We start from the raw sequence: 115,343 nt of genomic DNA on the forward strand, positions 1-115,343 counted from the left end.
CGTGGTGAAACAAAGCCTAGTGAACTTTATGACTCCTCCAAAGACATGTATGACTCAATGAGCGAAGAGGAACTTGAAGAGATGGCAAGCACCCAGCGCAAAGGTAAGCCTCAAAAGAGAGCAAACGACTAAACGCCTATCGGCAACGTCTCAGGTTGCGGCAGCGCTGTCACTGCTGCCTATTCTGCTGCTAATAAATTAAGTTACCAATGTAATGCTGGTCACTGCACGCAGATTACGCTGTTTGCAGTGCTGTTCTACACTTTCAACAATCTCCTCCGCATCATTGATTTGTTGCATATCCAGTTGAATATCAACCATCAAGAAGCTGCCAACCTGAGCTAAACGTACGTCGTCATTGGCAATATCGAAGTCTGCCACCTCTTGTACTACGTCCTGGCGAACGCTACCCAACGGCTCGCCAAACATCAATTCGCGCAGCGCGCCACGCATCATGCGAATAGGCATCGGCAAGAAGTAGCCGGCGATAATCAGCACCATCACAGGATCGGCAAAACGCGCCAGATGAGCCCAAGGGGTCAGCGTTAATCCCCACGTGAGCGCAAAGCCCAGCATCACGGCGGCACTAAGCCATGTGTCCATTTGCCACTGACGCAGCTCGGCAGCTAGCAGTGAAGAGCGCGCAATTCGGGCATAACGGCTCAACCACCACCAGGTCAGTAAACAGCCTGCCACATTCACCACGCCAAACATCAACGCAAGATCTAACGTTACCAGCCGCCCGCCTTGCGCAAGACTCCACACAGCAGACACTATTGAGAACAGGCACACTAACGCGATCACTACGCCTTTAAGCAGCACAGCCAACGGCTCTACGGTCAGCCGCCCAAAGGGGTAATGATTATCTGCCGGTTTGCGCGCCTGCTTTAACGCAAACAACGACAGCGACGCCAGCACTAAACTTAATAGCGAATAGCCACTATCGAATAAAATAGTAATTGATCCACTGGCAAGCCCGAGTGCAAGGCCGGTAAAGGCGAACAGGCTGGCAGAGACAGCAGAAAATCTGAGCGCACGGCGCTCGGCGACAAAGGGGGTCACGCGAAATACTCCAGTAAAGTGTGTTAAACCCAACGCATAATAGTGAGTACACTAACGTTTCACCAATCGCTCAGCGCCAACTTTTTTGGCTCTCCACGGAGTAACCTATGCGCGCAGAACAAGTGCAGGCGTTTATTGACGTTACTGAACATGGCTCCTTTGCGGCGGCCGCACGACACACAGGGATAAAACGCAGCACGCTAAGTGCCACAGTGAATGCCTTAGAAGATAGTCTTGGGGTCGTGCTGTTCGAGCGTTCAGGCAATAGCCTACAGCTCACTGCGGTAGGTGAAAGCGTGCTGCCGGACTGCTACCGACTGCTGACAAGTGCCAGCCGAATCAAAAAACACTGCCAACAGCACCTGCAAGGCGTAGAAAGCCAGCTGTGCATTGCCAGGGATGATGCGTTGCCCGAAGCATTTTGGCGACAAGTCATGCACGATTTAAAGCAGCGCTATCCGCTTACGGCCATCTCGGTATATTTATTACCTCCCCAAGAGCACCCACAGTTCGTCCTTCGCCAAACCGTTGATATCGCCTTTGGGTTGTATACCGCTGAGGGTGCCGACGTAAATGCCAGTAACCTTGCACCGGTGAGCATGTGCCTAGTAGCGGCAACGTCGCACCCGCTAAGCCGCTTACCCAGTGTTACCCGCGACGATCTCGCCCAATATACTCAGGTGTGCTTAACCTATGAGCAGGGCGATAAACTAGTCAGTGAGGCACTTTTTTCGACAAATTATCTAGGGCTAACCATGTTTGAGGTCATTCGCGATGCCGCCATCAATGGCACTGGCTGGGCACTGCTACCCTACCCATTGGTGAAAGAAGCCATAGAAAGCCATCAGCTTTGCGCGCTAAATCATGATCTCGCCCTGGACAGCCACTATTATCGCTACGTAGAAGGAGAAAGCCTGGGAGTGGTCGCCACAGCACTGCTAACGAAAGTGTCACGCTTTTTAGGCACTACCCGTTGATGCTTTGTAATAACGTTGAAATAGAGCATTGGAAAAAATTGCTTATGCCTTCCACTCTGTTAAGGAACTTGTAAAAAAGTGCTACATAAGGAGATCAAAAGGACACGCTAGAGAACCGGCACAGGTGAGTGTCATCTAAGCGTAAAGTGCATCTGCCAGTGTCGATGTTGCCGTCAACTAAGGAGTAGTTTCCACGATGGTACGACTCGATAAGAAAGCGACTAGGCTGTATGTCCTAGACACGAATGTCCTTATCCACGACCCCGCCGCGCTCTACCACTTTGATGAGCACGACGTCGTTATCCCCATGACTGTACTCGAGGAGCTAGATAAGCATAAAAACGGCATCAGAGAGATCGCCCGTACGGCGCGGCAAATTAGCCGCACGCTTTCCGACTTAACCAGCCAAGTCACCTTCGACGAAATCCAGAAAGGCATTCCCATTCCCCGCATCAGTGGTGAATCGGGCCGCCTACATTTTTTGTGCTACAACGACCTTAAACCCTTCGAATCCCTTGATGACAGCCCCGATAACCGAATTTTGGCGGAGACCTGCCGGCTACGCGATGAGCGTCCGGATGCTTCCGTTATCCTGATCACCAAAGATATCAACCTACGGGTAAAAGCCGCCGCGCTAAAAGTACCGGTGGAAGATTACCTGAATGACCGCGCTTTCTCTGACAGCGATGCGATGATTGAAGGTGCGCAGGTTTACGCCACCGCGGGACAGGATGGTGCTTCGCTGTGGGAAGCGCTCAATGTCGACGTCACCGTTGAGCGTATCGACCACCACACCTTTTATCAGCTAAGTGGCAACATGCCTCGCCATTGGCATGTCGGCATGCTGGTATCCGATAGCGAAAATGGCGCCGAGTTTGAAGCCATTGTCCGTGAACTTTCACCGTCAACTGCCCGACTACAGCTACTTACCAACTACCGTCACCATGCGGGCGTATGGGGCGTTCATGCCCACGACAGTCGCCAAAACTTCACCCTCAACCTACTAATGGACCCGGACATTGATCTGGTCACCATTGCTGGTAATGCAGGCACCGGCAAAACCTTTATGACACTCGCCGCAGCGTTCCAGCAAACACTGGATGCCAAACTATTTGAGCGCATTGTGTTTACCCGTGCGCCGATTCCCATGGGCGAAGATATCGGTTTCTTACCGGGCACCGAAGAGGAGAAAATGTCGCCGTGGATGGGTGCCTTCCACGACAATATGGACAACCTGTTGCGTAACGAAGAAGGGGAATCTAGCTGGGATAATGGTGCTACTCGGCAGTTAATTGGCTCCAGGGTTCAGATTCGCGCACCGAGCTTCATGCGTGGGCGCACCTTAAACGATACGTTCTTGATTATTGACGAGGCGCAAAATTTTACCCCCAAACAGCTTAAATCATTGGTAACCCGAGCGGGCCGAAATACCAAAATTGTCTGTTTAGGCAACGTTGGCCAGATCGACACGCCCTACCTCACCGCCAACACCTGTGGCATGGCTGCTGTTGTAGAACGATTTAGGGATTGGCCCCATGCTGGGCATATCACCCTGAAAAGCGTTGAACGTTCACGCTTGGCACTGGCTGCCGAAGAGCTTTTGTAACGTTTTCCGCAAAAACCCTACCGATTCACACTTCCACTAAACAACACCGCCCAGCTTTGCTGGGCGATGTTGATTGGTGCATATCGCTGTCGGGGTCATTTATCCTGCAACTGGTGTCGCGTATCAACATTTTCGCTATTCCAGGGGTTTTCAACACCTACCGTGTCGGCAGCAAATGCCTGACGTTCGCCAAGTGAGCGAGCAGCCCCCACCGTTGTGTCGTTGCAGGTCTGGCGCTCCATTTCGCAGTTGAGTTCAGCACCAAACAGCACCACAAACGCTGACAGCCAAAACCACAGCATTAGCGCCACAACAGCACCAAGAGAGCCATACAGCTCACTAAAGGTAGAAAAGTAACGTACGTAAAGCGACAAGCCACCTGAGCCTAGTAACCACATAGTGGTGGCAAACAGCGTGCCATAGCTTAACCAGCGCCACTGGGCAGAACGTCGATAAGGCGCGTAACGATACAGCAAAGCAATAAGCACGCTCATCAGTAACAACAGCGCGGGCCAACGCAGCCATTTCAAAACACTATCCACCGGTGGCTCAATCGTCAGCGCATCAACCACTATCGGCACAATGGCGATAAACCCCAGTGACACTAGCGTCATTATGATCAAACCAGAGGTCAACGATACCAGCACGACACCACGCAGTAATAACGGCCGCTTTTCGTGTTCGCCATACACTACGTTTAAGCCAACCACTAATATGGAAACACTTTTCGATGCGATGTACATGGCCACTAACAGCCCCACAAGTGCTGTCGTCACATTGCCAGACTCCGTCGTCTCGACCACCTCTTGAGCCTGCTGGTCAATCAAATTTGCCGCATCCGGTGGCATAAAGCGGCTAATTTCGTAAAGCTGACGGCCTGCCTCAACAGGATCAAACAGCAAACCCCAAAGAGAAATAACGGCGGCAATGGTCGGAAATAGCGCCAGCAGGGCATAAAAAGCGATGCCCGCTGCAAAGATAGTAATCCGGTCCCGACGTGCAGCACGCACTACACGCCAAATAATATCGAGCCACCCCTCACGAGGGATATCACCAGGTACGCCAGCTCCACGACCTCGGTACTGCTTACCCACTTAGCCCAACCGCTCGCTCAGCCACTTACCAATATCATTTACCTGCTGCGGGCATAGCGCATGCGCCATCGGATACTGGCGATAATTAACCGTGTAGCCCATTTCTTTTAGGCGTTCGACACCACTGCGGCCCAAAGTTTCAGGAACGATGGGGTCGAAATTCCCATGATGTACTTCGATGGGAATATCACGATTGGATTCAGCTAAATTGATGCTATCGGCCGTCGCAAAATAGGTCGACATGGCCAACAGTCCGCCAAGAGGCTGAGGGAATGAAAGCGCCGCCTGATAAGCGACTGCGCCTCCCTGAGAAAACCCCGCTACGATAATGCGGCGGCTGTCGATTCCTTGATCAATCTGCTCTTCAATCAGTGCCTGAATGCGTTCAGCAGACGTTTTTAGTTGCGCTTCATCCACCCGACGCCCCAAATCCATTGCGAGGATGTCGTACCACGCGGGCATCACCATGCCGCCATTAATAGTGACCGGCAAGCGCGGCGCGTGAGGCATAATAAAACGCACATGCGCTGAGTCCGGTAGCGTAAGGGCTGGCACTAGCGGCTCGAAATCGTGCCCATCGGCACCCAACCCGTGAATAATAAACACGCACGCATCGGCGGGTTGACCATTTTGCGGTTCAATAATCAGTTCGCCTGGGGCTGTCATGGGCTCTTTCCTTGCTGACGTTAAAAGCGCCACCCTAGCGTAAAGTGACGCGTTGGGCGAGTCATTTGCCTGCTTAAAGCGGCCAAACCATTGGAATAAGGGTTAAGGCAATGGCCCCCGTCAATAGGTTTAAGCCACCACCAACACGCAAGAAATCACTGACCCGATAGCCGCCAGGGCCATGCACCATAAGGTTCGTTTGATAACCAATCGGTGTCAAAAAACTCGCCGAGGCAGCAAACATTACCGCCACCACATAGGGCATCGGGTTAACCCCCAGGCTTTCTGCTGCTGCCATGACCACCGGAAAAATGATCACCGCAGCAGCATTATTGGTCACCAACTCGGTTAACATTGCCACGACGCAATAAGTGGCAATTAATAGCAACAGCGGGTTACCCGCCACCAACGATAGAACACTGCCCGCCAGGAAATCCGCCGCGCCGGATGTTTGCAGCGCAGCCCCTACCCCGAAAGATGCTGCAATGGTCAGCAACACTTGCGTATCCAGGCCACGCTTAGCAGCCCCCACGGAACAACAACCGGTTAATAACGCTAGCGCCGCGCCCAACATGGCAGCATTGAGCATACTTAAGACACCTAATGCCGCCAACAGCACCGCCCCCAACAAAATCGCCCATGCCAGCGGGGCTTTTTCATGAACAGGCCGCGCTGAACCGTTCAACTCACTAATTAAAAGAAAGTCTTTCGATTGGCGGTGGCGCTCAATGAACGGAGGGCGTGCTTCTAACAGCAGCACATCAGCAGGTTGCAAACGGACTTGGCCTAAGTTGCCGGTTACCCGCTCACCACCACGACAGATTGCTAATACAGCAGCGCCATACAGCGTTCTAAAACGGCCGTCACGAATCCGCTGTCCAATAAACTGACACTGGTTCGATACCACCGCTTCAACCAAGCGCCGCTCTTTAAACTCTTTTTCCAAACTCGACGCCGCATCACGAGAAGGAATGAGTCCACGAATCTGCTGTAGCTCTACAGCGGCGTCCGAGGTGCCCACAAAAACGAGTCGGTCACCTGCCTTTAGCTGCTCGCCTGGCCCCACTACACTCACCACATTACCTGCACGCTCAATTTCGACTAGAAAAAGTTCTTGAAGGTGGCGTAACCCAGCTTCTTCCACCGTACGGTCAACCAGTATCCCCGCAGGATCAACTTCCATTTCGATAGTAAACTCGCGAGGGTTAGCAAACGCTTTTGACATCCCCTCTCGTGAGGGCAATAAGCGTGGCCCTAAGAAGATAAGATAAGCAAGACCCACCAGCGCAACAGGGACACCTACCCACGCTAAATCAAATAGCCCCATCTCAAGCGCGGGATAGCGCTCTACTAGCAAACCATGCACAACTAAGTTAGTACTGGTACCAAACAGTGTAATGGTACCGCCTAGAATGGAAGCAAAGCTGAGCGGCATTAAAAGCCGTTGAGGAGAAAGCCTTAGTCGTCGACTCCAACTCATTACAGCAGGGATGTAGGTAGCCACTACGGGCGTGTTATTGAGAAAACCGCTCAGCGATGCCACGGGTAACAGCAGCCGAACAAGTGCACCCCGCTCACTGCTAGGACGACCCAGTACATAGCGAATAATCAGGTCAATACCACCCGTTTCACGAATACTGGCAACCAACACATACATGAAGGCCACGGTAAACAAGCCACTGTTAGAAAAACCGCCCAGCGCCTGCTGCGGGTCAATGACCCCCAAGGTCATTAACACCACGACGGCACCAAGCAGAATAATGTCTGGCCCCAGTCGAGACAGTGTCATTAACGGGAAGATAGTCAGCACTACCCCCACGGCTATCCAAGCATCCAGCGACATATCCTGCATCCCTAACCTAAAATCTTAGGAGCATTGTGCCGCCTCGAAGATATTCTAAAAAGTTATTTTTAGAAACACAGTAAGAACAAAAAAGAATATAGGCGTGAGGCGTGAGGCGTGAGGCGTGAGGCGTGAGGCGTGAGGCGTGAGGCGTGAGGCGTGAGGCGTGAGGCGTGAGGCGTGAGGCGTGAGGCGTGAGGCGTGAGGCGTGAGGCGTGAGGCGTGAGGCGTGAGGCGTGAGGCGTGAACAGGATACCGATTAGATAAAAACGAAAAAACCCCGCTTTCGCGGGGTTTTTTAGCATATTAGCGTTACGCGCTAACAGCGAACATCATCGTTTCTAATTAAAGAACTTTGATGTTAGAAGCCTGAAGGCCTTTTTTACCCTGAGTAACGTCGAAGGAAACCTTCTGACCGTCTTGCAGAGTTTTGAAGCCGTCAGCTTGAATTTCAGAGAAATGCGCGAACAGGTCGTCGCCATTGTCGTCCGGAGAAATGAAGCCGAAGCCTTTAGTGTCGTTAAACCACTTAACGGTACCAGTTGCCATGATCGAAATCCTCGATGTAGCTTGATGTAGAGCCGGGTAATACCCGAGTTGCAGTGGGTAGAACAAGAAACTTTCACCAGACTAAACGCTTGGGCGTTTCGATACTGCTGACAACGTTCGACTTGCTAACCAACTGCATTCAGCATGCGCTTAACTTAGCCGCACGTCAATACTATAGTTAAAAAAAATGTCAGGGTGATGACTAGTCCGCTGCCACCATCCACCCTGCTGCTTTCTCAGCAATCATTAAGGTAGGTGAGTTGGTATTGCCACTGGTAATGGTCGGCATAATACTGGCGTCCACTACTCGCAGACCGCTCACTCCCTTAACACGCAGCTTGGAATCCACCACGGTCCCCGGGTCGTCATCGCGGCCCATTTTCGCCGTCCCGACTGGGTGAAAGATCGTGGTACCGATATCGCCCGCCAATTTGGCTAGTTCTTCGTCGCTTTGATACTGCAACCCAGGTTTAAACTCTTCTGGCTGATACTTAGCGAATGCCTGCTGCTCGGCAATCCGCCGCGTAACCCGTAATGAGTCTGCCGCCACATTGCGGTCTTCTTCCGTGCTCAGGTAGTTAGGCTCAATGGCGGGCGCCGTTTGTGGATCACGGTTTTTGATCCTTACCGAGCCACGGCTTGTGGGGTTAAGATTGCAGACACTGGCGGTAATCGCAGGAAACCCATGCAGTGGCTGGCCAAACGCGTCAAGGCTTAATGGCTGTACGTGGTACTCGATGTTGGCGTGCTGATACTCGTCAGAACTGCGCGTAAAGATACATAACTGAGAAGGCGCCATACTCATCGGCCCCCTACGTTTCAGCACGTACTCCAAACCAATCTTGGCTTTACCCAGTAGAGTACTGGCCATGGTATTAAGCGTTTTTGCCCCTTTCACTTTATAGACAGAGCGAATCTGCAAGTGGTCCTGCAAGTTTTCGCCTACGCCAGGTAGCGCTGCCACCACATCAATACCGTGTTGTTGCAATAGCTCGGGCGCGCCAATACCGGAAAGCTGTAGAATCTGTGGCGAACCGATAGCGCCGGCACTCAGTACAACTTCTTTATTAGCCGCCACACTAAGCGTTTTGCCCTCGCGTAGAAGCTCTGCGCCTACGCAGCGCGGTTGGCCATCTTGCGGTTCAAATAACAGACGATTGACGTGGGTAGAGTGCCATATCGTTAGGTTGGTGCGTTGCTTGATCGGCCGCAAAAACGCTTTAGAAGTATTCCAGCGCCAGCCATTGCGCTGGTTGACTTCAAAATAGTTAACGCCTTCGTTATCACCACGATTGAAATCGTCAGTGCGCGGAATACCCGCTTGCACCGCCGCCTCGGCGAAATCATCTAATACTTGCCAGCTTAAGCGCTGTTTTTCGATCCGCCATTCGCCACCATGGCCATGGTAACGGCGATGATCGGCATCGCCATCACCGCCTTCATCCAAACGGTGATGGTCTTCGTGTTTCATAAAATCTGGCAAGCAGTTCTCCCACCGCCAGGCGTCATCGCCGGTCAACTCGGCCCAGTGATCGTAATCCCGTGCCTGACCACGCAGATAAAGCATGCCATTAATGCTGGAACAGCCACCTAGCGTTTTACCCCGGGGATAAATCAGTGAGCGGCCATTGAGCCCTTTGTCTGGTTCGGTACGAAACAGCCAGTCAGTGCGCGGGTTGTTGATGCAGTAAAGATAGCCCACCGGAATATGAATCCAGTGGTAGTTATCTGGCCCGCCTGCTTCAATTAGCAGCACCTTATTATTTGGATTGGCGCTGAGTCTATTTGCCATCAGGCACCCTGCGGTGCCTGCGCCGATCACAATATAATCGAAGTTATTATTAGTAACATGTGACATGAACGGGCTCCCGTAACGTAATGGCGTTACTTCGCCGTAGGCATCACAAACTCAGCGCCTGAATCAATAGAGTCTGACCAGCGCTGCATAATGGATTTCTGCTTGGTATAGAAGCGCACGCCCTCTTCGCCATAAGCATGCGTATCGCCAAACAGCGAACGCTTCCAACCGCCGAAACCATGCCACGCCATGGGTACCGGAATGGGCAAATTGATGCCGACCATGCCCACCTGAATACGGCGACCAAATTCCCGCGCAACGCTACCGCTCTCAGTGAAGCAGCTCACTCCGTTACCAAATTCATGGTCATTGATCAGTTGAATGGCAGTGGCAATATCCGGCACCCGAATACAGGCCAGCACTGGTCCGAATATCTCTTCTTTGTAAATGGTCATCTCGGGGGTGACATGATCAAACAGAGTACCGCCCATCCAGAAGCCTTCGGCACAGCCGTCACCGGTTTGCGCGGCATCGAATTCTCGGCCATCCACCACCAAGTGTGCGCCTTCTTCTACACCTTTATTAAGGTAACCGGTAATCCGCTCGTGAGCCTGACGTGTGACAATCGGGCCCATTTCCGCATCCAGCTGCATGCCGTCTTTAACCTTCAGCGCCTTGGCACGTTCCGCCAGTTGAGCCACCACGCCATCCGCCACATCGCCCACCAGCACCGCCACGCTGATTGCCATACAACGTTCGCCCGCCGAGCCGTAGGCAGCGCCAATCAAGGCATCCACGGCTTTATCCAAGTTGGCATCCGGCATCACTACCATATGGTTTTTAGCGCCACCCAGTGCTTGCACCCGCTTACCGTGCTTAGCGCCGCGCTCGTAAATCAGGTTAGCAATCGGCGTAGAGCCAACAAACGACAACGCCTTAACATCCGGATGGTCGATCAACGCTTCAACGCTGTCTTTATCGCCCTGAACCACATTGAACACACCATCCGGCAGACCAGCCTGCTTGAGCAGATCGGCAATCATCAGCGAGGCGCTGGGGTCAAGCGGACTAGGCTTAAGAACAAAGGTGTTACCGGCAGCAATCGCCACGGGGAACATCCACATCGGTACCATGACAGGGAAGTTGAACGGCGTAATGCCAGCCACCACGCCCAATGGCTGACGCATGGTCCAGTTATCAATACCGGTGCTTACCTGCTCGGTATAGTCGCCCTTTAACAACTGAGGGATACCGCAAGCGAATTCAACGACATCAATCCCTCGGGCAACTTCGCCCTGGGCATCAGTAAACACTTTGCCATGCTCTTTAGTAATTGCTTCCGCCAATGCATCTTTATGGGCGTTGAGCAGCTCCAAAAACTTGAACATTACCCGTGCCCGGCGAATGGGCGGGGTATCGGCCCAAGTAGGAAATGCCGCTTTAGCGGCTTGCACAGCACTATCTACATCATATGCAGAGGCAAGAACCACGTTTCCGGTAACGTTACCCGTCGCAGGATTAAAGACATCTTGAGAAAGACCCGAGCTACCCTGACTGATCTGCCCGTTAATGAAATGATGAATAGTGGTTGTTGTCATTTGGCTACCTTTATAAGCAGATTAAAATAACGAATTAAGTAGTGACAGATTAACCAGCTCTGCGAGGCAATCAATTGAGTAATTCTTAACCCAGATATAAGCTTTTCAAATAACATAACGACAACAGGTGCTCGCTTATGCAAGAAAACTCAGCGCTACGGGCATTTGTAGCCGTCGCACGTACCGGAAGCGTTTCACGGGCAGCTGACCAGCTATACCTGACTCAACCCGCCGTCAGTCTAAAGTTGAAGCAACTTCAGCAGCACTTAGGGTTAACCCTATTCACCCGTCGCCCTCAGGGGTTAACGCTAACCGCCGATGGCTATGCATTATTGCCCGCCGCAGAAAATGCCCTGGCCAGCGCCCTGGCCTTTGAGCAACGCGCTAGCGCTTTGCACAGCACCCTGCGAGGAAAACTAAAAATCGGCACGATTGTTGACCCGGAATTTATTCGGCTGGGCAAATTTCTCAGCCGATTGATGGCTCGCGCCCCTCAATTGGAAACCGAGTTGCACCATGGGATGAGTGGCAACGTATTAACGAAAGTAGAGCAAGGCGAACTGGATGTGGGCTTTTTTCTCGCCCCTCCCGGCGAAGGATCAGGAAGCGAAATCCTTGCTTGGCGTGAGCTGACCCACTTCCACTATCACGTAATTGCCCCAGCAGGCTGGGAAACCAAACTGATGGATACCCGCTGGGAAGCTCTAGCCAGACTTCCCTGGATAGTCACGCCCTCGGTCTCGGCACACCACCGGCTGCTAGAGCGCGTCCTAACCCCAAGTGGCGCCACACCTAATAGGGTTGCCCAAGTAGACCAAGAAGCTTGTATGCTGGATTTAGTACGTGCGGGAGTGGGTCTAAGCTTAGCTAGGGACGCGCTGGCAATGGCCGAACGCCAGGAAAGCGGTTTGGCTGTAGCCGAAAATGTTCGTCTGCCCTGCGCACTTAGCATGATATGGCGCAAAGAACGTGCCGCGGAGCCGACTATCAGAGCGGCATTGGATACGTTAGACACAGTATGGCCTTACCGGCTGGGGTAGCGAATAGGTTATGTAAGGTATTAGCCAACGTTGCCACTAAGCGACTCGACATCGAGCGATAACTCACCACGTCTACTGGAGTGCTTACAATGATTCGATACCACCGTTTTCGCCTCTTATCTCAGCTCTTAACGCTGTTTGTCATAGCGGCCGCAGGTCTCGCCAGCACGCCACTCCATGCCCAATCCAATACGGAAGCTACGTTTGCTGGCGGCTGTTTTTGGTGCATGGAACCGCCCTACGATAAGCAGCCCGGCGTCAGAGCCACCATCTCTGGTTATATGGGCGGCGAGCTTGAAAACCCTACCTACGAGCAGATTTCTCGCGGTGGAACTGGCCATGTCGAAGTGGTGCAAATTACCTACGATGACAGCCAAATCAGCTACGAACAGCTGCTAGAGATTTTCTGGCGCAATATTGACCCCTTCGCCGTAGACCGCCAGTTTTGCGACAGCGGTGACCAGTACCGCTCAGCCATTTTTTACCATAATGATGAACAGCGAGAACTAGCAGAAGCGTCGAAAGCTGAAATGGAAGCACGCTTTGACCAGGCTATAGCGACTGAGATAGCCCCTGCCAGCGAGTTCTGGGAAGCTGAAGAGTATCACCAGGATTACTATGAAAAAAATCCACTGCGCTACCGATTTTATCGCTTGAGCTGTGGTCGTGATGATCGACTGGAAGAGATATGGGGCGAGGAAGCTGGCGGCCCAACATTTCAGTAGCCCACCATAAACATGCGGGCTTAACGGAACGTTTTTTACCGGTGACTGCCCTAGGGATAGCGCTTTAGTTAAGACGCTAACAATCAATTTGGGCAAAGCAGCGTTTTTCTACTAGAGTGGAGAATCAGTATTAATAGACCAGTCGGCTAATAGCTGGTCTATTCTTTAACGCCCCGTTGATCAAAAGATAGGAGATCTTATGAGCAACAGCATCACAACCGTTAACCCAACCACCGGCGAAACGCTTGAGACTTATGCGCTGATGGATGCCAGCCAAGCCAAGCAGATTGTCGAGGCCAGTCATGAAGCGTTTCTAGACTGGCGGCTTAAACCTCTTGAACAGCGTGCTAAGGTGGTAAAAGCCATTGGCGAGGCGCTTAACGCCAATAAAGATGAGCTTGCCGAACTGATGGTAGAGGAAATGGGTAAGCTACCCAGCCAAGCCCGCCAGGAAGTCGAGCTTTGCGCAGGCATCTGCGATTACACCGCTAAGCATGGCCCCACTACATTAGCTGACGAAGAGCGCAACCCCAGCAATGGCGAGCGTGGCATTGTCACTTACTCTCCCATGGGTGTTATCTACGGCATACAACCGTGGAACTTCCCCGCTTATCAAGTAGTACGTTACTCCATCGCCAACATTATGGCGGGTAATAGCGTACTCCTGAAGCACGCTGAAAATGTCACTGGCAGCGGCCTACTGCTCGAAAAGATTTACCGCGAGGCAGGCCTACCGGAAAACGTTTTCCGCACGATCATTATCTCTCACGATGTATCTGATGAGGTGATTGCACACCAGGCGGTTCGTGGCGTCACCCTTACGGGTAGCGATGGTGCAGGTCGTAAAGTGGCGGCAAAAGCAGCCGAACACCTGAAAAAAACCGTATTGGAATTGGGCTCAAACGATGCCTATTTGGTGCTGGATGATGCGGACCTCGACGTTGCCGTCAAAACCTGCGTCACTGGCCGAGTGTTTAATACCGGACAGACCTGCGTGGCTGCAAAACGCTTCGTGGTGACCGATGCCAACTATGAAGCGTTCAAAGAGCGTTTTGTGGAAAAGATGAAGGCGCTGAAAGTAGGCGACCCCAGGTCAGATGATACCGACTTAGGCCCTATGGCGCGGGTTGACCTACGCGATGCTCTCCACGAGCAGGTGGAACAGAGTGTGCGTAAAGGCGCAAAAATCCTCTGCGGCGGAGAAAAGCCATCTGGTAAAGGCGCGTTTTACCCAGTGACCGTGCTGGATAACGTGACACCCGGCCAGCCCGCCTACGATGACGAGCTATTCGGACCCGTCGCGGCGCTGATTCGCGCTAAAGACGACGAAGACGCCATGCGCATTGCTAATGACAGCCGTTATGGCCTCGGCGGTGGCATCATCTCTAAAGATGTGAAGCGTGCTACTGAGCTTGCCAGCAAGTACTTCGACACTGGCATGGTGTTTATCAATGGCTTTGGCGTCGCTACCCCGGAAATGCCGTTTGGCGGCGTTAAAGACTCTGGTTATGGGCGTGAGCATGGCGGTTTTGGCATGCTTGAGTTCGTTAACGTAAAGTCGGTAATTGTTGTTAAAGAGTGAGGTGGTAAACGCTCAGAGTCATAGGTCATAAAAAGAGCACGCCGCTAGCTTTCAACAGGCTAGCGGCGCTTTTTTTGTTGCTGATATTGTTATGGGTTTAAACGTTGCTCAGCGGTTCGGCGCTGCCAAAACTTCACTATTAGGGCCATCACTACCCACGTCACTAACGCCGCAATAACATCGTCTAACACAATTCCAAAGCCACCCTGCACATACTCTGCCAAATGAATTGGCGGCGGCTTCAGCGAATCAAAGAAGCGATAAATAACGAATGCCAGCGCCATCACCAGTGGATGGCGAGCTGCTTGCAGCCCAATAACCGCTAGCGGGAACGCCAAGTACTCATCAGCAACAATGCTGCCATGATCTAATCCTGCGTAGTGCCACGCCGCGACGTGACAAATCGGCACTGCAAGTGCCAGCAGAACAGCGATGATAACGCCCTGCTGCACCAGTGGTCGGCTCAACAACCACCACGCTAAGGGAATGCCCAGCAGCGAACCAACCGTACCCGGCGCGACTGGCGCTAGCCCCAGCCCAAAGCCGGTGGCTAGCCAAAAATTAAGTGTATCCAGCATTAACCTGCCTGCTGCGCCTGGCGTTCAAGCTCGGCAGCCATGTCGGGCGAGAGATTCAGCGCACTTGCCAATTGATCCAACCAGGCGCGCTCCATGGGATTTTGATCATCAGTGACAGCGACGCTGATCAGATACATCTCGCGGGCAGCCTGGGGAGAGTCAGCTTCACGGGCTAGTGTCTGAGCATCCAGCGGGGCATTGAGCTGCTGCTCGACCCAGCGATGCATCTCCTGATCGGCACCTAGCGCATCAATCTGCTCTGTGATGAGTGCCTGCTCTTGCTCATCAATGTGGCCATCAGCTCTGGCGGCCATAATCATTGCTTGCAACAGCTCAAGGCTGCGCCGCTCTTGATACTCACCGCTAAGCACTTCTACCCGTTCGCCCTCGGATGCATTTTGAGCAGCATTAGACGAGTTAGCCGCATTTTTCCCTTCCTGAGAGCTTTGCCATGCTTTCCAGGCCAGCATGCCCACACCAGCAATTGCGCCGTACTTGAGCGCTTTACCGCCCATGCTACGACCACGCTTAGAGCCAATAAGCATGCCCATTGCGCCACCACCTAACAGGCTCTTAATATCAAAACCGCTAGAGCCGCCCCCTTGCCGCGATCCCTGGCCTGCGCTACTGCTGCCACCGCCTAGCTGGCGCGATAGCCCATCAATAACGCCTTTAACATCGATACCGCTTCCGCTGTTTCCACCACTGTTTCCACTACTTCTGCTACCGCCGGCCTGCTTCATCAACTGTTGTAAAATCTTGCTTGCGTTCATCCTTGCACTCCTACGTGGATAGTATCTAAGTGGATAGTATCTCTAGGGCTCGCTAGACGATTCACTTCCGTTATAAAACATGCTGTATGAACGCAGCATGAATTAACGCCACCCCAGGCATTAAAGAAGCGCGCCCTTCACTTCCACCGAGCTACCAAGTCGGCTGGCACGCACTTCAACACGGACAGGCATTTGCTCTTTGAGTTCGCTGACATGAGAGATAATCCCGATCATTCGCCCGCCCATTTGTAACTCACTGAGCATAGCAATCGCTTGGTCTAATGCATCCTGATCAAGGCTACCAAAGCCCTCATCAATAAATAGCGTATCCAACTGAATCCCGCCTGCGTAGGCCTGCACCACGTCAGAAAGCCCTAGTGCCAACGCCAACGCCGCCATAAACGACTCGCCGCCGGAAAGCGTCGCTACCGAGCGACTTTTGCCGGTGTAGGTATCGGCCACGTCCAATTCCAATCCCGAGGCTTTGTTGCCCTTGGATGGGTCTTCGCGTCGCACCAACTGGTAGCGCCCGCGGCTCATACGCACCAGCCGTTCAGATGCTTGGATCAGTACATCGTCCAACAGCACTCCTAGCACAAACCGCTGCAAGCTAATGCGATTACCGGTGCGCCCGTTAGCCACTTCGCTTAATGTCCCCCACACCCGATACTGGGCTTCAAGCTCGGCCTGGGACGCACGGGCGGCGGCAAGTTTCTGGCGAATACCCTGCAACGTATTTAACCGCCCATCTAGTGTTCGCCACGCTTCGAGTTGAGTATGCTCCTCCGCTTGGGCGGCTTCGGTAAGTGTGGCGAGTGCGGCGAGATCTGGCGGCGTTTTTTCGGCCAGTTGGGCGTGGTAATTGTGTAGCGCACCGTCAAGCTCAGCCAACCGGCGTTGATAGGCCTCTACTTGGCGAGCCAGGTCTTGCCGTTGGTTATCCTCTAGCTGAGCCGCCTGAAAAGCAGCTTCACTTTCAAATGAACTGGCTTGTAGCGCCGTTTGCCACTCAGCCTGAGCCTGTTCAAGCGCTTGCTGGCTACGCGCCAGTTGCTGGTTTGCGCTGCGCAGCTGCTCTTCTGCCCGCGCCTGCTGGGTTTCGCTCGTCGAAAGCACCTGCTGTGCACGCTCCCAGGCCTGTTCAAGCTCAGTAATTTGGTTATCAAGTTCAGTGAGCGTTTGGCGCATGGCCAACGGGTTACGGGCATCTTCTGGCAGTGATTGGCTTAATTGATCGCGCTGGCTCTCTAGCCGTAACGCCTCCTCTTTGGCCTTTTCAACCTGAGGCCGCTGGGCTTTGAGCTGTTTGTCCAGCGTGCCCCAGCCGCTACGTAGCTCGTCACGGGCAGCGCTTTGCCGGTTAATCTCACTCTCGACCTGTTGCCGACGCGCGACTTGGCGGCGCAATTGTTCGCAGGCCTGTTGCAGCTCAAACGGCGGTTGGCTGGCCCAATCGCCTAGCTGGTGACGAAGGCGCTGCGCCTGCTCAGTGTTATAGCTAAACTGCTGCGCTAACTGTTGCTCCTGATGCTCGGCGGTTTGTAAGGCGTGGCGAGCCTGTTCCTCAGTCGAGCGGGCTTCTTCTACCTGCGCTTGGGTAACTAGATCAGCATGCTGAACCGCTGGGGCAGGATGCTCAAGGCTGCCACACACCGGGCAAGGCGCGTCTTCTTGCAGAGTGAGCGCTAACAGTGCGGCCTGCCCTTGGTACCAGCGCATCTCTTGCTCAGTTGCGTGGCGCTTCGCCTGTTCTGCTTCGCTGCGCCGACCTTGAAGTGCCGCCGTTGCCTGCTGTTGTTGAACGATAAGTTCACGCCCCTGCCGCATCAGCGCCTCCAACTCCTGCCGCTGAGCTAGCAGGCTCTCATGGCGGCTCAGCTCTGCAGGGGCGCTGGCCAACTGCTGACTTTCCGTTTGCAGCTGCTCAAGAGTAACGCTTAGCGCTTCACCTTGCTGACGAATACCGTCTAATTGAGCTTCATCACGCTTAAGTATGCCATCGGCTTGCTGCCAAGCGGTTTGTGCCGCTTGCCAGCGCGCTTCAAGCTCACTTAACTGCTGACTTTTGTGGATAAACTCGCCCAACTGACGATGGCGCTCGCGCAGTGCAGGTAGTTCGGTCTGGCGCTGGCGTGCCGCTTCAAAGGTACGCTTGGCTTGTTCAGTATTCGTTCGCTGGGTAGTCAGCGCGGCATCAGCCTGTCGCTGCTCTGCTTGGGCGGTAGTGAGTGCCTGCTGTGCTTGGACTAACGCAGCACTGTAAGGTCGTAGCGCTTGAGCGTGGTCGCTTTGGGTCAAGCGGCTCTGAAAGGTCGTTATTTGCGCTTGCTGCTCAAGGTGGCGTGCTTTCTCTGCGGCGAGGCTGTCCCGCGCTTCAAATTGGCGCTGTAACGCTTGGGCTTCATCTCGTCGCTGTTCAGCACTACGGCGCTGCTGCTGAGCGGTTTCAAAACGCTGACGCGCTTGCCCTACTTGCGGGGTTAGCGCCTCTACTTCTTGCTCTAATGCCGCTTCGCTTTCCAGCTCGCCCCCGGCCAAAATGCCGCTGATATGCTGGCGGTGATCATTCACCGCTCGCTCTATTTGATTCGCCTGGGTACGCAGGCGCTCTTCAATGCGCTGAAAAATCTGGGTTTGAAATAGCTGCGAAAAAATTTTCTCGCGGTCTTTCGATTCCGCTAACAACAGTTCACGAAACTTCCCCTGGGGGAGCACCATTACTTGGCGAAATTGATTAGCATCCAGACCTATTAAAGCGTGCAGTTGGCTGTTGGCATCAGTGACCTTACGCGCCACCAAACATTCATCCTCATCACCTTCCGGGGTCAGCCGCCACAGCTGGGCTTCAGCACTTTGTGTGGTAGTGCCTTCACCAGTGGCCTTGGGACGCTCCTGCTGGGGCACCCGGCGCACTCGGTAAGCACTATCGCGCAGGCGAAAATCCAAGCTCACCTCGGTCAACAAGCTAGCAGCCGCTTGGTCACAGCGCATTTGCCCGGCATCGCGGTCATTACCAGTGGTCTGGCCGTAAAGCGCAAAACAGATGGCATCTAATATCGAGCTCTTCCCTGCGCCCGTGGGGCCGTTAATCAGAAACAACGGGCTTTTACCCAGCGCAGTAAAGTCGATCGTTTCGCTGCCAGCAAAGGGGCCAAACGCCTGCATGGTGAGCGTTAACGGTGTCATGACTGGCTCTCCTGCTCACGGCTTAGGGCGGTGATGAGTTCGCACATGGCGCTGGCCTGCTCATCACTCATGGTGTCCCCACTGGTTTGGGTAAAGAAATCGCTAAACATATCCAAAGCACTAAATTGCAGCCGTTCGCGATCTAACTGCTGCCGCCCTTGGGCTTCCAGCATGCCGGGCTTTTCTAAATGCAGCACGTTGGGGTAGACCTCGCGTAGCTTGCCCATGGGGTCAAGAATCGCGTGGCGGTCGGTCATACGCACTAACAAATAGTCATCGGCTTGGGTATCGGTTCTGCCTTGTGCTAGCAGCTCGGCCAGCTCGCCCTCCAGCACACGTACCTCTCGGCGCGGCGTCAGCGGGCGGTGCTCAATCTGGCTCACGCCCTCGGGGCCAATATCTACCAGCGTGACGCCTTTGCGCTGGTTAGCCTCTGAGAAGCTGTATTTAAGCAGCGAGCCACTGTAGCGAATATGTTCACCGCCGCGATACTGCGGCCCATGAAGATGGCCTAAGGCGACATAGTCAAACGACTGCATCGGCTCCCAAGCAACGCTTTCCGCGCCTCCCAAGGTTAACGGTCGCTCTGAATCGCTGGCACTGCCGCCATCCACAAAGCAGTGGCTCATTAGTACGGTGGGGCGTCCCGCTTGGCGCTGGGTGTTGATACGGTCGATTAAGAAACGGTGGGCGCTGTCGAAATCGCGGACATCCACCGAAAACTGGCTGCGTACATACTCTGGGTCAGCGTAGGGAATACCGAACACATCCAGTTCTTCCCCATTAATCGACAGGGTCACCGGGTGATCGCAGGCAGATAGATCAGACAGAATATGCAGCCCTGCTTGGCGCAGGTGGCGCGCCCCGAAGCCGAGTCGTTCAGCGCCGTCGTGGTTGCCGGAAATCATAATCACCGGTAGGCCACGCTTTTCACACAGCTCACCAAGCACCTCATCTAACAGCGTGACGGCGGCGGATGGCGGCACCGAACGGTCGTAGATATCGCCTGCAACCAGCACAGCATCCACCGCATCGCGGTCGATAATATCCAGTAGCTGGTTCAATACATGGCGCTGGTCTTCCAGCAGGGAGAGGTTGTGAAACAGCCGCCCTAAGTGCCAATCGGCGGTATGAAGTAGTCGCATGGCAGGCTCAACGCAAAAAAGATGCCCCATCATAGCAATCTGCATTCCAAACTGTCCGTCACGCAGCACAAAAAGCTTTTTACTAAAGCTTTTTACCAAAGCTCTCTACAAAAAGCCCCGCACATGGCGGGGCTGAAGCAACAGTAGTGACTGGCTGTTAGTCGCGGAACGCGTCCGGATAGGTGGTTAGATCGATTCCCCACATGAAGGGCAATAAGAAATAAACCGCCGCGACGATCAGCAGTAGCGCGAAAATATTCAGCCAGAAGCCGTTGCGTACCATTTCGATAATTTTGATTTTTCCGGTCGCAAAAATAATCGCATTGGGGGGAGTACCCACCGGCAGCATAAAAGCGCAGTTAGCTGCCATGGCCGCAGGTACCATTAGCACGAACGGATGGATATCCAACGCCAGCGCCAACGAGGCAAGCACCGGAAGAATCATCGTGGCCGTTGCTGTATTGGAAGTGATTTCAGTCAAGAACAACACCATGCCAGCGGCTAACAAGATCACCAGCAAGAAGTTAACACCTTCCAGCACACTCATCTGACCACCAATCCAGGCGGCTAAACCAGAAGAACCAAAACCAGCCGCAATCGCCAAGCCACCGCCAAATAGCAGCAGAATGCCCCAGGGCACGTCTTTGGCAATATCCCACCCCAGCAGGCAACCGCCTTTGTTTGGCGAAGGAATTAAGAACAGCGCAATCGCCGCCACAATGGCAATCATCGTGTCGTTAATACCTGGAATGGTGAGTATTTGACCTTGCCACAGGAAAGAACGGGTAATCCAGAAAAATGCCGCTAACAGGAAAACAACCAGCACGGCTTTCTCTTCGAAGGTGATCTTACCCAGCGCGGCTTTTTCCTTAGCAATGAGCGCTTTGCCACCCGGAAGGTTGCTGAATTTAATGGGGTAAATAAAGCGTGTCAGCATCAGCCAACCAATAAACAGAAGTACCACAACGACTGGAAAAGCAAACATCATCCAGCTGGCAAAGGTGATTTCAACACCAAACAGCTCATTCACAATTGCCGCCAGGATGATATTGGGAGGCGTACCAATCAGGGTACCCAAACCGCCGATAGTGCCGCCGTAGCCGACGCCAAAAATCAGCGCTTTACTGAATTTATCGATGTCTTCGCTATGATCACCCTCGCTCTTATTAAGCTCCTGGGTCACCTGATACACAATCGCGGTGCCAATAGGCAGCATCATCATGACCGATGCCGTGTTGGATACCCACATCGACAAAAAGCCAGTGGCCGCCATAAAGCCGAACACAATACTGTTAATGCTGGTGCCCAATACCGAAATAATGGTGAGGGCAATACGCTTATGCAGATCCCACTTCTCCATCGCCAGGGCAATCATAAAACCGCCGAGGAAAAGGAAGATAATAGGATTGCCGTATGCTGCCGTAACCGCACTGCTCTCAAGCGCCCCAGTGATCGGCAGCAATACAATGGGCAAAAGTGACGTAACAGGAATAGGTATGGCTTCGGTAATCCACCACACGGCTACCCAAAGCGTGGTGGCAAGTACCATGCGGCCTTCTAAGCTAAGCTCCGCCGGGTGGAAAAACAGCAGCACGAAGGCAAACAGCATCGGCCCTAGCACTAGCCCAACCTTTTGAGCTGTCGTATAGGCAGGTGGCTTTGGCGGTCTGCTACCCGAGTGTTGTTGCTCACCTGACGTAGTAGAGGATGAGCGTCCAGCGCCGGAGGTTGGCAACGCACACATAAGTAGGTTTTTGACTTGGTCATGGGAGTGCCAAAGCGACTCCCAGAGTGTCATGGTGGCAGTTCTGCGCATTATCAAAGTACCGTTCGCAGTCAGGTGATCGAAAGGGAGCTTCTCTCAGCAACCCCCTATGGCGTATTTAAACCAGCCTAGCTGGTTTTTTGGTGCCCTTTATTCACTGCAGCCAGGTATTAGTCCAGCGAATTGACGAAAACTACAACCAAAGTCTAACAACTTTAGTTGTAGCTTTTAGCGCTCCTTACCCTGATGTGACACTGCACTTTTATCACGGTAGGTTTGAGTCTTTTTCTAAGGAGGTACTCACGTGCTCGACCGTTTTACTATGCCGTTGACCCATCGGCCACTTGCCAGTATGGCTAGGTATCTCAGCAATCGGCAGGTTACCCCTGACCAAGTTACCTTAGTGGCTTTTTTAGTGGGTATGAGCGCGCTACCGCTATTAGCCTTTGAATATTATGTTTTGGCACTAATGGCGATTTTATTGAACCGCCTTGGTGATGGGCTGGATGGCGCACTTGCCCGGCTAAGCAGCCAGCAAAGCGATGCGGGTGGGTTTATTGATATCGGGTTGGATTTTGTCTTTTATGCCGCGGTCGTACTGGGGTTCGCGCTGGCTAACCCTGGGCAAAATGCGCTGGCAGCCGCGGTACTGCTATTCGCATTTATCGGCACAGGAACATCGTTTTTAGCCTTTGCTATTGCGGCGAAAGCACGCAATGTTGAACGGCCAAACTTTCCACAAAAGGCATTTTACTATTTAGAGGGGTTAACCGAAGGCACAGAAACCGTTATTGCGTTAGTACTCTTCTGCTTGTTTCCTCACTATTTTCCATGGTTAGCGGGTCTCTTTGCAGCCGGTTGTCTAATCACGACTGCCACGCGGCTATGGGGAGGCTATTGGACCCTACGCTAGCATTTAAGATCGCCCTATAACGGTTATGCACGCAATGTGCGTTATCGAACCGACAGCAGCGAACGTTAAGCACATCGTCCTGATAGAAAAGCATTGTTTTAAGAGCTGTGCTGTACACATTCATCAGGATGTAACCCGTGACTCTTTTTTTTCAGACGCCTTTATTTCGTCGTGTGCGCCAACACAAAGCTTCTATGGCATTGTGGAGCTCCTCTGCGCCAGTACGTGAAGAGTTGTTTAGTGCAGAACGGCTTGAACAGCACGCAGGTAGTTTAGCGCTGGCGCAGGTTGTGACTGCAAGCCCACCTAAAGTGGCGTCGTTAACGCACCGCCTAAACGATAATGCACGCGTATTACTTGCCGCTTACCGCGCTTGCGCTGTCACGCTGGCAGAAGGTCGAGATGTCGTTCCCGCTGCCGCTTGGTTACTTGATAATTATCATCTTATCGAAGCACAAATTCGTGAAATACGCGGCGACCTTCCGCCGGGTTACTACCGACAGTTACCAAAGCTTGCAGAAGGACCCTTTGCGGGCTATCCACGCGTATTTGGTATTGCATGGGCTTTTATTGCACATACCGATAGCAATATAGAACTCGCTAACTTACGTACATTTATTAAAGCTTATCAACGCATACAGCCACTAACAATTGGAGAGTTATGGGCGGTCGCGATAACGCTTCGCATTGTATTAGTTGAAAATTTACGTCGACTTGCCGATCAAATCATTACTGAACAAACGGCACGCGATGCCGCGGATACACTTGCGGCTAAATGGATTGCTACTGAAAATGGCTCGCCAAAGAGAAACGACTCCTCCAACCATTATTCAACTTACAACGACTCGATAAACAACGAATCGGCTAATAGCGTCTCGACAGATAACTGTTCAATGGATGAGGGTTCAGTTGATCATCAATTCCCTTCTTTTACGTCTCAGAAAACACCACTGTCGGCGCCCTTTATAGCTCAATTAGCCAAACGTTTACGCGGCGTTAACCCCCATACCAATGCACTGGCCTGCTGGCTTTTCGAGCAGCTTAATCGCCAGGGCGAATCTATTGATGATGTGGTGCAAAGTACCCAACAGCGCCAAGGTGCAGCGAACGTTACTGTGCGAAATATCATTACCAGTATGCGTTTTATCTCCAGCACCGATTGGGCTGAGCTTTTCGAAAGTGTCAGCTTGGTAGACGTAAAATTACGCGAACATAGCCGCTTTGCGCAGTACGATTTTTCAACACGTAATCAGTATCGCATTGCAGTGGAAGAGCTCGCCCGTGGCTCAGCCTATAGCGAGTTGGAAGTCGTTGATCATACGTTAACGCTATCAAGAGAAGCGCTGCCACTTACCGATGATGTCCATGAGGCAGCACGAGTCGAAGACCCCGGTTATTTTTTAGTGGCAGCGGGTAGGCATACGTTAGAAGAACGCCTTAACTATCGCCCGCCATTGAAACGGCGATTTCGCCAGCTGCTGTTGAAAAATGGCATCAATGGCTACGTCATAATGCTGACAGCGACGTCAGTCGCTTTGGTGATATTGGCCGGGTGGTTGCTGCTATCAATGCATTCAGGCGAGGTGTCGTCGCTTTGGTTATGGTTATTGGCAGCCCTGGGCGTACTACCCGCGGTTGAGATCGCTACGTCTATCGTCAATCGTTTCGTTATTTATAATATCGGCGCTCAGCCACTGCCTAGCCTAGACCTATCCAAAGGTGTTCCCCCCTCTCTTCGTACGCTGGTGGCAATGCCAACGCTATTGACCAATGAAGCCGACTTAAAAGAACAGCTTGATCGGCTTGAGGTGCACCATCTGGGTAGTGATGGCGGTGCTATTAGCTATGCACTGTTAACGGATGGTGTTGATGCCCAGCAGGCAGAACTAGCCACCGATGAGGCACTGTTAAGCATTTGTGAAAAACGCATTGAGGAATTAAACAAACGCTACTGTCCTGCTAGCCATGAAAAGCGATTCTTTTTACTGCACCGCAACCGCGTCTACAACGCAGGTGAACAATGCTGGATGGGATGGGAGCGCAAACGGGGCAAGCTTCATGAACTCAATAAACTGTTACGTGGCGCAACCGATACGACCTTCAGGGACCCACCTTCCCTACCAAGAAATGTGCACTATATTCTCACGCTGGACGCCGATACACGCCTGCCAAGAGGAGCCGCCAGCAAACTGGTTGGCAAAATAGCCCACCCGTTAAACCACCCTCGATTTGATCCGCAGCAACGGCGGGTAGTCGAAGGCTATGCAATTTTGCAACCGCGCGTCACTCAATCGATGCCTACAGGCGAAAGAGGCTCTATTTATCAACAGCTGTGCTCTTCTCCAGGCGGAATTGACCCTTATGCCGCCGCCATTTCAGATCTTTATCAAGACCTAGTTGGTGATGGCTCGTTTGCAGGGAAAGGTATTTATAATATTGATGCCTTTGAAGCATCACTAGAGGGCCGTATCGCTGAAAACAGCCTGCTAAGCCACGATATGTTTGAGGGCATTTTTGCCCGTGCAGGACTGGCATCAGATATTGAAGTCATAGAAGACTTTCCAGACCGTTATGATGTGGTGGCCAAACGCCAACATCGCTGGGTGCGAGGCGATTGGCAGTTACTCCCTTGGCTATTAACAGCTTCATTACCGCCTTCAGGGCGCTTGAAAATACTCGGCAATCTACGCCGGTCGCTGCTCCCCCCGTTACTATTAGCCTGCCTTGCAGTGAGCTGGCAACTGCCTCTCATGATGGCCGTTGTCAGCAGCTTAATGGTCATTATGATCTTTAGCATACCGGTCTTACTGTCGTTAATAACGTCGTTCGCTCCACTGCGCGCAGGCGTCAACCTTCGCTACCACTTCCAACAATGGTGGGATGAACTGACGCTGGGATTGAAACAAATTTTGCTGCAACTGATGTTTCTCCCCGACCAAGCGTGGCGGATGCTAGATGCCATTGTTAGCACTCTGATACGCGTTTTTATAACTCGCCGCCATTTACTAGAGTGGACATCGTCGGCCCAGACGATGAAATGCCCGCACCTGACCGTTTGGGGATTTTATCGGCATATGGCACCCGGCACGTTACTTGGCGTAGCCATTGCCTTCAGTGCGTTATGGTTTAACAGTAGTGTTTGGCTAGTGGTCTTGCCGATCGCACTACTATGGATAGCAGCACCTGCGCTGGCAACTTGGCTAAGCAGTACGGCTAGTATTACGACCCAACCTCTCATAGCAGAAGAAACCGCCCTTGAGCTTCGGCTTATTGCGCGTAGAACCTGGCGCTACTTTGAAACCTTTGTAACTACATCGACCAATTTACTGCCGCCGGACAATTTTCAGGAAGAGCCTCGGCCGGTTATCGCCCAGCGAACGTCACCAACCAATATGGGTCTATACCTGCTGTCGATACTGGCGGCGCGTGATTTTGGTTGGATCGGTAACCCCAACGCGCTAAGCCGTATAGAAACAACGCTTGCTGTCATGCATACCCTGCCCCGCTATCGTGGTCACTTCTTTAACTGGTATGCAATCGATGATCTCCGCCCGCTAAACCCCAGGTATGTGTCTACTGTCGATAGCGGCAACCTTGCTGGTCACCTCATTACTCTCGCTAACGCCTTGGAAACCTGGCAGGACACAACGTTTTCACCTGACCCTCGCCAAGCAATAGCTGATACATTGGCATTGGCGTTCGAAGCACTTAAATGTGAAGAGCTTAAGCGCTCCTCCCAAGCAGCAGAAACACCTTCGCCCACCAAACCGCTCACTGATCAGCTTGAGAAAGTCGCCACTCTCGTAAGCGCAAATAAAACATCGCCATTAGACTTGGAAGCCCTGACCAAGCAAACCAAAAAAGCACTTAGTATCGCTGGCGACCTTTTCAATGAGCATCTCGCTAGTGACGATGATAAAGATGTGCTTTTTTGGGTGGCAGCACTGCACAAAACGGCTACACAGCATAGCGGTGACCACACAAACAACACAATCGCCAACGGCACACATGTAAAGCGGCTCCAGCAACTGGCCAGTAAAGCGCGACGGCTTGCCCTCAGCATGGATTTTGCGTTTCTTCTCAACCCAGAACGGCAGTTACTGTCGATTGGCTTCTCGCTAGACGACGCCAGCCTGGACATCAGTTGTTATGATCTGCTGGCTTCAGAGGCACGGCTGGCCAGCCTGTTTGCCATTGCCAAAGGCGATGTAGCCACTCGTCACTGGTTCCGACTTGGGCGCGCTGCCACCCCTTTAAAAGAGGGTGCGGCAATGATCTCCTGGTCAGGCTCCATGTTTGAATACCTGATGCCATCGCTAATAATGCGCGCTCCCGCTGGCAGTCTCTTGGAGCAAACTAACCGTCTGATAGTTAAGCGCCAGGAAACATACGCCGCCCAGTTTTCAGCTCCTTGGGGTATTTCTGAGTCGGGGTATAACGCACGGGACATAGAGCATACTTATCAATATTCCAATTTTGGGGTGCCTGGATTAGGGCTGAAGCGTGGTCTATCGGCCGATTTAGTGGTCGCGCCGTACGCAACGGGGTTGGCGGCAATGATCGACCCGGAGGGGGCCTTCAAAAATTATCGCCGCCTTGCAGAAATGGGCGCGCTAGGACGCTATGGCTACTACGAAGCGCTAGATCTGACCCGCTCACGGCTCCCCAAAGGCGCCAAGCTGGTGATTGTGCGTAGCTATATGGCGCACCACCAGGGCATGACCATCGTCGCCATCGCTAATACGCTCCATCGTGGGCAGATGCGACAACGCTTCCACCGCGAACCGATGATTCAGGCGAGCGAGCTATTGCTTCAAGAGCGGATTCCACGGGATGTGGCTATTGCTTACCCCCGTGCCGAAGAGGTGAAATCAACCGCTAGCCAAACCATCAACGAAGCACAAACCGTGCGCCGGCTATCAACCGGCGTCAACGGACCTCCGGTGACTCACCTGCTCTCAAACGGCAACTACTCTGTCATGTTGACCGCAACAGGTGGCGGCTACAGCCGATGGCACAACCTTGCCATCACTCGCTGGCAACCAGATACCACACGCGATCACTGGGGAAGCGTTATTTTTCTCCGCGATACGCGACGTCCAAGCGTTTGGAGTGCAACAGGACAATCACTGGAATCACATACCGGCACGAATAACGACGACAATCACGTGTTATTTGCTGAAGATTATGCTCGCTATGACCATCGGCACGAATCTATTGCCAGTCACTTAGACATCCTGGTATCTGGGGAAGATGACAGCGAAGTACGCTTGCTAACACTGACCAACAATGGACGCCAAACCTGCGACATTGATGTTACGGCTTATGCAGAATTAGTACTCACCACGCCGAGTACCGACAACGCCCATCCTAGCTTTGCCAAAATGTTCGTGGTTACTGAATACCTTCCAGCATTCAATGCGCTAATCGCCACCCGTCGGCGGCGGGACCCCAGCGAAGCGCAAGTGTGGGCAGCTCACTTCGCCGTAGTGGAAGGCGATACTGTGGGAGATTTCCAATATGAAACCGACCGCGAGCAATTTATTGGCCGAGGCAACCGTATTTCCACAGCAACGGCACTTTCTGAAGGCCAGCATTTATCAGGCACGGTAGGCAGTGTTATTGACCCTATTTTTGCATCGCGCTACTGCCTGCGAATCGCACCAGGAAAAGCCGCCCGCATCGCTTACTGGACGGTTGTTGCCGGCTCACGCGAGGCGCTGATGGATCTCATTGATAAGCATCATGATGTTAGCGCCTTTGAGCGAGCAAAAATGCTCGCCTGGACTCAAGCGCAAGTGCAGCTACGTCATTTGGGTACTCAGCCAGAGGAGGCCGCCGACTTTCAGCGCTTAGCTGCCCCACTGCTCTATCCCGACGCACGCTTTAGGGCACCCCAGAAAACGATTCAAAGCGGCGCAGCTCAACAGTCGTTGCTATGGCAACACGGGATCTCCGGTGATTTACCCATCGTATTGCTGCGGATTGAATCCACTGACGATTTGCCACAATTGCATCAATTACTTCGCGCCCATGAGTATTGGCGCATGAAACGTCTCGAAGTCGATATCGTCATCATCAATGAGCGTGCCTCCTCTTATATTCAAGATCTACAGCAAGCCATTGAAGCCACGATTCTCAGCAGCCAAGCAAGACCCCGGCTTCACAATGGCTATGCCCAGGGAACGGTTTATGCCCTACGCGCCGACTTAGCAAGCGCCCAGTCACGCTCTCAGCTGCTATCAATTGCTCGCGTGGTGCTGATAGCGCACCGAGGATCAATTGCCGATCAGCTGTCTGTTATGTTGTCTGGTCAGAGCACCGCCAAGCCTCCGCTTGCCATTACTAAACGCGCCCTTCCCAGACCGTTGATAGATAAGGCTCATACTCCTCGCCAACTTAAGCGGCCTACACTCGAGCTTTTTAATGGTTGGGGCGGGTTTGCAAAGCAAGGACGAGAGTATGTCACCATCCTAGAAGCGGGCAGTTCAACGCCTGCGCCATGGATTAATGTCATTGCCAATCAACAGTTCGGCTTTCAAGTATCGGCAGAGGGCGCTGGCTATCTATGGGCAGATAGCAGCCGAGAAAACCAGCTGACACCCTGGAGTAATGACCCCGTCATTGACCCAAGCGGAGATGCTGTTTACGTCCGAGATGAAGAGACGTTCGAGCTTTATACCGCAACGGCAAGCCCGATACGTGACTCAGGCCGCTACGTTGCGCGTCATGGCTTTGGCTATAGCCAATTTGAACATCAGAATGACGAGCTCAGCTTAGAACTGTTGCACTTTGTGCCCCTGGATGCCCCGTTGCGCATCTCACGGCTGAGACTGACTAATCATTCAAACCGGACACGCAAGCTCTCTGTGACCGCTTATGCAGAGTGGGTTTTGGGCACGTCGCGCAGCGCATCAGCTCCCTTCCTGATTACGTCGCAAGCACCAGAAAGCGGTGCGTTGTTAGTTACCAATCCATGGAATGCCGACTTCCCAGGCCAAGTGGCTTTTCTCGATATTGGCGAGCCACCTACGCAATGGACTGGCAATCGCAGCGAGTTTATCGGTTATGGCAAAAACCTGGCCGAACCGGCTGGGTTACGCTGTAAAACGCCACTTTCCGGTACGTTAGGCGCGGGACTAGACCCCTGCGCCGCTCTTCAGCGTCCCGTGACGCTAGCCCCAGGAGAAACAGCCGACATTATCGTATTGCTTGGTCAGGGTGGCTCCAATGACGACGTTACGAGGCTGATTACCCGTTTTCGTGATGCTGACATTGATGCAGAGCTTGCCAACATTCATGACCATTGGAACACGCAGCTCAATGCCATCCAGGTCAAAACACCTGATCGGGCGATGGACATCATGCTAAACGGCTGGTTGCTGTATCAGACCATCGCCTGTCGTTTAACGGCTCGCTCAGCGTTTTACCAAGCCAGCGGCGCCTATGGCTTCCGCGATCAGTTGCAAGATTGCATGGCATTGACGTTTAGCAACGCCGCTACAACGCGCCAACATTTACTGCGAGCAGCTTCACGTCAATTCCCTGAAGGCGATGTACAGCACTGGTGGTTGCCACATTCCGGACAAGGCGTGCGCACGCGCATCTCTGACGACCGGGTTTGGTTGGCTTACGCCTGCGCGCGTTATCTCGCAACAACCCAGGACATAGCAGTGCTTGATGAGCCGGTGAGCTTTTTAGACGGCGCGCAGTTGTCATCGCATGAGCACGAACACTTTTTCCAGCCAACCACCTCGCTGGAAACCGCCCCACTGTTTGAACACTGCGCACGCGGACTGGATATTACCCTTTCGCAACTGGGTGAACATGGTTTGCCGCTGATAGGCGGCGGGGATTGGAATGACGGTATGAACCGCGTGGGTGCTGGGGGCAAGGGAGAAAGTGTATGGCTAGGCTGGTTGCTGCTTAAAACACTTCATCACTTTGCGCCAATTGCCGAGCAGCGCGAGGCCCAAGCCTGCCACTCAGATGATCCTCAACGCGCCGCTCGTTGGTATGAACATGCTCAGGCGCTACGCATAGCAATTGAAAACAGCGCTTGGGATGGCCAGTGGTATCGCCGGGCGACCTACGACAACGGCAGCTGGCTAGGCAGCAAACAAAGCGATGCATGCCAGATTGATTCCATCGCCCAATCATGGGCGGTGCTTTCCGGCGCCAGCGACCCTCAGCGGTCGACGCTCGCAATGCACTCGCTGGAGCGCGAACTTATTCTGCATGACCCGCAGTTAGCGCTGCTCTTTTGGCCTCCCTTTAATCACCCGAAGCAGGATCCCGGCTATATAAGCGGCTATCCACCTGGAATGCGCGAAAATGGCGGGCAGTATAGTCATGCTTCAATGTGGGCAATTTTGGCCTTTACCCAACTGGGTGAAGGTGACAAGGCATATCAGCTGTTTACACTGCTTAACCCCATCAACCATGCCACCACCACGGAAGCGGCTATCCGCTATCGCGTTGAGCCTTATGTGGTCGCTGCTGATGTGTATTCTGTGGCGCCCCATGTGGGACGAGGAGGTTGGACATGGTATACCGGCGCCGCCGGTTGGATGTATCAAGCCGGCATGGAGGGTATTTTAGGCATTCGCCGGGAAGCTAGCTGGCTGGTCATTTATCCCTGCCTGCCAGCGAGCTGGCCGCATTTTACTGCTGACATTACCCTTGCCCAATCGCACTATCATATCAAGGTGATCAACGCGCAAGCTTCTCCAGCGACGTTAAGTCAGAATCTCTTAAGCCAACCCCTCCTAAGCCAAGCCCTCACTGCAACACTGGATGACGTTTGCTTAGCAGAAACGGAGGTTGGCATGCCCATTCGAGTGCCCCTAGATAGTCAGCATCATCAACTAGAGATAGTTATCCGTCGATGTGCCCCTGCATCATGACAATGTTATGTGGCGTTAAACGCTGATAACACGGAGTGCTCAACAAAACGGCTTGCCTCTATCCCGAAGAATCATCAGCAAGGGCGCTGTTAGGGGAGGCAAACCGTTGGGAGTTTTTTATCAGTCTAAATCATCTAGCGTAACCACAAGATCCCGGGTAGATACATCTACCTTCCAGAAGGTATAGCTGTCGTCGTCTTCATCGACCAAACGAATATCGAAGATAGGACTGTCATATCCCGTAATCGTCACCCGCTGAGTATCACCATCCATCAGAACATCATTGCCGAGCACATCCTCTTCCCAGCTTTTCGAATCTGTTGGGCTTATATACATGTAATACAAGATATAGCCCGTACGATTAGTGATATCGATGTAGTAGTCGGCAGCCATTGCAAGCGAAGAGCTACACAGTATCAGCAGTGCAGCGAATAACACTTTAATGCGCATTGATAAGTTTCCTGTTCTTTTCTCTTTTAAGAGAAGCGATAGATTGCAACGTAGGTATCGCCAAGATCAAAACATAGCGATCAGCACATTATATCGCCAGTTACTTATCTAATTGAGCGCCCTCCCCAAGTTTTTCATACAACTGCCCGCGAGATACTCACAGCTGGTAGAATGCTGCCCCTTTCAGGCACGTCCACGGCCTATCGCCGCAACGTTTCCCCTTCTACTACCTGAGAGTCGCGCAATGATTGCCACCGTCTACACCGTGTTTCAGCCACTTTTCCGGCTGGGCCTTATCCCGCAGATTTTAATTGGCATTGTTGCCGGTGTATTCATCGCCCTTTTCACACCGGACATTGCAGGCAATGTGGCACTGCTTGGCCAGCTATTTATTGCCGCTCTGCAAGCAGTGGCCCCTATTTTAGTCTTTGTGCTGGTTACCGCTGCCATCGCTGCACACAAGAAAGGTCAACCAACTCACATTCGCCCCGTGCTCATACTGTATGTGGTAGGCACATTAATCGCTGCGCTAATTGCAGTGGCGGCAAGCTTTCTGTTCCCTACCGAACTTTCATTGAATGCGGGGCAAATTGACGGCAATCCTCCTGGGGATATTTTTAGCGTTCTAAGGGACCTGTTATTAAATGCGGTGGCTAACCCGGTAAGTGCGCTAATGGAAGCGAACTTTATCGCTATTCTGGCATGGGCCATTGGCCTTGGTTTAATGCTACGCCAAGCCAGCGACACCACCCGCCAAGCGTTAAGCGATTTATCCACTGCTGTCACCCGCATTGTCACGCTGGTAATTCGCTTAGCGCCGATTGGCATCTTTGGCTTAGTCGCGGGAACCTTGGCAGAGTCAGGGGTAGAGGCATTGCTCAACTACGCTCAACTGCTAGGTGTCATCGTTGGCTGTATGTTGTTTGTTACTCTGGTTAGCAATCCGCTGCTCGTTTATCTCACTACCCGTAAGAACCCTTACCCACTGGTGTTCACCTGCCTGCGCGGCAGTGCCATCACCGCCTTCTTTACCCGCAGCTCAGCGGCGAATATCCCCGTAAATTTAGAGCTGTGCCGCCGTTTAAAGCTGGATGCCGACACCTACGCTATTTCTATTCCGCTCGGCGCGACGATCAACATGTGTGGTGCAGCTATCACCATAACGGTGATTACCTTGGCGACCACCCATACGCTAGGCATTACCGTCGACTTCCCCACTGCCCTACTACTGTGCGTGGTGTCTGCACTGGCTGCCTGCGGTGTTTCAGGCGTAGCCGGTGGTTCGCTGATGCTCATTCCGATGGCTGCCAACCTGTTTGGCATTCCAACAGAAGTTGCCATGCAGGCAGTAGCGATTGGCTTTGTCATCAGCGTGGTACAAGACGCGACCGAAACCGCGCTGAATTCCTCAACGGATGTGCTGTTCACTGCTGCCGCCTGCCGAGCCCGTCAACCGTCCGGCTCTGACCACACGATATAACGCAATTTGTTTGACTTCTCGCTGTTCCTTATATAGAACGTTCTATAAAAGGAACAGCGAGATAATAGAATGGATGAGCACTCACTAAGTACCCTAGGCCAGCATTTGCAATCCCTTCGCCAAGCGCGGGGCTGGTCACTCTCCTATCTAGCCAATGCCGCTGGCATTGCCAAATCTAATCTGTGCCGTCTGGAACAAGGTAATGGCAACCCCACCTTGGATACCATCTGGCGGTTAGCAGTGCAGCTTAATGTCCCCTTCGGCACCCTGGTCGCGCCTATCTCTGTGCCTTTAGGTGAAGATGGCGTACAAGTTCAGTTAATTGACCAAGGAAAAGGCTCGCCTCAGGTAGATGCCTACTGGATGCGCTGCGCTCCCCATACCCTGCGCCACGCCGAAGCTCACACCCTGGGTACTCAAGAAACGCTGACCCTGATCAGCGGCTGGCTCGAAGCCGGCCCAGAAGGGGCGGTTACTGAGCTAACCCCTGGCGAAAGCATCACCTTTCGCGCTGATGAGCCTCACTTTTACCGCACCCAAGACCAAGAGGCCACCATGCTACTCACCATTACTTACGGCGAACAGGGGGATGCACCATGAACCAAGTTGTCAGCCACTCGCCGTGGCGTAGCGCGCTGCAAGGCGTGCGGGAAGCGATTCCGCTATTGGGTGGTTACATACCGGTGGCGCTATCATTTGGTTTAGTGGCTAGCCAAGCAGGCTTTAGCACATGGGAAGCCACAGCTATATCAGCGCTGATTTACGCGGGTGCTTCGCAGTTTTTGTTTGTGGGCATGATCGCCACCGGCGCTCCGCTGTGGTTGGTGGTAGCAATGACATTACTGATTAATGTGCGCCATGTAGTGTACGGCCCTAACCTAGCCGAGCTGCTGCCGCGCAGCCGCCACTGGCCATGGCTAATGCACGGCCTAACCGACCAGGTATTTGCTCTGGCATTAACCAGGCTTCCTCAGTTGCCTGACGCGAAGCGCTTTAGCTGGTTTGTAGGTGCATCGTTACTGGCGTGGGGAGCATGGGCAGTGGGCACTGCTGTGGGGGCTACCGCTGGCGAAACATTTACCGCCCGCTGGCCGTTGTTGGGTGAAATTATGCCCTTCGCGCTGCCTGCACTATTTCTCACCATGGTGGCTCCGCGTTTTACCGATAAACGCTGGGCAGTAGCAATGGGACTCACCATCATTGCCGCACTGTGTTTAACGCTGACTGGATGGGGCAATGTGGCCATCCCATTGGCGGCTGCCTGTGGCGCGCTGTGCTTCTACCTGGTGAAGTTTGAAAAAAGGAGAGGAAGTAATGAGTAGCGCGTTGTGGTTAGCGGTGATGATATCCGCGATAGGTACTCTGCTGATGCGTGTGGTGCCTTTTCTATGGATGCAGCGCCGTATAAACAGTGAGACAGGCATTAACAATATGCCCCAGTGGCTAAGTATTCTCGGCCCGCTGATGATCGCCGCTGTGCTCGGTGTTTCTATCGTGCCAGTGAGCCCGAGTGCTGTTTCATGGATTGCCACTGCTATCGGTCTTGCCGTCACATTGTGGGTATGGTCGCGGCTCCGCTCTTTGGGCTGGCCGGTCGCTGCTGGGGTGGCGGTATTTGGCATCGTAGAGGTGGGGGTAGCGCTAATATAACGCTACCCCACCTTACTAAAACGCTTTTGGAAACACTAATTGCGGTAAATACAGAAAGACGCTTGGCAGTAGTATCATGGCGATAATGATCGACATAATGAGCACTATTAGCGGTATTACTGCCATAAAAGCACGCGGCATGGAAACTTCGCCAATCTGTGTTGCGATAAGCAGACAAATACCATAGGGAGGCGTAATCAACCCTAAGGTGAGCGATAAAACCACTACCAGCGCCATGTGGACCTGGTTGATATCAGCTGCGATACACAGCCCCTGAATAATGGGGAGGAAGATAATGACTGCTGTCACTGGGCTGAGGACAGTGCCAATCACTAACATGAACAGCATCACCAACAGCATGATGCCCACCCGCGATTGCGTTACGGTGAGGATAAAGTTAGCGACCTCCTGAGCGATCCCCAAGTACGAAATCAGCCATCCCATAATGCCTGCGGAAGCGACAGCAAACATCGGTAACGAAAAGGCTACAACCGAATCTGACAAAATGCCGGGAAGCTGCCTAAAACGTATCGCTCGATAAAAAACAAAGGCCAACAACACGCCTACTAAGACCGCTACCGAAGCAGCTTCCGTGGCAGTGAATACGCCTAGGGTGATGCCACCTAGCACCACTAGCGGCAGCACCATAGGTGGAGCAGCGGTGATCGCAGTGCGCCCCATTTGGCGGAAAGAGAACTTACCCGTTGCTTTAATATCGTGCTTTCTCGCGATGTAATACACATAGCCCATCTGCATCAAACCGACGAGTATCCCTGGCAGAATGCCACCCATAAACAGAGCACCCACGGATACGTTGCCAAAAGCACCGTAAATTACCATGAGAATCGAGGGAGGAATGATCCCCCCCAGCACGGACGATGCGGCCGTCAATGCCACAGCAAACGGCGCGGGATAGCCCGACTTCTTCATCGCAGGAATGAGCACCGCCCCCACGCTGGCAGTATCTGCAGCTGCAGACCCCGAAAGGCTGGCGAACATCATGGATACCATGACATTGATGTGGCCCAGACCGCCGCGAACATGCCCAACGGTGCTATCCGCAAAGCGCAGCAGGCGGTCGGTGATGCCCCCGTCGTTCATCAGGCGCCCTAACAATAGGAAGAAAGGCACGGCCAGTAACGGGAATGAGTTAATGCTGGCAAACATCTGATTAACGACCGAGGTTAAAGGCAGCCCCAATTGCATGATCGTCAATATGGAAGCCAAACCAATCGCAAAAGCGATAGGAACACTTAGGCCGATAAGAACCAGAAAACTGCCAATCAAGGTAATCAGTGGACTCATGATTCAGGGGCCTCTCCACCACTGGCCGCATCTCTACCAGCACGCAGCTTAGCGATATCATCGCGAATAGTCTCAATAGAAAATAGCAACATGGAGATACCTGCTACGGGGATCGCGGCGAACACATAGGCCATGGGCGTACCTAAAGCTACCGAACGTCGGTTCCAGCCCATATCCACCAGTACATTACCGTGCACAATCAGTACATAGATCACGGGCAGACAGGCGAGGCTACCGAATAAGCGTAATACGCGCTGAGTAATAACAAAGCTTGGAGGGAAAACGTCCACCACATAGTGCCTACGCTTACGCAGTGCAATGGCCGCTCCAATAAAGACCGCCCAAATGAAACAAGCCATAGCGACTTCATCGGTCCACGATACTGATATTTTCAGGTAGTTACGTGCCACCACCTGATAGAGCACCGTTAGGATAAAGGCTGCAAACAGCGAGCCTGCGATAAATGTCAGGAGTTTCTCCAACAGATCGTTTATTTTCCGCATTTTTCTGCCCTTACATTGGCGCACTGCTTTCAGATGAGACACAAAGCAGCACGCCAAAGCGCTGATGGATCGCGGTTTACAGGTTGCGAATCGTGTCAAGCAGCTCAGTCAAACCACGTTCCTCAGCAAACTCGTCATGCAGAGGAACGACCGCATCAATGAAGGCCTGCTTGTCGACTTCAGTCACCGTTACACCTAGCTCCTCGAATTCCTGAATAAACTCCGCATCGTACTCCACTCCTTTTTCAGTGCCGAACTCACCCGCATTCTGGGCCGCATTGAGAATGATGGCCTGATCCTCTTCCGAGAAGCGGTTAAAGCGGTTCTCACTGATGGAAATATGGCTCATCATCACCTGGTGTTCGGTTTTGGCATGATAAGGAGCTACTTCATAAAGGCGGCTTGAGTAATAACCACTGATGGTGCTCTCGAAGGCCCCCACTACGCCGGTTTGCAGGCCAGTGTAGATTTCTGTCCATGGTAGCGATGTCGTCAACGCACCGACTGATTGCCACATATCAGCATCCAGGCGGGAACCAGTCACACGCATCTTGATACCTTGCAGATCAGAGGGCTGGGTGACAGGTCCGGTATTGGTACTTAAATTGCGCGTTCCCCCTCCTGTCAGACTCAACAACTTCAAGCCTACGCCTGACTCCTGCATAGCGTTGGCGAAGTAGTCAAACACGGGCGAGTCTGGAGAGGTGGCAGCCCGGAATTTATCCATATCTTCAAACAGATAATTAAGACTGAAAATTTCAAACTCAGGGGTATACGGCGAAATATTCATCACACCGCCAATGATCATATCGGTAGTACCGATACGAATCTCATCGACCATTGTCTGGTCATTACCTAATTGGCCACCTGGGAAAATCTGTACATCGATACGCCCATCGGTCGCTTCTGCTACTTCGGCTTTAAACGCTTCAGCAGCATCAATCCATGGGTGAGGAGCACTTACTACCGTGCCCAAGCGCAAGGTTTCTGCCATAGCAGGGGAAATAAAAAGCATGGAAGTTGCGGCTGCCAGAGCCAAGCGCGAAAACGTACGTTTTGTCATGGGGACGTTCCTCTTATTTATGTACTAACTGCCTATAGGTACTAGCTGCCGATAGATACTCGCCAGGGATGTGCCAACGTTTTAAAAAGCGGGTGCTTGTTTAAGCTATGCTCCCGATACAGGTTCACCAAGGGTATGCATAAGCCGGTTTGCCCAGCCAAATAGAGTGGTTGAGAGGGTAAGATCCAAAATTTCCTGATCATCCAGCCCCGCTTCACGTAGGCTGGCAATATCATCTTCGGTTACTTGGGGAGGACACTCAGAGAGCCGCATGCCGAACTTAAGGATGGCACGTTGACGTGCATCGATATCCGCCTTTTCTCCATTGAAGAAGATCTCCTGCATCACCCGCTCATCACGCGTCAGGTTGTTATAACGCTGAGCATGTACAGCCGCGCAGTAGATACAGCGGTTGACGACCGATGCTGCCACCGCTCCCAGTTCCCGCTCTTCACGGGATAAACCACCCTTGTCATACATGATGCCGTTAAATAGAGAAGTGCGGATACGCAGCGGCTCAGGATCATGCGCCAACACCAATACATAGTCGGAAATTTTGGTGTTGGAAGGCGTTTCTTTCAGCGCTTCCCGTTGAGCAGGCGTCGCCTGATCAAAATCAATCGGGGTGATATGGGGACGCCACGTGGGTACCCGGGTGGTGAACTTGTGAATGACACGACTCATTGGCTTTTCCCCATCACACTCAGCACAGCAGCAACGCGTAGCTGGTAGTTAACGAAAGCAACCAGCCCGGCTAAGCGGACAATATCTGCTTCATCAATGCCTGCGGTACGTAGCGAACCGATTGTTGCTTCGCTGGCATCTCGCGGCCGTTCGGTGACTAAGTCAACGTAATCCACCATCGCAACCAAACGCTGGTTATCCGCCGGAGGCATTTGTCCTGGAAGGGCTAGTTGGTAAGGGTCGGCATCATCGCCATGCCCGGCAAGCAAATCAGCATAGTGCTGTGTCAGCCCAGCTTGCTGGCAAATTCTCGCCATACGGCATGCCAGCGCCGCTCTTAAGCTGGCAGGCAGATTCCCGGCATCACTGGGTAGCAGCGCTGCTTCATAGGATGCTTGTGTTAGCTCCATCAATTTGCCGCGCATAGTCAGGGCTTCGGCCAGCGGGCCGCTGCTGGGCACGCCAGCGGCTGATTCAAGTACATGTGACATTTCGGTTCCTTAACATTGCAATACAAAGACGACGTTAGCGCTACGCATTCAAGGCAATGGGGAAGGCTCCCACTCATCCCCCAGTAGTTCCGGAGAGTCGTAGTGTTCGAGTAGCTGCCAGTGGCGCTCAATGTCTTCTCGATAAAAGCCTGCGGCAATTGCGCCTGCCAGCCAGCTAGCTCCTTCGCTGATCCCAGGAATGTCACCGCTGACTTTGCCTAAACTAATAGAGGCACCATAGTTGAAGCAGTGGATATTACGCAGCCAGGGGGCCGCTCCTGGCTCTCGCTCCTGGAAGGCAAAGTCGCGATCTACGTAAGGAAAATTACCCAGCTCTTCGTGCTGAAGCTCGGTGGGTGGCTGATATCGATCACGCCACAGCAGAATACGATCGGCATACCCTGCCAGCTCGGTACGAGCCAGTGGGTCAACTTCAAACCCAGTTCCCAGAATCAGAAAGTCGCAGCGAACCTGTTTGCCCTGCTGGGTCGTGATCACCACTTCCGACCCTTCAACTCGAATATTTTCAATGCCACAACCAAAGTGAAAATAAGCATTCTTATGGCGGCTGACGCGCAACGTCGAGCCGCGGGGAGGCGGCGTCTGGGTGATAAAAGAGTAGTGCATAATGCGCCAGCGCCACTCATCCGGCAGTGTTGCGTAGCCATGAGTAAAGCCATAGGAGCCAATACCCATCATTTTGTTGATTGTCGGCATCTGCTGACGGCGAATCAGGAAGCGAACCTCGCTGGCTCCATGCTCCAGCGCCTCAGCAGCATTATCAATCGCCGAGGCGCCTACCCCCACCACGACCACACGCTTCCCTTTAAGGGCAGTAAAGTCGATATCGTCCGCCGTGTGTGCCCAGCTAGATTCCGGCAAACCAGCAACGAAATCGGGAATCTTGGGGGCACCGGTACCTTCACGGCCAGTCGCCATAATCAGTTTACGTGTTAGAACACGTTCAGCCGTCGCGCCTGGGCCAGAAAGCTCAAGACTGAGTAGCTCTCCCTCGGGCTTAACATGCTCAACCTTGACACTATTTTCGACCGGCAGGTTGAGAACTTCACGGTACCAGCAAAGGTACTCCATCCAGGTAGGTCGAGGAATCTTGTCAAGAATTTCCCAGGCCTCGGTGCCAAACTGCGCCTCATACCAAGCCCGGAAGGTCAGTGAGGCAAACCCATAGCTGGGTCCTGGTAATGTTTTCGGCGAACGCAGTGTCTCCATGCGGGCATAGTTCATCCAGGGCCCTTCTTTACCCGCCGGGTTGCGATCAAAAATGCGGATATTGGCGATACCTCCCGACAATAGCGCGAAAGCCGCCACCAAACCGCACTGCCCACCGCCCACAATTACGACATCGTAAACGTGCCGCCCATCCTCTCTCTCTAATGGGGGGACCCAATTAGCAGGTGGCAGGTTCAGACAGGCGAGGTCGTGCTTCACGCGTGCATTCAAGGCTTCAAGGCCGGCACCGGCCAAAGAGGGAGTGAGGGTCATGGCATCATCTCGGCTTGTGTCTGCATGGCCTGTTCGGCTTCATGGGGCCACCAGAACCAACGAACGGGTACATCTTCAGCATGGCGATTAGCGGGTAAAGGCAAGGCTTTCGCCAGTTCAACCAATTCAAGCGCTCTGGCAAAGCAATCAAGTACTGTGGCCTCGTCAGCTGTTCCAACAGATGCATCCTTAGTGAAAAGCGTATCCAATAGGCATGGCGTTACTGACTCTTCGGATTGAGCTGACGCATCAGGGCGCTGGGCAACCCAAACACCACTATGTTCATCCACAGAGTAAAGTTTCATTAATACTGGGGCATAACGCGCAATAAACTCGACCGCTGATATTACATAGTTAGCCGACTCATTGCTAAAAAAGAAGTTAAATCCGAGTCTTACCCAACCTGGGCGATATATGCTTCTACCTTTTTGGACTAACGCTTCATGCGCTGCAGCCGTATCACTATCAATGGAAAGCAGTTCATGACCATAAGGGCCCGCGCAGGAACAGCCACCTCTAGCCTGAATACCGAATAGGTCATTCAACATGGCAACCACGAGGTTATGGTGTATCGCCCTTTCTCCAGCAGTGACATTGAACGAGAAGATGGCCAGCCTGGGCGCATTAAGTGATCCAAGCAGGTTTAGGTTGGCTATTTTTTGCCAGCATTCCACCGCCATGGCCACCAACTCTTGCTCGCGCAACTCAATGGCCTCAGTGCCAACTTTTGCTTTGATCCGAAACGCTAACCCTGCGCGAATATCGCCCAAAATATTAGGCGTACCCGCTTCCTCCCGACGCTCGACACTCTGAACATAGCGATGATGGGAGGCAGTTACATAGGATACCGTGCCGCCACCGGCAATGGATGGCTTCGCATTGCGGCACACCGCTTTGCGAATCACCAGCACGCCGGAACTTCCAGGTCCACCAACAAACTTATGAGGGGAAAGGAAGACGGCATCCAAATGATCGCCTTGGCCGCTGCCTGCCATATTGATCGCGACATAGGGCCCACTTGCCGCATAGTCGAACACAGCCAAGCCGCCATATTGGTGCGCTAACTTGGCTATCTGGGCCACGGGCGACAAAATCCCCGTTACATTCGAAGCAGCCGAAAACGCCACGACTTTAACTTCCCGCTCGGCATGTGCCTGCAATTGCTGTTCTAGTATTCCCAGATCAACAAGACCATGGCTATCCAGAGGAGTACGTACCAGATCAACATCGCACTCACGCCATACCAGGTCATTGGAGTGATGCTCATAGGGGCCAACGAAAACAACCGGTTTGGAGACCTTCGAAGTCACTTGCCCATGGGTCAACTCAAGAATGCGACAGCAACGATCTATCGCCGCGGTAGCACCAGCACCAGCAAAAATGACCGCATATTCGTCATCAGCACCTACAGACTCCGCCACTGCTTGGCGAGCAGCTTCCCGTAGCCGCGTGGTTATTTTACCGGTGTAAGAGGTTTCGGTATGCGTATTGGCATACAGAGGCAACACCTCCTCCTGAATTGCCCGCTCTACTATATCCAACGCCCTTCCCGATGCCGTGTAATCGGCATAGAGCAAGGGGCAGTCACCAAATGGGCCGGGAATCAAGCGCCCTTCTCCAATGACCCCACTCTGTAGGCGCTCCATCCACTCACGAGAGATCGCCGAGGGGGAGCTCGGTGGTTTTCTTGACTTGTTCCATTGAGAAGCACGATGTGACATTACTGAGCTCTATTTTCGCAATCAGCCTTTTATAAAAGGCGTCATAAGATTGGTTATTACGCGTAATGACCTTGAGTAAGTAGTCGTATTCACCTGCGAGACGATTAACTTCTACGATCTCAGGAAAGTTTTTAACCGTTTCCTGAAATGTATCAAGCCAAGCTTGGTTGTGTTTATCCGTTTTAACCATCACAAACACAGTAAGACTAAGATCCAATTTCTCAGGGTTCAGTACGGCAATTCTTTTTTCTATAATTCCGTCTTTTTCCAGCTTTTGTATTCGCCGCCAACACGGCGTAACAGAGAGACCAACCCCTTCTGCAAGCTGTGCAATAGAAAGACTATCATCGCGCTGAAGCTGTTCAAGAATTTTTAAATCAAACCGATCAATAAGCAATTTATTTCCCCTCTATACGATTACAAGGAATTTTATTCTTTATAGCCTTTGCTCGATACGGTCAAGGGAAATAATTTTTCACCTCCAACTCTGTTGATTTCAACTAAACATCTACTCCGGCTAAAAGGACATCCCAAAACAGTGCAAAAAAATTTGCTGCACCACAAAGAACAATACATAAAAGATTAAAATCGAAACCACTATAGTGTTAAAAACATGGGGTTAAAAGCATGGCATTAAAAGCACACAATTGATTAAAACTCTTTGATCGATCATGAATATATACGCCCTTGAACACGCACTCTTGAACACATAGGCTCTTGAACATATCGCCCTATGAAGCACACTTTCTGCGCCGACCTCAGCCGTGAACAGAGTGATCCATTAGCTGGGAGCGCTGCCCATGCCGAACTCAATCTATTAATCAGTTGGCCGCGCGCAAAGTGGCTGCGCAAATTGCGCCATGCCAGCGACATGAACGACACGCTGAAACAGACACTAGATGACATTGCCGATAGCGGCCTACGTATTAACCTGATTCAGTAACTGGGAATGGATAAACATCAGCACCAAGTATTTCTGATGCCAGAGCGGCGGCGCTTTCTAACCCTAATCGCCCGCCATCACTTAGAAGACTTTTTAAGCGCTCTGCAAACAGGCAACAGCTTGGCAGAGTGGGAACAGCCCCGCTAGAAAAGGACCTACTGCTCTGCTGCACCCACGGCACTAAAGACAAATGCTGCGCCAAGTACGGCTACCAAACCTATAAGGCGCTGGCTCAAACGGTTGCTGACCACCAGCTACCGTTTGAGGTCTGGGAAAGCAGCCATCTGGGTGGCCGCCAGTGCAGCTCACAACTCACCCCCGCCCAACAGTATGCAGAATTAGCCGCCCTGACTCACCTAAGTACACAACTAAGCACGGATCAACACCAACCCCAGCTAGCGCTGCTGGAAGATGGCGGCAGTGAGCAAGAACGCCTGATACGCTGGCAGTGGCAACGGGGCAACACTCAAGGCCAACTCAGCGTGCGCTGCCAAGCCACCACCATCATGCGAATTGACACCTGCGCCGACCTTGAGAAAGGACCCATGGAAAGTACTGTTTGGCATATTACTCAGGTGTCATAGCCGCTTTTTCCATCAAATACTCTGCAACCGCCTGATAGGCGGGAAGTGAAGTCGGGTCATTAGCCGCATTTCCTGCCACCGGGTGCGATGCAAAGCGCACAATGACCATCTCAGCGGTGGGGTCAATATAAATGGTTTGTCCATGCACCCCTCTCGCAGCAAAGGCGCCATGCTCGTTATGCAGAGACCACCACATGCCACGGTAGCTACCGCCCGGTAAATAACGGTATCCCGCGGCGGCAAACGCTTGCCTGTCGCCGCCTTGTCGTATGCGCTCAACGGCTGCTGCGGGAAATAGCCGCTCACCATTCATTACGCCTTCATTGAGCACCAACTGGCCGACCCTGGCCATATCCCGAAGGCCAGCGCTCAAACCGCCCCCTGCGAACGGCGTACCAATGGAGTCCACGGTAAAGTAAGCATCCTGCTCCATGCCTAACCGCTGCCAAAGACGCGATGACAACAGTGATGCCACCGATTCACCCGTCGTGCGCGCGATCACCCAGCCAAGTGCATCGGTATTAATCGTTTTATAGCCAAAGACCTGCCCATGCTCCCCTTCCGGTTGTACCGTTGCGAGATACTCATAATAGGTACGCGGCCCAGTGTAATCGTCTGGTTTGGGAAGCGGGCTTGCCGCTGCATTGTAGGCCCAGATCTCAGCGTTGGGGTCACTGTAATCTTCGCTGAAAGCAAGGCCTGTGGTCATTTCAAGCAGCTGTTTAACCGTGGCATTACCAAAAGCACTGTCGGCAAGTTCCGGTAAAATATCACCCACCAGCGCTTGCTCATCCAGCACGCCTTCAGCCACCAGAATTTCACCTAGCAAGCCGGTCATTGATTTAGTCACCGACATCGCGCCGTGCTGGCCCGTTTCATCCAAACAGCCTGAGTAAGTCTCATACACCACCTGGCCTTGGTGAAGAATCAGCAGACCATCGGTGTAGTTTTCATTTAGTGACGCCTGCCACGACATAGGCTCACTAGCGTCAATCGGAGTGAAGGTGACATCGTTTATCGCATCATCTAATGCATAGGGCAAAGGAGCAGGTGCGCCTAACCCACGGCTGACCTGCTTAGTAGGCAACAGCTCGCGAAAGTGGCACACCGTCCAGCGCATTTTGGGGAAACTAAAGTAGTTGGAGTCTGGCTGGCCAATCAACTGCTCCGGCGCAGGTGGGAAGCCCTGCATCCAGCCTAAGCGGTTCGGGTCAGAAGCTTCAGCACTTAATACCGAGGCACTCGCTTGCGGAGTATCCGCATAAATCATTGAGCTAATCAGCAAAGCGGGAAACGCAAGCGGCAACATCAAACTAAAACGGCGATAAAATCGTGTCATAACCAGCTCCCAGGCACACAACGTCACATAAGCGTGAGCGTAACGCTTGAGTCTAGTGAATTCTAATAGAATGGATAGCTAAACGAGTTCAACGTTCTTTATAATTGTACTGTCCACTGTTGTTTCTCATATCGTGACTAAATACTTGGTATTGATTTCGACCGCTTTTCTTTGCACGGTACATCGCGGTGTCGGCATTCTCGAGCAAACTATGTTCATTTGCCCCATGATCGGGATAGAGGCTGATCCCGATACTGACACTAATGCCTAGTTTATAGTGACCAATACAGCATGGCGTCGCTAATGCCCGAAGGATTTTTTCTGCCACTCTGGCAGCATCACTCAGTTTTTCAATTTCACTAAGCAGTACTATAAACTCATCTCCACCCTGTCGGGACACGGAGTCTGTAGCGCGTACACATTCACTGAGACAGTTAGCGACGAACTGCAATAAACTGTCGCCAACAGTATGGCCAAGTGAATCATTGATGAACTTAAAGTTATCGATATCTAAATATAACAGTGCGACATAATGGTCGTGCCGTTTTGCAAGACGGATAGCGCGAGCAAATTGTTCTGCAAATAGAAAACGATTAGGCAGCTTGGTTAGCGCATCATAGTGGGCCTGATAGGCTAGTTGCTCAGCGCGCGTTAAAGAGTGCTTGGCATCATGAAATACAATCACCGCCCCTACCGTAACACCATGGCTATCATGAATAGGAGCCGCCGAATCTTCTATCTCTAGTTGACTACCATTCTGGCGAATCAGCACGCAGTCCAGTGCCAACCCTACCGTGCGATTTTCGTCTATCGCTCTTAGCGCTGGGTTAGGCGCGGGCTCGAAAGTTTGGATATGCACGAGCTTCAAGACCTGATCAATTGGTTTACCAAGCGCCTCTGCACTCGTCCAACCGGTCAATGCTTCAGCAACGCGGTTCAGATAGGTAACCCTGGCGCTCAAATCGGTCGTCAAAACGGCATCACCGATTGAATTTAGTGTTGCTTTAGCCCACCCCCTTTCTACTTGCAGGGCATTCTCGACACTCCGCAATCGCTCGTCGGCACCTTGCTCGGCATCATTTTCTGTCGTCTGGACGTTATTGTTTTGGTGACCACCGTACAGCATGACGTTTTTATCCATGTGTAGCCTTGCCCAAGGGTAAGGTCGGCGCTGCTTTCCTTGCAGCGCACAGTGCAACATCCTGTTCAGGCATATCCCTTGCCTCACTGATAGTGACATTAGACGGTCGCTTAATGACTCACTGTGCGCTGGCGAACACAAGCAGCAAGTTATTTTAATTAGAATTGGCGACACACAAGCCCACAAATCAGTCCTATGTGCGATAGCGTACAGAGACGGCCTCAAGGCACTCTATACTTGAAAGAAGCATATCTATCAGCAGGAGACATAGATCCACAATGGCTCCCTTGTAATAGCGGCGGCTAAAAAAGCTGCTTATAAGTCAGGGATAATGAGGATATTAAATGCTTGAACCGCATGATTTTAAACAAAATGCGTTGCTAAACCTACTTCCCAGAGATGATCTCGCGCATCTGTTGCCTCACCTTGAAAAAGTGACATTGACATTGGGTCAATCACTTAGTGAATCCGGTCGGCAAATGAGCCATGTCTACTTCCCGCTGGATTCCATCGTCTCGCTACTCTGCGTGATGGAGAACGGCGCTTCGACGGAGATCGCTATAGTCGGCTACGAGGGAATTGTAGGCGTCTCGCTATTTATGGGAGGTGAAACCACCCCCAGCCGAGCGATCGTACAGAGCGCAGGACATGCTTATCGCCTTAAGGGACAGCTGCTCAAAAACGAATTCTACCGCGCCGGTGCCATGCAGAGACTGCTGCTTCGCTATACCCAAGCCTTACTGACCCAGATGGCGCAGACAGCGGTATGCAACCGTCACCACAGCGTCGACCAACAGCTATGCCGCTGGCTACTGCTCAGCCTTGATCGGCTGCCGGGAAATGAACTGGTGATGACCCAGGAATTAATTGCCAATATGTTAGGCGTGCGTCGCGAGGGGGTCACCGAGTCAGCGGGTAAACTTCAAAAGGCTGGATTGATTTCTTACAACCGAGGGCGCATTAAAGTAATCGACCGCCCTGGGCTGGAAGCACGGGTCTGCGAGTGCTACTCAGTGGTCAAACGCGAGTATGATCGACTACTCAACCACCATAACGTTATGTGAGCAACATAAGCGAAACCACTAACATAATGCCAAAAGTACTAACGCGCTATGTACGCTAGCGTGCCGACGCTTGATTCACCCAATGTTAATGTGTGGAGGTACCATTAAAAAAAGATGGTGCGTCTGCAGCCGACATCAAAATGATCGCGACCTTCATTGTGCCGTTTGCCAGGTTCTTTCAACCGGAGAGGCACATGACGTCTATTTTTCACGCTGCCGATGCCAATCACCTTCTTGCTGATCTGCCTACTGCTGAGCAAGACGCTTTGATGGCCAGTAGCGAGACTGTGTCGCTTACGTTTGGCGAAGAACTTTACCATCCCACCGATACAGTCACCCACGCCTACTTCCCCATCAACAGTTTCATTTCACAGATCGTCATTCTCCATGGGGATAGCCGCCTCGAAGTGGCGATGGCAGGACGTGAAGGCATGCTTGGCCTCTCACTGATGCTCGGTATCGAAGAAGCGCCACTGCTCGCAGTTGTTCAGGGAGCCGGGGTAGCGCTGCGTATCAACACTGCTAGCTTTCAACGGCTCTTGCTAGAGTGCCCGGTACTGCATCTGCGGCTAAAACGCTACCTTTACGTCGTCATTAATCAGCTAGCGAACTCAGCGGCCTGCATCCATTTTCACCGGATTGAGGAACGCCTTGCCCGCTGGCTGCTAATGACCCAAGACCGCGCCAAATCAGATAGATTGCAGCTAACCCACGAGTTCTTGGCCATGATGCTAGGCGTGCGACGAGCAGGGATTACGTTGGCGGCAATTGCCCTGCAAACACGCGGCCTAATTCGTTACCACCGTGGTGAAATCATCATCATGGACCGCCCCGGCCTGATCGCAGCGTCTTGCACTTGCTATAGCGAAGATTGTGCGCTGTATGCCCGTGTGCTGACACCACACAGCTAACGGAGCAGTGGCGGAAAACCAAGCGTTACCAATGATACCTCACGCTGCCAATGACACTGCGAGACTCGCCGTAGTAGCACCAATATTCACAGCTCGCCACGTACTCTTTATCGGTGAGATTATTGACGTTTAATTGAGCCTGCCAACCATCAGCAAACTCGTAGCCCACCATCGCATCGACCAGCGTGTAGCTATCCACGGCAGTGTTATCTGCCACACTGGTGTCTATCGTGCTCCCCACATAACGCACACCTCCACCTAAGGTAACGCCATTCAATGCACCGCCGGTAAAGGCATAGTCCAACCACGTTGACGCCTGGTGGCGCGGGATCAGAGGCGCCCGCTGATCATCTTCAAGGCGTGAATCGGTATAGGTATAAGCCGCCGTCACTTTTAAGTCATCCGTTAGGTAACCAACCCCTTCCAACTCAAAGCCCTGAGAGGTCCGCTCACCTTCTTGCACCTGGAAGCCGCTGGGCGAGTTGATCAGCGTATTGCTCTCTTGCAAGTCAAATACTGCGGCCGTGACATAGCCGTCCCAGCCAAAGGGCGCGACTTTGACCCCAGCTTCCCACTGGCGACCTTCGCGGGGCTCGTAAAGATCACCATCGCTGTCCACTCGACCTAACGGGTCAAAAGATTCGGTATAACTGATATAGGGGTTAACACCGTTTTCCCCCAAATACATCGCACCACCGGACCAGGATACTTGGTCATCGTCTGAGCGTTGCGTTGTTCCCGCGGTAACATTCCTGTTTTCGGTATCCGCCTGATCATAGCGAACCCCACCCAAAAGCACCCAACGGTCATCAATACGCAGTTGGTTCTGGGCGTAAAAGCCAGTTTGCTCTTTATCAATTTCTCGGGTTAACAAATCATCCGCCCCTACGGGCGTAAAGTTGCCATAGGTGGGGTTGAAGATATCGATAGGATCGCCGAAGGGGAACGGATCAGCTTCTTGGCCACTCACCCCAAGGTTCTGATAATCCGCCCCCAGCAGCAGGGTATTTTCTGTACGATCGGTGTACCAAGTGCCCACCATACGGTTATCAACCGTCAAACTATCAATGGTGCCATCTCGATATACATGCCCGCGTGCCGCCTGACGCTCATCTGCCATAAAGAAGGCGTACGTACTGCGCAGCTCTAAATCAAGCTCGCTGTAGCGTAAATCCTGCTCGAAGCGCCACGTATTATTAAGGTGGTGGCGTAGTTCATAGCCTAACGCCCACTGGGTACGGTTATCCTTATCGTAACCCGGCTCACTCAGGTTGGTTTGGGGGTCGACACGGCCAAAGGGAGTTTCTTGCACCGTGCCATAGGGCAGCTTGAAGGAGTTGACCGGAACACCGTCATCTTTCTGCACGCTGGCCAAAAAGGTAACCGTTGTATCGTCGCTAACATCCACCGCCAAACTCGGCGCAAAGTAGTAACGCTCGTTATTAGTCGCGTTCAAATCACCATCACGTTCTTTATAAAGGCCGACCAAACGGTAACGAACATTGTCACTCTCGCCTACCGGGCCACTGGTATCAATGCCCACTTGGCGATGATCGCGATTGCCAAACTGTACATTCACCTCCCCCTGAGGCGTTTCTGTTGGGCGCTTGCTGACCGCATTAATCAAGCCCCCAGGAGGCGCTTCGCCGTAAAGGATAGAGGATGGACCTTTGAACACATCCACCCGCTCCAAGCCAAATGGCTCTGGCAGCCACTGGTAGAAGCCTTCCCGATAGATCCGCAGGCCATCTTGGTAAGTGGACTGATCAAACCCACGCACCTTGAACCAATCAGTGTTGTTATCGCTGCCGAAATGCCCCGAAAGCACGCCTGCACGATAACGAAAGGTTTCATCTAATTGCTGGACGTTGCGGGCTTCCAATTCCTCACGATCAACACTGGATACAGGGCGCGGCGTTTCCACCAGCGGCGTATCCACTTTCAAGGCAGTTGCGGTTACCACAACAGGATCGTTAGCAACTCGCTCTTCTTGAGCAAGCGCCGCCAATGGCGCAACGCTAAGCATTCCACCCAGCGACACCACCAACGAGCGGCGAACCGCCGCAGTCAGCGGCGCGACAGAAAACGACATGGACGTAGGGAGCATAGGAAGGTCTCACAGGCATGAGGAGAAGCATCGTTATAATAAAGCGAATGATACGGATTTTTATTCTCATGAACAATAACGGCAACAACGCAAGCCTGAGAATGGAGGCTTGAAAGTAGCGGCTAGCCTGGAGAGGAGAGATTTGGAGGTAGTAAAAAATAGGCACGGCAAAATGCAGGGGCGATAGTTGATAACCAAAAATGTACTATGTACACCAAAATATGCACTGACTAAAGGAAGTGCCCTAACGTAAGTCATGCGATTGAATTTATCGAAACCCAGACGTTCACACGCCAGATCCATGCCATTGCCACAGACGACGAATTAAAGGAACTGCAACGCACCCTGATTGCTCAACCCGACAAAGGTGACCTGACTCAGGGCACGGGAGGGCTGCGCAAAATACGCATGGCGCTGGGCAACTAAGGCAAGAGCGGCGGTGCCAGAGTTATCTACTTTTTGGCAACAGCAGAGAGAACCTACTTGATACTGGCCTACCCCAAGAGCATGAAAGACAGCTTAACGCCCGCTGAAAAGGCCGCACTGAAAACACTAACCCGCCAACTGAAGGGGGAAGTTTCCAAATGAGCATTTTTGACGAGCTGCAATCATCGCTGCAGGAAGCCGTTGAGATCAAACAAGGTAAAGCGCAGGCCAGCCGCATCACACGTCATGAGGTAGCCGATGTGAAAGCCATCCGAGCCAAACTTCATGTTTCTCAGGCTGAGTTTGCTGAGGCTATGGGAACCAGTGTGGACACTATCAAAAGCTGGGAAACCAAGCGCCGTAACCCTACAGGGCTAGCCGCTAAGGTACTGGCGACGATTCAGGACAATCCAGCTTTTTTCAACGAGCTTGCTTCGCATTAGTATCTTATTTTCTGACCGTAAAACAAAGGCAACCTTGGTTCACTGGGTCAGCTGTCGCTGCCCCATGCTCTACTTCGCTTTGGTTGGGAAAGCTGAGGGAGTACAGGCGTTGGCCCTACTTCTTCTGCTATTAGATTCAAAATGCTGCGGTTATTCTATGAATCCAGGGCAGCGAGTGCTGCATGTCTCGCAGCCTAGCCGTTGAGCGCTACTGGTCTACCGCTCACGGGCTTCTCCTCTTTCGAACAGCATGCCTATGAGGGGCGCAAGATTGCTTTTTTCAAAAACATGCTGTCTGCTTACGGCCAAATGCGGTCTTTTAGATGTCACTGATATAGCGCTTTAACGCGCGCAATAAGCGGCCGAGTGAAACTAGGTCCGGCGACCGCAGGGAGCGTACTTGATTGCTTGGTTAGAAATCACCGGGATTTGAACCAAGCCAGAAACCTCCGCCAGGCACTGTTAAGGTTTACTCCAATGCCGAAGAAATTGGGTTTCAAATCCACAACGTCTTCCGAGTCGGTAATTGCGTCCCTGGTTCTCGCTGCGGATTCATTAAAGTCCATCTCTCTTCGCATGGCTGATTCTATCGCGAGCGATGCTCGCCAAAACATTTGCCCGTTAGCCGCGCCTTGTCTCCACGCCGGATAGTAGCCGTTTGGCAAAACTTGAATGAAGTCCCTTTCATACCCGGGTTTCGGGTGCATGTAGAAGTAGGATTCAATCTCGGTGAAAACTACACCAGATGCTTCAAAATCTCTGGCCACCTCAGGCGTTAATTTCAGTGTGTCTGAATAAAAAAGGTAATAGTGATCGTCGGGAAACCAGTAAAGATCGTGAAGAATGTCGGAAATAGCCCCTTCGCGCTCGAAATCGGCTGGCAACAGATGGACTCTCCGTGGCCCGAAAGTCACTTTGGCAGGCAACGGTAGTGAATCTGGCCATCTAGGCACTTCCACAGACATTGTCCCTCTCAATTTCTAACGCCCGAGCACAGCGGCACGAACAAAGTGAGTTCCGGTGCCGCAGGCACGAACTACTGCGACTTGTTATGCATTTTCACGCACCACAGTATCTAATGCTGACCGCCACAGCACCAAATTCGGCAGCAATGCACTTAGCGTAATTTCACTTGTACCTAGTAGCTTGGAAAGCACGTTGCTGAGCGGATAATCCAGCGATTCAGCAGTCTCGACCACAATTGTTTGCGTCTGTAATGCCAACTTACTCGTTGTTTCCTGGCCCACCCACTCAGCAGAATGTTTCCACCAATTGGCGGCCGCATTCACCACGGAAATAAAAGTGAACTCTTCTGAGTAGCGAGGGCCAATATAGAAAGCTCTTCTTTTATTTACGCCGGTCAAGGTGAGCGTGTCAGTTAAATATTGTTGTATCACGGAGAAACCAACGCCTATGAAATACTCCCCGCGGTCAGTCAGACCATCTGACTCAGGATCAACTGATTTGGAGATAAGATTGCTAACCTCGACTACTTTGTCATCAAGGATATTCAGCAACTCTGAGAGCAATTGAAGCTCTCGATCTGCATACTCGCCCCCAACTTTTAGATACATGCGCGAAAGATCCTTTTATGCATAACGCCCGCGTAGTAGGCGCGAGCTTGAGAGCGGCCTGATTGACGCGTTTGTTAAAACTACCATGCGGTGAACTTCAAAATACTTTCTAACCGAGCTAGTTCAAATCGAGAAAAACCCACTTTTTCCTCCCAATACCTTCTTCTATCGCTTTCCTCTCCTGCACCATCCCACTCCACGATAAGAAGTTCTTTTTCTTCTTTTCGTAGTTTTATCCTTTCGTTTAAATGTTCATCAAGGCCCGAGTAGCCAAAAAGTATGATTTGATCTGACTCTTCAAAAGCTTTCTCCAGTCTTCGCCAATAAGAAGAAAGTATATGAGAGGAACCGATAATAAGCGGCTTATGCTCAACATGAGCTAACACGATGTGAGATTCGTCTTCTGGATCTAAAAAATCTCGACCCGCTCCCATGACCTTATTATTACCAATAAATAGTGGAGAGCCGTGAAGATGCATGTACCAACCGTGACGTTTGATATTGTGTCGATCGAGATGCTCTTCATCGAACCCAGTTGAGGCCCAAAAGCCATCAATGAGTGGACCATGATAGCCATCAAGAACGCCTTTTGACTTAAAACCGTCGTATAGCAAATTATCGTAATTAAGTGTGACTACATGGGATTTTGTGTCTTTTATGTAATCTGAAAGTGGTTGCAGGAACTCATCAGGCAATTCAAAACCTGAACGATGAAAATGTAATGCAACTTCATGAATATACTTTTTGAACGTTGATGGTAACTCTTTGGCTGGTTGTGATACCCATGATGTGCCACCAACCTCGAAGTTGCATAGAAACTCAGTAGCGACGATGGCAACCTGAAGTTGATCAAGTTGATCTTCTGAGCAAGGAGGAGTTTCTTCTGTAGTGCCTTCAATTGCACTTAGGATAAGGTTCTTATGCTCTCTTCTTAAGTGGTCAGTATCATTCCACACACTCGTCAACCCGTTTCCTAGTGAAAAGTACTCGGGGTCTAAAGCCAACCCCATTCCATTTCCAAAAATAAGTAGTGACCTTGGCATGAACCTTCCCTTGTAGCTTTAACAGCGTACTAGACGACGCGTTCTATGATTGAATGAACGTGCTGGCACTTTTTCCGGCAGATGCAGCCTGCCAGGTTCTCCCAAGCCTACCCCCCCCCCATTATTAATCATAATTAGCTTTCATGGCCAGGATTCACGCTCCTGCTGCATCTCCCTGCACGTCTGCTATGGGTCGTTATCCGCCATAACAGGCCCCTTCGGTAAATTGCTACTCAGCACGCAAGTCACGGCTCGACCTCCTCGTAAACGGCTTGAGTATCAGCAGCATGCTGTGCTTCTCGTGGTTGCTGAGTACAGCGTCGGTGACTTTCTTCGGGAACAAGCCATGCACCACTTGGTCTTCACTATGGTTGAGCATCTGGGCCATGATCGCATCGTCACACTCAATGCGGCCGGTAATGCCGTTGGCGAAGTGTAGCTTGTCATCGTCGCTTACCTCGGCCAGACGCTGCTTCTCCGGGTCGTGGGGCTTGCCTGAACGGTCATCGGTGACCGGAGTGAGGCCGTGCCGCAGTCCGTTATACCCTCGGTGGTGTCATGTTTAAACTGAGCTTCCCTGCTGTTCGCCATGTCATCCCCTGCGCGTGGCGTAATTATGCGTAATAGCCTAGCGCCTTAGAGGTGTAAGGAGAAGTCTACTTAGGGGGGACATCGCCGGGGTATTAAGAATTACGCCGAAGGCTGGCCAGCTTACGCGCCTGATCCGAGGTAACGCCGTGTGATGCAAGCCTGGCGGTCGTCACGACGGCGCCATACGGGATCTTGTGCAGTAGCTGGTTTATCTTCAAGTACAGAAACGCCATTAAAGGACGTTTTTAGCGAAGAATTTAAACCGAAAGCTGAGTCTCCGGCCCTGCTTGAATCCAAGTTTAGCCAGATCAGTTAGAGCTGAACATCGGCAATTTCGTCACGCACGGCGGCCAGTTACTACTCGTCCAGCTCCCTGGACTGCGCCTCAGCAACAGGAAGCACTCCTGCAGCTTTACGCGTGTAGTGAACGGCACCAGAGCCTGCTACCGGACCAAGCCACTCTACTGGCTATGCCAGCGCCTGGGCGTGAAGCAAAAATGCACTCGGCTCGATACACCACACACCAATGACAAGGCAGAGCGGTTCATTCAAACCGCTCTGCCTTAGTGGGCCTAAGCCTGGCACTATGAAAGTTCGGAAGCGCCAAGCGAGCCTCTGCCCGCCTGGCTTTACCAGTACAACTGGCATCGGCCCCATATCAGCCTGAATGATCCGCCTCCTGTTAGCAGGACAATTGTTTCAGTGAAAAAACCTAGTGGGTTTAAACACTTAGTGCACTGCTCGCTCAGGCATTGGCTCGCCTCCGATCAGTGCGTCCAACTGTCTCTTCGAGCATTCCCGAATGGCAATGAATCCGATGACAAAGGCGCCGATGGGAATCACAGCAAGTACCGTGCTGACAGCCACGCTGAGTCCAGTCACCTGAGTGAAGTTGCCAAGTACTAGGTACAGGATAAAGGTCAATAGCAGACAGGCAATGACGGGGACCACACGGGTCGTCACCACCCGGCCCTGGGCAAGGGAGGGAGAGCGGTAAAAGAATACGACCGTCGCCACCGAGGTTAGCAACATGAGAAGCACCATGCCGACCGTGGCAATGCCGGCCATGGAGCCGAATACTCCGACCAGTGGGCTGGCACCACTGAGCGCGCACAGCGCCACCAGAACCAGGGCGCTCGCAGACTGGATCAGCGACGACACATGTGGCGAGCCATGCGAGTGGTGAACCTTCGAGAAGACACTGGGCAAGATATCGAAGTTCGCCAGCACGAACTGGTAACGCGCCACGATGTTGTGGAACGACAGGATGCAGGCGACGAGGCTGGTCAGCAGCAACACCTCCATGATGTCGGTAAGAACGCGGCCGGTATAGAAACGTGCGGTATCCAACACCATGTTACCGCCGTTGCTGAGGTAGTCGTTGGCGACGGCATGTACGGTATCCGGGCCCCAGGCGTACACCAGGCACCAGCACGATAGGGTATAGAAGCCGCCAATGATGAAGACCGCCCAGTAGGTTGCCCGGGGAATGGTACGATCTGGGTCACGCGCTTCATCGCGAAACACGGCGGTGGCTTCGAAGCCGATGAACCCCGTTACGCTGAACAGTACCGCGATGCCAAACGGCCCCCAGTCGCCGGTCGCGGCAGGCACCGCAGGCAGAATGCCCAGAGCGCTGCCACTGGGTTCAAGCACAATGAACGCGTTCATGACAATGACCACCCCGATTTCCAGGATGAGCGCCACCGCCAGCACCTTCGAACTAAGCTCGATATCGCGATACCCTAGGGCGGCGACCACCACAAGCGCTCCGCCGGCATAGAGCCACCAGGGCAGCGACGGCCCCCCGATGGTGGTCATCGCCTCGGCGGCGGCCCAACCAAAGAACCCATAGATACCCAGCTGAATGGCTGTATAGGCGATCAGAGCCACAAAGGCGGTTGCTTGGCCCGCTCTCGGCCCCAGCCCGGTACCCACATAGGTGAAAAAGGCGCCAGCCTCCTTCACGTGAGGCGTCATCGCGACAAATCCCACCGAAAATAGGAACAGCACGAAGGAGGCAAACAGAAAGCCTAGCGGCGCCATCGCGCCATTGCCGAGCCCGAGCGCCAGCGGAGTATTGCCGTTGACGACTGTCAATGGAGCAGCGGCGGCAACGACCATAAACACGATGCCCGCGGTGCCGAGTTTCCCCGACAGCCGATTGTGCTGGCTCGAGAGAGCCGTGGAACAAGCTTGAGAAGTCTTCATGAGTAGGTGGTTTCCTTATTGTTGTTGGTCGGAAAACATCAGTTGCACGTCTTAGGCAGGCATCGGCGGCTTCGCCTCCATGCCCAATCCGGCCCGACGCATGAGCGGCGCCAGCCGCTGTAGATCCAGTGCGGGGCACCATCCCTGCGGCTTGGCCATCGGTGCGCCTTCAGCCATAAACATGGCGTTGAGAACGGCCTCGTCGGTGGCCTGCACTACCGCCATATAGAGGTCGTCGAAGCACTCGTCGTTGAGGTGGCACATCTGCTGTCGGGCTTTCCCCAGTTGAGGCAAGGGCCCGTCGTTTGCGGTGCTGAAGGCAAGGAAAATATCGCCCGAATCATTGCCACCGGGACTGCCGGTGCGCGAGATGCCGAGCCCGGCACGCTGGGCCAGACGCTTCAGTTGGTGGGGCAGCATGGGCGCGTCCGTCGCGATAATGGCGACGATGGAACCGCGCTCACGGTTGAGTTCCTTGGGCCAGTTGCCATCATCCAGAGCCTTGCCGACAGGAACCCCTAGCACGTTGAGCCAGTCGCGCTTGCCATGGTTGGCCTGGACCAGCACGCCGACGGTATACGCCTGGTCATCGATGACGACTCGCCGCGACGAAGTCCCCGTTCCGCCCTTGAAGCCATAGCAGATCATGCCGTTGCCGCCGCCGACGTTGCCTTCTTCGAGGTTGCCAGCATGGGCGCTGGCCAGGGCCGCGTGGACATGGTGAGCCTCAACGTGCTGGCCGTTGATGTCGTTAAGCACACCATCGTAGGTTTCTGCGACCACCGGCATCGCCCACAGATGGTGTGCCTCGAAGGTCGCGGCGTACTGCTCCAGCATCCAGCGCGTGGTGGCATGGTGGACGATCCCCACGCTATGCGAATTCGTCAGACAGACCGGGCCGACAAAGTAGCCGCCGTGCTCGATCCAGTGGGTACCGGTCATTTCGCCGTTGCCATTGAGCGCGTGAAACCCTGCCCAGACGGGGCGCGGTGTGCGACTTCGCCCGTGTGGCAGGATGGCGGTCACACCGGTCTTGATCGGCCGGCCGTTGGCAGCCTTGCCATTGAGCGTCTCGTAGCCGACCAGCACACCAGGGACATCGGTGATGGCGTTGTACACGCCTGGCTCCCCGGGCGGTGACAAGCCTGCTTCGCGTACTCGCATTCTCTGCATAGACATAACCTCCCCATCATCAGTGGTAGAATCCCATCGCCGACGCGAGCTTCGCGTGGCCTTGAAGCGGTCGGGCACTCTCCTGTTCGGGAAGCCGACGGTATTCGTGCTCGACTTCGCTGCCCCAGACCTACTTTTCTACGACATTAAAATACCAAAATCAATAAAGGTGACATTAAAATGTCAGAATCGCGAGCTTCAGCTCATCTGAAACAGGACGTCGACGCGCTAGAAGGCGAGCTTTCGCGGGCGGAGCGAGCGCTCTATGCAACGCTACAGGCCAATCTGGAAAATCTGGCATTTGAGACCGGCGCAAGCCTTGCCCAGAAAAGTGGTGTGAGCCCGAACACGGTGAGTCGGTTCATGCGACGCCTTGGTTACAAGGGGCTGAACGGTCTGAAGGATGCATTGCGCGACGAACTGCGCTCCGGTTCACTGCTGAACGCCACCCTAATCGAGCGGATGGAACACCAACCTGCGGACTTAGTAAGGCATTTCAGCGCCGAGATCGAAGCGCTCAAGGTCTTCGCCGAACAACTTTCGGGCCAGCACTGGCAAGACATCGTGGAGCGCGTCAGCGCTGCTGAGCGCGTCTTCGTCTGCGGGTTCCAGACCGTGCGGGGGCTGGCCGAGGATTTTGCCAACCGCCTGGCGTTGGTCAGACCTGGCGTGGAATTCATCGACCTCTACAGCGGCGTCCTGGGGCAATGGATGGACAGCCAGAACAGTCGGTGCTGCGTTATCCTGATCGATATCACGCCCTACGCCGAGGCCGGCATCACCTTTGCCAACGAGTGTCTGGCCAACGACACCGATCTGGTGGTGTTCAGTGACGAGTACGGTATCGCTCGCTATATCGATACCCCCTACATCGTCAGCATGACGACCGAAACCAGTCTTATTCTGGAGTCCACTGGGGGACTAACGAGCGCCTTGAATGTACTGCTGCACTATGTGGCAAAAGCGCACAAGAGCAACTTGCGCGAACGCCTAGAAGCGTACCGCGCCCGGGTACAGCAGCTGCGGCTATATGCAAATTGAAGGAATAGGTACGACGTCGTAAAGCGACATGACGATGGAATCTAACCTAGTTCTGTGACCGGCCAAAGGTCGCTGATCGCCCCATTTCTCAGGTCGTTCGACGCGAACATTGTTGGCATGCACCAGATCAAGCTGGGAAGGCCGCAGGCGAGCAGTATGGTGGAATATTTCAACGACCGTATCAACAAAGTGCTAGCGACTAGACGTTATACCTCAGGCGAGGATCTGGAGCAGACACTCAAGCTCTTCGCTTGACTGCACAATTACACGGGATCCGACACGTCCCAAGCTGTTAAAACGCTTGTCACGGTAGTTGGCAACCAGTTCTGGCGTAATGACTACTAGAGAGTATTTACCCCAATGCTCAATCAGCGTATTAGCCTTGAGGCGTTCGCTTTTCTGGATGTTGGGCTTCTTGGTGAGGGTAACGTCGGCCAGGTGCCGCTTGCCAACCCGACTTGCGGATGACGGCTTTCCAGGTTGCAGAAGGGGTCTTGACGATAGTGGCCACAAAAAATCTCCAGGGTCTGAAAGATCGGCACTGTACCGAAACTGTACCCTTGGACTAGGGGACTCACCAGAGACAATTGCTAAGTTACTGATTTTAATGGTGGGCCCAGTAGGACTTGAACCTACGACCAAGGGATTTTGAGTTAAAAGCACAGCCGCGCTTGCATGGGCTATCCTTTTATAATCATTAACTTACGCCATTACATGCACGAAATAGCCGCCTGAATTGCTATCATTCTGCGACCAAAACGCGACCAAGTGTACTGCGCCATGCGACCTATGGCAGAGTGCATTTAGCACCAACACTGATCACCACCTCCCGCCCTGCTATCCTGGTTCAAAACGAACCGGAGCCACCCATGGAACCCCCCGCCGAATACTTTGATCGAAAGCTAACCGATGAAGAACTCGTCACTAAGCTTCGCAAGATGCCCGCTAATCGTGCATGCCGTGAGGCGGCGGATCGTATCGAGGAGTTAACGGGGCATCGTTACCCGAAGCCATCCAATGCCCAGGCACCAAAAAGCCGCCCGTAGGCGGCTTGGTAATTGGGTAATGGTCTAGGCGACTAAGCGAACGGCAAGTTTTACCTCAAGTTCTGCATTTACCGCGTGCGTCGCGGCACTGATCCAGCGCCGCGCTTCAAACATAGAGCGGCCAATCATGGTTAGCGGCTTGTCGTCTGATTCCAGGTAGCGTGACTGAATGCTTAGCACCGCCGCTTCGATACTACTTAAGCGAACAGAGACATAATCATCCAGTAGCGTTGCCGCATCCTCAGATAGACCACTTTCGCCCAGCATGGACGCTACATCTATTTGCAGCGCCTCGCTGGCAGTTAATGCCGTAGCCTTCAGGTTAATAGCTTCCTGCAATAGCTCTAGCTGCTGGATGGTGCCCATTAGGGCCCCATAGTGCATATCTTCAACATCAGCAGATAGTGAAGTGAGTAAGCTGGCGGCGTTACGCACAAGATCGTTGGCGTATTTTAGTCGGTTCATGCCGCATCCTCCCGACCAAAAAGGGCATGCAGGTCAATATCATAGCAATCCAGCCACGCTGCAGCAGGCCAAGCCACCACTTCACCATAGCGCGGGCATGGCACCTTATTTGGCGTGACGTCGTGATCTTTGCACCACTTTTTGAGAGGCCGGAACCCCTGTTTACCGTACTTCTGCCCGATCGCCTTCTCTACGGCAGTCACTGTGGCCTCAGTGGTGTTGCGGCCCAACTCCTGTTCAAGTTTCTGCATTTTGCGAGAGGCAGCGGAAAGCTTGCCCATTACCGAGGCTTCGCGGCTGCTGCTGATTTGAGCCTTGGTGGCAATGGCTTGATCGCGCTGAGCCACTGCTTTTTGCTCTGATTCTTTAGCGTCAGCCCAAGCTCGGGCGGCAATAACCGGATTGCTAAAATCAGGTAGTGACGAAATAGCTTCTTTAGCGCGCCGCTCACACTCAATGAAATACTGGCGCGCTTGCTTGCCCTTCTCGTTACGCTCGACCATGGATAGCTCTTTAGCCATGTCGAGAGAGATGTGGTACTCGATCCTTCCTTGCTGCCCAAAGTTATCAGCATAAGCAATTGATTGTAGGGCTTCATTTTTTTGTGAACCAGTCTTAAAGCCTTTTCCTGGCTCCATTTCGTGCTTCACAAAGTCTTGGCCTTCCAAAAAACCGTACTGATTGATCCGGCTTTGAATCCATGTGGTGAACTTAGCCTTGACCTCAAGAAACTCATGCAAGTCGCGTGCATTGACAGTGTTAATGGCCTCGCCGCCGATGGTGGCTGCCTCAATAGCGATAATGATGCTAGAATCTTTCATGGTTGCATTCCTTTGGATGGGGATTTAGCCGCGCTGCTGGGCCTGGCCGCCCAGCAGCATTTTATACATTGCCTGCTCTGCTTTTTCTGCTCGCTCCTTCATTTCATCCCATGCGAGTGCACGATAACGAAGCTCAGCAGTAAGTGAGCGGCAGTTTTCATCACCCGCAGCTCGAATGCGCTTAGCCTCCTCAGGCTTTAAACGAATAGACGTTGGGCAGGTGGTAGATTTATGCATATGAACACCTCTATGTTTATACGACTGACCTTGCATGAACAAATGTAGCTACATATATGTATTTACTCAAGCATAAAAAACTACATACGAGGAAGTTTAATGCATTATTCGCCATACGATATGGCTACCCGATTGAAATTCCAAAGGAATTTACTGGGTATGCATCAAGCAGAATTAGCCGAAAAAGCAGATCTCAGCCAAAGGCAGATTTCATTGTACGAAAGCGGCAAGTCCTCTCCTCGCGCAAACACACTGCAGAAGCTGGCTTTTGTATTAGGAAAATCCAAGGACTGGCTGCTTTACGGTGATGAAGACTCAGACCAAGCGATAGCCAAGACGCTAGAGCACGGCAAAGACTCAGTACCGAGAAGCATACCGCTAGCCACGTGGGTTGAAGCCAGCGCTAAATTCATTGGCCCTAGAGACAGTTATGTATACGGGCCTAGCTGGGTTAGTCACAACGCTTTTGCATTATTAGTGCATGGCCTGAGCATGGCGCCTGACTATCCACCTGGCTCTATTATCGTAGTTGATCCAGATATAACACCTCAGAGCGGAGATGATGTTGTCGCCTTCCCTAGCTCATCCCTCAATGAGCCAATGTTCGGCAGGCTATCAATAGAATCAGATAGCAGGATGGCTTTGGTTCCGTTAAACAGCCAGTATCCCGCGACAATAGCTGAACAATCAGGAAGAGTAATAGGCGTGGTTGTTATGCAGATTTATTATAGGCTGAACCAAAGGAAAAATAATGAAGAGCAGTAGCAGGCCTTCGTTGTTAGTTGAAAGCCACCGCGTTAGGTGGCCGTTTGAAACAATTACTAAAGTGGCTTTAAATTACTTTGTTGCAAGATATTGCCTGAATATTTCGGCTACCGCTTCATAATCTAAACGGCTTTGAGCCGCTTCAAGCAAGCTCTGCCTCTGCTGCCCAGTAACCTTATCGCGTTGCGCGAGCCAGTCGTGAAAAGAGCTTTCTTCATTTATTTCTCTGAAGTTTGGCACTCTCTGCTCAAGCTGTGACCAGAACTCACTTTCTTGTTCTGCCTGCTGGCCTTGTGCTGATTTATGGGCTTGATCTCTCCTCCTGGCTTCATTTGCTGTTATCAAGGCCCAGCCACCGCCTCTCATACAGTCTTCAAAGACACGCTGGTTTGTTTGAGCTGCATTAGCCGCTGACATCGCGTTCCACCCTTGTTGAAAGCCAGAGCTTAAGCTGCCATATCCAGTCTGCTGCGGGGTCATGATTTGATGATTAGCAGGCCCAGCCATAGCGGTGCACTCAGCCCTGGTACGATAAAACTCCTGACTAGTTGCACCGGCCTTATGCCAGCCTGAGTCTTGCGAGCCGCCTGGAGAGCTAGCACAACCAACAAGCAGTAATAGAGAAACACTGATCACCGAAGAGCGAGCTATCATGATAACCTTCCTTATATTTGATTAAATGTAGAACTAAATCTATAAGCGCTTCACGCCTAGCAGTCCACTAAACATGTCAATAACTGTGAATTAAAGAAAAAAACAGCCTGCTTGGCTGATAGCGCGGTCTTGACCTCGCTCTATAAAGAATACCAAACTCACCAGTGTTACAGATTTTATAGCTATAAAATAAGGTTGGCGCACCTGCGAACAGGGCAGTAACCTCCTATAAACAGCCTTACTAGGGTTGCTTAAAACCAATCAAACAAAAGGATTAGCTATGCTTAACGCAGCAAAATTTACACTACTAGTCCAGTCATACATTGGCGCTTTTTTCGTTATGTCATGGTGGCATGATGATTTACAGTTCGCGCCTTGGTGGCTTAAAACACCCGTGTTTATTGTATTGTGCGTTTTTCTAGTAGCGCCTGTGGCGTGGATGGTATTGGAAAATGAAAAGTATAAGGCTAACAGCCGCCGGTTAGAGCGGCTGCAATATCTTGAAAAAAAGCACTACTTCTCAGACTGAACTGCGCCTTCTGCCTGGTTATAAAGCAGGTTAAAAAAGTCCACCTCGCTATCCATTGCGTCTTCAATCTCGTCGAGCTGCTCGTCGCGCTCTCCAGGAGTTAGGCGCTCATCGGCTTCAATGGCGTCGCGCACCTTGCGTAGCTCTGTCAGCGTTTTTTCAAGATCAGTCGCCATATCGAAGAGGGCGATCTTGCCGCCATGCTCGTCATAGAAGCTGCGCGCCTCCTCTCTAGGCAGGTTGATAAACTCTTCATGCAGCTGCCCAACTTCCGTGCGGCGCTCATAGAACGTTTGAATATCGCCGTATTCATTGACCTCAGACTTGAAGCGACCCACAAACGGAATGCGGTGGGCGTCGATGGTCTCGCCAGTCGCTGTGCGTTTGATGCTGTCCGCCACTTTCTCGGTAAACGACCAGGCACCGCCGCCGTAGTAGTTAACAACATGCTGCAGTACGTCAGGGCTAACATCGATACCGCCTGACCGGTAATCGCTGCCGCCTGTCAGCTCGTTCATAAACTGAGCAAAACTTTGATAAGCAGATGGCGTAGACCTGAAAGCAAGTGAGCTATCTGGCTTGGGCGTGCCGAAGGGGAAGTTCTCTTTGAAGATCACGCGGCCTGCAAAGTCCTCATTAACTGCCACCTGAGTAACCGAGCCTAGCAGTGTAGGCGTGAGGTTTTTCATCACCAAGTTGGATGTATCCTCTGAATCTTGGAAGCCGATGGGTGAGAAGCTGCCAAGAATAGCCAGCGTCATATCTTTACCCGCCTCTGTCAGCGATGATTTGCCCGACATGACGGATTCAGCGTGCGTGCCGATGTTTGAGAATACGTTATATCCATAAGGCAAAGGAATGCGCACATAGTCTTTGCCGCCTGTCATGATAATCAGGTTGCGCTCTTTGACGTGGCCAGGAATCTTGTCATAGAAGAGCTCACCGTCATCATCTTCGTCTGACATCATGCGGTTAAACATGGCCATTGCGTAACTGCCTACGGCCATACCTATCGCTAGCTTTTGGGCGGCGTTCATGCGACCCCAGATGTTCATCCGATTACCCCCCGCCGGCGTATCCTTCACGGTGGCCATCGTGCGAGCGACGTTCATGGTGCCTTGGATGGAGGCGTTAGCGAACATGTATGCAGCATTAAGCGCAGTGCCTACCTCCCCGCGACGGTTAAAGTTGACCGTCAGATTCTTGGCCAAGCTGGCGGCTTTCTTGCGGCTAACGCCTGCCCTGCGCGCATTGACGTAAGCGGATAAGCGCACCGCGTTTTCAACGGAGCCGTTCATGTTCTCAACGAAGTCGGCTACGGTTTTCTTAGCCTTCAGCATATTGCCCATGGTGCCGCCGTTCTCACGGCCAATAATGCTTTTGATCTCTTTGGCCTGGCCAGCCAAATCCTTCATATCGAAATAGCCTGTTTTGGCCCCATCCTCGATAAACTCATCGAACCAGCGGTCCCACTCCGTATTGCGCGGCGCGTCAGGATCAGATAACCCTCGATAAGCTGCTTTCATTGCGCGGGGAATATCTCTCGCCGTCTGCCTAGCAATCTTCTTGCCTTTTATCTTGCCGTCGTCCCTGGTCTGCTCTGCGGCCACGTTGAGCAACGCCGTTTGCACGTCCCGGGTAAAGTTGGTCAGCATGAACTCAGGGTTATAGCTGGTCATCATGGCAGATAAAGCACGTGTGCCAGCTGCTGCAGTACGTACCAGCAAGTTGTTCTGCTCAGGCCCTACATTGCGCATAGCGTTCAGCAAGCGCTGGTCGTTGATCTTGATGTAGTACGTGCGCCCCGCCTTCTTGGTTTTGAAGTAACGCTCGTTCATTTCCATGGCCACTGGGCGTTCTTCTACTTCAATGCGTTTGGTGCCGTCTGGATTAGTGCGCTCGACCTGAGTACGCTGGGTGTCTGGATTGTTGTTGGTGAACACCTGCCACAAGTCAGGGTTAGGGTTGTCAGTGATCAACGACAACAATGCATTACCTACCTCGTTCTTACGCTTACGAATAACCGACTCAGTAGTATCTACAATCGCTTGCGTAGAGGGCGAGGCTGCTTTTGATAAGCGACCAAGTGCCGTTTTGGTTTCTCGCCCACCAATCTCATAGCCGCGGCCCGAGCGCATCCGGCCACTACCGTCTTGACCTACAGGAATATCTTCGTCATTTGCCCAACCTTTCAGTGGCACGTAGTAGTCATAACTAGCATCCCAGGCGTCTAGCGTTTCATCAGATTCAAGCCCGCCTTCGCGGATTATCTCGCGGCGATGTGCCAGCATGTCATCCACGATAGCGGCTAAGCGTTCAAGTCGCAGTTTCTTACCGCTGGCTTCAACCTCTTGCATTATGGCGGCTGCTTCGGCATTGGTCATACCTGATCCGCCATCTGCGTAGCGCGGATCATCAGGGTTACGCTCAGCAATACGGGCATTGCGCTCTGGCGCATGGCGAGCATAAAGGTAGGCGTCCAACTCTTCCTGTTGAATGCCGCGCGCTGCCATGCCTTTGGCTAGCTTCTCGACGTAGTTGCGACTTAGCTCGTTCAGGTCGCGCTCTGTTTTGCCGTGGAAAAGCTCTTCGGCCAAGTAGGCGTCGTTATCCTCATTGATGTTGCCACCTGCCTGCTTGATAGCTTCCTGCGTGACCTTCAGTCGATTCATCTTGTCAGCCATCTTGCGCAATGCAGCCTGGCCTAGCGATTCATCAGGAAGAGCAAAGTTAGCGCTGTCGTTGACGTAGTCGCCGCCAGGGGGTGATGAAAGGCTAAACAGCAGGTCATTACTATCAACGCCATCAGGATCGAAAGCCGCCTGAGTTGAGCGGATGTCTTCCGTATTAAACAGCACAATCTCTTGCGAGCCATCCCTATCTTTTAGCTGAGTAACAACACCATCAAACCCCATGCTGCGCAACTTTTCCGTAAGCGCCTTTGAGTCTTCTGGCGTTGCGTTCATCATGGATTTCTTTTTATCAACTGGTACTCGCAAAAGGGATGACGGCTTAATGAATAGCGGCATGACATTTGGCTCAGCCATGCCTGATTTCATGTTGGAATAGCTGCTGGCGAAATCAGGATTATCAATAACGTAGACGCCCTGCCCTAACCACCCCGCATCCTTTTGGCTCCAGTGGCCAATCTCGAAAGCACTTATGTCTTCGGCTGTTCCGTGGTAGAAATTCTGCGGTACTCCTCTGGATAGTCCCGCTTCATCGCCTCCTCGGTTATCCCGTAGATCGCCTCGAAGTCCGTCACCTGGTCGGGTGGGTACTTCTGAGAGAGATCCCGAAACATCGCTTCCAGTTCTTTCCGTTCTTTCTCGGAAGGTAATTTGCCCGTCATCATTCATCTCCGCTGCGATTGCTTCATCGATAGAGGCAATGTAGCCCATATCGCGGGCGCGTTGCATCCGGCCTTCCTGGCTCATATCCAAGCCTTTGGCTTCAGCCCGCTGCCAGGCTGTGCTTTCTGAGCTGCGACTATTCAGGCTGAACAGCGGTGAGCCAGACCCTGGTTCGCGATACATTCCCTCGCTTATTTCAAAGTCTCGCTTTTTCCCCTTGTTTTCAATAAAACCGAAGCGCTTGTAAAACTCACGCAGGCGTCGTGTATTGCCTCCAAAATCTGAGGAAGGTGTTAATGCCAGGGTAAAACCGTTGGCATCTGCCCATCGCGTCAGGTGCTGCATTGCCTGGGTGCCAGTGCCTTCCTCACGACCGTTGTCTGGTACCACAATACGAGAAAGCGTTGCTCGACTGCCTTTTCCCATAAGGTCTAGCTTTAGCCCTGGGTGCGCCTCGCGTAGCTGCGCGGCCACTTCTTGGGCGCTTAGCCCATCCAGTGGGCTGTTCAGGCTGAACAGTGACGCCTCTGAATCGCTGGCTTGCTGCTCGCGGCGTAGGTATTCCCTCGACCGCTCAGACAACTGCATAACATCCGCATCCGTCCAGTTCATACTGGGGAAATAGCGACGCAGGAGTTCACGGATTTTGGCAACTGCGCGACGTAATACGTTGGGCTGCCAGCCTTTTTCTGTGAGGTGGGCAACCATCTCTTCAGCGATGGTTATTTGATGTTCGGGGTTAGACTGATCAAGGAACGGGTAGCTTTCTAGCACCTCGTTCAGCGCTTCACGTCCACGCGGGTCCAGCGGCAGCGAGTTATAGACTTGCCGCATCACTGGCTCTAGCTCAGCGCCTAGCACGCCGCGAACGCCTTTGTGGCCCACGGCTTCATGCACAGCCGTTTGTATACCCTCTTCAACACTAGCGACGTTGTCAGCGACCACATACAGCTCATCGGCAATAAACATGCCGCGCACGTCGCGAGGGTTAACGCCGCGCAGCATCATACCCAGCAGCGCTTCAGGCGGTAGTTCTTTTGTTGATTGTATGATTCGAGTATTGGAAAGCTCTGGGGTATCTGCTAAGGCAGCGGTTATATCGGCAGCGCTAGGGGTGTTGCTAGGCTGGGGAGCGGTTTCATTTTGTGTGCTGAATAACGCATCCTGTCCGCGCGAGGCGGCCACATCTGCGCTACGTTCGCTGCCGCTTAACATAAAGTCGTCAGCATCGCGGTCTGCCTGGGCGCGTTGCGCCTCTTGGTTGCGTTGGTCGGCTTCGGCCTGTTCAGCCTGTTGGACTTGCTGCTCGCGTTGCGCAAGGCTTTCTTCTGTCTGGGTTTCTAGGGTGAGAGCATCTGCTGCTTCTGGCTGCACTTCTGCTACCCATCCCCACCCGCCCTCTATTTCAACGGGTTGAGCATTGAGCGTGTCACGGAAACGCTTGGAGAGTTCAACGGCACGGCGCGTTTGGAAGGGCTGACCATTCGCCTTAAGGGTTATGCTGGCTTGTGGCCCTCTTTCGGGAATACTTAATGATTGTTCGGTTGCATCCGCTGCCTGTACGTCATTTCGGTCAAAATTGTTTGATAGCTGATCAGGCGCTACCGCTTCAACAGCCTCCTTGCTTGGTAAGGTAATATCGGAATTTTCACCAAGTGCGAATGGTCGCTGTGCATCCCCCTCTTTGATCCAGCTTTTTAGGTCATCAACTGAGACTTCTGTTATCTCGCCAAGCCCTTGCCATCCATCCTCATAGTTCGCCAAATATCCCTGCTGAGCTGCCTCCGGAGAATCAAACCCCAGCATGATTTTATGCTCGTCGAAGCCGCCTTCTTCGTTGATCTGGTCGACAATATAGGCCTTGGGAGAATCAGGGTTATCGCCTATAAATACATCTAAGTTATCGCCATCTGCTGCCTTGGTGCCTTTGATATCCCCATAATGGTGCGCCATTTGGTTTTCCCATTGAGCACCGTCAGGCCCTGTTCCGCGACGGGTCGAGCCTTTGGGATTCTCAATCGCAATATCAAAACCACTTATTTTGACCCGCCCCTTGCGATAGTTGCCTGCTTCAGCCTGGGCAGGCGTAGGGCTGCGATCAGTCTGTGTTGCAGCGACCTCAATACTCTCCTTCGTATCTTGCACTTGAGGTGCTTCCTGACGAAGAGCCGATCGTTGCTGAGAATCTAGTCGAGGCGGCTCGGTCGAATCAACTTGCGTGTCGCTAGTTAGCTGGGAAATAAACCCCCATCCATCCTCTACCTCAACTGGTTGGGCGTTGGGCGCATCACGGAAGCGCTTGGATAGCTCGACGGCGCGGCGGGTTTGGAAAGGCTTGCCGTCGGCCTTGAGGGTTACCGCTGGTTCTGCTTGCGCTCCTGCTCCAGTGCGTGGGCGTTGTTCTCCTGTACGCGCTGTTCGTGCGTCGTTGACTGCAGGTACTGGTTCACTTCGTCCAGTGTCTTGCCCTGCTTGATTAGCCTGTCCGCTGCTAGGTGCTGGTGTACGTCCTTCGCTCGCTGCTGTGCTGTTAGGGCCATTCAGTAATGCCTCTTTAAGTTCTCGCGTCACGCTGGCCAGTGTTTCGCCATCCTTCACACGGCGCGCGGCGTCGTTGATCTGCTGGTTAATCTCTGGTGTCGTCGTCGCCCGCTCAAGTAGCGCAATGGCGTCTGCCGAGGTTTCCTGTAGGGCGTTGTTGCGATCCTTGGCGATGCGGTTGCCTGCCTGCTCAGCCGTTTGGGCGTTATCGTTCAGCGTAGCGAATAAGCGCTTGTCGCGCACCAGGGTTTGGCGCAGGTTATCCATTACCTTCACGCGCTCGCCAATGAGCGATTCTGCCGGATCATCACCAAACAAGCCGCCTTGCTCGCCTTGGCTTTCAGCAAAGCCAGCTTGGCGGACTTCATTGGCTAGCAACTCGCGCTGATTATCGTTGGTGGGCTTCACGCGTTGGAACACGCCCACGGCGGCCATTTGCTGGTCAGGGTCAGCAAAAGAGCGGCCGATGACCGCGCCGTCTTTTTCGGTGATCACCTTGTTAAGCACTGCGCCAAAGGGCTCGGTATCGAGCTTGGCAATATTGGCACCGTCGCGCACAAGCTGGGTGCGCGGCAGGTTACTCCCGCGTATCACCGTATCGATATCGCCTTCGCTATTACGGAACACCTTGGCGGCATCCATCGCTGTGGCGCTACCTGCGGCAATGTTAGCCTCGGCGGCCGCGCGGCGAGCATCCTCAACAGTAACGCCATCGGCTTCTCGCAACACAATGGCGTTCACGTCAGGCTGCTGCAGCTGACGAGCCAAGTTAATGCGGTGGTGGCCATCGGCGGCGTACACGCTACCGTCGGTGCGCTCATGCAGGATTAGGTTGCCCGCACGTAGGTCGTCCCATTTTTTGATGCCCTCAAGGCGGCTATCTACACCTTGCTCATTAACCTCTGTACGGAACTGGTAGGCTTCAGAGTCTACCTGGATGCTTTCAACCGGTACACGGCGCGGCGTTTTAGTATCAGGATTAGGTGAAGGTTGGCCGGGGGCGATAGCGGGAGTCGCTTCTTCTGCCGCTTCCCTATTGGCTTTATTCTCCCGAATTGTTAGGAACCGTTTTAAGTCTTCTGGGTTTTTGATCTCGCCTGCTTCGAAAGCTTTTCTAGTATCTGAGTACGCTCGCTCAGAACGAAAAGCACTAGAAGCCCCAGGTTTGCGCGCAAGCAAGTCAAACCAGCCGCTATAAAACGTATTTGAAATTCCGCCTGCTAAGCCACTGCCCATATCAGCCAGTCCGGTAGTGTCCTGACTAGGGAGGGTTGCCTCTTGCAGCGTCTCATCAGCCGCTACTGGGCTTTGCTCCGATTCGGGCGATTGCTGTTGGCCATCAATATCAATCGTGGTGTCGGGCAGGTCAGCATTAGGGTCGTAGTCGGCAATACCATCTTGGGCAGCTTGCTCGCGCCACGCTTCCTCCCAACGGCGCTGGGCATCCATATCCAGGCCTGCTGCTTGCTCTTGAGTGCCATCATTATTGTCAGTGCTATTTAAGCGATCCATTACTCGAGCGAAGCGCTCAGAGACGCTTTGTAGCTGCTCACGAACAGGCATTAAAGCATCGCTATCGTTGCGGGACCGCGCCATAGTTTCAGCCTCAAGTGCGGCGGATATCTCGCTACTAATGGCGTCCATTTCAGCAACAGCATCGTTATCGCCACGCTCCTCAGCAGTAGTGCGCAGGGCTTTAAAGGCGTCACCGTAGCTGATGGAGTCACGCACCTCGCGCTCGGCGGATGACAACTCAAAGCGGGGTCTGGCGATTAATTCGGCGGCGGTACCGACAGCCTCAGCATTGGCGGCTTCGGCTTCTGGGGTAGGCGCTTCCTGTTGAGCAGTAGAAGACTGTTCGGCGGGCGCTTCGCTCGGCCCTGGCTGCTCGCTTCCCTGCTGATTATTTCCGCGCAGCTCCATACCAGCAGTCGCACCACGCACTACGCCACCAGTAGGACCGCCAACGATTACCCCACCTGCAGCACGGCGCGCGGCGGTCGTAGCATCCCAACCAGTCTCAGTACCAACAGACTCCCCCGCGTACTCAATGCCGCCTTCTTGGATCGCTTCAGTTACGCTTTCTGTGGCGGCAGCACGGCCAACGGCACCAGGTATTTGACGAGCGCTGGTCACTGCATTTTTGCCGCCCGGTAGTAAACGGCCAAGAGCAAAGCGATCTAGCAGCACAGAAGCAGCAGCCGTCGGGCCGGATACAGCATAGTCGCGACCTTCCGGCATCCCTTCACGGTTATCATTCTCTACGCGCCCTTCGCCAATCTCTTGCGTGCGCGCCGCCAAATAAGCGGGCAAGCTTACAACCAGGCCTGCCATATCGGCCAATGCTGCTGGCCCTTGCTCGGCAGCCGCACCCGCAATGGTTTTAATGCTCGGCTCGTCTAGCGCGCGATCAATCGTGTAGTTAGGCTGGTAGCCAAGACTTATATCTTCAACTGCCTGTCCGGTATCGATAAGTCCAGTACTGGTATCTTCGGGCTTGGCGCGCATGGTGAAATCTAGGCCAAAGCCGCCTAACGCAATATCTGGCTCGTAGCCACGCGCGCGCATCTCGTCAACGCTGCCACCAATCACGCCTGGATTAATCCCTCCAAGCGCATCGGTAATCGCCTGCTCTCCGCGATCTGCTACGTTCCCCACAAACTGCAGCGCATTCCCCGCCAAATCGAGGCCGCGCTCACCAGCGTTACGCAAAGCGTTGCTGGCTAAATTGGGTGTTTCGGGCTGGCTATCGTCAGCGCTGGGCTGATTTTCTCGCCCACCAAACACATCCGCCTCTGTGCGGGTAAAGAACTGATCACGCACGCGGGAAAAATCCTCTTCGCTCTTGGCAAGCGGACGAACCACGCGATCAACATAGTTATTGCGCATTTTCTGACGAGTTTGCCAGTCAGCGCTTTGGAAGTCAGGATGCTCAGAAACAGCTTTCCACGGAAGAGGCTGGGGTTGTTCGGCGGCGTTCACACGCGGCTCCTTCTATTATCTATAGGTCTCGCAGGATAGAATTAAGCAGATCATCTTCTAATGGCTCACTAGGCGAGGGGCCAGGCCTCAAACCGCGCTCTCCCTCTGGCTGCGGCGGTTGGTCTGTACTAGAGCTTGCCGTCGTCGAAGACTGCCTTGATGCGGGTATGCTTAATCCTGCGGGCTGCCGTCCAAAGGCTCGGCTTTCTAGCTCGGGTAACATATCCCGAATGGCCTGTCTTTCGCTTTGAAATTGAGCAAGCTCTTCATCGCTCATGGTATTGGCTGCGCCAGGCGCGCTTAATATGCTTTCGATATCTTCTAGCCGACCCGTGTAATATTTGAGCTCGTCACGTGAGGAGTCGTTGCTGCGATTCAGCATTTGCCATGCCGCTTCGCGGCTGGGGGCTAAGCCATTGCTCACCAAATATTCGATATCTTTTTGCGTGGCTGTTGGCCGATCCCAATAATTGCCCCCTGACTGCGGCGCACGGCCAATCACCTGCTTGGTTTCGCCGGTTCTTGTATTACGCTGAAGGATCGACCCGCCCGGGCCTTCGACTTGCTCCCAGCTTTCGGGCGTGGCGTCACCGCGAAGCACTCGCAGCATACGACTCGCATTAGCCCTAAACTCATCACCACCCATATTGATGCCATTGCGAACTTGGCGAAGCCCTTGGATATGGTTCACCAATCCCTCCATGGGCACGTTCATAACCATTGCATCTTCTTCAGTGCCCCGGCCATCGGTCATTGGCTGGTAATCGACCGTGCCGTCTTCGCGGGTCACTTCTAGCTCGATGTTGACGCTCTGCCCATCCGGCGCTGGATAAAAGCGCGCAATACGCTTTTGCCCGCCTTCGCCGCGGTTCACTAAATCCTGAAATAAGATGTTGGCCTGCTCTAGCGAATCAGGGTCGTTGGCATCGGCTGGTGAATTAAGGTCAAACACGTCGGCGGCGCGCTGAATGGCTGGGTCGGCTCTTTCATCAAACGCTGCCCATACCTGCGGCTTGTTTCTTAGTAGCGCTATATCATCTTCGGAAAGCCCTTCTGGCCCGAACTCAGCACCCCTAGCTAAAGCAAAGGTAAGCGCCTCTTTCTCACGCTCCCTTTCAACCTCGTCCATCCTCATTTGGCCCATTTGCATGTCTAAGCCAAACTTTTGCTCTTGCATCTCGTCTTGTTTTAGCGCGCGCTCGTTCTGGAATTGCTGCTGCTGGTACTGGTTCATCAGCCCAAAGCCTTGTGCAAAGCCACTGGCCAAGCCGCGTGTATCGAGTCCTGCCATGGTGACCTCCTAGAAAAGTGAGCTGGCGAGAAAGCCAACACCTGCGCCGATAGCCATGCCCATCGGGCCACCTACTGCGCCGATCTTCATGCCTGCCATCGCGCCAATACCCGCCCCCATGCCGACGGCTTGCATCTTTTGCGTTTTTTCGGCCTGCTTAATTTGATCTTCTGCCACCTTCGCTTGGCGCTGCTGGCCGGCGAGATCACCTAGCCCTTGCATGGCCTGGCTTTCCATCTGCTGTCGTAGGCCTAAAAGTCCGTAGCTCATTGGTTCATCACCCGATCAGGAATATTGGAAAGGCCCATGCCGCCGGCGAGAATCGATTGCTGTCGATCTTGGGCAGAGATGCGCGCTTCGTTACCTGCGCTGACCATCGAGGCACTACGCTCTAGGCTGGTACGACGCTTTTCGGCGGCCTGCTGCTGGGGTGTCTGGCTAATGCCGTAACCTTGGCGCTGCTGGTCTAGCCCTTGCTGGCTGTTGTCGTAGGCAAGGCCCACGGCACTACTGGCATTGGATGCCGCTACGCCAGGGGCATTGTTGTCCTGCGCTACACGGGCCAGCTCATCGACATACGGCGCAAAGCGGCTTTTCCAGTCCGACCACTGCGCGCGGTTAAGTTGACCAAGTAGCTGTGAGGCCCCTTGGTCACCGCGCATGGCTTGGCCCGGGTCTACTCGCTGCTGTGCAGTTTCAGAGGGAGCGTAAGCAATCTGCCCTAACGTTGGTTGGTATTGCATGGCTAGCCCCCACCAATCTGGTTATACAAGTTCAACCCTTGTGCCGGTGCTGGCTGGTTCATGTAGCTCGATGCGCCCGCACCGGCTACTTGGCCTAGTAGCTGCAAGTTGGCGCTACGGCGGTTAAAACGGTTGGCTGCAGTTTGCTGGGCGTCGGCGGCTGACTGACTGGCAATGCTAGATAGACCCTGCTGGGCCTGCCCCGCCTGACCCTGACCAATGGCAACGATATTTTGAAGACCGCGCACCTGTTGGTTTTCCTGCTCAAACTGAGCGCGCCCAAGGGTTTCACCACCTGCACTGGCACCACCAAGTGCGATACCGCTCATTGCAGACTGCGCGCGACCGCTAGACGGGTCGATACCTGCTTGGCTTAGCTGCATACCTGCTTGCTCACTAGCCTCGCTTACGGCTTGCTGCTGGCTTTGCATGGTGCGGCCTGCGATGTAGCTCATATTGCCCGCATTGGTCATATCGCCCACGGACTCCATATAGGCGTTTTCCAGCGGTGCCAGCTTCTCTTGTGCGAAGTTCCACTTTTCGGCGGCTACCTGGGCAAGCTGGCGTTGCTCGGGCGTATCTTTAACCGTGGTATCGCCGCCACCTCCACCGCCGCTCACAACTCACCCCCGTTAAGCGATTCGTCAACATCTTGTTGATACGCTTCGTCTTGCGTGGGGTCGAGCGCGGCCAAGTAGTCATCAAGTCCGTCTTCATGGAAGTGGTCGCGAATCGACAGGCTGACTTTGTTCATCCAGTCGTAACCACCTATCAGGTAGGCGCACTGCGTCACCACGGCGGTAAGCTGGTCACGCAGTACAAAGGCAAGGGTTTTGTAATGGCGGCTGTCAGAGCGCTCTAGGCACGCGCTATCACGCCAGTCTTGTAGCGCACTAGCCATTAGCGGGCGTAGGTAGGGTTCATGCTCTCGGTAAAACGGGTTAGCCGGTAGCTCAATCAACGATTCCCAGAACGTGCGGATCAGCACGCCATCGGTGACTGGCTTATCTTTATCAACAAGATCGTCAAGCGTCTGGGAAATGCGAAACAGCATCTCGCAAAATTGCGCGGCCGCTTCGTTATTGCGGAGTACGTCACGTAAAAACGTGGCTTCATTCTGGCGGGGCATGCAGCACCTCACGGTGGGGCAATTTAAAGGAATAGTGTAGCAGGTTACGACGTGAGCTGGTCTTGTAGCTCGCTCGCAATACGGTGCATTTCCGCAGCGGTTTGTGCTTCGCGAATAGCCTTCTTAGCTTTTAGTCTCGCCGCTTCAATCTGTGCGCCAAGCACTTGCCACTGCTGACGCGCCACAAGAACCGAGTCGACCACTTCCTGCACCGTCATGTCCAACGCTTCGGCTTCTGCCGAGATCATCGGGCCGCCCCCTGCCAAGGCTTCTTGGTACTTAACCTCGTAGGTCATTGATTGACCAGAGCCAGGTGTTAAGTGTTGCATCCGTGCGTTCTCTGCCGCTTGATCCACAATATCGAGATAGTGCCGCACAGCGTCATCTAGTGTCTTATGCAAAAAGGCTTTGAGGTTAGCCAACGGTCACCTCCATTTCGTGATCCAAGTAATTAACCAAACCGCTAAAGCTAATTGTATAGGTACCTGGAATGTCATATTCGATAGCCTGTCTGTCGCCCGTAGTGACAGTCGAGATACCGTTCGTTGAGAGGGTTACGCCCGTAGGCAGTCCAATGAGCGCGATGGAAAGCGGGTCGGCACCCTGCTCGACAGTCGCCTCGATAGGTCGTTTAGGCAATACCGTTTCAGTTTCAACATCAACATAGTGTGTTGTGTCAAGTGCATCACTATCAGTAGGGATTCGTATATAAAGAGACGATCCTGACAGCACTTGAGTTATTTCTCCTTTGAGATTGGAGACAGCATATTTATACATCAGCGATTATCCTTTAGCGTAAGTGTACGTATGAACCTGTTATGTGCGTGAAATTGCAGCCCACCAGGGTCAGCCATGCCGGTGCTCCCGTATCTAAGTTGTAGGGCGAAGGAACGTCCATCTGACCTGGGAGGTATAACAACGGCAAAGGTATTAAGCCCTGGCTCAACTCGGGACTCATACCGTGTAACCAGGTTACTACTGTCCCATTCCACTAGCCGAACTTCGGGCCACCCCGACCCATTCAATATCTGGAACACTACCCTAAAGGAGCATAAAATCTCCGTAGTACCTGGTAGGCTCGGAATCCACAAAGTCTGAATGTCTTTATAGTCGCGATAGCCTCCTACATTATTATCCCCACCCTCGGAGCCTAGTATTATTCCACCTGCTGTATAGGCTGATGTAGGAATAGTTACCGCCTGCCCCTTGATTTGCAACGTATCTACATAGGCATCACCGGTGTAGATCTTATTTCCATCTATTTCAGTGCTGTCAGGCCGTGTCCATCCGTTTGTTGTCCCATGGGCAAGATTTCCCCTGTTTGCCATGTCTCGGACGGTGGCCGCGTCCCATCCCCCTACTTTCGCGGTATCCGCTGCCGTGTTGCTGGCAGTGCGATCAGCGTTAGTCGGTGGCTTAGCACCCGATACTTCCGAATAACTCAGCGAGTCCTTCGTCGCTAATGACCCAGCCCCCGACACGTTGCCGATATTAACAACGCCATTAAACTGGCCTTCGTTGAACTCGACATTGCCATTTTGGCGTATACGCCAACCGCTTTGCCCCGCAATGTAGTTCCCCGACTGCACGTCAGCATAAAAGCGCGCTGCTTCCGCCACGCTGAGATTATCAACGTCAATCGCATCCGCACGGATTAAGCCGCCTGCCGTGGTAACCGGTGTACCGTCATCCAAAAAGAACTTACCAATGGTGATAGGCCCAAGCTGACCCTCTTGAATTGAGCCGTTACGGATCATGGCGTTGTTCATATACACGACATTGTTGTCGATAATGAACGGTTTTCGCTTATCGCTATCGGTGCGGCCAATCCAGAAACGGTCTACGTCAAACCCCGCATCCACTTCAGTACCATCGTTGTAGATACCAAAGCCGCCAATCAACCCGCCGCTTTGTACTTTGGCTGTATAAAGCGCACCCGCCACCATGTCGGTGCGCCGCGCCTGAACATCCGCAATGAACAATGTGCCCACGCCGCCCGCCGAGCGACGGAAGTACACCCACGCTTCGACGGTTTCGTCAGGTGCAACGGCGCTAAGCAACGGCGTTTTGTCCCAGCCGGTTGCGGTAACGCGCTGTGAGTGTATTGTGCGGTAGGATGTAGAGCCGTCCGCTGATACCCAGCCAACCCGCATATCTACATCAATATCACGCGAGCCACCGCCAGACGCATAGGCAAACTGGAATGTATAGGTTTCGCCTGCTGTGGCCGCAAAGCGTTGACCACGCATGTATTGGTCGCTGCTCCACCCTGAATCAGACCATTGAGCGATATACTTTGTCGGCGCGCCACGAATAGCGCTACTACCACCGTCAGGGTTTGCCTCAATAACAGAGACGCCAGACCACGTATTACCCCACCCTGCTAGATCACCCGTACCGAACTGCCCATTCGACAGGATGCCACCGGCATTGGTCACTGCTTTGATCTCAACGGCATTTAGTCCGTTGCCTAGATCAGTCTGAACACTCTGAACCAACTGGGCTGTTGCCTCAATCTCGCCATCTACGCGACTAATCTCGCTATTTAGGGTCTGCTGAACCGTCGATATTTGCCCATCAAGCTGCGATTGTGCCGTGGTAATGGCCTGGGCATTATTCGCCACGTTGCCGTCTATACGATTAACGTTGCTCGTAAGACTTTGTTGAACCGTCGCTATGTCACTGCCAAGATCAGAACGCACTTCGGTAATTGCATTCGCGTTGGCGTCGATAGCATCATCCACCCGCGCTATCTCGGTATTAAAGTCTTGTTGGACACCTGCCAGTGCGCTATCTGTAGCGCTTTGTACATCGGTAATTGCTTGGGCGTTCGCATCAAGCTCGTCGTCGATACGGTTAACGTTCGTCGTAAGGTTTTGCTGGACGGTCGAAATGTCACCTGAAAGTTGCGATTGAACCGTGCTGATAGATTGCGCGGCACTGTCAACACGGCCATCCAAGCGGCTGACTTGAGTGTTTAGATTCTGCTGTACCCCCGCAACGTCACCTTCCAGATCGGAACGCACTTCTGTTACCGCCTGCGCGTTAACATCCACGCGACCATCAAGACGCGCCACCTCAGTATTAAAATCCTGCTGCACGCCTGCAAGCGCATCATCCGTTGCGCTTTGAACGTCGGTGATTGCCTGAGCATTGGCACTCACATCGTCATCAATGCGATTAACGTTGGTGTTAAGGTTCTGCTGGACGGTTGATATGTCGCTATCGAGGTCAGACTGTACCGTCGTCAGCGCTTGCGCCTGCGAGTCAATACGGCCATCTAAACGTGTGACGTTAGAAGTAAACTCTTGCTGAACCACCGCAAGGTTGTTTTCAAAACCAGCTTGAACCGCAGTAATAGATCGCGCGCTAGCGTTGTAAACCGCTGAGACAACCGCTTGCTCGCTCTTTAAAAACGATACCTCTGTATTAAAGTCCTGCTGTACCCCCGCCAGTGCGTCCTCGCCCGCCGATTGAACGTCCATCACCGCTTGCGCCGTTGAATCGACACGCCCATCGAGACGGTTTACTTGGGTGTTAAAATTCTGCTGTACCGTCGAAAGATTGTCTTCTAGCTCAGACTGCACCGTCGTCAATGCTTGCGCGGTGCTATCGACTCGACCATCCAGGCGACTAACTTGCGTGTTCAGGTTTTGCTGTACGCCAGCAACGTCGCCTTCCAGCTCAGAACGCGCCTCGGTCAACGCTTGGGCATTGCTACTGATCCGCCCATCGAGGTAACTAGTTTGTGCATTAAAGTCTTGCTGCACGCCCGCCAGTGCGTCGTCAGTTGCCGCTTGAACATCGGTGATTGCCTGGGCGTTTGTCTGCAACTCGCCATCAATACGCAACACCTGCGTATTGAAGTTTTGCTGAACAGTCGCGAGGTCGTCGTCTAGTTGGGACTGTACTGCCGTGACCGCCTGGGCTGTCGCATCAACACGGCCATCTAAGCGCGTTACTTCCGTGTTGAGTGTCTGCTGTACAGTGGAAATATCGCCGTCTAGCTCGGCAACCGCCGTTGTAATTTGCGTTGCCAGCGCTTGGTCTTCTGACGCGCGCAAACTCTGCTCTAGTTCGATAGCAGAAAACGCATCGCCCAACTGCACCTCAACGCCATCAATGCGTAACGCAGTTGCCGCGCTATCTGCCAACCGCACTTCGTCCAGGCTGTAGAACGTTGCCGACGCAGTGCCGCGCGACGCAGAGATAACTCGCTGAACAGCGGCAAGAAGATCATCTTCGGTAGCCCGCACGCGCGCTTCGTCAGTAATGCGCGCCTCGTTATCGCCTACACCTGCCCATAGGTCGGTAACGTCTTCCGCAAGCGCTTCGTCAGCAGTGGCGCGCACCGTGCTTTCGTTCTGAATATCCGCCGCGAGGTCACCGGTAACCGCTGTTAGCGTCTGAATGTCACTCGCCAATGCAGAGTCACCGTCAGCTCTTGCTTGCTGTTCACTCGTAATTAGTGAGCGTGAACCGTCCACGCGAGCATCAACGGCATTGATCTGCTGTGCGAGGGCGCTGTCTTCGTCAGCACGCGATTGGGCCTCAGACGTAATAAGCGCCCTAGACTGGTCAACACGCGCATCGACGGCATTTAGCTGCTGAGCAAGCGCATCGGTTTCTGTCGCCCGCGTTGTTTGCTCATCGACAATGGCTGCCGCGTTATTGTCGATCTCAGCTTGTAGCGTTTGGATATTGGACGCCAGCGCCTCGTCGGCTGTAGACAGCGCAGTTAGCTCGCCATTAACCGTAGCGATAGACGTATCGAACTGGGAGCTTAGCGCATTGAATTGCGTCGCCATTGCCTGCTGATTGTCGGCAATAGCCTGCTGTAACGTCTCAATCTGCGCGGTGATTTCAGGTATTTCTGTATCCGCAACGTCAACCAACAAGCGATCGACTTCGACGCTGCCACCACCGCCCGACGTGTCGCCCCAAATAACCACGTAGTGATCTTCATTGGTGACTTCGGGCACCTCAATCTGCGCGTCGAAAATTCCCCAGCCCGCCGCAGGCTCATGCCGGTGCCAGCCTGAGAACCAACCGTCACTTGTCGCGTAGCCAATCGCAAACTCAGCACTGCCGCCAGACACAGCGCGCGCCGCAATGCCCACGCGAACGCGACGGCCAGCAAACGCATCAGCGGTACCGTTGGGAATGCGGGCAGAGACTGCGAACGGTGCGCTGCTGGTTGCAACGCTGTTAGATGTAGACGACACCAGCGCCGACTGGTCACCAGAAAATGCATCGTTTGTTTCGGCAGTAATGCTATGCCCACTGGCTGCTACCCAGCGGTCAAACTCAAGCCCTGGCTCAAAGCCATTAGCGAACGTCGGCAGCGCATCAATCTTGGCCGATAACACACTCAGCTGTGACGCCAGCGCCGAGTCAGCATTCGCACGCGCAATCTGCTCTTGAAAAATAGAGGCTTCGTTATCCTCGACCTGAACCTCTAGCCCATTGATTCGCGTCGCTGTCGCTTCTCGGTCACCGATACGGATTTCTTCAAGGCTATAAATCGACGCAGTGTTGGCATTGTACGTTGCGGCAATCACCGCTAGCTGCGAAGCACGAAGCGCGTCGTTTTCAATGCGGGCCTGCGACTCGTTAATAATTGCCGCTTCGTTATCGCCCACCTGAATTTGTAGCGTCGTAATGTCTGACGCCAAGGCTTCATCACCAGAAACGCGCGCCTGCTGTTCATTGGTAATGTCCGCGCTATTACCATCCACGACACCGGTTAGCGTCGTGAGTTGGCTAGCAAGTGCCGTATCGCCATCCACTAGCTGCTGTTCGACAGACGTGATTGCCGCCGCACGCGCGCCTTGTTCTGCTTGCAACGCCGCCACACGCGCATCACGTTCGGCGGCAACCGCCGCCACGCGGTCTTGAACCTCCGCCTGTATCGCGTCTTGTCGTGCCTGGGCCTCAAAGCTAATCGCGTCCTGCCGCGCTTCTTGTTCCGCTAGCAGCGAATCAACACGCTCAGCCCGCTCGTTATCAACCGCCTGGATGCGAGCATCACGCTCTACCGCAATACGATTGGCAACGGTTCCATCTAACGACTCTGGGCCACGCAACTCCGCCTCGATTGGGTCTAAGCGCTCGATAGCCGTTTCGATCGGCCCAATACGCTCGATGTTTGTCTCAATAGCAGGGATGCGCGCAATCGCCGTTTCAATCGGGTCAAGCCGCTCGATATTGGACTCAAGTACCGGTATCTTTTCGATCTCTTGGCGCAGCTCAGTCGCCAAGACGCCCGCGTCGATCTCGCCGGTTAGTAGCTCAAGCACATACCCTACGTCCGCTAGCGGTGCGGCATAGGTGCCGTTCGGGCTGTTTGGCGGCCCCTCAATATCAACAACCGACGTGAACGTAATCCAGTAGTAGTAACCCTTGAGCTTGGTCGGGTCGTCTGGATCAACCGCATCATCGCGCACGTAGTCGGTATAAAAGCCGCCCGCTTCACGGCCAATGACTTCTGCGTTAGCAAAGTTATCTTCTTCGCTGCGAAAGATGTTGGTATAGGCATGGTTGCGGTACTGCTGGCCTGGAATGGTCCAGCTGAGGTTAATCATGCCGTAGAAGCCGCCTTGAGCATCAAAGTTGGCAGGCGCTGGCGGTATGCTTAAATCCGGTGCTGGCGGCAGTGCGCCAGAATCTAGGTTGCCATCTTGCCCTGGGCGCATGCCAGGCTTTAACCGGCCAATGCCGCTGTCCAGAATGTCGCGCAGCGTTACCTTGCGGTCTAAGGGGTCACCCCGCACGCCTTCGCCGGTTTCCAGTATCTCGGTCATGGCAGCGATCAGGGGGCGTAACTCGCTCGGTGCCTTCGGCGGCACTGGCGGTAATGTCCGACGGCGTCGGTTCATGGGCACCTCACGGTGAGCCTGAAAGGGTTAAATCAATTCGCTGGGAGAGGTTGCGATCTGAATGGACTGTACTTCGTTGCTGCTTTGAATCTCGACTTCCCAATCACGGCACAAGGTGTAGCCCGCCGGAAGACGAAACATTCCCGAATTGGGAACTTGTGTATCCAGCACTTGGTTGCCGTCTGCGCGAATGATGAGACGAACAGGGTAATGGGAGGCGATCAACTTGCCGCAGGTAAAGCCAGCGCTTCCTGGGGGCACTTCATGTAAGCGAGAGCGCCAGGTGTAGGGCATTGGCCCACCCTGCCCCCATGCCTTAATCGCACTGTTCTGGATCAGGTAAAGCGTGCCCGCTGCAATGTCGTGATAGCCGCCGCTGGCGTTAATATCCAAAAACTCGACGCCTTCGCCTGGGGTAAACACCATGCAGCCGCCGTCATAGAAGGCAAGGTAACGGCCATCGTAACGATAAGCGTGCATCGTCTCAGGATTCAGCGCTTGCCACTGGTCTTTGGTAAACACTTCGGCAGTCACCACGCGGGCATCACGACCACCGGCAGCAACTAGCCCTTCGTGCCCTGCGTAGATAACGTACTCGCCCATATCCACCAGCGAACGCGCAGATATACAGGGCTGGTCAACGTCTAGTTGCATAGGCGACATAGCTTCGGGACTAGCACCGCTGACAAGGTACGGCTGCCCCTGCGTGGCCACGATCAGGCCCGACGACGTGGCACCAATAGCCACGATGTTGTCTTTGAACGCAAGCTGATACGCCACTGGCCATGCGTGAGGTAAGTACGCCTCACTAAAGCACAGCGTGTTTTCAAAGAATCCAGCGAGGATGCCGCCAGGCAGTGCAGTTAATCCCTGCAGCCTGGGGTCTGGCATATCCCACTCGACCGATGGCAGCGCGCGACCAAGCTGGGCGCTGGTGTAGTTATCAAAGTATTCGTTGTTGGCGGCACTCACGTCCGCCACGTATTGATAGATACCGCTCGATTCAGCGCGGTAAATGCGCTTTGTCACAATGCCATAGCTGCCGCTTGGCACGCTGGGCAGTGCCAATTGAACACCGCCCCCCGCAGGCGCGCCGCTCACCATATCCCAGCGCTCAATGATGTTGCTGGGGGCGCTGGGCGCACCTTCCTCGCCAAAACGCGACACAAGGGTAACTACATAAGAGGTTTCAAGCGTTGTTGGTGGACGGTCAACAGGCGCGCGATTGCTAGGCGCAGAAGCGCTAGGGCCGCTGCTTGGCGTGGGTATGCCTAACCGGTAGCTACTGCCAGGGTAAGGCGGTGTGCCGCTGGTAATGTCGCTTATGCCGCCCATCTTTGGCGGGCCGTCGCCTGTCCAGTACACGCGGGAGAAGTCGTCATTGGCGAGTGGAGACTTCACCACATGAACATTGCGACCCATGCCCCACGTCAGCCAGAAGCCTTGGCCGTCATTGCCGCTTGGGTAGCGGTAAAGCGTGGAGGGATTCGCCACCGCGCTAAGCGATTCGACGGTTAATGGTGCGCGCTCAGGCTTTAGCGTGCCGCGTTTAAGATAAACGTTACGCGCCCGCTGTGCGTTGTTTTCTGGCAGTAGCCGCGCGTTGAGAATCGGCAGCTCGCCACGAAAGGCGCTATGTTGGATTTTCAATATGTCCACCTTTCAGGCACAAAAAAACCGCTCAAGGCGGTATCGGGAGCAATGATTACTGAACTGTCTAACCGAGGTATTGAGCCAGCCACCATGCTACTGCGGCACTCACAACAGCCGGTGCCACCATATCCACCACCAAACTTTTAAATGACCACACGCGCGGATCAAAGCCACCCCACCACGGCATACTTGCCCTGGCACCATCGCCTAGTGACTCAATCCAGCGGTATTCAGCCTGTGTCCATTCTCGGCTAGCCCACAGTGTTGCCATCACGGCCCAAGCCAATACGGCATCACCACCGGAGAACAGAACCAGCATCACGACCAAGCAACTGATAGGAAGGTGGGTGTATTTCACCATGTAAGCTCCGACACATCTGTTAGCGTGCCGTCATCTACCTGCGACTGATACTGTGCTTCAAGCGCGATTAAAGTACCACGACGATGAGCGATGGCTTGCAATGCTTGCTCTACGTCTACAAGCGGATGATTTGCGTGAAACTGGTCGTCACTATCTTTCCAGCTTTCAAACGACTCGATACTCGCTTCACGGGCAAACTGCACCACTTCGAGTAGCGCTTGTCGGTTAGCAGGATCACCACTGTAGCGAACGTCATTGATAACGACGCCTTCGGCTTCTGCCGTTTTACGCTGCGACTCAATCACCTCTTTTAATGACGCTTTTTGCGCAGCGTCGCGCATCTCAATAGTTGTAACCTCTGCGTCTGCTAGCCAGCTCATTCGATCACCTCATCTTCTTCGGGTACCACGTCATACAACGGTAGCTCGATAGGCCCGTTATGGTTATCCAGCACGATAGGCTCTGGGAATCGCGTTTCGTATGGCGCATTAGGGCCGTGACCCAGGCGTACGGTGCATTCATATTCGTCACCGTTACGCGTCACTTTGCCTAGCTCTGGATGCTCTGCTGTGGCACCATCGGGTAGTTCGGAGAGATCGTACCCCCTGTGGTTAACTGTCAGTACAGTACCTGAGAGAGCGGCTCTGGTGGGTTGTTCGTCCACTCGGACGGGGGATAGGTTAAGTGTTAGTTTCATAATGTTCTCCTTAGTACCAGCGGCCAAAATGCACTAAATCCGTGGTTCTGGTACCTGGGCCGTTAGCGCCAGTTGCAACCGCAACAGAAAAAATACCGAGTGATCTCATCCCATTGACAAAAGGATATGCGTTGATAATCCCTTGAGATGTAGTTAATCCGTGACTAATCACCGTCATTCCTTCAACTAAACCCCCCACGGGGAGCGCAAAATCTTGCCGACCCGCAGTATTAAAATCAACGGGTACCGACGTTGTACAGATTGACAGCCCACTAGCAAATAGAGTGTATCTGCCGTTAGCATTGCTACCCTGCTCAATAATCGCCCCTGTAGGCACGCCGTCTGATTGGGAAACGGTGCCGAGGATGTCCCTGTCACTCAGCATCCTACGATAGCCATCTTCCCAGCCAATGGAAGCTTTAACCTTCGCGTAGATTGGCATACCGGCGGTAAGTGTCGCTGCCATCATCAGTAACTCGGCGTTATTATTACCGAGTTTGAAACCTGCATAGCGATTATTGCCCGGCACGGGGGCGTTTGCAGGAACTGACGACTGTCCCTCGTTACCCACCGCGCCAAACGGTAACGTTAAAAAGTCAGAACTAGCGCCGTATAAGATGGCACCCCCCCAGCCGTTATATCCCTCCGCCATCAAGTCGCCAGATCCCACGACCCCGCGCCCAGCAAGCAAATCAACAACCCCTTGCACCTGGGCGCGATCAGGAAACTCCGCTATCAGTTCAGCGCTACTGCCCTGCCTACGATAGAGCCGCATATACGCGCCATTGCCTGGGACGCTGAAATATTTACCATCAGCCGTGTTCTGACGCCCCTCTGTGATCGTTGAGTAGACCGCGTTAAGACCCATCGCTGAGTCGCGAAAGCGCACCACTTCCTCTTGAAGCGCCGCGTTGGTTTGTTCTAGCTGTACAACAGCTTGTTCGAGTGACATATGACCACCTAGATAAATCGGCGTGACTGCACGCGCGCGCCCTGTTGCTGCCCGTACACTGACAAGCGGTAGGCATCGTTAAGGCCCGCAGTGAAATACGTTTCGTGGTAAGCGGCTTGCTCGACGCTGCGCCACGGCTGAGGCAAGAGAAGCAGGCGATGCGTCGCGCCGTGACGGAGTGTTTCAAAGTGCTGGTCGCGTAGCTCGTTGGGCAACGCGCTGCCCGGTGCTGGCTTTACCGCAACGCGCGCCGTGAACGCATCGGTATCGCTTTGGCGATGAATAACAACCGCATCTGGTGATAGCTGCTCATAGTCCACGCCTGGCGTCATTGCTCTGCCATTGCGGTACACGGCTAGCGCTCGCACGCACGTAGCACCAACAGGGGCCGTAATGGCCCCCTCGCTAGTGATTGGCGCATCAACAATCCACGCATTGCCGTCCTGGCACAGTCGAAACTCTGCCCATTTGATAGCGTCGCGAACGGTCATTAGCGGCGCTTCGGGCACGTCCTGCACCACCGTTTGCAGCAAATCCATTACTGCCGCGTCCGTGGCGGATTGGATGAGTTATCCGGCGCGTTAGGCGAGATAGCGCGCGAGACTTCCACCTTCTGCCCTAGTGCGCCCATATACGCCTGCATGTGCATTTGGGCGCGATTTAGGTTGGCCGCGTGTTCAGCGTCCTTGCTATAAGCGCGATACAAGATGTAATCGGTAATCACCGGCGCATAGCTGTCGTTAAGACGAATCGGATCATCTTTCAAGCCATCTAATCCCACCGCAACATCATGCGGTGTCGGTGTTGAGGAGTAGATCAGCTCAACTTCGGCACCGTCCGCCGCAGGCGGGTACACATAAAAGCGCGTCGGGTCTTGGTCATCGAATACATACTGCTCAATATTCACGCTAGGCTCATCGGCGTGCCAGCTGCGGCGCGTGGTATCCAGTGCACGGCGACTGGTCACCAAAATACCTAGTTTATCGCTGAGGTCTGCCGTATTACGGACTACATCAATAAGGCGAAGACCATCGTCAGGTATCTCTTGCCGGGTTCCTGATACAAGTGGCACCGCTGCGTTGATTGAAGAGGCGTCGGGTTTAATCTGAACGATGGCCTGGTAGCTCTCGTTTAGCCAGCCGATCAGCTCCTCGTTGGTCCAGCGGGTACCGGCGGCCGTCACTTCCTGCAACACCAACTTGGTGTTACGAATGACGGTGCCTACAGTTGTGACGGCCATTGCTTACACCTCCTGCATGTAACGGTTCTTGGCTAACGCAGCCGTCCAGGGGAAAGTGCGCCCGTTTTTAAGGTGCTTGAGCATGCGCCCCTGATACTTGGGCTTTTCAGGCTCCTCAGGCTCCGTTGGCGTCTCGTTGGGTGTAAGCTCCTCAGACGTGGTGACGCCCTTTTCTGCTAGCGTTTCAGCGGCTTCAAGCAGCTCGGCGCGGATAGTCTCGACGCCTTGGCGTTTATTGATCTCAACGCCTAGCTTTTCGGCTAGTGGGTCAAAATCATCCTTGGTTACCGCACCTTCAATCTGTTCAATCAGTGTCTTGGTCATGCGTGTTTCCTCACGGAAAGTAAAACGCCACCCCGAAGGATGGCGTAGGTGGGCGATCAGGCGGTGCGCTGCGCGTACAAGTGGCCCATGGCGTTGGGGTCGATGACCTCATAGCCAAAGACGTTCAAGCCGCGCACTAGCTGGCCGAAGTCCTGCGGGTTGGGCAGGTTCTCCATCTTGGTCATTTGCGACGCAAACGTAAGCGCCTTCTTGTGACCGAAGATGCAGTTAGTGGCCTGTTTGGTGGTGGTGGCGTCGGTGACTTTCGACATGTTGTTGCTGACGTACACGTCGAACCGATCGAGCATGCCGACCTTGCCGTTACGGAACACAGAGGTGTTGTCACCCATCGCGCTCGCGTCACGCAGGTCTGACTTCTTGAGCATGCCGTTCATCCACGCGGGAATGACGATCCAGCGGCCATCGTCGGGCACGTTCTGCTCATCGAGTACCGAACCACAATCCACGAACACGTCGAGGATGTTGGTTTTGTCCACGTCCACCGGCGCACCGGCTTCGCCCATGTTGTAACCGCCCGACTCGCGGCCCGCCTCGGTACCAGCGTTTTCGGCAGCGGCATCGGCAAACACATCACCGAGAATCACCTTGTCGATGGCGATTTTCATTTGCTGACCAGCATCGTCAGACCAGCCATCCATCAGCTTAATATCAGACTGGTACTCATCCACATCATTGACTTCAAAGGCAAAATACTTTGCTTTGTCAATGTGTAGCTCGACTTTGTCGCTAGTCGGCTTCTCGTAGTTGAGGCCGCCACCAATCTCGTAGTCGTTGATCGTGATCGACGGCGTGGTGCGGATCATCACCGTGTCGCCTTGCGACTTAATTTCACCTTCGTAGTCCGTGTTGGAAATTTCCGCGAAACACGTTCGCATATACAATTTTTCGACCATCTTCCCGCTCCATACCTGCGGGATAAAACCCGAGGCGGACGTGCTGGAGTAGTCGGGATGACCTGAACCGCGTGTTGGACCTGCCATTGGAATAACCTCTTATCGCCTCACGGCGAGAATCGTTGAACCGCCAACCGAGTTATCGAACTCGGCCTTCACGTTGGGCGGCGAATATGTCGGCTTCCAGGCGTTGCGCTTCGTCAGCGGAGTAGCGGCCAGCGGTCTTGTCTCGATAGAACTGGGTAATGTCGGCACCCGTCCACAGCTTCCCGCCTTGGGCTTGCGGCGTTGGGGCTGCTTTCGTGGTGCGTGGCTCCACTTGTTCATCGGGGACTTGGCGCTGCTGCTGCGTTGGCTTCGCCTGGTTCAGATAGAGTTTGAAAACGTCAGCCACTCCTTTCGCGTCTAGCGACTGTTGCGCCTGACTGAGTGCCTGTTGGTGCTGCTTGCCCGTTTGTGGATTGAACGTGCTGAGGAATTGCAGGAACGCCGGCTCGCTATTGATCTGCTGGTAGTTGGGCACCGCTTGCTCTAACCCGATCCAGAACCGCGCTTCTGCATCCTCTTGCTTCTCAGATTCAAGACGCTCAAGGCGTTGCGCGATCTCTGTATTGGGCTGTTGCTGCTGGGAGCCACTTAACCGCATCATTAGCGATACAAGGTCGTCGCCATACTCTTCTTTGTAGCGAGCTAGCTCTTCATCGCTTACACCTGGCAGCGACTGCTTAGGCGCGTCGGGTGCTTTACTGGCATCGGCTAGCTGCTGTTTTAGCTGTTCAACCTCTTTACGCAGCGCAGGTACTTCGGTGTCGTACTTGCCGCGAATGACGTTAAAGCGGTGCTCCCAGTACAGAGCATCTTTTGCCTCTGTTTTGGGTTCGGCTTTTGGCTCGTCTTTCGGCGGCTCAGCGGATTGCGTATCGGGCTTGTCAGTGTCCGGCTTCTCAGCGTCGCGTGGCGGGTTTTGCTCGCGCTCAGGAGCCTTCGCTTTGTCGGCGTCGGGATTCTCTGGCTCGCGGTCAAAGTGCTGTGCGGCGGCGGCAACTTGCGCCTGAACGGACTGGGGTAATGACATTTCAACTCCTATGACGCCTCACGGCGTGTCTGTGAGCCGGCAAATGCCGGGGTTCACGATTCGGGTAACGGGTTCAACCTGCAGTGTTGAGCGTTGCCCACAAAAAAGCCGCCTCCGGAGAAGCGGCTTGCTTGTGAGGCCGGACGATTCCGGCTATTTAAAGCGCGTGTCGATAACATCACGCGCGGTTTCTAGCTTTTCGATGAGATCAGCGAGCGCGGTCGCCTCGCCCTGCTTGCGGGCTAGCTCTGCGTTATCGCGGCATCGTTCTAGGTGGTTGCGACAATCCTCTCGCTGGGACTTGAGCATTTCCCGCAGGTGCTGGCCCTCTGGGCTGCTGTTGATTCGCGACAGGGCTTTCCACTGCTGCTCGTTCATTCTGGCCTCTCTGCGTCTCGGCAATGAGCTTGGCTATTTCCGCTAGCAGGTGCTGGGCATCCAGCGGTGCCATTTGCTGCGCTATCTGTGTATCGGCTTGGGTTTCAGCTGCGTCAGCACCGTACTTCTGTGCTTGGGCTTGCTTAACGGCCACTTCGGCTTGAGCCTTCGCCTGCTCGATCTGTTGCTGGGCTTCTAATTGCGCTTGCTGTGCCTGCTGCTGCTCGTCCAGGTTGTGCTCCATCTGCTCTTGGGTTGGTATCAGCCCTGGCATGTCTAGCTTCTCAGCCGTGCTTTCTAGCAGCTTGCGGCGGCCTTCCATGCCAACGATACCCATATCTATCTCATTGGCGGTCATTTGCAGGAACTGCTGACGTAGCATGTGCGTCTGTTCGCGTATCAGCATGGCGGAGCTGCCGCGCGCGACGACATTACAGTCACCCTTGATGCTTGGGTCATCGCTGTACTGCATGTTGTAGAGCCAAAGCGCCTCAATCACGCGGCGCATCACGCCACGATCAATGTGACGTATCGCATCCTTGATGCCTTTGTTAGCTGACTCCATCAGCATGGATAGGCCGCTGGCGGTCTGTCCGGCACCACCTACGTTCTCATTGCCGTAGGTGTAGCGGGGAATATTGGTGGCGTCATCGGCACGGCGCTCAAACTGCTCGTAGACCGTAAGCAGTTCGCCTGCGTTGCTGCTGGGCTGATAGAAGCGAACAGCGGCGTTATTACCGGTCACCTGGCTGTCTTTAGTACGCCAGATTTTCCAGGGGTAGATGCTGGTCGGGTCTTCTTGGGGCTGCAGACGATCTTCGTAGACCTCTACCTGCGGGCCTGAGCTGATAGCGAGGTTGTTGACTAAGCTGCGCGCCGTGGCGTTGCACACGTCTTGAATGTCGCCCATTAGCTCGGGAATTGCTTGGCCCCAAAAGCTGCCTGGCACCGGCTGGTAGCTGGCTTTGTGATACGGGCGGCGCTCTAGCGGGTCGCGGTTAATGCGAACGCGGATAACGTGCTGACCAATCAAGATGGCCTCGATCTCATACTCTGCCAGCGGGTCTTCAATCTCGTCGGGGTTGACGCCCCACTGCAGTAACGTGACGCCCTGGGCACCGCCGGAGTAGATCAGTCCGTCGATAGTTTCGCCGTGGGTTAGCCACTCATGGCCGCGCCCTTCTAGCTCAGCCCGCTCGCCATCTGTCCATAGCCAGTCACGCAAGCCACCTTGGCCGTACTGCTCTAAGACTCTGCGAATCGACTCTTCGTTGAACGACGGCACACCTATCAGCTGGTTGAGCTGCATACGGGTAAACCGCGCCCGCTCAATAAGAAATGCGCCGTCATCTACGCTGGTGGCGTCAGGACTTGGGTATAAATCGAATGGGGATACGCGCTCAAACTCTGGTCTGATCGTGGTGGTTTTAACCGGCTGCCAGCCTTCTAGCCATTCCAGCGTGGGCACGCGCCTTAGAATAGGCGCGCGGATAAACGCGGTCGGGTAGGTGACAAAATCATCAACAAATTGCTCAAACGCTTCAGACCATCCGCCCTCTGCTAGCTGGTCGGCAATCACGTCTTCGTGGCGCTCCGCGGCTTCCTCGGCTTTCTCTTGCGCCATTTGCCGCACTTGCTCGCGCGCCTGCTCAATCAGGGCAGCCATGTCCACTTGCTGGCCTTCCTGCTGCGCCTGCATGGCTTGCTGCTGCATCTGCTGGAATACAGGGGCAACGTACTCGTCGGGCACGTCTGCGACCGGGGTAGGTTGCAAGCCCCACGGCTGCTCATTGGCGGGCATCATAATGTCGCGAATCCAAGCGCCTGCAGCGCGGCACTTGGTAGCGGTCAACATCATGTAAATTTCGGCACCGCCTTCCTTGCGAATCGCCGCTAGCTTGTTAGGGTCGTACTCGCCTTTACGACGACGCAGACAATCCAACAGTCGGTATTCAACTTCTTGCTTGGCTGTCTTGGCCGACTCCCACGACCGGCGAATGTGCGCACCCAGCGACGATTCCATTAGCTGGCGACGACGCTCTTCCTCGGCCTGCATTTGCTGGGCTTCGGCGGCTTGTTCGGCGTGCATATCCGACGCTGACTTGTACTGCAGCAGTCCCAAACTAGCCATTAGCAGCACCCTGCGTTAGCGCCTTGTAAATAGCGGCATCGGCGGCACGCTTATGGGTACGCATCCGCTGAACGTTGCGGCGCATCGGGCCTAGCTGTTTAAAGAGGTCGGTCACGTAGCCAGCGGGATCGTCTAGGAACTCCAACAGCTTGACGTTAAACGTCACGCCCATATTGCCCTCAACTTCAAACTGCAGGCGCATACCTGGCTCTGGCGTCGTCACCTTCTCTTCGATAATGATCATATCGATTTGCACGTTGCCAACGTCCGGACGGAAACGCTTTGAGGGAATCGGGATACCGTACTTCATCAATTCTTGCGCCATGCCCATCGCCGCATCGCGGGCGAATTTCTCAATGTCGCGGCTTTGCAGGCCCGCGAGGCGCAATGCTGCCGTGCGTGCCCGCTGTTGCTGCGAGCCGTTCGGTGTGGTGTGGATCATAGCGCCTCCTGGCGTGGTTAAGTGTGAGCACCCAACTGATTGTCGGCGGCAATTACCTGTCTGACTTTTGCAATTAGCTCTTCTTGGTGAATCAACTGGCAAGGATCAATGCCAATAACGGAAATCATTAGGCAGCGCTGATTCCCATCATCTCGCTGGTAGTAAACGTTCAGCACAGAGCAATCAATGACAGCGCTTTCAGCCTCAGGAATGTCATTTTCAATCTTTCCACACAAAAACTCTGCATGCTCAGTCTTCATATCGTTTTCTCAAGTGTGAGCATTCCAGCCGCCACGCGGCGAGCGATTAGCGGGCGTTGAGGGTAGCTGCGCTCTGGTAAATAGCGATGAGCGTGCGAGGGTTTCTAGCGCTTTGGCACCGTGGGATGCCCAGTCATGTCGAGGTGTTGACTTGTACACGCCGCGTTTGTCGTCCCATTCCTTGCGGTAGTTATCGAGGCATAGCACGCCCTGGTGGCAGGCTTCCTCGTCAATCCAACACATCGGCAGAAACTGTCGCGTCGCTTGTACGCCCTCGGCGTGGTTGCTAATGCGCGGTACCGTTTCAAAGTTAATGCCGAAGCCCTTTGCCACGTCGCTGCGACTTAGTCCGGTACCCAGCTCTCTAACGGCCAGATCGTGCGGGCCAAAGTGGCCACCGTAGCGATAGCCTTTCTTGTTGAGCAGGTCGGCGTAGTATTCGATGCCCTCGCCCTCGCCTTCCAGATAGTCGACAAGATGCACTTCACGCCCAACGACCTGGGCAAACCAGATCGCCATCGTGTCATCCATCCCTAAATCCCAACCGGTATAGACCGGCAGACTCGGATTCACTTGCACCTCACTGGTAAGCCGCTTGTTCTTACGCAGGAACTGCATTTGTGTGGCGAAGTAAGCGCCTTCTACTGACTGGTTGAACGCTTCCTCTGGTGTGCTGGGGTACTCCCGCTGCATGTCGTCTTGCAGCTTTTCAGCCTTTTTGGCGTACCAAGCGCGCTGGCCGTCAGTCGTCTGGATGCCGTGCTTATGCTCTAGCTGCTCAAAGTATTCGTTTAGCCGTTGCGGTATCACCACGCCCTTGGGCGACATGGTGTACGTCGGCTCTTGCCACCAGGGGAAGAAGTGGAACTGGAAGTCCATTTCTGTCAGCGGCCGCCCCATTTCCTTGAGCTGCTGCGCGGTCTGCGAGTAGTCGAAGAAATATCCCTCGCGGCCTTCGGCGGTCGATTCCAGCGTTATTTGATTGCCAATACCGACGGCTTCAAACGCACCGGTGACGATCTCCTTGGCCTTATGCGGGAACTGGCGGCATATCTTGCCAAACTCGGATACGTGCAAGCGCTGCAGCGTGCCACCACGATAAGAGGTGGAGACCTTGATACTTGAGCCGTTATCGAAGACGTAAGCGCCGGAGCCTGATTTATCGCTGACAGGCCTGGGTATCTTGGTGCCCAGCATTTTCAGCAGCGCGTGCCAGGCGTCGTCGATGTTCTCGTAAGCGAAGGTGATCTTGTTTCTGAATATGTCCTGGGCATCTTCCAGCTTGTGACAGATACAGCCCGCGGCGAAGTTGTCCTTGAACAGACAGTCATCCAGCGCGTCGATCATCTCGAACGTAGTAAAGCCTAGCTGGCGAGCTTTCAAAATCAGGTCTAGGCAATGGCCATTCAGATAGCGCTCCCGCTGTGCCTTGTTAGGCTTGAAACGCACCTTTTTGCCCGACTTATCCTTGATCTTATACAGCGAGTTGAGCCGAAACCACTTGAGCGACAGCGCAGCCAGCAGGTCGGCTTTATCGGTGAGCCTGCCCTTTGCGTGTGCTCGCAGGTAGGCTTCTGCGCGCTTGACCTGGCGTGCCCGTTCACTCGGCCCCAGAATCACTTGGCGCGACCTCTGCCATTAGCTCTTCAAACGACTTAACGCCTTCATCCTTGTCGCTGGCGTCCAGACCGTAGTTCTGACGCTCTAACTTCACGACACGCTCCAACGCTTGGGTGCCATGCCCCATGCACTTGCCGACGTATTCCAGCGGCACGTCAATTTCTTTAATGTCGTCGCCGTCATTGATCGTAATAGTGCCTTTCTCTACCTGCCCCTCTAGTAGATCGGCATAGCGCTCAAGGATTTTACGCCAGCGCTCAAGCCCCTTTCGGTGGCCCTTAACAACAGCGGCATTCTCGTTAGCCGCTTGCTCAACCACCTCGTCATCAAGTACGGCCTGTGCTTCTGACGGCAGCGACGCGCGAGTAATCTTTTGCTGAGTACGCTCGCGCACACGGTCGGTTAAATCCTTCTCCCAGCGGTACTTCTTAGCGCGGCGGGAAATGTTGGAGCGGTTAACGCCGTGGCGCGCTTCCAGCTGCGCGAGCGAAAAACGACCGGTTCGATATTCCCGCTCGATCAGCTCCCAGTCGTTTCGTTTAGCCATAAAAAACGCCGCCATTGCTGGCAGCGCCTCCATAAATAGGTGCCGGACGCTTCACAGCGTGCGGCGGGCGTCGGTAGTGTCGGCGGTGCTTCACAGCATGGCGTGACTACCTCCCCCATCTAACGGTCAGGGGTATCCGAGATGGATCACCTCCTACGCTGGCGGGGATTGGGTGCAACGCTTCACAGCGTGGCGTGTCGCCTCACGGCGAGAACTTATTAACGCTTCCGAATGGCGCCGATTGCATCCATGAAGCCGGAAGGCGTTTGGCCCATCTGGCGAGCCTTGTCATTTGAGCGCTGTTTGATATTCACGCCCTGGACAGCGGCTTGGGCAGCGACCGACCAAATCAGTACATCGACAACAACCGATAGCTGGGTGGGGTCCTTGATGATTACGCCGATCAGTCCGAAGTTCACAGACGCCAGTGACAAGGCCAGCATCCAGCCGTTGAAGGGTCGCCAACCTGCGCGGAACGTCGACTCACTCCCCACCTCGGCCCGCATCGTCTGATTAATCTCAGACAAGCGGGCAGTTTCTGATTCAAGGGAGAGCTTAAGCATTTCTCGCTCATGCTCTTGCTCAAGCCGCCGCAAGCGCTCTACAGCTTGCGGGTCTGCCTGAATAGCGGCTTCCACCGCTTCCGGACGCTCTTCAACACCCAGAACGCCAGCGATGATGCTGCCAACTGCAGAGCCAGCCTTGCCAGCAAGAGCGCCGCCAGCAATCGGCGCGATCTTCCCCACGGTTTGCGCAATGTCACGCCACTCCATTATCTGGTCTCCAGCGCCGACACGCGGCTGTTCAGGTTGTTGATGCGGCTCTCGATCTCGTCAAGCTCACGGCGTGCATCAGTAGCGCGGTAATAGGTATCGCCCCAGCTTTTTAGCTCTTGGCGCATTTCTTGGAGCATTAAGCCCTGCATGGTTAGCCGTTCTTCTAGAACGACTGACTGTTGCCCCAGCTTCACCAGCTCAGAGCCAGCCCAAATAATCAGCGCTACCAAGAGCACCTGTATGCCTGTCTGCATATGCCGCTCGAAAGCTGAAGGTTTCACGTCGCGCTCCTGGGGCATTACGCCGCCTCCCATTACCAGCGAGCCGGGCCATTAGAGCGCGTATCGACGTGGGTAAACGTCAAGTAGCGACCAAGGCTGGCGGTGGGAAAGTTGGCGGCAAGCCAGTCGTAAACGGCATCAGGTTCAACGCCAGAAACGCGAATATCCGCAGCGCGGCCAAAGGTGTGCTGGCTATTGGGCGCGCCGCCTACACGGCGGTTGTAATCAGGACAGCGGCAGCCGCTATTGATGATCACCGGCTTGCCGAAGTGGGTGCGTACGGCCTCAAGGATACTCAAGGTATCGGTATCAACCGTGTCAAAGCCGCATCCGCAGTTACATGCAAACTCGGAACGGCTGAAATGCTCGCTGATGCGGCTCATATAAGGCTCCGACGCTTCACAGCGTGAGAAAGTGGTAGCGGGCGATGGATTCGAACCACCTGTTATCTAGGTTATGAGCCTAGCGAGACGCCATTTCTCAATGCCCGCTATAAACGCAAAGACCCCGCCAGAGACTGGCAGGGCCTTAAACGGAAACGCCCCGCACAAAGGCGAGGCGCAAAAATAGATAGTGGGGATATTCTGGCTCAAACTGCGGCAGAGGGCAAGTTATGCGGCTTTGGCGTTGGCAATAAGCGCTGCCACTGGAGCTAGTGCCTGGCACTCCCAGCGGTCGAGCGTGTCCAGCAGTCTCTCCCAAACACCTCCCCACGTTGAGCGGTCGCGCCTGCTCCAGTCCCTCGTGTTCACTTCCTCCCCATGCTCTTCCTCAATCCAAGCGGCAATGCGCCGAGGATTGTGCAGCCCTGGCCGGTTATACGGGTAAGTCACTTCTGCGTGGTGGTGAATCGCTGCCGACACTATCCAGCGCAGTTGCCGTGCCGCTTCTGCTGTCGGGTAGTCACTCTGACCCTGCCCTGGTAAGCGCATCTGCATGCCGACGTGCATCAAGGCTGCGTGCAACCACTCACGATCCTCTGCTAGTTCATCGCGTGTGAATGGGCCGAAACAGTAGCGTGCCAATGCCTGCAGGTGTGGCGGCTGATTCTCGACGGCGCTGATTACTTGGCCTGACTCTAAACCATTCACAATGCGCCAATCGTTATTCTGCTTTTGTGTACCCTGTACTTGCGCACCTAGCTCTGCGATCTGCGAGGCATACACCATCACACTCCCGCGCTGCTCGTGATACGCCTGAAATATCATTGATCGTGCCGAGCCGTAACGCATCACTTCCCCCTACCGTTGCGTTTTCGTTGCGTTATTGCGCAACTGTTGCGTTTTGTTGCCCTTGAGTGTTGCGTTTTTCTCTGCAACTACTTCATTCCAAACGTCTTTTATCCGTTGCGGTGTTGCGTGCGGGAACTTCTTTACCCACTGTTCGTGCACGGCCTTTCGTTGAGCTTGTGGCACCTTGAGCATTTGCCGAGCGATGTACTTCACTTCGCATTCACGCGCCCATTCGTGCCACTCAGGCGGGTAGCCATTCTCGCCGCCCAGCTTGCGGCCATCGGGCCATTGCGTAGGGCGTTCAATCACGCTGCTATCTCCTCCACCAGCCAGCCGCCGCCGTGCTTCTTCGCTCTGGGAAACGCCACCTTGAACCGGAACGGATACATTTCAGCGGCCACCTTCATCTTGACCTTGGCATCCTCGGTGAAGACGCCCGGACCACCCTTCGTATCATGCAGCTCCATGACGCCATCCCGATCCATAACGGCGAAGTCCACGGTCAAGAAGGTCTTGTCTGCTAGGCGCAGCTTGATGCCATCAAAGCGGTACCACTGAATCTCACCAGCGCGCTTGAGCATTTCTAGGTGCTGGGCATACGCAGCCTCGGTCTTGTTCATCTGGCCCGCTTTGAGTCGCCCGAGCGCGGCCAGCCGCTTATTGTTGTGCATCATGGTTGGTCGTTCTCCTGCCTGTGGTCTCGATACTCCAAGGGCTCGCCCTGATCGTCATAGCCGTGCATGAGGTAGAGACCCAAGCCAGTCAGGAACAACGCACCGGCTAAGATCAGGCCTAATAGAATCCATGGGCTCATCACTTCACCGCCTTAACCAGGCCGCGCCTGGCGAGTTGGTCAAGTGTCAGCACAATGGCCTCATTCATCCGCGCTCTGCGCTCTTCACGGCTAAGGTGTTTGCCGTTATCAATCTGATGGTGGCACTTTGGGCAAAGCGCAGCTGTTAATGCGTCGCTGGCCTTCTGGCTCCGGCCACGGTGCTGGTTGCTATGGGCGGCTTGGATGCCCCAGGCACCGCATAGCACACAGCTATCAATCTCATGCACGTTGCTCAACCACTGGCGGCAGCGGTGCGGTTTTGTCGGCAAGTAGCACTCGTTGGGGAGCATTACGCCACCTCCTTGTATTCGTCCGGACGGAAGCCACGCAGGTTCGGATCAGTCAGCCGCATCCCCAGTCCTGTAAAGTGCTGGTACACAGCATCCAGATAGCGGGTTTTCTGGTCTTTGCTCATCAAGCGGGTACAGGGGAAGTCCAGCGGCTCTTGCATTAACTCCAGCTTGGCTTCATACGGCAGCGGCTTAACGATGCGGTCGTACTTCTCTTTGAACTCGGGCAGCTCCCAGCGCAGTATCGGTACCGCGAAGTGCAGCTTGCAGAAGCCGCGATATTCCTCGGCGGTCTGATCGCCTTGGGCCTCTGCCTCTAGCAGCCACTTACGTTGGAGCTTGTTTTGGTCAACGCTGCGCTTAACAGGGCGCTTCTGGACGATGATCTCTATGTCGCCCCACAATTGAATGGCGTCGGTTAGAACCTTGGGCAGCTTGGCAATGGCTGCGAAAGCCTCTTGCAAGGTGCTAGCTCGCGATACAAATGGCTTGGTGGCTGGCTTACCCATGCTCCACCTCCCGCAATACCATCCGATGCTTGCTAACCATGGGCTGGCTAACGCTCCACTTCTCCGCGATCTCTCGCTGCATCATTGAGCTTTTCAGGTCGGCGACGTATTTGGGATTAGCCATCAACCCCCGCGTTGACTTGCTGGTGTCGCGGTTCTGGCGTCGCGGCTGTGCTTCGCGCATCGGCCACGCCACTTGTGTCTGTGCCCAGTCGTGTTTAGTTAGCCGCATGACGCACCCCCATAAGCGCGGTGAGGCGAGAGCCGATCCAGGCCATACACGGAACGGCCATTGAATTGCCAATTGCTTTGTATCGCGGGCCATCGGCAGCGGGTTTGTTTCGATAGGGAACAGCAGTGTGCGAATCAGGAAAGCCCTGTAAGCGCTCTGCTTCCGTAGGCGTCAGGCGGCGAACCGCCAGGTCATTCAATACGGCGTTTTCAGCCCCGTTATTGCGACCTAAAGCAAATGCCGTGCTATCGCTGACGCAGGGGTCTTGAGTGCCGTGCACTATCTGCACCAAGAACGTCTCGCTAGCAAAATCAAGTCGCCCATGCGGCCCGCTATGGGCATTAAGGGCGTGACTTGTTTCAACTGGGCCTGACTGGCGGTTTTGGCCGAAAGCGGTAACGCCAACAATCCCAGCACCGCGCTGGCTGAACAGCTCCTGATTGCTTGCACCGATACCTCCAGTGTTGTGCGACTGATTTAGGGTTGGGTGTGGCCCGCCTTCCCAGTGGCTTGGGCGCTTAATGCGGCTTCCAACATCTTGGGTAACGTCTTGCGCCTGGCTTCGGCTCGGCGGAGTATCCCTGCGCACGCTTTCGCGCTCAAAAAGTACCGCTGCGGGATCAATGTCTGCTCGAGCACTTGCGACAACGAACACACGGCGGCGTCGTTGGGCCACTCCGAAATATTGGGCGTCAAGAACCCGCCATGCGACTGCTCTTTGGGGTCCATACACACAACCAGCGTTCGTCCATTTTTTCCCTGAAGGCTGCAATTCGCGGTCTTCCCCAGCGAGCGCGCCAAGAAAGCATCCGAAGGCGTTTTGCTTGTCGGAGAGGACGCCAGGGACGTTTTCCCAGACGATGACGGTTTCGGGGGTTCCGGCTCGAACTCGAACAGTGTCGATTGCATTGGCTAGCTCCACGTATTTCATTGTTAGCTGGCCACGCGCATCGGCCATTCCTTCCCGCATTCCCGCGACACTGAACGCTTGGCAGGGCGTACCGCCCACTAGAACGTCAGGGGCTTCTATTTCGCCCAGCAAGACGCGGCGGCTGATCTTGGTCATATCGCCCAGGTTCTTAACGTCAGGCCAGTGGTGAGCCAGTACGGCGCTGGGAAACGCTTCGATTTCAGAGAACCATGCTGGCTTCATGCCTAGCGGCTCCCAGGCTACTGAGGCGGCTTCGATGCCGCTGCAAACGCTGCCGTATCTCATGCGACACCTCGCTGCGTCCGGTAACTGCCCCAATCCAGTTTGAGCGTGGCACCGCCCCCCTCTTGCATACGGTCAATGATGCGCTTACCCATGTAGTCTTCGAGCTTGTCAGCTTCGAGGTTGCTAATCAGGATCGTCGGCAGCATCTGCTTGTAGCGTTCGTTGATAATCTTGAACAGCATCAAGCGCTCCCACTCAGTACCCAGCTGCGCGCCCACCTCATCCAGAATCAGCAGGTCTAAGCCACCAACGAAAGCGCGGATAGCTTCACGCTCACTTGCTCCCTTCTCCTTGCTGAATGCGCGCTCTTTAATCAAGTCGATCAGCTCGTAAACATCGATACCCATAACCACACGCCCACTGGCCAGTAGCGCGTTACCGATGGCATAAGCTAAATGACTCTTGCCAGTGCCCACACTGCCGGTGAAGATCAGCCCGCCACCCTGCGCCAAGCGCTCATCAAACCTGGCGACGTAGGCACGGCAGACGCTTAGCACGTACTGTTGCTCACGGCTCTGCGCTTCAAAGCCAGTGAGCGACTTGGAAACAAAGCGCTTCGGGATAAGCGACTCTTCGCGCAACTTCTCAAGCCGCCGACGGCTGCCGGCTTCGCTGGCTTGACTCACTTCGGCTTGGCTAACGCCCTTGGCGTCTTCCATGACGCACTGCGGGCACCCTGCCCACTGACCGTTGGGCATTTTGGTGTTAGCAAACGCGCCGTGAACGCGGCAGTGGTCTGCCCTAGTGTCAGCGGTGCCGGCAAGCATGCTGGCTAGCTGGCCGCGTACTTGCGGGGTTGTCGTCAATGGTTGCGCCATGATTAATCCCTCGCCCATGCTGGAAGTTCCAGGTCGTTGGTGCCGTAAGAACCCACCGGCATCGGTTGAGCAAAACCCATGCGGCCATCTTGGCGCTGAGGTGTGCGGGCAGCAGGCGGCAGCCAGTCGTTGTCATACTCGGCGTTTGGCCCAAAGAACCGCTGCCCCTGCATGACAAACTCGGTGCGCTCGTCACCCTTGGCACGGATGAACTGGGCGTAGCGCTCCACGCCAGCCTGCATGGTTTCGGCAGGCACGCCCTGCTTGCGGCGAGCACTCCACGCCTTGAAGGCTGATTTTTTGGGGTTTCCGCCAGCTCGTTTCGGGTAAGCCGACCATGCCGCCTCGAAGTCATCGGGGTATGGGGCCGCGCTGGGTTTTGGTTCGGGTGTATCCGGTGGCGTTAGCTCAAGCTCAGACGATGCGGATGGTTCACCCTCTGAACGTAGTGAAGAGGGTTTAGTGTCTTTCCTGTCTTTATAGGTCGGCTCATTTTGGGCTGGTTTAACCGGCTCATTTTGGGCCGACTCGGCTCTTTTTGTCGGAGCCTTCCGTTTTGAGCCGTTTGAAGGTTCCCAGCTTGGAACATCCTTATTCAAAGTGATCGGTGAGCGGCTGCCACCTTTGCGGAAAATAACGTTGCGACGAACTAACTCACTTATCACTTTTGAAACACGGGACTCATGCATCTTGGTTAGCTTGGCAACGTCCTCCGCGAAGATGCGATCACTCTTTTTGTTCCAGCCATACGTCAAGCGAACCACGGCTAGCACTACGCGGCGTTCACGATCAGTAACTGGCGCTCCAATAATCTCATCGAACAACTCATTGGCTATGCGAGTGTATCCATCCTCCACTTGTGGCCCCCTGCCAGAGCGCTCAGGCTCCGGCCTATCGACGTCTTCTCGACGTGGAAACTGGAAAATCTCAGCAGTATTAGTCATAATTAACTCACATGATTTACTTCAAAGCCCAGCACGCTCCCCAGCGCTTATTGCTGGGCTTTGTCGTTTATGGCTTATCTCAAGACGACCTGACAGGGCCTCATATCGCCCCTAAAAAGCGGGCGTTAGCCCGCTGGCACTAAACCGCTCGTAACGTTTGCCTACGCCGTAAGCTGTAAAGCTGATCCTTCAGCGGCCCCGCGATAGCAATCGCGTGATCAAGCATCACGTCTTCTACTGCCACCCCGCGCCGCGATGCTTCCTGTGCAACCACCTCTTGGTGCTGTGGCGTCATGCGCCGATAAGTGCGCGTTAATGCTGCACGGTTCACAGTCACTCCTCGGGCCTAATCCGGCCCTTCTGCTAGGCGCGTAAGCGCTGCATCATCTGCTCAGTGATGCGGTTTTCGATGAGGTGCGCCATGAGGGCTTCCACCATGTCGTCTTGTGCGGCTTGCATGCTCTGGCCTTCGGCCAATCGCTTTAGCAGCACGTCTTGCCGGAGGTTAATCACCTCCATGCCCACTAAGGCGCACTCCCGTATTGCATGGGAGATAACGCCCCCGTGGCGCATTTCGGCTACCTGTTCCAGCGCGAGGTATTCCGAATCCTTAAAGCGCACGCGAGCAGGGTTATCCAGGTGCTCGCCTTCCGCCTTGCGGGTAGTGGGAATACGAGGTTCACGGTTCAGCATTGAGGCTTCCTTCTTCGTTTTTGCTGAGATCGCGGCCTTCACAGGCAGGCGGTTGGGGTTAAGCGGCTTGACCGCTACCAAAAACAGACGGACAAAGCTCAGCGGCTTTGAATTTTCCTTCTGTGATTTTTTCGGCTCGTAGGGCTACAGCAGGAGACATTCCATGCTTTCCGCGCACCCAACCAGAAACGGTGGTTTGGTCTACGCCAAGCGCCTCGGCAGCCTTGGTCTGTGTTTTGAAGTGGTCAACCAGCCGATTGAAAAGCGGGTCCATGGCCTATCTCCCTATGGGTATTCCCCTAATGATAGATATGGTTATACCCCTTTGCAAGCGTATGGGCTATCCCCTAATAATTCAGCCATGGAATTAAAAGATCGCCTCAAGCAGGCTAGAAAGCATCGGAAGATGAGCCAGGCCCGTTTATCTGAAGCAACGGGGCTAGATCAGACGACGATCTCAAACTTAGAAACGGGCAAGGTGCTGTCGACCAGCAAACTTGTTCAAATTGCGCACGCCTTAGATGTGGATGCGCGCTGGCTGGCTACAGGAGCGGGAAGTATGCTAGATGCCGCAATCTCGCCTGACGCCGAGCTGATTGACACTGAAATAATTGAAGGTAACGAACCACTAAGAGCCGACGAGGTTTTATTACCATTATTACGTGAGGTTGAGTTTTCAGCGGGCCAGGGGGCGACGCAGGTTATAGAAAACCATGGCGCTCAAGAGCGCTTTAGCTTGCCGCGTCTAGCTCGCGCTGGCGTCCAGCCGCAAAACGCAGCACTGGCTGTAGCTAGGGGTGATTCTATGATGCCCGCCATTCACGATGGCGCGACACTAGGTATTGATAAAGGCTGTCGATCAGTCATCGACGGCAAGATATTTGTGCTAGATCACGGCGGGATGCTTCGCGTCAAACGTCTTTACCGATTGCCACTAAATCGACTCCGTGTCGTCAGCGATAACTCCGTAGAGTACCCCGAAGAGACATACAGCCTAAGTGACCCAGACGCCCCTAAAGTCCTGGGTCGTGTTTTTTGGTGGGAGAATTTTGACTGATGCTAAGAACGTTCATAACGCTAGGCGCTTTCGTCTCTGGCCTCGCCATTGGCATTGCTTGGGCAAACGACCAGCATTTGGTATCTAAAAAAGATGCCAGAAGCAGCGTCGAACAATGCTCTATGTATTTTGCAGAGAACGCCCCTACCAGCTTAGGTGTTGAAGTAGGCGTCGCTATGTGTAGGCAAATCAACTTCTAGCGCATTTTTTTTCAAACAGACCCGCCCATGAGGCGGGTTTTTTATTGTCAGGATAAAAAATATGGTTATTCCCCTTGACTGTAATTATGGGTTGGCCCATATTTATAAGCACACCGAGCAGCCGGTTAGCTGCCGACGCGATGAAGCCCGAACGTCTGACACATAGGGTGGAGCCGAGAGCGAATTGGGCACGTTTCCAATAGCTGAGATGCGCCGATAGGCGATGACGTTAAGCCAACCATTTTGCGGACGTTAGCAATATGGTCGAAAAGCCCATTCGCAAGAGTGGGCGTTCGGAAGGGAGCTGACACTGTGGTGAAGTGCGATTACCTACCCAGGGATATCTGGCCTAACCGCCTATCAGGTTCGAATCCTGACTTCCTTCACGAATACAGCAAGACCAGCCCGTTCACTGAGCGGGCATCGGGATGGGTGAATGCGCAAGCTAAGGCGAAAAAGGTAGCCGTGCAGCAGTGTACGGAGGGGAAGCTCTAGTGAGGCTGTTGACGCCCTGAACAGGCGTCTGTGTCGGGATTAGCTCCGACCACCCATCCCGATGTTTGATCACGATCACAGGAGAGCGGTATGACAATCTGGATTAGATACTTAAACGAAAAAGGCAAAACACTTCAGGCCAGCATCCACACAGACGGCCTGCCCTCAAATAACCGAGCTGATCATGAAGGCTATGCCCTTGAGAAGCTAAAAGCTGAGTATCCGGCAGGTTCTAATCACGAAGTGCTGCCGCCTCTGTGCGCGGCTAATGGCTATATCGACTAGCCGCTAATCAACAGGAGGTGGGTATGAGCGAACAGAAAGAGAAAGAGCAGCGCCTTTATGCACTGCTGGATGAGCTAGCAGGCGATAGCAAGTACGTTGATCACGTTAAACGTGAGGTTCCAGACACAGACGAACCTATGCAAAACATGATGCGCGCCCATCTAGTCCGTATGGGGCAACTGTTTGCTATTGAGGGTCATAGCGGATTTTCGGCTGGCTATGCCGTGTCGGCGCTGGAAAAGCTGCTTCGATTCGAGCCGCTAGGCCCGCTCACCGGCGAGCCTGACGAATGGGTAGAGCTTGATTATGGCGGCGAAATGAAAGCCCAGAACAAGCGTTGCAGCCACGTATTCATGCGTGCAGATGGCACTGCTTACGATATTGAGGCGCGCATTTTCCGCGAGCCTAATGGAGCTTGCTTCACCGGCAAAGGAAGCAGCGTAGATATCACCTTCCCATACACGCCGACGCGGGAATATGTGGACGTTCCCGCGGACCGCGACTGAGCAATACGCGCTACCTGCGATAGTGAGACCAAGAGCCTGCCGCCTGGGCCGAGAATACAGGCGGCATCGGGGAGTGCGCTGCACGGAGCCTGCCGTCTATTTAAGGGAGCGTAGCCGTGATCACAGCGTGTTCCACCGATGCACCATAAACCCAGCCAATTTAACAGGCGGTTAAAGAAGTAAGGCGGTGCATCAGCGGCCTAGCGATAGGGCGCATCGGTAAGGGTTTGGCCCGTGAGTATCGCTCACTCAGAGCGCTTTGAGCTAAGCGCGTCGGCAACCGAGCCCTTTCCGATGCTGCCATGCATCAACTCCTTGCATACGGATATGCCTTTGCCCGCACCAGGAACAGCGCATAGCGTCACGACTGGCTAACCTGCGGGCTTTTTTACACCCATCAAACGAGGCCGACATGAACGGACTTACCCCCATTTGCCCTTATTGCAGCGAGCTCTCCAATAAAGTAAGCGGCGAAGCCATCTACCCGCATCGCCCCGATCTGTTTCACAAGGTTTTCTACCAGTGCCAGCCCTGCGATGCCTATGTGGGCGCTCACCCAGGCTCCGAAAAGCCGCTAGGCCGTCTGGCTGACTCCGAGCTACGCACTTGGAAGAAGCGCGCTCACGCAGCCTTTGACCCTATCTGGCAAGAGCGCTTTGAGGTGCGTCACCAGAAAGACCTTCGCTACAAGAAAGGAATGGCTAGAGGTGGCCGTTACAAGAAGCTGGCCGACTTGATGGGCATTCCCCGCGATGAATGCCATATCGGGATGTTTGACGTAGAGCGCTGCCAGCAAGCAATTGCTGTTTGCCAATCTGGTGCGCTTCAAGACGACCTATAGCCATTCCCGCGCTGCTTCCCTCATTAACCTGCACTGGCACTGCGAGAGCCGCGAGGCAGCGCGCCTAATTAGAGAGGTGAATTATGAAGAATGCAGATATGCCAGCTTTTGTAGAGTCAGAGCGCGCTGGCGACTACGCGGCAATAGGCCAAGGGCTAAGCAAGCGTGAGCACTTTGCAGGCTTGGCTATGCAGGGATTGTTGGCATCCGGCCCTCACGATTGCGATGAGCATGGTGTTGCACATGACGCCGTACTGAACGCCGACGCCCTTCTTGCTGCCCTGGAGCGCACCAATGCCACACCTACCCGTTAAAGCCATCAGCAACGAAAAGCTAAAGCGGCAAGCAGACGATAGCGCCGCTACCCGCTACCGGCGTCGCATGGAGCTAGACCAGCGGCTAGCGGATATGCGCTTGGCGCGTGAGCTAAGAGAGGTCTGGCAGACATAAGGTCAGCCTTCATCCTTCGCGAACAGCGCGGAAACATCATTACACCGCTGCCCCATCTGGGGCTTTTTTGTAGCCGCAAAAATGCTAAGCGAGCCGCTAAGCGTCGCGGTTATCCCTTCCACTTGATCTACAAGGTGACGAGATATGTCAACGAGAACCCTTAGCGTGGCCGCACTGGTGGTCATCATCGGCAGCATGGTGCTAGCGGCCAACTTGGGCGCGGCTGACAAGGAGAGCCTGCACCGCACCTACTGCGCTGAGGTGGCTGTATGGCAGGCAGAAGAATCACGCGGCATTGATCCGCTAGATCGCACCGGCCATCCAGATTTTAGAGGCATCGCTGCTGAGTCGTGCCCTGGTCTGCGGCCTGCACCGTGATGCCGATCTATTTAGCCGCTCTACTCACTATTACATTCTCGCTAGGTGTTGCGGGCTGCGTTTGGCTAGCAGTCATTACGGCACCGAAGGAGGTTTCGCCATGAGAGCACTCGCCCAGCTACACCAGTTAGCCGACAAATACAGCCGCCTGAGCGGTTTTTTTGTGTCTGTCAGCACTGCGTATCACGCAAGCGGTGACCGCTACGTGTCCGTGATGATCTTTTCTAGCGGGCAGCAGATAGCGCACCTGTATGGCAGTAATGAGGCAGAGGCTGCCGAACAGTTAACCGCTTTTATTGCGACTCAGAAACAGGAGCACGCCGCATGAATATGCGAGTACCTGACCTACCGCTCGACCCGCCAGACGACAGCGTAGAGCGCGATGCGTTTGAGAGAGAGATGGTGCAGGCGTTTGACGAGTATCTATCGGACGGCTGGCTTCCAGGTGGCCATGACCCTAGCGACGTTGACGAGCGGATGCTAGAGCAAATACCGGAAGCGCTGGACGCCTTAATCAAGGCGAAGGATGACGCCGAGCTGTTAGCGCTGGCTAAGCAGATCAGGGATAAGCGCATCGAGATTATCGACGGCCTGATTACTGACAATTTGGAGGCGGCATGAGCGAATGGCGTCTCACAGGCAAAGCAGGCTGGGATGAAGAAACTGGCGTGGCGGTTTACTACGTCACCAAAGGCAGCACCAGCTTGAACGTCAATGACCACGTTGAGCTAGGCAAGCTGCTGGCGGAAGCTCAGGACAAAGAGCCAAGCCGCGAAAACTAAAAAGCCCCTTTCGTGCGCGAACACGTCAGGGGCCATTGATCAACGTCGAGATAGATCACTGGGGAGTATAAACCATGAACCCAACCAACGAGAAGCCGCGCTTACGGGTGCCTTCGGGGCGCTATCGCGTGGTCGATAGCGCCGACCACTTGAAGCTTTGGCACCAGGTCGATAAAACGCCCACCACGGCTATCAAAGAAGCCAGCGTCGATGGCCAGCAAATCACCACGCTGGACGCGATGTATGTCATCGAGCAAGCCACAAAGCTATTTGGCCCCATGGGCATTGGCTGGGGCTACCGCATCGAAGATGAACGCTACGACATTGGCGCACCAGTGCTAGACAACAAGGGCCAGCTAATCGCCCATGAACAAACTCACACCATACGCCTAGCACTCTGGTATCGCTGGCATGGCGAGCGCGGCGAAGTCACCCAGTTTGGCCATACCCGCGCCGTATACCGCACAGGCACCGGAAAGTGGAAGACCGATGGCGAAGCGCCGAAGAAGTCGATCACAGACGCAATCAAGAAGTGCCTGTCACTGCTGGGTTTCGCGGCAGACGTCTATTACGGCAAGTTCGATAACAAGGACTACACCGAGACACAGCAAGCAGCTACCCGCATCGCAGTAGCTGAAAACCAAGACGCTGAGATAGATAAGCTTCGGCAGGATTATGCCGACTGGCTCAAGCGTGAATGCGACACCCTGCGCAACAAAATTGCCCATCCCAAAAGCATCGAGCTGGCTGCCACCGGCATTCTCAATCGTTTGCCTGATAAAGCCAGCATTGCCCGTGTGGAAGCCGACAAAGGCAGAGACATGATCATCAAAGCCCGCGATGAAGGTATCGCCCGCGTCTATGCCGAGCAAGAGAAAGCCAAACAGCAAAAAGAGGAAGCGACCCATGACTAACGCAGCCCCCAACACCGACTACAAAGGCGAGCTGATCGAGCTAGATGCCGTAGAGCAGGCCCTTGCAGGGCTGCGTGAGAAGTACGGCACGGTGCCCAACGTGCAAACAAAAGACGGTTACGAATTATGCAAGAAAGGCATTCGCGAGCTGACCAGTTACCGAACTAGCACCGACAAGCTACGCAAGGAGATTACACAGCCGCACCGTGACTTCATTGAGCGCGTGAACAGCTACGGTAAAGACCTGATCGAGAAGCTGCGTGAAATAGAGCAGCCTCTTAAAGACGCCAAAAAATCAGAAGACGAGCGCGCTGAGCGTGAAAAGCAGGAACGCATCGCCAAGCTGCGAGAGCGTATTAATGTGGAAATTTGGAGCTTTCTGGATACCGCCGTTGGGCTTGATTCAAACGGCCTGGCTGATCTGCACGATGCCGCCGTGGCCATCGACGTAGACGGCTACTTTGATGTGACTGCGGAAGCCGAAGACGCCAAAGCCGAAGTGCTAAAGCGCATTAGCGAGCAGCACGGACAAACGCTGGAACGTGAACGGCTTGCGGCAGAGCAAGCCCAGGTAGAAGCTGATCGCAAGCGCCTGCGTGAAGAAGAAGAGAAGCGCGCAGCTGATCAACGTGAGCTTGAAGAATTGCGCCGTGAGAAAGCTGAACGCGAAGCGGCAGAGAAGCGTAAGGCTCAACCAGAGCCAGCGCCTGAACCTGAACCTGAACCTGAACCTGAGCCAATGCCCGCCGCTGCTGAGCATAAGCCGCTGAACACTAGCCGCTTGAGCGCCGCCGCTGACTCCTACACCAAGGCCACGGTACCGGCTCCAAAAACTGAAACAGTCACAATCAGCCGCGGCGAGTATGACCTGCTTCTAGCCGACCAAGCCAAGCTGCGCGCACTAGAAGCCATGGGCGTCGATAACTGGTCTGGCTATTCCGCTGCGATGGATCAACTAGCCGCTTAACCAACTAATACTTCCTACCACAAGGGGCCTCAAGGCCCCTTTTCTTTGGAGCCTACTATGAACCCTGTTCTCTTCTTCGACACTGAAACCACTGGTCTACCCGACTGGAAATCTCCCAGCGAAAGCGAACACCAGCCGCACCTGGTGCAGCTCGCCGCAATCCTTGCAGACACCGACACGCGTAAGGAAATCGCCACACTAGATTTGATCATTGCTCCTGACGGCTGGGAAATTCCTACCGAGGTATCTGATATTCACGGCATCACACATGAGCATGCTGCCGCTGTCGGTGTAGATGAATCCCTAGCCCTCAACCTATTCTTTCAGCTTTGGGGCCGGTACCCACGGGTAGCTCACAACCGCACCTTTGATCAGCGCATTATCCGCATCGCCGCCAAACGCTATATGAGCGAAGGCGACGCAGAGGCGTGGGCCGATAAAGAAGAGTTTGCCGACACTATGCTTCTGGCCAAACCCATTATGCAGATGCCACCCAAAGGCCGGTATGGCTACAAGTCACCAAAGCTATCTGAAGCCTACGAGTTCTTCACCGGTAAGCAGTTGGAAAATGCGCACAGCGCTATGGCCGATACCCGCGCTTGCATGGAGGTTTACTGGCACCTGCTCGATCACGAAGCGAAAGCCGCTTAACTCATTCCCCACCCTTGGGCCTATGGCCCTACTCACCACACCTCAATGAGGTAACTCGCAATGTCTCATCCCACTGATGTGACCAAGTTCATCGAGGACTTGGACGGCGGCGTATTGGCTGAACGCCTGGGCAAAGTCTTGAGCCATGCAGCAGCCGCTGCAACGGATAACCCCAAGAAGAAAGCCAAAGTCTCGATTGACCTAACGGTCGAGAATATCGGGTCCGGAAGCAGAGTCGGCATCACTCATAAGCTCGCTTTCAAAATCCCGACCGAGCACGGAATGCAGTCGGAAGAACACACCACTGAAACGGTCATGTGTGTGAACACGGGCGGCGAAATGACGCTGGAGCCCAAAAACCAGTTCGACATGATCGGCCACCCGCATCGTAAAGATGCCCACCACGGAGAGCAGCACTAATGTCACTGACCAAAGAAGCCCTGCAGCACATTGAAGCCAGCCACAAAACCGGTACCGAAGCCGCCGAGGGTCACGCGCTGATCGTGGGCGACAACTTCAAGCTGGTGGATATGGAAAAGTACCAAGACCAGCGCCGCCGCTTTCGTGGGCAGTTCAGAACCAAAGGGCTGAAAGACTTTATTGCCTACGTGGCGGGTCGCCAGAGCGGAGCATCGGTATTCATTGACCGCGACGCCATGGCGGCATGCTCTTATCTGGATATCGGCAGTACGGAGCGCCCTGGCCACTGCGATCATTCCGCCACCTTGAACCTGCCCAAAACACCAGAGTTCACTGCCTACCTAAATGCCGACGGCAGCACCTTCGACCAGGAGGAAATGGTCGAGCTGGTAGAAGATTGGGGCCATCTATTGGAGTTTGAAAACAGCAAAGGCGAACCTCTGGAGCGTAGCAAGGTAATTCACGCTTTCCGGAAAGTCAGCCTAGAAGATCTCACCAACATTGAGAGCGAAAAGCAAGAGCATTCCAGCCGAGTTGGCGTCATGAACAGCGTCACCGTAAAGAACGCCGAACGCTTGCCTGCCGTTATCTACTGGAAGCTAACACCCTACGAGGGCTTAACAGAGCGCACACTGGCGATGCGCGTTTCCAGCAAGACAAAAGGCGGGCCATCGTTTGGGTTGCGCGCTATCGCGCTGGATGCCGCCAAAGAAGAGATCGCCGCCGAGTTCGCTGCACTAGTCACTGACGGCCTGCCGGAAAGCGAGTGCCTACTGGGTACCTTCCAGCCTTAACGGAAGCACCCAGCCACACAGGGCCTTCGGGCCCTTTTCATTTGGAGGGCACATGGCCCGAGGCATTAATAAAGTCATCTTGATTGGCAACCTGGGCCAAGACCCAGAAGTACGCTTCACTCAGGGCGGTACCGCCGTCGCCAATCTCAACATTGCCACCAGTGACAGCTGGATGGATCGCAATAGCGGCCAACGCCAAGAGCGAACCGAGTGGCACCGCGTCATCTTGTTCAAGAAAACGGCAGAAATTGCCCAGCAATATTTGAAAAAAGGCTCAAAGGTCTACATCGAAGGCCGACTCCAAACCCGCAAATGGCAAGACCAAAGCGGGCAAGATCGCTACACCACGGAAGTCGTCGCTAACGATATGCAAATGCTGGATAGCGGCGGGCAGCAGCAAGCGCCACAACAAAGCGTGCACCAGCAACCGCCTCAGAATCAGCAGCGCGGTGGCTATCAACAGCCGCCGCCGAATAACTCAGGCTATGGCGCTCCACGGCAGCCCCACGGCCAACACCCACCGCAACATAACCAGCAACTGGCATACGGCGCTCCCAACCCTGCACAGTACGACGACTTTGACGACGAAATACCTTTTAACTGACGCCTTATCGGGGCGCTCAAATACCGAATACACACATCGCGCCTAACCGCTTGCACATCGGTTCGGGAGGCGCGTGGTTTATTTGTACCAATAAGCCAGTGCAGCGGAGATATGCCGCCCCTCCTTAGCTCTACCCTGCAACTGCTGGCATGGGGTCAGCCTGCGCGGGCCGAGTTGACTGTTAATCAGTAGGCATAGGCAAAGCCGTTAGCCCCACGAGACGGGGCCTTTCAGATTTAGTGACAGGAGAGAATCATGAAACTGAATATCACAACGCACATCATCGGCGATGACGAAAATGATAAACGCCTGTTAGTCGCGGGAGGCAAAGTAAAGATGGCCACCGCGTTGGGTGACTTAAAAGCGGAAGTCACTGAGGGTAAGCATAAAGGGCGAACCATAGAGGCCTTTGCCTGGCTCGCTTGCGATGAAGAAAGCGCGACAATCAATATTACCGAGGCCTCAACGGGCTACTGCCTTGAGCGCGTCCATGCCATTGCCGTTATAAACGGCAAGCCATGTAGCGCCACGAAGCTACCAGACGAAGCGTTGCGGAACATGACGCCCAACTTTATGGAAGCTGCCAAGAAAGCAGGCTTCTATCGCTTCGAGAAAGCCGACGATGCAAAGGCCGACACGCTTTTCGAACGCATCGACGCTTTGCCGAAAATCAAAGCAACTGGATCGCTGGTGGCCTAGGAGAGAAATGAGCTATTACCCAAAACCAACGATGTGCATGGCCTGCCGTCACGCCATTGCCGATTGTGGCCACCTGCCCTTTTCTTCAATGCCCATACTGAGCAAAAGCAAGCATCGCATTATCGTCAGCTGTAAGGAGTACCAAGATGCTCGATCAGCTACCCAACGCCAAGCGGATAGCCGCAATAGTGAGGCAGCGGCGGCTTATTCCTGATACGCCACGCTGGCGATTATCTACACGATTATTCAAAGACTACCGCCGCCATTGAGCGGTTTTTTTGTGCCTGGAGGATTTATGAAAGATCAGATTTTAAGCGTAAAAGATCTCACTGACGTTCTTATTGCGGACGAGCCAACTATTTGGCAATGGGTAAGCGAGGGAAGCTTTCCTAAGCCAATGCTAGCAAGGGGGAAGTTTGCACGCTGGCGATCATCTGAAGTAGATCAGTGGGCGAGAAAACATCTGAAAAGTTGGTTATGTGGGCAGGCAAAACCAATCTCAGCAGATTTATGCGTCACAGGTAACGCCAACAGCAAAATGGACAGTGCAGAGCAGGTGCCTTGTAATTTCCGCGTCTCACCTGAGTTTCGACACCGATTAAAGTCATTTGCAGTCGCAAATGAAATGAGCATGGTGGAAGTCTTCACTCGTGCAGTAGATGAGTACATGAAAAAATAAAAGGGCTCTAGGCCACATGACTAATTTAATCCATTCCCACATATGGGTGCGACAGGCTGGTGGCAAGTACGGCGCCTTTGTTTGTCCTTATTGCGGGCATCATTCCGCATCCTGGAAATTCACCCAATCCAGCGGTTTTTGCGATAGCTGTGACAGCATTTTTATAGCGGCTGAATACAACAGCATAATCAGCAGAAAAGGCACAAGCAGAATTTATGTCGAGATCCAACCAAACATGGATGATTCTGCCGCGCCGCGCGAGCATATTCAGCTACTTTCAGAAAAGGTTGAAAAAGCCATTTTCGATAAAGACGTTCCGAAGGAAGCGCAAAGGCATTATTTTCAGCTTCTCGCCACCAGCGCTTTATCAAGCCTCAGTACGATGCTGAAAGAAGACGAGATGAGAACCTTCCTAGAAGATTCAATCATGGTTCTAGTGGATAGCCGGTAAATGCGCCGTATTGATTTTTCCACCAATTAGTAAGCCGCCAACTGGCGGTTTTTTTGTGCCTGGAGGTAGCGATGCAGCCGCTATTAAAGCCGGGCGATGTGGCTAAGATGCTGAATATCAGCGAGCGCAAAGCGTATTCGCTGAAAGATGATATTGGCTATGTCGCTGTAGGCGGAAATGTAAGGTTTGAGGAAGTAGCTGTGCTGGCATACATTGATAGATGCAAGCGCGGCTCTCAACAGAAGGGCAAGATATGGGAGTCACGACACGATACAGAGAAGCGCGAGGCGTTTGGGTCGTCACAGAAACCAGTAACGGCAAACGTCATCAACGGACTTTTGAAGGGGAAAAACAAGCGCGTGAGTACGCTGCCAGGCGTCACGCGGAACTGATCGAAGCGGAGTTCAATGGCACGATGGGGCGGCAAGAGCGCCGCTCATTTATGGAAGGGCTGGCACGCTGGGTTGAGGAATACAACGTGGCCAGCCAAGCCAACAGCATACAATGGGTAGCGCGCTGGTTTGAGTACAATGCCCCTGGCGTGTTGATTGGTCAAGAGACACTGGACGCGGCCAGGCGCATGCAGAAGGAAGTGAAGGCGTCAGGCAAGTCGCAAAGCACCATCAACAATCGCACGCAGGTTGTTAAGCGCGTGCTGTCACTGGCTTATCGTGAGTGGGATTGGATAGATAGACCGCTGGACGCAAAGCTACGCAAGCCGACGCCGCGTAACGAGCGGCACGTTTATCTGAATGAAGATGAGATCAAGGCGCTGGTAGCGGCGATACCCGATCACAGGGAAGTAGATCGGCGCCTGGTCGTACTGGCATGCTTAACGGGCCTGCGTCGTGGTGAGTTGCTAAACCTAGAGCCAAGCAATGTTCAGCATGGTCGCATCATCCTGCGACCTAACCAGACAAAGAGCGGCAAGGCTAGAGTAGTGCCAGTGCCAGACGAAGCGATGCACCTGCTGGTCGTGCTGCCTTTTCCGACAACTGATACGCGACTGCGTAACAGCTTTGAGAAAGCAAGGGCGGTTATCGGTCGGCCCGATCTACGCTTTCACGAC

General features: G+C 53.8%; 117 protein-coding genes, 1 tRNA gene and 1 pseudogene (2 of these 119 cut by a window edge). 44 read left to right on the plus strand and 75 right to left on the minus strand.

All coding sequences use genetic code 11. The annotated features are described in order from the left end of the window. On the plus strand, positions 1-132 hold the 3' portion of the coding sequence (locus tag J4377_RS13185; RefSeq protein WP_038477378.1) for a DUF3008 family protein. It extends 57 nt beyond the left edge of the window; only the last 132 of its 189 coding nucleotides appear in the window; the start codon falls outside the window, past its left edge; the stop codon is at positions 130-132. Between the two features lie 66 nt (positions 133-198). Here J4377_RS13185 and J4377_RS13190 read toward each other — a convergent pair whose 3' ends face one another. Beyond that, positions 199-1,062: a cation diffusion facilitator family transporter gene (locus tag J4377_RS13190; protein ID WP_253485856.1), complete on the minus strand. Its 864-nt coding sequence runs from the start codon at positions 1,060-1,062 to the stop codon at positions 199-201. Positions 1,063-1,169: 107 nt separating this feature from the next. Here J4377_RS13190 and J4377_RS13195 point away from each other — a divergent pair, with 107 nt between their 5' ends. Both J4377_RS13195 and J4377_RS13200 read left to right on the plus strand, forming a co-directional pair. Next, complete coding sequence (locus J4377_RS13195) at positions 1,170-2,039, plus strand: LysR family transcriptional regulator (protein ID WP_038477383.1); 870 nt, start codon at positions 1,170-1,172, stop codon at positions 2,037-2,039. Between the two features lie 196 nt (positions 2,040-2,235). Further along, a complete protein-coding gene (locus tag J4377_RS13200; RefSeq protein WP_253485858.1) occupies positions 2,236-3,645 on the plus strand; it encodes a PhoH family protein in 1,410 nt (469 codons plus the stop codon). A gap of 95 nt (positions 3,646-3,740) precedes the next feature. Here the strand turns inward: J4377_RS13200 and J4377_RS13205 are convergent, their stop codons facing one another. The 6 genes from J4377_RS13205 to J4377_RS13230 all read right to left on the minus strand — a co-directional run bounded on the left by J4377_RS13205 (position 3,741) and on the right by J4377_RS13230 (position 11,193). Then, a complete protein-coding gene (locus J4377_RS13205; RefSeq protein WP_038477389.1) occupies positions 3,741-4,739 on the minus strand; it encodes a YihY/virulence factor BrkB family protein in 999 nt (332 codons plus the stop codon). Then, a complete protein-coding gene (locus J4377_RS13210) occupies positions 4,740-5,405 on the minus strand; it encodes an alpha/beta hydrolase (protein WP_038477392.1) in 666 nt (221 codons plus the stop codon). A 73-nt stretch (positions 5,406-5,478) separates the two neighbouring features. After that, positions 5,479-7,248, minus strand: a complete 1,770-nt coding sequence (locus J4377_RS13215) for an SLC13 family permease (protein ID WP_198348999.1) — start codon at positions 7,246-7,248, stop codon at positions 5,479-5,481. Positions 7,249-7,593: 345 nt separating this feature from the next. Then, a complete protein-coding gene (locus J4377_RS13220; RefSeq protein ID WP_009101184.1) occupies positions 7,594-7,797 on the minus strand; it encodes a cold-shock protein in 204 nt (67 codons plus the stop codon). 202 nt (positions 7,798-7,999) lie between these two features. Next, positions 8,000-9,655 carry a GMC family oxidoreductase gene (locus J4377_RS13225; RefSeq protein ID WP_253485860.1) on the minus strand — a complete coding sequence of 552 codons (1,656 nt, stop codon included), beginning with the start codon at positions 9,653-9,655 and terminating at the stop codon, positions 8,000-8,002. Positions 9,656-9,681: 26 nt separating this feature from the next. Then, positions 9,682-11,193 (minus strand): CoA-acylating methylmalonate-semialdehyde dehydrogenase, encoded by a 1,512-nt coding sequence (locus tag J4377_RS13230; protein WP_253485861.1) that lies wholly within the window; start codon positions 11,191-11,193, stop codon positions 9,682-9,684. Positions 11,194-11,330: 137 nt separating this feature from the next. Here J4377_RS13230 and J4377_RS13235 point away from each other — a divergent pair, with 137 nt between their 5' ends. From J4377_RS13235 to J4377_RS13245, 3 genes are all read left to right on the plus strand, one after another. Next, on the plus strand, positions 11,331-12,233 hold the full coding sequence (locus J4377_RS13235) for a LysR family transcriptional regulator (protein WP_253485862.1): 903 nt from the start codon (positions 11,331-11,333) through the stop codon (positions 12,231-12,233). A gap of 89 nt (positions 12,234-12,322) precedes the next feature. Beyond that, the gene (gene msrA / locus J4377_RS13240) at positions 12,323-12,958 is read left to right on the plus strand and encodes a peptide-methionine (S)-S-oxide reductase MsrA (protein ID WP_253485863.1); all 636 of its coding nucleotides are present in this window, start codon (positions 12,323-12,325) and stop codon (positions 12,956-12,958) included. A 199-nt stretch (positions 12,959-13,157) separates the two neighbouring features. Next, positions 13,158-14,540: an NAD-dependent succinate-semialdehyde dehydrogenase gene (locus tag J4377_RS13245; RefSeq protein WP_038477410.1), complete on the plus strand. Its 1,383-nt coding sequence runs from the start codon at positions 13,158-13,160 to the stop codon at positions 14,538-14,540. A gap of 89 nt (positions 14,541-14,629) precedes the next feature. Here J4377_RS13245 and J4377_RS13250 read toward each other — a convergent pair whose 3' ends face one another. From J4377_RS13250 to J4377_RS13270, 5 genes are all read right to left on the minus strand, one after another. Further along, complete coding sequence (locus tag J4377_RS13250; protein WP_038477413.1) at positions 14,630-15,118, minus strand: phosphatidylglycerophosphatase A; 489 nt, start codon at positions 15,116-15,118, stop codon at positions 14,630-14,632. Further along, positions 15,118-15,891 (minus strand): tellurite resistance TerB family protein, encoded by a 774-nt coding sequence (locus tag J4377_RS13255; protein WP_253485864.1) that lies wholly within the window; start codon positions 15,889-15,891, stop codon positions 15,118-15,120. The genes J4377_RS13250 and J4377_RS13255 overlap by 1 nt, the downstream gene beginning before the upstream one ends. A gap of 120 nt (positions 15,892-16,011) precedes the next feature. Beyond that, entirely contained in the window at positions 16,012-19,077 is a 3,066-nt protein-coding gene (locus J4377_RS13260; RefSeq protein WP_253485865.1) for an AAA family ATPase, read from the minus strand. Beyond that, positions 19,074-20,222: an exonuclease SbcCD subunit D gene (locus J4377_RS13265; RefSeq protein ID WP_253485866.1), complete on the minus strand. Its 1,149-nt coding sequence runs from the start codon at positions 20,220-20,222 to the stop codon at positions 19,074-19,076. The genes J4377_RS13260 and J4377_RS13265 overlap by 4 nt, the downstream gene beginning before the upstream one ends. Before the next feature lie 157 nt (positions 20,223-20,379). Beyond that, entirely contained in the window at positions 20,380-22,020 is a 1,641-nt protein-coding gene (locus tag J4377_RS13270) for a DASS family sodium-coupled anion symporter (protein WP_370687204.1), read from the minus strand. A gap of 271 nt (positions 22,021-22,291) precedes the next feature. Between J4377_RS13270 and J4377_RS13275 the strand changes: the two genes are divergently transcribed. Together J4377_RS13275 and J4377_RS13280 are read left to right on the plus strand one after the other, a co-directional pair. Beyond that, positions 22,292-22,900, plus strand: a complete 609-nt coding sequence (locus J4377_RS13275) for a CDP-alcohol phosphatidyltransferase family protein (RefSeq protein WP_253485868.1) — start codon at positions 22,292-22,294, stop codon at positions 22,898-22,900. Between the two features lie 137 nt (positions 22,901-23,037). Next, positions 23,038-31,806 carry a GH36-type glycosyl hydrolase domain-containing protein gene (locus J4377_RS13280; RefSeq protein WP_253485870.1) on the plus strand — a complete coding sequence of 2,923 codons (8,769 nt, stop codon included), beginning with the start codon at positions 23,038-23,040 and terminating at the stop codon, positions 31,804-31,806. A 120-nt stretch (positions 31,807-31,926) separates the two neighbouring features. On the opposite strand, the gene J4377_RS13285 is transcribed toward J4377_RS13280, so the two are convergent. Then, positions 31,927-32,256 carry a hypothetical protein gene (locus J4377_RS13285; protein WP_038477428.1) on the minus strand — a complete coding sequence of 110 codons (330 nt, stop codon included), beginning with the start codon at positions 32,254-32,256 and terminating at the stop codon, positions 31,927-31,929. A 244-nt stretch (positions 32,257-32,500) separates the two neighbouring features. Here J4377_RS13285 and sstT point away from each other — a divergent pair, with 244 nt between their 5' ends. The 4 genes from sstT (at position 32,501) to J4377_RS13305 (ending at position 35,386) form a co-directional block, all read left to right on the plus strand. Continuing rightward, positions 32,501-33,736, plus strand: a complete 1,236-nt coding sequence (gene sstT / locus J4377_RS13290; protein WP_253485872.1) for a serine/threonine transporter SstT — start codon at positions 32,501-32,503, stop codon at positions 33,734-33,736. Positions 33,737-33,805: 69 nt separating this feature from the next. Further along, positions 33,806-34,336: a helix-turn-helix domain-containing protein gene (locus J4377_RS13295; RefSeq protein ID WP_038477434.1), complete on the plus strand. Its 531-nt coding sequence runs from the start codon at positions 33,806-33,808 to the stop codon at positions 34,334-34,336. Continuing rightward, positions 34,333-35,058, plus strand: coding sequence for an AzlC family ABC transporter permease (locus J4377_RS13300; RefSeq protein WP_038477437.1), 726 nt, complete (start codon positions 34,333-34,335; stop codon positions 35,056-35,058). The genes J4377_RS13295 and J4377_RS13300 overlap by 4 nt, the downstream gene beginning before the upstream one ends. After that, positions 35,051-35,386 carry an AzlD domain-containing protein gene (locus J4377_RS13305; protein WP_038477440.1) on the plus strand — a complete coding sequence of 112 codons (336 nt, stop codon included), beginning with the start codon at positions 35,051-35,053 and terminating at the stop codon, positions 35,384-35,386. Before J4377_RS13300 ends, J4377_RS13305 begins: the two co-directional genes overlap by 8 nt. 15 nt (positions 35,387-35,401) lie before the next feature. Here the strand turns inward: J4377_RS13305 and J4377_RS13310 are convergent, their stop codons facing one another. From J4377_RS13310 to J4377_RS13345, 8 genes are all read right to left on the minus strand, one after another. Further along, on the minus strand, positions 35,402-36,691 hold the full coding sequence (locus tag J4377_RS13310) for a TRAP transporter large permease (protein WP_253485874.1): 1,290 nt from the start codon (positions 36,689-36,691) through the stop codon (positions 35,402-35,404). Beyond that, positions 36,688-37,194, minus strand: a complete 507-nt coding sequence (locus J4377_RS13315; protein WP_038477446.1) for a TRAP transporter small permease — start codon at positions 37,192-37,194, stop codon at positions 36,688-36,690. Before J4377_RS13315 ends, J4377_RS13310 begins: the two co-directional genes overlap by 4 nt. 76 nt (positions 37,195-37,270) lie before the next feature. Beyond that, entirely contained in the window at positions 37,271-38,257 is a 987-nt protein-coding gene (locus J4377_RS13320) for a TRAP transporter substrate-binding protein (RefSeq protein ID WP_051626349.1), read from the minus strand. Between the two features lie 105 nt (positions 38,258-38,362). After that, complete coding sequence (locus tag J4377_RS13325) at positions 38,363-38,941, minus strand: peroxidase-related enzyme (protein WP_038477449.1); 579 nt, start codon at positions 38,939-38,941, stop codon at positions 38,363-38,365. After that, positions 38,938-39,432: a CMD domain-containing protein gene (locus tag J4377_RS13330; protein WP_095603949.1), complete on the minus strand. Its 495-nt coding sequence runs from the start codon at positions 39,430-39,432 to the stop codon at positions 38,938-38,940. Before J4377_RS13330 ends, J4377_RS13325 begins: the two co-directional genes overlap by 4 nt. Before the next feature lie 48 nt (positions 39,433-39,480). Next, a complete protein-coding gene (locus J4377_RS13335; protein ID WP_095603950.1) occupies positions 39,481-40,935 on the minus strand; it encodes an NAD(P)-binding domain-containing protein in 1,455 nt (484 codons plus the stop codon). After that, positions 40,932-42,581 carry an aminotransferase class V-fold PLP-dependent enzyme gene (locus J4377_RS13340; RefSeq protein WP_253485876.1) on the minus strand — a complete coding sequence of 550 codons (1,650 nt, stop codon included), beginning with the start codon at positions 42,579-42,581 and terminating at the stop codon, positions 40,932-40,934. Before J4377_RS13340 ends, J4377_RS13335 begins: the two co-directional genes overlap by 4 nt. 4 nt (positions 42,582-42,585) lie before the next feature. Then, entirely contained in the window at positions 42,586-43,053 is a 468-nt protein-coding gene (locus J4377_RS13345; protein ID WP_198348988.1) for an Lrp/AsnC family transcriptional regulator, read from the minus strand. Between the two features lie 336 nt (positions 43,054-43,389). Here J4377_RS13345 and J4377_RS13350 point away from each other — a divergent pair, with 336 nt between their 5' ends. The 3 genes from J4377_RS13350 to J4377_RS13360 are packed head-to-tail and all read left to right on the plus strand — an operon-like array spanning position 43,390 to position 44,183. Then, complete coding sequence (locus J4377_RS13350) at positions 43,390-43,599, plus strand: hypothetical protein (RefSeq protein WP_233437198.1); 210 nt, start codon at positions 43,390-43,392, stop codon at positions 43,597-43,599. Between the two features lie 6 nt (positions 43,600-43,605). Further along, a complete protein-coding gene (locus tag J4377_RS13355; protein WP_253485878.1) occupies positions 43,606-43,746 on the plus strand; it encodes a hypothetical protein in 141 nt (46 codons plus the stop codon). Further along, entirely contained in the window at positions 43,728-44,183 is a 456-nt protein-coding gene (locus J4377_RS13360) for a sucrase ferredoxin (protein WP_253485880.1), read from the plus strand. Before J4377_RS13355 ends, J4377_RS13360 begins: the two co-directional genes overlap by 19 nt. Here J4377_RS13360 and J4377_RS13365 read toward each other — a convergent pair. Continuing rightward, positions 44,167-45,522, minus strand: a complete 1,356-nt coding sequence (locus tag J4377_RS13365) for a serine hydrolase (RefSeq protein ID WP_253485881.1) — start codon at positions 45,520-45,522, stop codon at positions 44,167-44,169. The genes J4377_RS13360 and J4377_RS13365 overlap by 17 nt on opposite strands. 88 nt (positions 45,523-45,610) lie before the next feature. Beyond that, positions 45,611-46,663 carry a diguanylate cyclase domain-containing protein gene (locus J4377_RS13370; protein WP_253485883.1) on the minus strand — a complete coding sequence of 351 codons (1,053 nt, stop codon included), beginning with the start codon at positions 46,661-46,663 and terminating at the stop codon, positions 45,611-45,613. Between the two features lie 344 nt (positions 46,664-47,007). Here J4377_RS13370 and J4377_RS13375 point away from each other — a divergent pair, with 344 nt between their 5' ends. Next, positions 47,008-47,727 carry a Crp/Fnr family transcriptional regulator gene (locus J4377_RS13375; protein ID WP_038477464.1) on the plus strand — a complete coding sequence of 240 codons (720 nt, stop codon included), beginning with the start codon at positions 47,008-47,010 and terminating at the stop codon, positions 47,725-47,727. 194 nt (positions 47,728-47,921) lie between these two features. After that, positions 47,922-48,638: a Crp/Fnr family transcriptional regulator gene (locus J4377_RS13380; RefSeq protein WP_253485885.1), complete on the plus strand. Its 717-nt coding sequence runs from the start codon at positions 47,922-47,924 to the stop codon at positions 48,636-48,638. A gap of 25 nt (positions 48,639-48,663) precedes the next feature. On the opposite strand, the gene J4377_RS13385 is transcribed toward J4377_RS13380, so the two are convergent. Beyond that, positions 48,664-50,664, minus strand: a complete 2,001-nt coding sequence (locus J4377_RS13385) for a TonB-dependent siderophore receptor (RefSeq protein WP_253488151.1) — start codon at positions 50,662-50,664, stop codon at positions 48,664-48,666. A 665-nt stretch (positions 50,665-51,329) separates the two neighbouring features. On the opposite strand from J4377_RS13385, the gene nadS reads away from it, so the two are divergent. After that, positions 51,330-51,614, plus strand: coding sequence for a NadS family protein (nadS, locus tag J4377_RS13390; RefSeq protein WP_038477473.1), 285 nt, complete (start codon positions 51,330-51,332; stop codon positions 51,612-51,614). Between the two features lie 419 nt (positions 51,615-52,033). On the opposite strand, the gene J4377_RS13395 is transcribed toward nadS, so the two are convergent. From J4377_RS13395 to J4377_RS13415, 5 genes are all read right to left on the minus strand, one after another. Beyond that, on the minus strand, positions 52,034-52,498 hold the full coding sequence (locus J4377_RS13395; RefSeq protein WP_253485886.1) for a hypothetical protein: 465 nt from the start codon (positions 52,496-52,498) through the stop codon (positions 52,034-52,036). Between the two features lie 165 nt (positions 52,499-52,663). Further along, a complete protein-coding gene (locus J4377_RS13400) occupies positions 52,664-53,188 on the minus strand; it encodes a hypothetical protein (RefSeq protein ID WP_253485887.1) in 525 nt (174 codons plus the stop codon). An 80-nt stretch (positions 53,189-53,268) separates the two neighbouring features. After that, the gene (locus J4377_RS13405; RefSeq protein ID WP_253485889.1) at positions 53,269-54,231 is read right to left on the minus strand and encodes an SIR2 family protein; all 963 of its coding nucleotides are present in this window, start codon (positions 54,229-54,231) and stop codon (positions 53,269-53,271) included. 1,320 nt (positions 54,232-55,551) lie between these two features. Further along, a complete protein-coding gene (locus tag J4377_RS13410) occupies positions 55,552-57,033 on the minus strand; it encodes an APC family permease (RefSeq protein WP_253485891.1) in 1,482 nt (493 codons plus the stop codon). A 51-nt stretch (positions 57,034-57,084) separates the two neighbouring features. Then, a complete protein-coding gene (locus J4377_RS13415) occupies positions 57,085-58,152 on the minus strand; it encodes a P1 family peptidase (RefSeq protein ID WP_253485892.1) in 1,068 nt (355 codons plus the stop codon). Positions 58,153-58,386: 234 nt separating this feature from the next. On the opposite strand from J4377_RS13415, the gene J4377_RS13420 reads away from it, so the two are divergent. Continuing rightward, positions 58,387-59,247 carry a MurR/RpiR family transcriptional regulator gene (locus J4377_RS13420; protein WP_051626352.1) on the plus strand — a complete coding sequence of 287 codons (861 nt, stop codon included), beginning with the start codon at positions 58,387-58,389 and terminating at the stop codon, positions 59,245-59,247. Between the two features lie 126 nt (positions 59,248-59,373). Further along, positions 59,374-59,499: pseudogene (locus J4377_RS13425) on the plus strand (IS481 family transposase); the annotation flags it as partial. A 124-nt stretch (positions 59,500-59,623) separates the two neighbouring features. Here J4377_RS13425 and J4377_RS18855 read toward each other — a convergent pair. Beyond that, entirely contained in the window at positions 59,624-59,758 is a 135-nt protein-coding gene (locus J4377_RS18855; RefSeq protein ID WP_301271682.1) for a hypothetical protein, read from the minus strand. Positions 59,759-60,116: 358 nt separating this feature from the next. Between J4377_RS18855 and J4377_RS13430 the strand changes: the two genes are divergently transcribed. Further along, the gene (locus J4377_RS13430) at positions 60,117-60,293 is read left to right on the plus strand and encodes a hypothetical protein (RefSeq protein WP_253485893.1); all 177 of its coding nucleotides are present in this window, start codon (positions 60,117-60,119) and stop codon (positions 60,291-60,293) included. Between the two features lie 24 nt (positions 60,294-60,317). Here J4377_RS13430 and J4377_RS13435 read toward each other — a convergent pair whose 3' ends face one another. From J4377_RS13435 to J4377_RS13445, 3 genes are read right to left on the minus strand one after another with little or no spacing between them, the layout of a single operon-like run. Next, on the minus strand, positions 60,318-60,758 hold the full coding sequence (locus J4377_RS13435) for a hypothetical protein (protein WP_253485894.1): 441 nt from the start codon (positions 60,756-60,758) through the stop codon (positions 60,318-60,320). After that, positions 60,755-61,579 carry an antA/AntB antirepressor family protein gene (locus J4377_RS13440; protein WP_253485895.1) on the minus strand — a complete coding sequence of 275 codons (825 nt, stop codon included), beginning with the start codon at positions 61,577-61,579 and terminating at the stop codon, positions 60,755-60,757. The genes J4377_RS13435 and J4377_RS13440 overlap by 4 nt, the downstream gene beginning before the upstream one ends. Before the next feature lie 24 nt (positions 61,580-61,603). After that, the gene (locus tag J4377_RS13445; protein WP_253485896.1) at positions 61,604-61,816 is read right to left on the minus strand and encodes a hypothetical protein; all 213 of its coding nucleotides are present in this window, start codon (positions 61,814-61,816) and stop codon (positions 61,604-61,606) included. Positions 61,817-61,936: 120 nt separating this feature from the next. On the opposite strand from J4377_RS13445, the gene J4377_RS13450 reads away from it, so the two are divergent. After that, positions 61,937-62,581, plus strand: coding sequence for a LexA family transcriptional regulator (locus J4377_RS13450; protein WP_301271698.1), 645 nt, complete (start codon positions 61,937-61,939; stop codon positions 62,579-62,581). A gap of 72 nt (positions 62,582-62,653) precedes the next feature. Here J4377_RS13450 and J4377_RS13455 read toward each other — a convergent pair whose 3' ends face one another. From J4377_RS13455 to J4377_RS13645, 39 genes are all read right to left on the minus strand, one after another. Further along, positions 62,654-63,235, minus strand: coding sequence for a hypothetical protein (locus J4377_RS13455; protein ID WP_253485898.1), 582 nt, complete (start codon positions 63,233-63,235; stop codon positions 62,654-62,656). Positions 63,236-63,748: 513 nt separating this feature from the next. Then, positions 63,749-72,640, minus strand: a complete 8,892-nt coding sequence (locus tag J4377_RS13460) for an LPD38 domain-containing protein (protein ID WP_253485900.1) — start codon at positions 72,638-72,640, stop codon at positions 63,749-63,751. A gap of 19 nt (positions 72,641-72,659) precedes the next feature. After that, positions 72,660-73,931, minus strand: coding sequence for a hypothetical protein (locus tag J4377_RS13465; protein ID WP_253485901.1), 1,272 nt, complete (start codon positions 73,929-73,931; stop codon positions 72,660-72,662). 9 nt (positions 73,932-73,940) lie between these two features. Continuing rightward, entirely contained in the window at positions 73,941-74,201 is a 261-nt protein-coding gene (locus J4377_RS13470; protein WP_253485902.1) for a hypothetical protein, read from the minus strand. Further along, positions 74,198-74,674 (minus strand): hypothetical protein, encoded by a 477-nt coding sequence (locus J4377_RS13475; protein WP_253485903.1) that lies wholly within the window; start codon positions 74,672-74,674, stop codon positions 74,198-74,200. The genes J4377_RS13470 and J4377_RS13475 overlap by 4 nt, the downstream gene beginning before the upstream one ends. A 2-nt stretch (positions 74,675-74,676) precedes the next feature. Beyond that, positions 74,677-75,294 carry a hypothetical protein gene (locus J4377_RS13480; protein WP_253485904.1) on the minus strand — a complete coding sequence of 206 codons (618 nt, stop codon included), beginning with the start codon at positions 75,292-75,294 and terminating at the stop codon, positions 74,677-74,679. Further along, complete coding sequence (locus J4377_RS13485) at positions 75,291-75,803, minus strand: hypothetical protein (protein WP_253485905.1); 513 nt, start codon at positions 75,801-75,803, stop codon at positions 75,291-75,293. The genes J4377_RS13480 and J4377_RS13485 overlap by 4 nt, the downstream gene beginning before the upstream one ends. 44 nt (positions 75,804-75,847) lie before the next feature. Beyond that, positions 75,848-76,225, minus strand: coding sequence for a hypothetical protein (locus tag J4377_RS13490; RefSeq protein WP_253485906.1), 378 nt, complete (start codon positions 76,223-76,225; stop codon positions 75,848-75,850). Continuing rightward, the gene (locus tag J4377_RS13495; protein ID WP_253485907.1) at positions 76,218-76,535 is read right to left on the minus strand and encodes a hypothetical protein; all 318 of its coding nucleotides are present in this window, start codon (positions 76,533-76,535) and stop codon (positions 76,218-76,220) included. Before J4377_RS13495 ends, J4377_RS13490 begins: the two co-directional genes overlap by 8 nt. Positions 76,536-76,579: 44 nt before the next feature. Beyond that, entirely contained in the window at positions 76,580-82,681 is a 6,102-nt protein-coding gene (locus J4377_RS13500; RefSeq protein ID WP_253485908.1) for a hypothetical protein, read from the minus strand. Positions 82,682-82,708: 27 nt separating this feature from the next. Further along, positions 82,709-84,331 carry a hypothetical protein gene (locus J4377_RS13505; RefSeq protein WP_253485909.1) on the minus strand — a complete coding sequence of 541 codons (1,623 nt, stop codon included), beginning with the start codon at positions 84,329-84,331 and terminating at the stop codon, positions 82,709-82,711. 67 nt (positions 84,332-84,398) lie between these two features. Next, positions 84,399-84,695 carry a hypothetical protein gene (locus tag J4377_RS13510; RefSeq protein WP_253485910.1) on the minus strand — a complete coding sequence of 99 codons (297 nt, stop codon included), beginning with the start codon at positions 84,693-84,695 and terminating at the stop codon, positions 84,399-84,401. Continuing rightward, the gene (locus J4377_RS13515) at positions 84,689-85,075 is read right to left on the minus strand and encodes a hypothetical protein (RefSeq protein WP_253485911.1); all 387 of its coding nucleotides are present in this window, start codon (positions 85,073-85,075) and stop codon (positions 84,689-84,691) included. The genes J4377_RS13510 and J4377_RS13515 overlap by 7 nt, the downstream gene beginning before the upstream one ends. Continuing rightward, the gene (locus tag J4377_RS13520; protein ID WP_253485912.1) at positions 85,072-85,392 is read right to left on the minus strand and encodes a hypothetical protein; all 321 of its coding nucleotides are present in this window, start codon (positions 85,390-85,392) and stop codon (positions 85,072-85,074) included. Before J4377_RS13520 ends, J4377_RS13515 begins: the two co-directional genes overlap by 4 nt. A 10-nt stretch (positions 85,393-85,402) precedes the next feature. Beyond that, positions 85,403-86,344 carry a hypothetical protein gene (locus J4377_RS13525; RefSeq protein WP_253485914.1) on the minus strand — a complete coding sequence of 314 codons (942 nt, stop codon included), beginning with the start codon at positions 86,342-86,344 and terminating at the stop codon, positions 85,403-85,405. An 8-nt stretch (positions 86,345-86,352) separates the two neighbouring features. Next, a complete protein-coding gene (locus J4377_RS13530) occupies positions 86,353-86,883 on the minus strand; it encodes a hypothetical protein (protein WP_253485916.1) in 531 nt (176 codons plus the stop codon). Next, a complete protein-coding gene (locus J4377_RS13535; RefSeq protein WP_253485917.1) occupies positions 86,883-87,584 on the minus strand; it encodes a DUF6682 family protein in 702 nt (233 codons plus the stop codon). The genes J4377_RS13530 and J4377_RS13535 overlap by 1 nt, the downstream gene beginning before the upstream one ends. A gap of 3 nt (positions 87,585-87,587) precedes the next feature. Next, the gene (locus J4377_RS13540) at positions 87,588-87,908 is read right to left on the minus strand and encodes a hypothetical protein (protein ID WP_253485919.1); all 321 of its coding nucleotides are present in this window, start codon (positions 87,906-87,908) and stop codon (positions 87,588-87,590) included. Positions 87,909-87,964: 56 nt separating this feature from the next. After that, on the minus strand, positions 87,965-88,909 hold the full coding sequence (locus tag J4377_RS13545) for a P22 phage major capsid protein family protein (protein ID WP_253485921.1): 945 nt from the start codon (positions 88,907-88,909) through the stop codon (positions 87,965-87,967). Between the two features lie 52 nt (positions 88,910-88,961). Beyond that, complete coding sequence (locus tag J4377_RS13550; RefSeq protein WP_253485923.1) at positions 88,962-89,897, minus strand: hypothetical protein; 936 nt, start codon at positions 89,895-89,897, stop codon at positions 88,962-88,964. 253 nt (positions 89,898-90,150) lie between these two features. After that, positions 90,151-92,406 (minus strand): hypothetical protein, encoded by a 2,256-nt coding sequence (locus J4377_RS13555; RefSeq protein ID WP_253485925.1) that lies wholly within the window; start codon positions 92,404-92,406, stop codon positions 90,151-90,153. Next, positions 92,399-92,848, minus strand: a complete 450-nt coding sequence (locus J4377_RS13560) for a hypothetical protein (protein ID WP_253485926.1) — start codon at positions 92,846-92,848, stop codon at positions 92,399-92,401. The genes J4377_RS13555 and J4377_RS13560 overlap by 8 nt, the downstream gene beginning before the upstream one ends. A gap of 17 nt (positions 92,849-92,865) precedes the next feature. Then, a complete protein-coding gene (locus J4377_RS13565) occupies positions 92,866-93,108 on the minus strand; it encodes a hypothetical protein (protein ID WP_253485928.1) in 243 nt (80 codons plus the stop codon). Positions 93,109-93,117: 9 nt separating this feature from the next. Continuing rightward, positions 93,118-94,728, minus strand: a complete 1,611-nt coding sequence (locus J4377_RS13570; protein WP_253485930.1) for a terminase — start codon at positions 94,726-94,728, stop codon at positions 93,118-93,120. After that, positions 94,709-95,275, minus strand: a complete 567-nt coding sequence (locus J4377_RS13575) for a hypothetical protein (RefSeq protein ID WP_253485931.1) — start codon at positions 95,273-95,275, stop codon at positions 94,709-94,711. The genes J4377_RS13570 and J4377_RS13575 overlap by 20 nt, the downstream gene beginning before the upstream one ends. 218 nt (positions 95,276-95,493) lie before the next feature. After that, complete coding sequence (locus J4377_RS13580; RefSeq protein WP_253485933.1) at positions 95,494-96,048, minus strand: 3TM-type holin; 555 nt, start codon at positions 96,046-96,048, stop codon at positions 95,494-95,496. Further along, positions 96,048-96,332 (minus strand): hypothetical protein, encoded by a 285-nt coding sequence (locus J4377_RS13585; protein WP_253485935.1) that lies wholly within the window; start codon positions 96,330-96,332, stop codon positions 96,048-96,050. Before J4377_RS13585 ends, J4377_RS13580 begins: the two co-directional genes overlap by 1 nt. A gap of 32 nt (positions 96,333-96,364) precedes the next feature. After that, positions 96,365-96,715 carry a D-Ala-D-Ala carboxypeptidase family metallohydrolase gene (locus J4377_RS13590; protein ID WP_253485937.1) on the minus strand — a complete coding sequence of 117 codons (351 nt, stop codon included), beginning with the start codon at positions 96,713-96,715 and terminating at the stop codon, positions 96,365-96,367. Between the two features lie 32 nt (positions 96,716-96,747). Further along, positions 96,748-96,824: transfer RNA gene (locus tag J4377_RS13595), tRNA-Met, on the minus strand. A 119-nt stretch (positions 96,825-96,943) separates the two neighbouring features. Further along, positions 96,944-97,564, minus strand: coding sequence for a hypothetical protein (locus J4377_RS13600; RefSeq protein WP_253485939.1), 621 nt, complete (start codon positions 97,562-97,564; stop codon positions 96,944-96,946). Positions 97,565-97,573: 9 nt separating this feature from the next. Next, on the minus strand, positions 97,574-97,873 hold the full coding sequence (locus J4377_RS13605) for a hypothetical protein (protein WP_253485941.1): 300 nt from the start codon (positions 97,871-97,873) through the stop codon (positions 97,574-97,576). Next, on the minus strand, positions 97,870-98,238 hold the full coding sequence (locus J4377_RS13610) for a hypothetical protein (protein WP_253485942.1): 369 nt from the start codon (positions 98,236-98,238) through the stop codon (positions 97,870-97,872). The genes J4377_RS13605 and J4377_RS13610 overlap by 4 nt, the downstream gene beginning before the upstream one ends. Continuing rightward, entirely contained in the window at positions 98,235-98,378 is a 144-nt protein-coding gene (locus tag J4377_RS13615) for a hypothetical protein (RefSeq protein ID WP_253485944.1), read from the minus strand. Before J4377_RS13615 ends, J4377_RS13610 begins: the two co-directional genes overlap by 4 nt. Then, a complete protein-coding gene (locus J4377_RS13620; RefSeq protein WP_253485945.1) occupies positions 98,378-98,689 on the minus strand; it encodes a hypothetical protein in 312 nt (103 codons plus the stop codon). The genes J4377_RS13615 and J4377_RS13620 overlap by 1 nt, the downstream gene beginning before the upstream one ends. Continuing rightward, entirely contained in the window at positions 98,689-99,198 is a 510-nt protein-coding gene (locus tag J4377_RS13625; protein WP_253485947.1) for a hypothetical protein, read from the minus strand. Before J4377_RS13625 ends, J4377_RS13620 begins: the two co-directional genes overlap by 1 nt. Continuing rightward, positions 99,191-99,430: a hypothetical protein gene (locus tag J4377_RS13630; protein ID WP_253485949.1), complete on the minus strand. Its 240-nt coding sequence runs from the start codon at positions 99,428-99,430 to the stop codon at positions 99,191-99,193. The genes J4377_RS13625 and J4377_RS13630 overlap by 8 nt, the downstream gene beginning before the upstream one ends. Next, positions 99,417-100,646, minus strand: a complete 1,230-nt coding sequence (locus tag J4377_RS13635; RefSeq protein ID WP_253485951.1) for a DNA cytosine methyltransferase — start codon at positions 100,644-100,646, stop codon at positions 99,417-99,419. The genes J4377_RS13630 and J4377_RS13635 overlap by 14 nt, the downstream gene beginning before the upstream one ends. Next, positions 100,643-101,464, minus strand: a complete 822-nt coding sequence (locus tag J4377_RS13640) for an ATP-binding protein (protein WP_253485953.1) — start codon at positions 101,462-101,464, stop codon at positions 100,643-100,645. Before J4377_RS13640 ends, J4377_RS13635 begins: the two co-directional genes overlap by 4 nt. A 2-nt stretch (positions 101,465-101,466) precedes the next feature. Then, a complete protein-coding gene (locus J4377_RS13645; protein ID WP_253485955.1) occupies positions 101,467-102,408 on the minus strand; it encodes a replication protein in 942 nt (313 codons plus the stop codon). A gap of 11 nt (positions 102,409-102,419) precedes the next feature. Here J4377_RS13645 and J4377_RS18860 point away from each other — a divergent pair, with 11 nt between their 5' ends. Next, positions 102,420-102,551, plus strand: coding sequence for a hypothetical protein (locus J4377_RS18860; protein WP_301271683.1), 132 nt, complete (start codon positions 102,420-102,422; stop codon positions 102,549-102,551). Here J4377_RS18860 and J4377_RS13650 read toward each other — a convergent pair. From J4377_RS13650 to J4377_RS13660, 3 genes are read right to left on the minus strand one after another with little or no spacing between them, the layout of a single operon-like run. Beyond that, positions 102,548-102,739 carry a hypothetical protein gene (locus tag J4377_RS13650; protein WP_206049596.1) on the minus strand — a complete coding sequence of 64 codons (192 nt, stop codon included), beginning with the start codon at positions 102,737-102,739 and terminating at the stop codon, positions 102,548-102,550. The genes J4377_RS18860 and J4377_RS13650 overlap by 4 nt on opposite strands. Positions 102,740-102,771: 32 nt before the next feature. Next, positions 102,772-103,101, minus strand: a complete 330-nt coding sequence (locus tag J4377_RS13655) for a hypothetical protein (RefSeq protein ID WP_253485957.1) — start codon at positions 103,099-103,101, stop codon at positions 102,772-102,774. A gap of 58 nt (positions 103,102-103,159) precedes the next feature. Beyond that, on the minus strand, positions 103,160-103,375 hold the full coding sequence (locus tag J4377_RS13660; RefSeq protein ID WP_253485958.1) for a YdaS family helix-turn-helix protein: 216 nt from the start codon (positions 103,373-103,375) through the stop codon (positions 103,160-103,162). 87 nt (positions 103,376-103,462) lie between these two features. Between J4377_RS13660 and J4377_RS13665 the strand changes: the two genes are divergently transcribed. The 21 genes from J4377_RS13665 to J4377_RS13760 all read left to right on the plus strand — a co-directional run. Next, the gene (locus tag J4377_RS13665; RefSeq protein WP_301271684.1) at positions 103,463-104,158 is read left to right on the plus strand and encodes a helix-turn-helix transcriptional regulator; all 696 of its coding nucleotides are present in this window, start codon (positions 103,463-103,465) and stop codon (positions 104,156-104,158) included. Positions 104,159-104,943: 785 nt separating this feature from the next. Beyond that, on the plus strand, positions 104,944-105,138 hold the full coding sequence (locus tag J4377_RS13670) for a hypothetical protein (RefSeq protein ID WP_253485962.1): 195 nt from the start codon (positions 104,944-104,946) through the stop codon (positions 105,136-105,138). A 23-nt stretch (positions 105,139-105,161) separates the two neighbouring features. Further along, entirely contained in the window at positions 105,162-105,644 is a 483-nt protein-coding gene (locus J4377_RS13675) for a hypothetical protein (protein ID WP_253485963.1), read from the plus strand. Positions 105,645-106,056: 412 nt separating this feature from the next. Beyond that, entirely contained in the window at positions 106,057-106,485 is a 429-nt protein-coding gene (locus tag J4377_RS13680) for a zinc-finger-containing protein (protein WP_253485965.1), read from the plus strand. An 83-nt stretch (positions 106,486-106,568) separates the two neighbouring features. Beyond that, positions 106,569-106,799 (plus strand): hypothetical protein, encoded by a 231-nt coding sequence (locus J4377_RS13685; protein WP_253485967.1) that lies wholly within the window; start codon positions 106,569-106,571, stop codon positions 106,797-106,799. Continuing rightward, positions 106,780-106,935, plus strand: coding sequence for a hypothetical protein (locus J4377_RS13690; RefSeq protein ID WP_253485968.1), 156 nt, complete (start codon positions 106,780-106,782; stop codon positions 106,933-106,935). Before J4377_RS13685 ends, J4377_RS13690 begins: the two co-directional genes overlap by 20 nt. 144 nt (positions 106,936-107,079) lie before the next feature. Further along, positions 107,080-107,313 carry a hypothetical protein gene (locus J4377_RS13695; protein ID WP_253485970.1) on the plus strand — a complete coding sequence of 78 codons (234 nt, stop codon included), beginning with the start codon at positions 107,080-107,082 and terminating at the stop codon, positions 107,311-107,313. A gap of 100 nt (positions 107,314-107,413) precedes the next feature. Next, entirely contained in the window at positions 107,414-107,641 is a 228-nt protein-coding gene (locus J4377_RS13700) for a hypothetical protein (RefSeq protein WP_253485971.1), read from the plus strand. Then, positions 107,638-107,934, plus strand: coding sequence for a hypothetical protein (locus J4377_RS13705; RefSeq protein ID WP_253485972.1), 297 nt, complete (start codon positions 107,638-107,640; stop codon positions 107,932-107,934). The genes J4377_RS13700 and J4377_RS13705 overlap by 4 nt, the downstream gene beginning before the upstream one ends. Next, on the plus strand, positions 107,931-108,095 hold the full coding sequence (locus J4377_RS13710) for a hypothetical protein (protein WP_253485973.1): 165 nt from the start codon (positions 107,931-107,933) through the stop codon (positions 108,093-108,095). Before J4377_RS13705 ends, J4377_RS13710 begins: the two co-directional genes overlap by 4 nt. Before the next feature lie 74 nt (positions 108,096-108,169). Next, positions 108,170-109,009 carry a hypothetical protein gene (locus tag J4377_RS13715; protein ID WP_253485974.1) on the plus strand — a complete coding sequence of 280 codons (840 nt, stop codon included), beginning with the start codon at positions 108,170-108,172 and terminating at the stop codon, positions 109,007-109,009. Then, a complete protein-coding gene (locus J4377_RS13720) occupies positions 109,002-109,976 on the plus strand; it encodes a hypothetical protein (protein WP_253485975.1) in 975 nt (324 codons plus the stop codon). The genes J4377_RS13715 and J4377_RS13720 overlap by 8 nt, the downstream gene beginning before the upstream one ends. Positions 109,977-110,033: 57 nt before the next feature. Next, on the plus strand, positions 110,034-110,627 hold the full coding sequence (locus J4377_RS13725; protein WP_253485976.1) for a 3'-5' exonuclease: 594 nt from the start codon (positions 110,034-110,036) through the stop codon (positions 110,625-110,627). Positions 110,628-110,687: 60 nt separating this feature from the next. Next, on the plus strand, positions 110,688-111,047 hold the full coding sequence (locus J4377_RS13730; RefSeq protein WP_253485977.1) for a hypothetical protein: 360 nt from the start codon (positions 110,688-110,690) through the stop codon (positions 111,045-111,047). Continuing rightward, the gene (locus J4377_RS13735; RefSeq protein WP_253485978.1) at positions 111,047-111,841 is read left to right on the plus strand and encodes a DUF2303 family protein; all 795 of its coding nucleotides are present in this window, start codon (positions 111,047-111,049) and stop codon (positions 111,839-111,841) included. Before J4377_RS13730 ends, J4377_RS13735 begins: the two co-directional genes overlap by 1 nt. Positions 111,842-111,893: 52 nt before the next feature. Continuing rightward, on the plus strand, positions 111,894-112,445 hold the full coding sequence (gene ssb, locus J4377_RS13740; protein WP_253485979.1) for a single-stranded DNA-binding protein: 552 nt from the start codon (positions 111,894-111,896) through the stop codon (positions 112,443-112,445). A 255-nt stretch (positions 112,446-112,700) separates the two neighbouring features. Further along, a complete protein-coding gene (locus tag J4377_RS13745) occupies positions 112,701-113,144 on the plus strand; it encodes a hypothetical protein (RefSeq protein WP_253485980.1) in 444 nt (147 codons plus the stop codon). A gap of 146 nt (positions 113,145-113,290) precedes the next feature. Next, a complete protein-coding gene (locus J4377_RS18865) occupies positions 113,291-113,413 on the plus strand; it encodes a hypothetical protein (RefSeq protein WP_301271685.1) in 123 nt (40 codons plus the stop codon). A 26-nt stretch (positions 113,414-113,439) separates the two neighbouring features. Further along, on the plus strand, positions 113,440-113,823 hold the full coding sequence (locus J4377_RS13750; protein ID WP_253485981.1) for an AlpA family transcriptional regulator: 384 nt from the start codon (positions 113,440-113,442) through the stop codon (positions 113,821-113,823). Between the two features lie 16 nt (positions 113,824-113,839). Continuing rightward, positions 113,840-114,274: a hypothetical protein gene (locus J4377_RS13755; RefSeq protein ID WP_253485982.1), complete on the plus strand. Its 435-nt coding sequence runs from the start codon at positions 113,840-113,842 to the stop codon at positions 114,272-114,274. Positions 114,275-114,527: 253 nt separating this feature from the next. Continuing rightward, positions 114,528-115,343, plus strand: partial view of a site-specific integrase gene (locus J4377_RS13760; protein ID WP_253485983.1) — the 5' portion only. It continues 216 nt past the right edge of the window; only the first 816 of its 1,032 coding nucleotides appear in the window; the start codon lies at positions 114,528-114,530; its stop codon lies beyond the right edge, outside the window.

The sequence above is a fragment of the Halomonas sp. XH26 genome, assembly GCF_024138895.1.
GTDB lineage: Bacteria > Pseudomonadota > Gammaproteobacteria > Pseudomonadales > Halomonadaceae > Vreelandella > Vreelandella alkaliphila.

Excerpts from the sequence above, each read along its gene's own strand:
- J4377_RS13195 (WP_038477383.1), top strand. The coding sequence starts at position 1,170 with ATGCGCGCAGAACAAGTGCAGGCGTTTATTGACGTTACTGAACATGGC.
- J4377_RS13200 (WP_253485858.1), top strand. The coding sequence starts at position 2,236 with ATGGTACGACTCGATAAGAAAGCGACTAGGCTGTATGTCCTAGACACG.
- J4377_RS13210 (WP_038477392.1), bottom strand. The coding sequence starts at position 5,405 with ATGACAGCCCCAGGCGAACTGATTATTGAACCGCAAAATGGTCAACCC.
- J4377_RS13215 (WP_198348999.1), bottom strand. The coding sequence starts at position 7,248 with ATGTCGCTGGATGCTTGGATAGCCGTGGGGGTAGTGCTGACTATCTTC.
- J4377_RS13220 (WP_009101184.1), bottom strand. The coding sequence starts at position 7,797 with ATGGCAACTGGTACCGTTAAGTGGTTTAACGACACTAAAGGCTTCGGC.
- J4377_RS13225 (WP_253485860.1), bottom strand. The coding sequence starts at position 9,655 with ATGTCACATGTTACTAATAATAACTTCGATTATATTGTGATCGGCGCA.
- J4377_RS13230 (WP_253485861.1), bottom strand. The coding sequence starts at position 11,193 with ATGACAACAACCACTATTCATCATTTCATTAACGGGCAGATCAGTCAG.
- J4377_RS13235 (WP_253485862.1), top strand. The coding sequence starts at position 11,331 with ATGCAAGAAAACTCAGCGCTACGGGCATTTGTAGCCGTCGCACGTACC.
- msrA (WP_253485863.1), top strand. The coding sequence starts at position 12,323 with ATGATTCGATACCACCGTTTTCGCCTCTTATCTCAGCTCTTAACGCTG.
- J4377_RS13245 (WP_038477410.1), top strand. The coding sequence starts at position 13,158 with ATGAGCAACAGCATCACAACCGTTAACCCAACCACCGGCGAAACGCTT.
- J4377_RS13250 (WP_038477413.1), bottom strand. The coding sequence starts at position 15,118 with ATGCTGGATACACTTAATTTTTGGCTAGCCACCGGCTTTGGGCTGGGG.
- J4377_RS13255 (WP_253485864.1), bottom strand. The coding sequence starts at position 15,891 with ATGAACGCAAGCAAGATTTTACAACAGTTGATGAAGCAGGCCGGCGGT.
- J4377_RS13260 (WP_253485865.1), bottom strand. The coding sequence starts at position 19,077 with ATGACACCGTTAACGCTCACCATGCAGGCGTTTGGCCCCTTTGCTGGC.
- J4377_RS13265 (WP_253485866.1), bottom strand. The coding sequence starts at position 20,222 with ATGCGACTACTTCATACCGCCGATTGGCACTTAGGGCGGCTGTTTCAC.
- J4377_RS13270 (WP_370687204.1), bottom strand. The coding sequence starts at position 22,020 with ATGACACTCTGGGAGTCGCTTTGGCACTCCCATGACCAAGTCAAAAAC.
- J4377_RS13285 (WP_038477428.1), bottom strand. The coding sequence starts at position 32,256 with ATGCGCATTAAAGTGTTATTCGCTGCACTGCTGATACTGTGTAGCTCT.
- sstT (WP_253485872.1), top strand. The coding sequence starts at position 32,501 with ATGATTGCCACCGTCTACACCGTGTTTCAGCCACTTTTCCGGCTGGGC.
- J4377_RS13295 (WP_038477434.1), top strand. The coding sequence starts at position 33,806 with ATGGATGAGCACTCACTAAGTACCCTAGGCCAGCATTTGCAATCCCTT.
- J4377_RS13300 (WP_038477437.1), top strand. The coding sequence starts at position 34,333 with ATGAACCAAGTTGTCAGCCACTCGCCGTGGCGTAGCGCGCTGCAAGGC.
- J4377_RS13305 (WP_038477440.1), top strand. The coding sequence starts at position 35,051 with ATGAGTAGCGCGTTGTGGTTAGCGGTGATGATATCCGCGATAGGTACT.
- J4377_RS13310 (WP_253485874.1), bottom strand. The coding sequence starts at position 36,691 with ATGAGTCCACTGATTACCTTGATTGGCAGTTTTCTGGTTCTTATCGGC.
- J4377_RS13315 (WP_038477446.1), bottom strand. The coding sequence starts at position 37,194 with ATGCGGAAAATAAACGATCTGTTGGAGAAACTCCTGACATTTATCGCA.
- J4377_RS13320 (WP_051626349.1), bottom strand. The coding sequence starts at position 38,257 with ATGACAAAACGTACGTTTTCGCGCTTGGCTCTGGCAGCCGCAACTTCC.
- J4377_RS13325 (WP_038477449.1), bottom strand. The coding sequence starts at position 38,941 with ATGAGTCGTGTCATTCACAAGTTCACCACCCGGGTACCCACGTGGCGT.
- J4377_RS13330 (WP_095603949.1), bottom strand. The coding sequence starts at position 39,432 with ATGTCACATGTACTTGAATCAGCCGCTGGCGTGCCCAGCAGCGGCCCG.
- J4377_RS13335 (WP_095603950.1), bottom strand. The coding sequence starts at position 40,935 with ATGACCCTCACTCCCTCTTTGGCCGGTGCCGGCCTTGAAGCCTTGAAT.
- J4377_RS13340 (WP_253485876.1), bottom strand. The coding sequence starts at position 42,581 with ATGGAGCGCCTACAGAGTGGGGTCATTGGAGAAGGGCGCTTGATTCCC.
- J4377_RS13350 (WP_233437198.1), top strand. The coding sequence starts at position 43,390 with ATGAAGCACACTTTCTGCGCCGACCTCAGCCGTGAACAGAGTGATCCA.
- J4377_RS13355 (WP_253485878.1), top strand. The coding sequence starts at position 43,606 with ATGGATAAACATCAGCACCAAGTATTTCTGATGCCAGAGCGGCGGCGC.
- J4377_RS13365 (WP_253485881.1), bottom strand. The coding sequence starts at position 45,522 with ATGACACGATTTTATCGCCGTTTTAGTTTGATGTTGCCGCTTGCGTTT.
- J4377_RS13370 (WP_253485883.1), bottom strand. The coding sequence starts at position 46,663 with ATGGATAAAAACGTCATGCTGTACGGTGGTCACCAAAACAATAACGTC.
- J4377_RS13375 (WP_038477464.1), top strand. The coding sequence starts at position 47,008 with ATGCTTGAACCGCATGATTTTAAACAAAATGCGTTGCTAAACCTACTT.
- J4377_RS13380 (WP_253485885.1), top strand. The coding sequence starts at position 47,922 with ATGACGTCTATTTTTCACGCTGCCGATGCCAATCACCTTCTTGCTGAT.
- J4377_RS13385 (WP_253488151.1), bottom strand. The coding sequence starts at position 50,664 with ATGCTTAGCGTTGCGCCATTGGCGGCGCTTGCTCAAGAAGAGCGAGTT.
- nadS (WP_038477473.1), top strand. The coding sequence starts at position 51,330 with ATGAGCATTTTTGACGAGCTGCAATCATCGCTGCAGGAAGCCGTTGAG.
- J4377_RS13400 (WP_253485887.1), bottom strand. The coding sequence starts at position 53,188 with ATGTATCTAAAAGTTGGGGGCGAGTATGCAGATCGAGAGCTTCAATTG.
- J4377_RS13405 (WP_253485889.1), bottom strand. The coding sequence starts at position 54,231 with ATGCCAAGGTCACTACTTATTTTTGGAAATGGAATGGGGTTGGCTTTA.
- J4377_RS13410 (WP_253485891.1), bottom strand. The coding sequence starts at position 57,033 with ATGAAGACTTCTCAAGCTTGTTCCACGGCTCTCTCGAGCCAGCACAAT.
- J4377_RS13420 (WP_051626352.1), top strand. The coding sequence starts at position 58,387 with ATGTCAGAATCGCGAGCTTCAGCTCATCTGAAACAGGACGTCGACGCG.
- J4377_RS13430 (WP_253485893.1), top strand. The coding sequence starts at position 60,117 with ATGGAACCCCCCGCCGAATACTTTGATCGAAAGCTAACCGATGAAGAA.
- J4377_RS13435 (WP_253485894.1), bottom strand. The coding sequence starts at position 60,758 with ATGAACCGACTAAAATACGCCAACGATCTTGTGCGTAACGCCGCCAGC.
- J4377_RS13440 (WP_253485895.1), bottom strand. The coding sequence starts at position 61,579 with ATGAAAGATTCTAGCATCATTATCGCTATTGAGGCAGCCACCATCGGC.
- J4377_RS13445 (WP_253485896.1), bottom strand. The coding sequence starts at position 61,816 with ATGCATAAATCTACCACCTGCCCAACGTCTATTCGTTTAAAGCCTGAG.
- J4377_RS13450 (WP_301271698.1), top strand. The coding sequence starts at position 61,937 with ATGGCTACCCGATTGAAATTCCAAAGGAATTTACTGGGTATGCATCAA.
- J4377_RS13455 (WP_253485898.1), bottom strand. The coding sequence starts at position 63,235 with ATGATAGCTCGCTCTTCGGTGATCAGTGTTTCTCTATTACTGCTTGTT.
- J4377_RS13465 (WP_253485901.1), bottom strand. The coding sequence starts at position 73,931 with ATGGCAGGACTCGATACACGCGGCTTGGCCAGTGGCTTTGCACAAGGC.
- J4377_RS13470 (WP_253485902.1), bottom strand. The coding sequence starts at position 74,201 with ATGAGCTACGGACTTTTAGGCCTACGACAGCAGATGGAAAGCCAGGCC.
- J4377_RS13475 (WP_253485903.1), bottom strand. The coding sequence starts at position 74,674 with ATGCAATACCAACCAACGTTAGGGCAGATTGCTTACGCTCCCTCTGAA.
- J4377_RS13485 (WP_253485905.1), bottom strand. The coding sequence starts at position 75,803 with ATGCCCCGCCAGAATGAAGCCACGTTTTTACGTGACGTACTCCGCAAT.
- J4377_RS13500 (WP_253485908.1), bottom strand. The coding sequence starts at position 82,681 with ATGAACCGACGCCGTCGGACATTACCGCCAGTGCCGCCGAAGGCACCG.
- J4377_RS13510 (WP_253485910.1), bottom strand. The coding sequence starts at position 84,695 with ATGGTGAAATACACCCACCTTCCTATCAGTTGCTTGGTCGTGATGCTG.
- J4377_RS13515 (WP_253485911.1), bottom strand. The coding sequence starts at position 85,075 with ATGAGCTGGCTAGCAGACGCAGAGGTTACAACTATTGAGATGCGCGAC.
- J4377_RS13520 (WP_253485912.1), bottom strand. The coding sequence starts at position 85,392 with ATGAAACTAACACTTAACCTATCCCCCGTCCGAGTGGACGAACAACCC.
- J4377_RS13525 (WP_253485914.1), bottom strand. The coding sequence starts at position 86,344 with ATGTCACTCGAACAAGCTGTTGTACAGCTAGAACAAACCAACGCGGCG.
- J4377_RS13530 (WP_253485916.1), bottom strand. The coding sequence starts at position 86,883 with ATGGATTTGCTGCAAACGGTGGTGCAGGACGTGCCCGAAGCGCCGCTA.
- J4377_RS13535 (WP_253485917.1), bottom strand. The coding sequence starts at position 87,584 with ATGGCCGTCACAACTGTAGGCACCGTCATTCGTAACACCAAGTTGGTG.
- J4377_RS13540 (WP_253485919.1), bottom strand. The coding sequence starts at position 87,908 with ATGACCAAGACACTGATTGAACAGATTGAAGGTGCGGTAACCAAGGAT.
- J4377_RS13545 (WP_253485921.1), bottom strand. The coding sequence starts at position 88,909 with ATGGCAGGTCCAACACGCGGTTCAGGTCATCCCGACTACTCCAGCACG.
- J4377_RS13550 (WP_253485923.1), bottom strand. The coding sequence starts at position 89,897 with ATGTCATTACCCCAGTCCGTTCAGGCGCAAGTTGCCGCCGCCGCACAG.
- J4377_RS13555 (WP_253485925.1), bottom strand. The coding sequence starts at position 92,406 with ATGGCTAGTTTGGGACTGCTGCAGTACAAGTCAGCGTCGGATATGCAC.
- J4377_RS13560 (WP_253485926.1), bottom strand. The coding sequence starts at position 92,848 with ATGATCCACACCACACCGAACGGCTCGCAGCAACAGCGGGCACGCACG.
- J4377_RS13565 (WP_253485928.1), bottom strand. The coding sequence starts at position 93,108 with ATGAAGACTGAGCATGCAGAGTTTTTGTGTGGAAAGATTGAAAATGAC.
- J4377_RS13575 (WP_253485931.1), bottom strand. The coding sequence starts at position 95,275 with ATGGCTAAACGAAACGACTGGGAGCTGATCGAGCGGGAATATCGAACC.
- J4377_RS13580 (WP_253485933.1), bottom strand. The coding sequence starts at position 96,048 with ATGGAGTGGCGTGACATTGCGCAAACCGTGGGGAAGATCGCGCCGATT.
- J4377_RS13590 (WP_253485937.1), bottom strand. The coding sequence starts at position 96,715 with ATGAGCCGCATCAGCGAGCATTTCAGCCGTTCCGAGTTTGCATGTAAC.
- J4377_RS13600 (WP_253485939.1), bottom strand. The coding sequence starts at position 97,564 with ATGCGTTACGGCTCGGCACGATCAATGATATTTCAGGCGTATCACGAG.
- J4377_RS13610 (WP_253485942.1), bottom strand. The coding sequence starts at position 98,238 with ATGATGCACAACAATAAGCGGCTGGCCGCGCTCGGGCGACTCAAAGCG.
- J4377_RS13615 (WP_253485944.1), bottom strand. The coding sequence starts at position 98,378 with ATGAGCCCATGGATTCTATTAGGCCTGATCTTAGCCGGTGCGTTGTTC.
- J4377_RS13620 (WP_253485945.1), bottom strand. The coding sequence starts at position 98,689 with ATGCTCCCCAACGAGTGCTACTTGCCGACAAAACCGCACCGCTGCCGC.
- J4377_RS13625 (WP_253485947.1), bottom strand. The coding sequence starts at position 99,198 with ATGGGTAAGCCAGCCACCAAGCCATTTGTATCGCGAGCTAGCACCTTG.
- J4377_RS13630 (WP_253485949.1), bottom strand. The coding sequence starts at position 99,430 with ATGCGGCTAACTAAACACGACTGGGCACAGACACAAGTGGCGTGGCCG.
- J4377_RS13635 (WP_253485951.1), bottom strand. The coding sequence starts at position 100,646 with ATGAGATACGGCAGCGTTTGCAGCGGCATCGAAGCCGCCTCAGTAGCC.
- J4377_RS13640 (WP_253485953.1), bottom strand. The coding sequence starts at position 101,464 with ATGGCGCAACCATTGACGACAACCCCGCAAGTACGCGGCCAGCTAGCC.
- J4377_RS13645 (WP_253485955.1), bottom strand. The coding sequence starts at position 102,408 with ATGACTAATACTGCTGAGATTTTCCAGTTTCCACGTCGAGAAGACGTC.
- J4377_RS18860 (WP_301271683.1), top strand. The coding sequence starts at position 102,420 with ATGATTTACTTCAAAGCCCAGCACGCTCCCCAGCGCTTATTGCTGGGC.
- J4377_RS13655 (WP_253485957.1), bottom strand. The coding sequence starts at position 103,101 with ATGCTGAACCGTGAACCTCGTATTCCCACTACCCGCAAGGCGGAAGGC.
- J4377_RS13660 (WP_253485958.1), bottom strand. The coding sequence starts at position 103,375 with ATGGACCCGCTTTTCAATCGGCTGGTTGACCACTTCAAAACACAGACC.
- J4377_RS13665 (WP_301271684.1), top strand. The coding sequence starts at position 103,463 with ATGGAATTAAAAGATCGCCTCAAGCAGGCTAGAAAGCATCGGAAGATG.
- J4377_RS13670 (WP_253485962.1), top strand. The coding sequence starts at position 104,944 with ATGACAATCTGGATTAGATACTTAAACGAAAAAGGCAAAACACTTCAG.
- J4377_RS13675 (WP_253485963.1), top strand. The coding sequence starts at position 105,162 with ATGAGCGAACAGAAAGAGAAAGAGCAGCGCCTTTATGCACTGCTGGAT.
- J4377_RS13680 (WP_253485965.1), top strand. The coding sequence starts at position 106,057 with ATGAACGGACTTACCCCCATTTGCCCTTATTGCAGCGAGCTCTCCAAT.
- J4377_RS13685 (WP_253485967.1), top strand. The coding sequence starts at position 106,569 with ATGAAGAATGCAGATATGCCAGCTTTTGTAGAGTCAGAGCGCGCTGGC.
- J4377_RS13690 (WP_253485968.1), top strand. The coding sequence starts at position 106,780 with ATGCCACACCTACCCGTTAAAGCCATCAGCAACGAAAAGCTAAAGCGG.
- J4377_RS13695 (WP_253485970.1), top strand. The coding sequence starts at position 107,080 with ATGTCAACGAGAACCCTTAGCGTGGCCGCACTGGTGGTCATCATCGGC.
- J4377_RS13700 (WP_253485971.1), top strand. The coding sequence starts at position 107,414 with ATGAGAGCACTCGCCCAGCTACACCAGTTAGCCGACAAATACAGCCGC.
- J4377_RS13705 (WP_253485972.1), top strand. The coding sequence starts at position 107,638 with ATGAATATGCGAGTACCTGACCTACCGCTCGACCCGCCAGACGACAGC.
- J4377_RS13710 (WP_253485973.1), top strand. The coding sequence starts at position 107,931 with ATGAGCGAATGGCGTCTCACAGGCAAAGCAGGCTGGGATGAAGAAACT.
- J4377_RS13715 (WP_253485974.1), top strand. The coding sequence starts at position 108,170 with ATGAACCCAACCAACGAGAAGCCGCGCTTACGGGTGCCTTCGGGGCGC.
- J4377_RS13720 (WP_253485975.1), top strand. The coding sequence starts at position 109,002 with ATGACTAACGCAGCCCCCAACACCGACTACAAAGGCGAGCTGATCGAG.
- J4377_RS13725 (WP_253485976.1), top strand. The coding sequence starts at position 110,034 with ATGAACCCTGTTCTCTTCTTCGACACTGAAACCACTGGTCTACCCGAC.
- J4377_RS13730 (WP_253485977.1), top strand. The coding sequence starts at position 110,688 with ATGTCTCATCCCACTGATGTGACCAAGTTCATCGAGGACTTGGACGGC.
- J4377_RS13735 (WP_253485978.1), top strand. The coding sequence starts at position 111,047 with ATGTCACTGACCAAAGAAGCCCTGCAGCACATTGAAGCCAGCCACAAA.
- ssb (WP_253485979.1), top strand. The coding sequence starts at position 111,894 with ATGGCCCGAGGCATTAATAAAGTCATCTTGATTGGCAACCTGGGCCAA.
- J4377_RS13745 (WP_253485980.1), top strand. The coding sequence starts at position 112,701 with ATGAAACTGAATATCACAACGCACATCATCGGCGATGACGAAAATGAT.
- J4377_RS18865 (WP_301271685.1), top strand. The coding sequence starts at position 113,291 with ATGCTCGATCAGCTACCCAACGCCAAGCGGATAGCCGCAATAGTGAGG.
- J4377_RS13750 (WP_253485981.1), top strand. The coding sequence starts at position 113,440 with ATGAAAGATCAGATTTTAAGCGTAAAAGATCTCACTGACGTTCTTATT.
- J4377_RS13755 (WP_253485982.1), top strand. The coding sequence starts at position 113,840 with ATGACTAATTTAATCCATTCCCACATATGGGTGCGACAGGCTGGTGGC.